Genomic DNA, 115,343 nt, shown 5'->3' on the forward strand with positions numbered 1-115,343 from the left:
GTCTTTAAGCGCTGTAATGCCATCCATGCCATCGTTGTTGAGCGTGAAGCTGTACTTGATCCACTATGAGGAACACGATCTGTATCTCCGATAACGATACTCAGATCATCAGGTTCACATTGGAACAGATCGATTAACATGATCTCTAACGTCGCAATCAGTCCTTGCCCGAATTCTTCATAGCTAAAGAAAACTTCAATCTTTCCCTGTTCATTTAGCGCAAGTCGTCCACCTGCTGGATCATCTATACCATAACCGAGACCTGCACCATGCATAGCCAGTGCTGCTCCTATCCCACGCTTGATCCACGGTGGCTGAAATGCAGACTTCTGTTCACTCATCCCACTCATAATCTCCACAGAACGATCTTGTTCATAATATTGTGAAGGGTGTAGCTTGCGTTGCCATAGCTTAGACTGAGTCAGTGCTTGCATCACTTGTTCAAGACCATTGGTTTGTAAAATGCGTTGTTCTAGTGGCCCTGGATCATTTTGCTGGCGCCGATTCAACATCCGAAACTCCCACGGGTCCATCTGGATCAATTCAGCCAAGCGATCCATTTGCCCTTCCATCGCAAATATCGCTTGATTTCCACCAAATCCACGAAACTCGCCGGATAATCCATTATTGGTATACACAGATACCCCTTCTACATCGACATGCTCTATACGATAAGGTCCCATTGAATGCTCTGTGGCAAAATTAAGTACCGGCGCTCCCAATGTTGCATAAGCTCCTGTATCGGCTACGATACGCACATAATGAGCAACTAAATGACCGTATTCATCAATCCCTGTTTTCATTTCAATCTTCATCGGATGACGCTTAAGTCCAGCACGAACCGATTCTTGTCTTGAATTATGCATTTTGATAGGACGACCACTTTTCAGTGCTAATAATGAACCATATGGTTGTACATTTAATTCATCTTTTCCACCAAATGAACCGCCGATTGGACTGGAGATGACACGAATCCGTTCTTCTTCCCATCCTAGAATACGAGCAATTTGCATCCGGTCTTTATATCCATGCTGTGTAGGGGCGTAGACTGTTAGACGACCATCTTCTTCAGGAACAAATAATCCACCTTCTGTCTCCATATAAGCATGCATCTGTCTTGGTGTACGATACACTTGATGAACAACATGAGCACAGTTGGCAAGAGCAGTATCGGTGCTGCCACGCTTCACTTGAGTCCGATGTAATACATTACCTTGTGGATGAAGTCTTGGCGCCGATTCTTCTAGTGCTCTATCTGTATCTGTAATCGTCTCTAACACTTCATATTCCACACGTATGAGAGAAAGAGCATACTCGGCAATCTCTAATGAAGTTGCTGCTACAGCGGCTATTGCATCTCCAATATAACGCACTGTATCTTCACATAATGCCGGTTGATCTGGTGTAGCTATACCAAAGCGATTCAATCCTGGAACATCATGATGAGTAATTACAGCGATAACCCCTTCATATGCTTCTGCCGCAGACACATCTAATGATAGAATACGTGCATGAGGATGAATACTTCGTAGTACGCGTCCATATAACATTCCTTCAGCAGTCATATCGGTCAAATACTGCAATTCTCCTGTTACTTTTTCTTTGCCGTCTCTCCGCTTACGCCAGCGCTCTCCACTACTTTCTCGATTCAGCAACATAGGCTATCATCTCCTTTCGATCTGTGCATGTATCGTTTCCCATAATCCTGCTGCTAATAGATTTCCTGCTGTTTGTTGACGATACTGTTCACTGGCAAAAGGATCACTGTATGTTATAAATTGATCGCTTGCAAGTCGTGCTAAAGAAGTAATCATATCAGCTTGATATCGATTGCCTTCTAATAACTGTTCACATGTAGATAAGCGCATTGCGATACCAGAACCACCACCTGCGGCTATTCTTACTTGTGAAAAGTATCCTAATGGATCTATCTTGGCGCGAAATGCTACTGTGACAAGCGATGGTGTGAATGCTTCTCTGCGACCAATTTTGCGAAAAAAAGTAATCTCTTGTTGATGATCGACAGACTGTTCTATCGATTCTGTAGCTAACAAGCGATTCTGTTTCTCCAAATTTATTCCTAACAACACGGCATTCATACTTTTTCTACCGCTTTTCACGATCTCTAACCAATCGCTAAGATCCTGTTCGATCGTTGTGACTTCACTTCCAATATCTGCCCAATGAAGCGAGGCATTGTGTACCAGTAGAGCAGGAATAGCATCCCCTACAGCAGAAGCTATATTTCCGCCAATCGTAGCTTGATTGCGAATAGAAGGTGCTGCAATATGACGACACGATTCATATAACGTAGCTCCATGATGAGCGATATAAGCATCTGCTCCACATTCACGAAGCCTTGTTAATGCACCAATATATATATGTTGATCACTTTCATGAATTCCGCATAGATCAGCAATCGTATCCAGTCGAATAAAGTGCTCAGGTCTATTTACAATACCGCCTTCCCACTGCGTACGTAGTAATGTTCCTCCTGCTACGAATACTGCGTCGGCTCCATATTGACGTTTGATCATCATGGCTTCTTCTGCATCTGCTGGCTCCCAGACTTTACGTGAAAAAGGATCAGGAATCCTGCTCGTCTCTATATTCATTTCCATGATGTCACCTCCATTTGTTCTTTTCGCACGTTAGATGATCGAAATACTCTCCATCATCTATCAATTGAACAAATCTTAATGAAATCACAGTCTTATGTCAATTATTCTCACTTAAATTTGTAGTAAATATAAATAAATAGCTTTATTTTGTGCTTTATGCACTTTTTGATTCTTCAAAATCAAATTATTATGTAATATATACTAACACAAAAGAAGTGGATTGATCTAATTATTATTTATGTATAACTTGTGTTACATAAGATGCTTCTAATGGCTAATGAAACAGTAACTCACTTATTAATAGATTATGATAGTTAGTTATGTAGCAGAACGTATATAATGCTGGATTTGAGCTAGAGCTTCAGGCGTATCAGCATCCCAGAAAAAATGATCTGGATATTTAACGATATTGCTATAGAAATCTGGATTCATGAATACTTTACGAGCTCCTTGATCACCTTGCAGTTGCTCTAGATAAGTCCACATATGGGCGGGGAAAATGACAGGAGGTTTGATGCCTTCATGATCAGCAGAAGCGATATAGTCGACATCAGGTTGATACTGATAGATTGTTATTAGTTCTGTTAACATGGTTGATGTGATTAAAGGCTGATCGCCAAGCAAAATAAGTACGGCATCTGCTTGAGATAACCGTACTTGCTTCATACCACAACGAATAGAATATGACATTCCTAAATGAGCTTGTTCGCATACAACAGGTTGCATTTTGGAAGGATATTGGTCTGTCCAAGCTTGAATTTCTTGTTGCCATTCAAGCGAAGAATACGGAGCAGTCACTGGAACTACATGCTGAATCTGTGGATTGGTCAAAACGGTAGATAGTACTTTACCTCCGATCGTCGGTACAGGCTCAGATACAGGCGCGCTATCTGCTGTATACAAAGGCATACTCAATTTGTCTTTGCCCATACGACTACTTTTGCCCGCTGTAAGCACTAAGGCGGTGATGTTCATGTGTAACATCCTTTCTCGGTACAAGTACACGTCCACGTTTGACAGCGATCAGTTCGGCGATAATACTGATTGCAATTTCATCTGGTCCATCTGCCCCAATGGATAAGCCTACAGGAGAATGTAACGAAGGGTATGCTGGTAATTGATCCATTAATCGGCGTGTTCGTTCTTTGGAACCCATAATGCCTAGATAAGCACAATGCTGATCTACCATCAATTCCACCCATTCTCGTTCACGCGGAAAATTATGACTCATTAAGATCATATAGTCTTGTTCACCCGGTTGTATTTGTTCATATAAAGACTGCGGAAATCCTACGATACAGGTAGCGCCTGCAAACCGCTCCTCTGTACACAATCCTGCACGCCAATCCCCTACAACTACATCAAACCCTGATAACTGTGCTAGCGAACTTACAAGTATACTGTCGTCGCCAGCACCGATTAGAATAAGACGTGGCTTAGGACGATAAGTACGAACAAATGTATACTGATCCTTTTGCCCATCAGACAGAGATTCAGTACCTGAGTTAGCATCATGAGCAAGCATTAATGGTTGATCTGATAATTGATAATCAATCTGCTCACCATTTTTTTGAAAAGAACGAGTAAGCACTACATTTTCACCTTGATCCAAACGATCATTCAATTCACGAATCACATTCAAAAAGGAACCTCTGACTGGCTCCAACAAAATATTTAATAACCCACCACAGCCGATATTTTCACCCCATGATAGATCATCTGCTGGACGCATATCGTATTCCACGATAGATACTTGGGAACTGTTCCAGACATCATCTACACGAGCTACAAGATCGCTTTCCAGGCAACCCGGGCTTATACTGCCGAATTGTTGTCCATCAGCAGTCAGAATCATGGAGACTCCTTCTTTGCGGTATGCATGTCCTTCTACATGGACAACAGTAGCAAGAACTGTACGCATTTGTTGTTGATGTTGAGATAAAGCGATTTTGCACAGGTCTTTCATATCCATGAGTCTCCAGCTCCTTTGTTTTTTGAATGTGAATATTGCAAATATTCTCAGGTAGCGAGTCAGCCTGTATTACATACGTGTCATCAAACGTTTGATCGAACGATCGGATTCGCGTAATACAATACTGCGATCGATCGTTTTGACACGGCGATTTTCCAATACAACACTGCCATCAATAATAACGGTATCTACATTGCTACGTGTTGCCGAGTACACGACTCTGGAATACACATCTACATCATACGAAGGGAATGTATGATAATCTTCCAGATCAAGCAAGACCACATCAGCTTTTTTGCCTACTTCTAGACTGCCGATTTCTTTTGCCATTCCTAGTACTTCTGCTCCGCCCATCGTCGCCATACGCAATACTGTTCTAGCATCCATAACCGTTGGTCCATGAGGAACTTTCTGGATCAATGCAGCTAAGCGCATTTCTTGAAACATATCGAGGTTATTGTTACAAGGCGCTCCATCGGCTCCAAGACCAACATGGATATGACGATTCATCAAGTCTGGAATTTCAGCGATACCGGAAGAAAGTTTGAGATTTGAACCCGGGCAGTGAGTGACTTTCACTCCACGTTTGTACAAAATCTGCTTCTCTTCTTCACTAAGCCATACGCAGTGCGCCAGAATCAGACGTGGATTAGCAAGACCGATATGATCCAAATACACAATATTACGCATTCCTCGTTCTTGTTCGACCAGTGAAATTTCTCCACGATTTTCAGAAGCATGAGTATGCACTTTAACATGGTATTGAGCAGAAAGATCGCGTACTTCGGTAAGCAGACGTTCTGTACAAGAAACAACAAATCGTGGACAGAACGCGTATTGAATACGTCCACCACCGAAGCCATTCCATTTTTCTAATAAATCTACACTTTTTTGAAGAGATTCGTCGGTGTCTTCCTGTAACGGTTCAGGGACATCGGTTCCATGATCCATCATTACTTTACCGGAGATGACCCGTAGCCCACTTTGCGCCATCGCTTGAAAAGCAGAATCGGTATGATGTACGGTCTCCATATCACAGATCGTTGTCGTTCCACTAGAAATCAATTCTCCAATTCCTAACAATGCAGAATAAAAAATCGATTCTTCATCATGAGCAGCTTCCAATGGCCAGATACGCTTACGTAACCAATCCATCAGTTCCATATCGTCTGCTCGACCACGAAATAATGTCTGGCACAAATGAATATGCGTCTGAATAAATCCTGGCAATAACGTTTTGCCTCGTCCATCTATTTCTTGATCGGCATGATCATCCAAATGTGGAGCCATTTTGACAATTTTATTATTTTCGATCAATAAATCCCCAATAAATACTTCTTCTCGATCGTTCATTGTGACCATCTGTGCTTGTCTAATCATGATGCTTCCCATGATGCGTCCCCCTCTGTCTCTATCCCGCTCTATATTCCGATAGCAATCCCATCACTACGAGGATCAGCCGCACCGCTAAATACACCTTGTTCATTAATCATAATTCCTTGCGCTTCACCCATTACTGCATCGTAATCACGAATCGGTTCTACGATATGCCCGTAAGCTTCTAAACGCGAATAAATATCTTCATATGAACGGCTTTCGATTTTTAACGTATCGCTCATATCGCCCCATGTCCGTCCATACAACCATCGTGGCAATCCAATCGCCTGCTGGATTGTTAATTGATAATCAATCACACCGGTCAAAATAGATAATTGGGTCTGAGGTTGTCCTTCTCCACCTTGCGTTCCTAACAGCAGATAAGGTTTACCATTTTTCGTTACCATTCCTGGCATTAATGTATGGAAAGTACGTTTACGTGGTTCCAATACATTCGGCGCCCGATCATCGAGTGAAAAGAATGAACCTCTATTTTGCAAAATAACACCACTATCCCCCGGCACATAAGCAGATCCAAAATCAAAATAAAGACTTTGAATAAACGAAACTGTATTGCCTTCATCATCAGTTACAGCCGCATAAGCCGTATCCTGACCCATTGCAGGTGAAAGATGCGGAGACGCTTGAGGATGATATTGCATGTCATACCATAATTTTTTTGCATAGTCTTTGGATAATAATTGTTCTATAGGAATATCTCGAAAAGCAGGATCGGTTAAATAACGATCTCGATCTTGAAAAGCTTTTTTCACGGTTTCTACTACCAGATGATAAAATTCAGGCGAAAAGCGAGCAATAGACGACAAATCAACATTTTCCAAAATATTAAGCATCATCAATACCGAGAATCCCTGTGTATTCGGTGGCATTTGATATACCCGGTGTCCTCGATATGTGGTCGATACAGGTTCTACCCATTCTCCTTGATGTGCTGACAGATCTTCCTTCGTTAATACACTACCATCTCGTTCTGTCGCTTCACCGATCATCTGTCCGATAGATCCATTGTAAAAACATGCACTTCCTTGTTCGCCAATCAACCGTAGCGTCTGAGCAAGCTTAGTCTGAATAACAATATCGCCTTCTACTAACGGAATACCATTAGGGCAAAATACCGATTGAAGATGAGTATCTTGCTGAATCCATTCCAGATCACGCATAATCCAGCGTGCTAGACTTGGTGAAGCTGGAAAGCCTTCTTCTGCGTATCGAACCGCCGGAGCGATAATCTCAGCCCATGGCAACCGTCCATACTTTTTCCAGACTGCTTCCCAGGCATCTACCATACCCGGAACAGTTACAGCCGCTAAAGGGCCACGACTTGGAATAGTCGTATACCCTTGCTTGGTATACCATTCAGGTGTTGCTTTGGCAGCAGAACGCCCACTTCCATTATATCCTTCAATCTTGCCTGTATGACCATCATGAATTAGAAAAAAAGCATCTCCACCAGGCCCTGTCATATGAGGATAGACGACACCCAGTACAGCACTTACCGCAACCGCAGCATCAAATGCATTGCCACCGGACTGCAAAATAAAGGCACCTGTCTGACTTGCTAAATAATGCGGTGCTGCAACCATTCCTCTACGCGATTGGGGCATAATGTTCACTGGTACGTCACCTCTTTCTGACCAGCATACACACTAAGTGCCGCTTGCACACCTTGTCCTGCCGGTAATTTCACACCATGGTGGATTAATACTGCTTCCAGAGCACCTAAAACATGAAGTACATTTTTGCGACTACTGCTATATCCCATACTACCGATCCGCCAGATTTTACCTTGTAGTGGACCAAAAGAACTGGCGATCTCAATCCCAAAATCATGAAGCAACATCGAACGTACACTTTCGCCATCTACACCTGCTGGAATTTGGATACAAGTAACAACAGGCAATCTTGCACTGTCATCTCCGAATAATTCTAATCCCATTCCGCGGATACCAGCTACAATCGCTGCTCCATTTTCTGCATGACGGGCAAACCGTGCTTCCAGACCTTCTTCTAACAAAATACGCAACCCTTCACGTAATCCATATAACATCGTGGTAGCTTCTGTATGATGATTAAGTCGCTTAGGGCTCCAATAATCTTGCAATTGTGCCAGATCAAAATAATTACTGGCGATGCGATTATGACCGGACATACCTGCTAACGGAAGATCATTTGCAGTCCGAAGTCCACGCTCGATACTTTTACGTCCTAGAATCTTACGTTCTACTCGATCATTATACGTAATCGGTGCCATGCCTGAAGGAACAGACAGACATTTCTGAGTACCGCCCATTACTGCATCAACTTTCCATTCATCCGTATAAAAAGGAACCCCTCCGATTGTAGCTACAGCATCTACAACAAATAGCACATCATGTTCCCGACAAAAATGCCCTATTTCAGACAAAGGTTGCATACATCCTGTAGATGTTTCACCATGTACCATCGCTACAATCGTCGGTTGATATTGGACAATCGCTTGCTTTACGACTTCAGGATCAAATACAGTTCCCCATTCCGTCTCAATAGTCTCAACCTCTGCACCGCAACGCTCAGCAATTTCAGTTAGTAAATGTCCAAATCGTCCGTAGATTGGAACCAGCACTTTATCGCCGGGTTCGATTAAGCTAACCATCACTGCTTCAAGCCCTGAACGTGAAGTACCATCGACAGGAAAAGCCCATTGATTAGTAGTCATATACAACTCGCGTAACATTTCCATCGTTTCATTCATAATATCGGTAAAAGCAGGATCAAATTGCCCCAAAATAGGCATCGACATCGCTCGCAATACACGTGGGTCCACTTCAACAGGACCGGGGGTCATAATCGTGCGCGGGGGTGGCGATAAGTCTTTATAACGCTTCATGGTCTTCACCTCGATAAGCATATTGATATAGCAATTCGGTTAGTACTTTGAAGCCCTGTATAATATCAGCTTCAGCTGTATATTCTAACGGGTTATGGCTAATGCCTTCACGACTCGGTACAAAGATCATTGCAGAAGGACATTCTACACCAAAAATCTGAGCGTCATGCCCTGCTCCACTTGGTAATGATAGCGACGATATACCTGCTTGATCGCATACATGTTGCAAATCATCAATCATCGCTTGATGCATAGGAACAGGTTCTGCCCGTAAATGCTCTTTCCAGGATAATGTTAATCCTTCTTGCTCTGCTATCGCTGAAATTTCTTCATATAAAGCATCTGTATAATCATTCAATATCTGATGATCCAAATGACGAATATCCAATGTAAATGTTGTCTCTCCTGCAATCACATTCGGTACATTCGGTGATACTTGCAGACTTCCCACCGTAGCGACCAATGGATCGCCCCATTCTAATGCAGAACGCTTGACGCTACTAATCATCAAGGCTGCACCTGCTAATGTATCTCTACGCCATTGCATCGGTGTTGTGCCTGCATGATTACTTTCACCGAGCACTTTCACTTCAATCCGGCGCTGACCTACAATCCCTGTAACTACACCAATCTGATGCCCTGTGCGCTCCAATACAAATCCTTGTTCAATATGAAGTTCGATATAAGCAGCAAATTCACGCTGACATGAAGAGTATATGGATTCAGCTCCGAATCCTGCTTGCTTCATCGCCTGTTCCAAGCTAACCCCATCACGATCTTTCACTACCGGAACTTCACTCACTTGATATGATCCAGTAATATTGCCTGATCCCCAATACGTTAAAGGAAATCGGCTACCTTCTTCTTCAGCTAGTGATATCACTTCAATCGTTCGTAAAGGCTCTCCATAGGTTTCTTTCAAATAAGAAAGTGCCAGTACACCTGCAACGACGCCCAGTGCACCATCGTATTTACCTCCAAATACAACAGTATCAATATGCGAACCTGTTACAATCGGTAGTCGTTCAGATTGCTTGCCTACTAACCGACCTGTAAGATTCCCGACTTGATCGTAAAAAGGTTCTAATCCTTGCATTTCCATATAATCAAACAATGCTTGTTGTGCTTCTAACCATGCAGGAGTGTATAACAACCGAGTGACTCCGCCTTGTTCATCAGCTCCAAATTGAGCCAGCCATTCCACCATACTGTGTAACTTTGCACTGTAATTTTCAATCATTGGCGCTGCTTGCTTAGCCATGAATCACTCCTCCTGTCTGATAAGCAATAAATTGTCCGATACATGTATCCGTCAATCCAGATGACTGGTCATATACAATATGTCCGCGTACTATCGTCTTGTGCACCGTCGAGGAAAATGAATATCCTACATAAGGGCTTTGACGATGTTTATCATATAGATCATCATGTTCTAACGTATACGATTGCTCCAGATTCACAAGTACAAGATCTGCATCTAAGCCTACTTTAATCTGACCTTTAGATTGAGATACTCCTACACGTTTAGCCGGATGCTTTGATACCATATTTGCTATCGCTGGCAAAGAGATCTGACGCCGATGATAACCTTCTTCCAGCATCAATAACAATGTGCTCTGCGCTCCCGATATACCGCCCCATGCTTCAAAAAAATTGTTCGATTGCTTCATTTCAGGCGGGCAAGGCGAATGATCTGAAGCAATAATATCAATAAGCCCGAGTGCGACTGCATCCCAGAGAGCAGATTGCTCTGTAGCACTACGTAAAGGCGGTGCACATTTAGCAAGTACACCTTGATCTTCTACATCTTGATCGGTTAGTACTAAATAATGAGGACATGTCTCTACTGTTACATCCAGTCCTTCTTGCTTAGCAGCGGTAATGATATCGACCGCTTCCCGGCTACTAATATGCACAAAGTGGAGCGCGCAATTTGTCTGACGGCTATACTCCAGTGCACGCTTCACAGCTATCACTTCAGCTTCAATCGGTCGGGAATCCAGATAATCTCTTACTCCTGTTCTTCCTTCTGCTACTGCTTGATTGGCTAGTGCAGATACGGTGGGTTCATCTTCAGCATGTAATGCAAGCACATGACCCAATCTAGCAATCTCTGTCATTCCAGATCGTAACGTAGTATCGTCTGCTCTGGAGAAGATATCTTCTCCTTCTCCACCCGGTTCTGACATAAATGCTTTGAACCCCACTACACCGCCTGCTGACATTGCTGCTAATTGATCAATATTTCCTTCTACCAGTCCACCCCAGAGTGCGTAATCAACATAAGAATGTTGCTTGGCTACTTGCTTTTTGGCATCCAGATGTTCAGCATTTGTAGTTGGTGGTACACCATTTAGTGGCATATCAACATAGGTGGTTATTCCTCCTGCGGCAAGAGCTGCCGAACCTGTCTGAAATCCTTCCCAACTGCCTAATCCGGGTTCATTAAAATGAACATGAATATCAACGGTTCCCGGTAATATATGCAATCCATCCGCTTGAATCACAGTCACTCCATGTGTATAAGGGATAGAAGGAGTTAGTGATTGTATTTTGCCATTTCGAATACCAATATCCATTTTGGCTACACGATCTGGTAATACAACAGTGCCTCCAGTAATAATCAGATCCAGTTCTGGTTGCATCCTCTACACTCCTTCCTTATTTCCTTTGATTCTCATCCTATAATCATGAGTTGTATGTCTAACGCTGGTATATCTAATCTATTAGCTTCCACGATAAGTGCTATATCCACCGGGAGCGACCAATAAAGGAATATGATAATTTTGTTCAGTATCTACAATATGGAAACGTAAAGGAACCTTTTCCCATAATAAGGTGTCTGCTGTACTGGTACCGATCGCACGATGATAATCACCAACATAAAAGATCAATTCGTATAATCCAGCTTGTATATGTTCCCCTGCTAACAATGGTTGATCGACACGTCCATCTGCATTAGTAAAGGCTGTAGCAAGTAATAGATTTTTTTCACTATAATAAAGTTCGATTTTGACACCCTCGGCTGGTGTGCCTTGTGCCAAATTCAACACATGAGTTGTTATTTTACCGCTCACTTGCTTCACCTGCTTTCTTTGTGACCTGTTTCTTGTTTGGCGGTATAAGATCTAGAATCATTAGGAAAGAAGTAATCCTTGCTCATCTGCCCACATTTGCAGTCTTAACCCTGCAATCGTATGTACCTGTCCAAGTGCTGTCTGAAATTCCTCTTCAGCCGGCTTTCCTGTCCGATGACGCATAGATTCCAGAATCTGATCAGTCGTTTTTCCTTTGACTGCTAAAATAAAAGGAAATTGATATTGCTCAGTATACACTTCATTCAATTTCGCTAATTGTTCGTATTGTTCTGCCGATAGTCCAGTCAATCCTGCTCCTGCTTGTTCTGATTGTGAGTGGTCACTCATTTCGATTTTGGTTCCCAAATCGGGATGTTGTCTTAATAACGTTAATTGTGTCGATATATCAGAATCAGATACAATCTTTTTCATCGTATTTAACATGTCTTGTAAAGTATTAAACGGTCTTTGCTCCCATGCTTGTTCAGTAATCCAAGCGGAATGTTCATATAATCCACCAAATTGCTGTAAAAATTGTTCTTTAGTCCACGTCTGCCATGGTTTCTGTGTATTTACCAAAGGTTTTCCTCTTTTCGTTCGTTCTTTTTTATCATTTTACGTAAGGTTATAGAACATATCAACTAATCAGCCGTAATTTTGTTATATAACATAACATTGAAGTGGTGTTTTGTGAATAATACAAAAAGCCCTCACCAAAAGGTAAGGGTCTTTAGCATAATGATATGCCACTTGTATAGAGTTAATTTTGATGTAATCTTCAATCATTGATCCTTGTAGAGCAATAACTTCTTCTAGCATCGTTACTAGGAGATCGACTTACGATTGTTGTTTATCTTTCAAAAATTTGCGGAATGTAAATACCATTTTAAGTTTGAGCAGATCATTTGTCTTTTTGAAATCCATCTGAAGCAGACCACCGATCTTGTCCATCCGATAGGTTACAGTATTGCGATGCACATATAACTGCTTAGCGGCTTCATTAATAAGTCCGTCATTTTCAACAAAAGCTTCAAGTGTATTCATCAGCACTTGATTGGGATCGCTGTCTTTGATCAGTAACGGCTCCAGTATTTTGTGACAATACGTCTCCATAATATTCTCAGGAACATGCTGAAATACATAGGCAAATTCTAACGTCTGAAATTGCAAAGCAATATGTGTCATTCCAAAGCGCTTCGCTAACTTGCGGGTCTCCAATGTTTCTTGATGAGCTTCACGCAAAGAACTGGGTTCTGTCTTAATTTTGCTAATCCAGAAGCGTGGACTACCCCCATCATGACTAAGAGATTCCATATCTTCAAACCGATTGATCAAAAAAGCAGATAGTTCCTCACCATAATCTCGCTCAGATGGACAAGCATAGATCGATAAGATCCCTTCTTCGATCCGAAAATGTTGAGAAGGAAATAACTGCATCAGCGGATTATACTGCAACTCTTGATGAATCTGGGCTAGACGCTTTTCTGAAGAAAATGCTTGTGGCTCAAGTGTGGTTAATACACATTGATACGGCCCGGGAAATAAGTTCACTCCTAATCGCCCTGCACCTTCTGTAAGATCATCGAGAGACATTCGTTTGGATAGATATTGCGTAACCAGTGTACGCATTTTGTCTTGTACACCAGGATTCACATGTTCACGGTATGTCGTATCCATATGAAAAGCTAATACTTCAGCGGCTTGCTGGAATAATTCTTCTTCTTCTTTCAGTGGCATCGAGCTATCTGTAAATACCAGTAAAAATCCATACTGTTCACTACGCTTCATAATCGGTACACGATAACAGCTACCCGAGTTCCATTTTACACGTGTCGGTGACATTTTCCACGGCCATCCTTGAAGTACACTGTCTCCGCCTTCACCGCCATTGTACAGAATATGTCCGCGTGAACCGATAATGGCTATCGGGTATTTCAAAATATCTTCCAGCACAGCAAATACATTTCCCTGTTGATCCTGATTAAGCGCAAACTGCATAAGACGCTTTTGCTTATGTAGAACTGATTGCAACAGTTTGGTACTCCGTTCGTGTTCTGCTTGAAAAAGAGCATTCATCTGATCGGAAAAAGTAAATTGAAAAGGAAGCTCAAGCAGTGGAAATTGTAAACGATTGGCTTCATCAATAATCGCCTGCGGAATCACTTCCCAAAATCGTCCTAACTTTACTCCAAGCCCTGCACAACCGCGCTCATTTAACTTGCGCATCAATTTGATCGCTTCTTCTTCACTGTCTTTCATAATAAAAGCAGTCGTAAATAACATTTCTCCGCTTTTGATCCAGTCGGCGATATCTGGCGCGTCCATAACATTCACAGACTTCATGAGTCGTGATGTTCCCCGGGCACCCGCAACAAGGCGCGCTTCAGACAGAGGATACACTGCGAGCGCTTCTTGAACCGTTAATTGCATACGAGTACCTCCTATTCCGCTAACATCTATACGAAATTCCAAATAATATTGTCATGTATTATAACATACAAATCATTTGCATTAGTATAACGATTATTTATACCTTTTCTCTTATCAGACCTCTTAATGCAAAAAAATACACCCTTTTCTCCTCTATAGTTAATGTCTGGTTTGATAATGATCCAGACTTATAGGGACAAAAGAGTGTATATAGATTAATAATGAGATTGCAATGTGTCTGTTATTCTTCTTCCTCTTCTACTTCATAACGGCACAGGTAACGTTCAGAAGCCGCATTTAGCTCTCCATTTCCGATAACAGTAAAGCCGATATTGCGATAAAATTCTGCTCCTTCATCATCTGCTTCAGCAAGCAAAACAGAAGGTTGAGCAGTTTCTATCAATTCTAACAAAATACCACGTCCATACCCTTTACCACGTTCATTCGGAGCAATCGCTAAATGACGGATACGTAAAACGTCCGGTGTATCTGCTTCTTCTACACAGCCGATTACACCAATCCATGCGCCGTCTTCTTGATATCCATATAAATGCATATGATCCTGTGTATGATACTGTTGAATAACAGCCTCTAATACTTGTGGATCAGGAAATACGGCATATGATAATAATTCCTGTAATTGAGGTTGCTCTAATTTTTGATCGATCCGTTCTAACACACTGTATTCCTCCTGTACGGTTTGCTTGACTACTTCTCTATTTTACATGATGTGTCAAACAGTTACACAGTACAATATGTTTATCATGCTTATAGCTTACTTGTCTGTAGATGACTGTACTTGTTGCAACACTTCAGGATGAGGCTGTGGATCTTCTTTACAAGCTGCAAATGTGATCCAATTGCCTTGTAGTTCGATCTCTTTGCCATCTTTGGTTTCTTCGATCGCTTGAGCAACTGCTTTGCGCTCGATAATATTCCAACCTTCATAATATTCATTTAAAAGTTCTAACAATTGTTCTGTGGTCAAATTCAGCTCGATATTTCCTTCTTCAGCTTCTTGCGTCTTTTGATCCACTTGTTGAACCGAAGAAGTCATAGAGATTAGATGAATACCACCTGTACGAGTCCCTGCTTGCATGCTGTTGATTACTTTTTGCAATGAATCTTGAGAAGATACATGCTCTAAGCATCCGGTAGCAATCATATAATCGTAAGCATCCGGTTCAATAGTGTAACTTTCCACATCGCTGGTAACTGCTTCGATCCGGTCAGCCACATTGTATTCTTCTGCATATTTCTGCAATTGCTCAATCGCAGAATCTAGCAAATCTACCCCTACCACAACACCGCCTTCAGTTAATTGTTGAGCAACTGGAATCGTATGTCTGCCTACTCCACAAGCCATATCCAATACTTTTGGTGCAGGTGTATATTTTTGCAGACGTTCTAACAACTCCATCACAATCGGTGTAGGCCCTGCCATCCAAGTTCCAGGTTCAAACAATTTATTTTCTTCATAAAACTTTTCGTGGTAATCGGATTCTGATTCTCTAGCTGTGTCAAATGCTGCGCACATCATGTATCTCCCCTTATCATCAATTGGTATATCTACCATTACCCAAGTAATCACATATTATAAAGGGGAGCGCTCATTTATTTATGGATGTATACAAAAAAGGAACCTGCAAAGTGCAGATTCCCTGATCATTCTTTTTATTTGACTAAATATTCTAGTTCCCGACAAGCTTTTTCATAAGCTGGAGCTAGCAACTGGACAAGTTCTTGAACTCCTCGCAAATCATCTTCTTTAGCCAATGTCTCAATCTGATGTAACAATTGTGCCATATATTGAATCCCTATACTCAAGCTACCGGATTTGAGTTCGTGTGCCGCTTCCGACAATGCTGCTGCATCTTTACGGAGCACTAACTTTTTTAATCGTTCTAGCTTAGTAGGTGTCTCACTTTTGTACATTTCGATAAGCGTCCGCAATACTTCTGGATCACCATCATCATTTAATTCCAGTATTTCTTGAATCACACTCATATCCAATGCTTTTTCATGAACGATATCTGGAAGCCATTTACGCATCATGACGGTTAGACTTTCAAGATTAACCGGCTTGGTCAAAATATCATTCATCCCTGCATCCAGACACTTCTGCCGATCTTCCTGACTGGTATTACCTGTCAAAGCAATAATCGGTACTGGTGAGCGCATCTCTGCTGTTTCTAATTCACGAATTTTGTGAGTAGCTTGCAGACCATCCATAATAGGCATACGGTTATCCATCAAAATTAAATGATAGGTTTGTCCAAGATATTTGGAGATCGCTTCTTGTCCGTTGCTAACTGTATGGACGTGTTCCATTCCCATCTTTTTCAGTTGTAGTTGAATCACCTGACGATTAATAGGATTATCTTCTACAATTAATATAGCTTTATCCGTCTGTTTATGATGCAAATGAGAAGGAAGTTGATGATGATCGATCTGCTGTTCATCGAGACTCGTATGGATTAACGCTTGAGTGTCCGAAGAAGCTTGAACTTTTTTGAGCGGAATATCGAACCAAAAAGTTGATCCTTTATTTTCTTCACTTTTCAAATCAATCGTTCCTTCCATCAGCTCTACAAATGACTTACAAATGGAGAGCCCCAGCCCCGTTCCTTCTACATCGTTTTTGCCAGGTTGATCAGCTTGTGCATAAGGCTGAAACATATTTTTTTGATTTTCTTCAGAGATGCCGATTCCTGTATCTGTAACTTCGATGTGAAGAACCTGTAAATTTGCACTGTTGTGTTTCAATTGTATACTGACTTCGATCTTTCCTTGTTTGGTAAATTTATTAGCATTACTGAGCAGATTAAGCAAAATTTGTCTGATTCTGCCGCCATCGCCCACCAATTCATTTTCTACCCGGTAATCAATAAAAGCCGAAATCACATTCTCATTTTTTTGCGCTTTGGGTTCACTTAACCGAATAATATGATCCAATAATAATCGCAAATCAATAGGTTCTTCTTGCAGTCTCATTTTGCCGGCTTCCATTTTGGAAAGGTCCAGCATATTGTTAATCATACTGAGCAATAGTTCAGCCGACTCTTGAATTAACATCACAGACTGTTGTTGCTCTTGCGATAATCCAGAACTCATTAAAATTTCGGACATACCGATCATTCCATTCATCGGTGTACGTATTTCATGAGTCATAATTGCCAAAAAGCGAGCACGTGCTTGATTGGCATGGATAGCTTCTTCTTTTGCCGCATTCAACTCAGCATTGGTTTTGGCTAACTGACGTTGTAGCGTAACCATTTCATTATTCATTGCTGAAAATTCAGCTAATATTTGCTCTTCTTGATATTTGCCTTTAATCATCTTATGGGAAAGATCTTCTATCGTTTTACGCAAAATAGTGATTTCTTGTTCAGCATTCGTCATTGCGTTCATCTTCCCTTCTAAAGGCTATTCAACCTTTTACCGAGGGCTGGCTGCCTGACTCATTCAGGGCTACTAAGCTTGTCGCTATTTCAACAGCTTCATTTGCATCAGGTGCAAAACCATCTGCCCCAACTCGCTTCCACAGTTCCCTGTCAATATTAAACGGCAATCCGCCGACAATGATTTTGACATCTCTGGTTGATTCTTCAGCGCGAATTTTTTCAATTAAGTCTTGCACTAAATGAACGTGAAAGGTCATTGTTGCAGAAATAGCAATTACATCCGCCTGATGATGCACAATGGATTGTAAAAGACTGTGATCTGGAACATTAGCACCTAAATAATAGGTGTTCCAGCCTTCCATTTCAAAAAAATCAGCCAACATTCGAATCCCGATCTCATGTTGTTCTTCTCCGACACAGGCCGCAACTAAGCGATATCGTTCCTCACCTGCGCTTATCCAATATGGATACAGACGTGAAATGATACTTTGTGTTGCCGCTGTACAGAAATGTTCTTGAGCAATATTAATATCGCCAATTTGCCATAACCGACCGATCTCATATTGTACAGTCTGGAATATATGAATGTATATATCTTTGATAGGAGTATCGTTTTCAAGAAGATGTACGATAAGCGCGTAGGCCTCTTTGCGTTCTGTACGTAGCAAACAATCTAGGTATTGTTTTGCTTCTTTTCCTAATAACGAGGTATCCAACATATACGATGTTTGCGATTCACTGGTTTGAACATGATGTATCCCCATATCCAGATAATCAATCACATTGGATTTGTGGGGATGATCAAAACTTTTTTGAAGCGCTTTTTTGATCGCATGTAAATTTACTAATAAATCTTGTTCGGATACTCGATATCCATTTAACAGTACTTTGAGCCATGAAATATAATTCATAAACAAACTTGGACTCTTCATCAGTACACTTTCAGCTAAATAGCTAATCGTATATAAAGAATCTTGCTTGGTTCTTATTCTGCCATTAGATCCAAATCGTTGCATTAAGTCTGGCTGCTGACGATACTGCATCTGTGTTACTTTTTCTGCAAATCGATCTGCTTGCGATATGAGTTGTTGTCCTGCTGTTTCTTCTCGTTGTAGTGCCATCGCGCCTGACCTCCTTGTCATAAAGACCTTACGAGGATCAATTCGCTTGCACAGATCGTAAGATGTGTTTATAACTGCTGATTATTCAGCTTATCATTTATATCCAGAATGTATACCTTGGTGAAATTTTCCCATAGATTGACGAATTAAGCAAGTTCTATAGGTTGCATTTCGCATATAAAACCCACTTTTCATATCTATATTAATGTAAAAAAACAGAAAAAGCTGTCATGAATCAACAGCTTTCGTTTTTTAAACGTATTTGCATATTCTGCGTATTTGATAGCGTTTGCGTATCTATCAAAATTTCCCACTGAATACCGATTTTTTCGTTTATATTCGATATCATGTCTGAATGCAATAACAATCCCGATAATTGATTTCCGTTTTGTTGGTAATCCCGATGTTCTTGCAGTTGATATCGGAAGTATAAAAGTCGCTTGACACCACCGATATGAATAAACTTGAACCTGTATCCTTCAAGTATCGCTTGTTCCCATGGATCATTCATATCTGTCGCAATCTGTAGACGATCTAACATATCCATTTGCGGATCAGCTACATTTGACAATAAAGGGGTCCAATCTTTGTTATGGATATAAGCGATAATGGTTGCTGGATCTAATCCACTACTCATACAGTTCTCAATCCATAATCCTACAGGTAACGATAGCTTCACTTTTTCCAAAAATGGTTCTGTCATGAATGAACCTCTAGCGGACTATCTATATATTGCTTGATCCAATCATTCACATGAGTTAACAAGTCTACACGATAGCTAGGCTTACCACTTTTGAGTACCATATGATTAGAATCAGGATAACGAACCATTTTGGTCACTTTGCCTTGACGTTTGAGTGCAGTATATAACTGTTCTCCTTGTTCGATAGGACAGCGCATATCTTGCTCTCCATGAATAATCAGTAGTGGTGTCTCTATCTGTTGCACATGAGCAAGTGGCGATTGCGACCATAACCGTTCTGTATCTCCCCAGGGATTACCACCGATTATCCCTTCTGTATAGGAAATACCAATATCGCTAATTCCATAAAAGGAAATCCAATTGGAAATACAACGCTGTGTAACGGCTACGCGAAAACGATCATCATGAGCAATTATCCAATTGACCATAAGTCCGCCATAACTACCACCACATATACCTAACTGTTGATCATTACATTCAGGATGATGTTGCAGTATATAATCTACTGCTTCTAGTAGATCACGATAATCGCCACCCCCGAAATCTTGACGGCATGCTTGAGCAAAATGCTGTCCATAACCGAAGCTACCACGTGGATTAATCATCAGCACCGCATAGCCCTGTGATACTAATGCCTGCATTTCGTGGCTATAAGCATCAGAATACATCGCATGTGGCCCACCATGAATCTGTAAAATCAAAGGAATTTTAGAATCATGATCTACTATATCTGTTGGTTTCATCAACCACCCTTGAATCTGAATGCCTTCTTTATTGGTATACCAAAATAATTCGGGTACCGATACATTGTAATCAGCTAGCCATAGATGAGTATTTGTTAACGGTTTTACTTCATCCCATTGGATATTGGATACTGGAAGAAATGGAAATGTTACTAACTCATATGGATGAGTAGCATCAGCAACCAGCGCTACCATAATATCTTGTTGTGGAGCATAGACGATCTGATGAATATCTTTTCCACCTGTTGTTATGGGAGTACATACTCCTTCTTCGGTAATACGATATAGATCTACACTACCTTGATAAGTTCCTAATACATAGATAGATTGTCCATCTGCACTATAGATCGGCCCGGGTATCGAAGCCGCAGTCTTCATATCATTCAGTATAAAATTACCGAACTGAATCTGTGATTGTGGTGTTAACGAATGTATTTGCTTCCTTGATCGGTCTATTCGGTACACTTGATTCTGAGTACCACTGCCATACTCTCGATCATTAGCTATACATGTCCATGACTTTCTATCCGGTGCATATGCAAATTGGCTAATCATAAGATCATGATTGGTCTGTATTTCTGTATGTCCAGAAGCGATTTCTAGCGTGTATAAATCTTGATAAAAAACTAGATCCATATCACTATATATAATAGAAGCATTTTTTTGAGCAAGGTAACTTATTTCGGTTCCATCCGGTGACCAGACAGGCGACGAAGCATCAAAATCGCCCTCTGTTATCTGTGTCATTTGACGAGTCGATAATTCAAGTAAAAACAGATGTTGATACGTTCCATTCCACAATCCAGAACCTTCTGCTTTGGGTGTAGTTCGCTCTACAATTTGTCCACGATCAGGTGCATGAGCTTCTACTTCACGCTCTCCTATCACTCGACTTGTCAATATGATAGATCGTCCATCTGGAGACCAGCGAAACAATCCTATTCCACGTTCAAGCTTGCTGTATTGATTTATCGAGCTATCAATCATATCCAATATCCACAATTGTGGCTTATGATCTGTTTTACGAATAAATGCTAAATATCTGCCATTAGGCGACCAGTCAGGTGCATAATCATAATCCCCATCGGTTATTCTTTTCTTTTGCTTTCGATCGGCTGATTGATAATAGATATGCGTTTTGTATTGATTACGTTCAGCATCAATACTTTTGTACACATAAGCTATAGCACCATCAGGATGAATCGAAGGATCACTTACCCAGTTATACTTATACAGATCTTCAGGTTGTATCGTTGTTTGACTCATCAGAATAGGCTCCTTTACAGATCGAATCGTTATTGATACCGCAACTATTTATCGCTTTTGTTATATGTTAGGACTGATCATTAGTGATGCGAGGATCTAATTTATCCCGTAACCAGTCTCCTAGAAAAATAACTCCTAATACTGTAAATGTAATCGCTAATCCCGGAAAAGTAGCTACCCACCAGCTAGTCGCAATATATTGTCTGCCGTCACTGAGCATTCCACCCCATGATACATCAGGTGGCTTAATACCTAGCCCGAGAAAGCTCAACGATGCTTCCATTAGAATCGTTGTCGCTACATTCATACTGGAAATTACAATTAATGATGACATCACATTCGGCAAAATATGACGGAATAATAAGCGACCTTGCCCTGCTCCTGCGGATTGCGCTGCTTTGACAAAATCGCGTTCTTTGAGACCTAAGACTTCACTTCGGATCACTCTAGCATAAGACACCCAATTGGTTAACCCGATTACGATAATCAAAGTTATCAATCCAGGCTGAGTTACAGCAAGTACAACCAATGCTAACAATATCGAAGGAATCGCTAGAAAAGAATCTGCTACTCGCATAATAATTGCATTGATCCATTTGCCATAATAACCGGATAACAATCCTAAGACTGCTCCAATCATACCGGATACCAGTACTGCACCTACACCAACAATTAAAGATACACGAGCACCATATACAATACGGCTCCAAATATCACGTCCTAGATTATCTGTACCTAACCAGTAACTCGATTCTCCTCCATCTAACCATACCGGTGGTTTGAGTCGTTTTAGCGGTGCAACTGAACCAGGATCATGAGTTGCTAACCACGGTGCTAGCAGAGCGCATAACACTACCGCCAAAATAATCAGCAATCCTAATGTGCCGGTTTTACTTTTTAATAACTGACGAATCATTCCTTGATCAGGCATATCTTATCATCCTTTCTAACATTCATTCCTGATCAACGGTACGTAATACGAGGATCAAGCAGACGATACGTAATATCTGTTAATAGATTTCCTATAATGACAATTAACGCAATCACAAATACGGCTGCTTGTACAATCGCCATATCATGTGTATTCACAGCAGTTACTAGAAGTTGCCCTAACCCTGGCCATGCGAATACAGTCTCTGTAATCAATGTACCGCCGATCAGACTGGTAAATTGTAGACCTACAATAGTCACGACAGGAATCAATCCATTGCGAAAAGCATGCTTCATAATAATAATAAATGGACGTAATCCTTTACTTTTGGCTGTGACTATATAATCCTGATTTAAAATTTCCAGCATACTGGAACGAACCAACCGTGTCATCTGTGCTCCAATACCGATACCAAGTGTAAAAGCAGGCAATAATAAATGTTCAATGCCACCTCTGCCTGATACAGGTAAAGCACCTAATATGACTGAAAATAACAAAATCAGCATAATTCCCATCCAAAAGTTGGGCATCGCTTTGCCGATCACCGAAATACCTGATATCAATAAGTCAGTAAATGTATTACGCTTCACTGCGGACAAAATACCAAGCGGAATCGCCATCACGATTGCAAAAATCATCGCTGCCACTGCTAACTCAAAGCTAGCTGGTAACCGCTCTAACACAAGCGGTAAAGCCGATTCTCCATAGCGAAACGAAGTACCAAAATCACCTTGAATCGCACTTCCCAAAAATGTAATGTATTGCTTATATAATGGTTGATCTAAGCCTAATGCTTCTGTAAGTACAGCACGATCTTCTGCTGTTGCTGTCTCGGGTAACATCAAAGCTACAGGATCACCAGTCACCCGTACCAGAATAAAAACGATTAACGATACAAGTAGCAATACCGGAATAATTTGAAGTAGTGATTTCACAATATAACTTTTCAAGCTAATCACCTCCGTACCTAGCATATAGTTCTTACATTTCAATGATTACGATAACAAAAAGCAGGGACGATACATTTCCATCCCTGCTGCATTTTTTTATCCATTCACAGGTGTAATATCATCTGCATAGAACATTTCATCACTTCTTGGTGTAAATTTCACACGACCATCTGCTCCATAAATACCTTCCATTTGGAACAAATACACAGCCGGACGTTCTTCTGCCAAAATCTGCTGTACTTCTTGATATTGTTTTTCACGAGATGCCGGGTCCATATTTACAAGTGCATCTTGTAACAACTTTTCAACTTTCGGATTGTTGAAGTCTGTTTCTCCTGCTGCTTCTGTTTTGAGATAACGATTGTAGTTATTAGAAGCATCGAACAATGAATTACCGATACCGATCATAAAGATTTCTTTGAATGACTTGGAGCTATAACGTTCACTAAAAGCACTAGGTTCCAGCACTTCCAGATTGGCTTTGAATCCTGCTTCATTGAGCATCGCTGCTACAACTTCTGCATATTCTTTGTACTGAGAAGATACGGTCATATTAAGTTCTGCTCCTGTATGACCGGACTCTTGTAACAATTGCTTGGCTTTGGCTGGATCGTATAGAGTCTGTTTGTATAGTGAAGGATCTGCTCCAAAGTTACCCGGCGTTACAGAAGTACGTGTCACAATCCCTGCTCCACCTGCAATACTATCTACAATCCCTTGCTTATCAATTGCCAAATCAATCGCTTCACGTACTTTAGGATCAGCCGTGACTGTCCCTTCGGTTTCACGCAAAATCAATTGCAATACACGTTGGATCGGAGCTTTCACAATTTGTTTTCCTTCTTCGCTTTGAATACGTTCGACATCAGTTGAAGGAATACCTGAAGCAATATCAATCCCACCTGCTAACAATTCCGATACACGTGTCGAAGCTTCTGGAATCGAACGGAACACCACTGTATCCCATTTCGGTGCATCGCCAAAGTATTTATCATTTTTGACCAGTTCTACACGATCATCTTTGATCCATTTGCTGAATTTGTAAGGACCTGTTCCGACTGGATTTTTAAGAAACGCATCGATTCCTTTGTCTTTGATATATTTTGACGGAAGAATTCCTGCACCCATTTTGGATAAACGATTTAACAATAATGGATCAGGGCCATCGGTAATCATATCGACAGTATAATCATCAATCACTTTGACTTGTTGGATAGATTTGAAATACGAATTTTGTTTGAGTGCACTATCTTTGGCAACACGATCAATCGTATATTTCACGTCTGCCGCTGTAAAAGGATCACCATTATGGAATGTGACGCCTTCACGTAGTTTGAATCTCCATGTTGTATCATTTACCTGTTCCCATGATGTAGCCAGTACAGGCACTTTCTTTTGTTCATTATCATTTTTGACTAAATAATCAAACATATTCACCAGTACCGCTTCACTAGACGTATTGTTATTGTTATGCGGATCAAAGCTTTCGATATCTGTTGCATTCCCGATTGTTAATGTTTTGCTGTTGGTCGCTGAATCAGTAGATGTTCCTTTGCTACTCCCACAACCTGCTACCACTATCGCTACTATAAGCAGTAATACTGTACTCGTTATCCAAGATTTTGTTTTCATACCTTCCACTCCTACCCTTTTGAGATCATATTTATTTTTATTTATGATGATTCACTGGTTGATCCAAGTAATGTAATGCAAGTGCAGACAACGTGGCCACACCGTAAGGAAGTGCTGATTCATCCAGATCGAACATAGGATGATGTAATGGATAAGAAGTCTCTGGCTGTCCATTGCTTGTCCCTAAGCGGAAAAAGACAGCCGGTACTTTTTCTGCATAAAAAGCAAAATCTTCGCCACCTGTTGAAGGACGCGTATATTGCCATTTCGGCCCTTCTGCCATCAGATCACAAGTGGCTGCTAAGAAATCAACCATCTGGTTATCATTTTTGACAACAGGATAATTCATTTGATAATCCAGTTCATAATCAGCACCAAATGACGATACAATTCCTGCTATGATCTGCCTGATCTTGATCGGCATTTGCTGACGAACTTCCGCAGACAATGTGCGTACTGTTCCTAGCATTTCGACTTCTGAAGCAATAGCTGCCGCCATTGTGCCCCCTCGAATCTGACCGATACTCACAACCGCTGTCTCCAAAGGGTCTATCATACGACTTGTAATTTGTTGCAAAGCAGAGATGACTTGAGCAGATACCGCAATCGCATCAATTCCTTCATGTGGACGTGCTCCATGTCCTCCTTTACCAACAATACGAAGCGTAAAAAAGTCAGCAGAAGCAAAAGCCACTCCTTTACATACTGACACTTCTCCTACCTGCAAACTCGGAAAAACATGTAAGCCAGCCATTGCATCCACATGAGGATGCTCTAATACACCATCTTGAATCATTGCATCTGCTCCTGCTAATCCTTCTTCTGCGGGTTGAAATACGAATTTGATATTGCCGGATGCAGGTCGACCGATAGACGTTAACAATTGAGCAGCACCCATAAGCATAGTGGTATGAGCATCATGACCACACAGATGAGCTTTACCTTCCGATTGAGAAGCATAACTGGTTTGCTTGGCATCTTGAATCGGTAAAGCATCCATATCCGCTCGCAGTCCAATGGTTGGACCGGGTTCTAATCCACGCCATAGCCCGACAACGCCTGTTTTCCCAATACCTGTCTGCACTTCAAGTCCCAGACTTTGTAAATGTTCAGCTACTATCGCTGAAGTTCGAACTTCTTCATACCCGATCTCAGGATGAATATGTAGATCACGACGCCATGCGGTTAAATTCTCCTGCATAGACTGCGCAGCTGGTAATAACTGCGCCAGTCTAATCTGGATATCTTGCTGATCAGGATGATTCATTATGATTCACTCTCCTTTTCCAGAATCGATACCGGTTGATCAAATACGCGGTGATAAATAGACGAAGCAGACTGCTCAATATGTTGACGCATTAATAGTCGGGAACGTTCGCCATCATGAGCACGAAGCACATCCAACAATTCAAAATGACTATCTGAATTGCGTACACGTACTTCCTGACTATAAGGCATCAGATCAAGCGCAGGATTGATTTTGGTACGAATCTCTCGCACTGCTTTTTCAAAATAAGAATTACCGGATGCTTTGGCAATCATCAAATGAAATTTCACATCTAGAGCACGAAATAACTCGCGTGAACAATCTTGTTCAATACTCATCTCCAGATATAGTTGTAATTGATGTAACTCTTCTGCTTGAATACGCTTTGCCGCCAAAAAAGCAGCTTCAGGTTCAATAATAAGACGGTACTCAAATACTTTGCTCCAAGACTCCCAATTGGTCGCAATTTGTTCATGATGACGATGATGTGAATTGAGCGTTAAGGGCAACACAAATGTTCCACCTTTAGCACCTACACGCTTCTCAATCAATCCTTCTTCTTCTAAGCGAGAAAGAGCTTCACGTACAGCTAATCGACTAGCATTGAACATCACTGCCATATCGCGTTCATTAGGAAGTTGTTCTTCTGGCAATAATTCTTTTAAAATAATAGATTCTTCTAATTGATCGAAAATAAAATCACTAACTTTTTTAGGAGAAACTTTCTCAAATTGTTGTGGAAAATAAGTTCGCATGTTTTCCTCCTGATTGAACAGATAATAGTGCAACGTAGAAGATTTATTGAGATAAAGTAATATTTCGGATCATATGTCATATCAAATAGTCTTATTCATGACTATAATGGTATAAGGTACGAACTTTAGACCATTTAAATAGACGACAAAAAGTGACTTTTATTTAATATACCTTCTGTGTACGCAGAGGTCAACGATTATTCATACCAAATTGATAGGTTTTATAAATATTAAATAAAAAAAGCCTAATCAGTGGTATAATCCCTGATTAGACTTCTTTATTAGCAGCGGCATATCCTAACTTTTTGAGCAATGGAATAATATCTAACTTTTCATCATGATTCAGACCTTGAGTCGCTTTCATAATCGCTTGTTTGTGACCGGTAAAAATACTTTCAAAAAATTGATTACCTTCTGCTGTAAGCTCTGCAAAAATAACACGACGATCATTATCACAAGCTCGACGGCATAACATTTTTTTCTTTTCTAATTTATCAACAACATACGTAATATTCCCGCTTGAAATCAATACTTTTTGTCCTATTTTCTGCAATGGCTGTGGATTTTCACTGTGGTACAAAAAGTCCAGTACACCGAATTCAGTTGGATTAAGACCATAACTTTGAATATCATCGTTGACTTGATTCATGACAGCCTGATAAGCACGTGATAAGATAATAAGCAAATGAAGCGATTCTTTTTCTTCATCACTTTCTGTGTTGGGATTAGGTTGTATGGATGAGTGTTTCATAGCTGAAACCTCCTTACACTAAGAATAGGTATATGCTAAACATATAGCGCCTGCGATTCTTTTTCATCGATTATTCCGAAAAATACACGCAGACGCTTTATTATTATATTACAATGGTCATAAATGTAACTTAGAAGTTTTGTGCAACTGTTGCTGCATTTTGAAGACCATCAGCAACGATTTGTTGTGAACGATCTGGGAATGCGTTGTGACCTTCGATAATGAATTTCTCAACATCTGTAATACCCCAGAAGCCAAGCAATGTTTGTACATAACGTACAGCCAATTCGATATCAGCGCCAGGACCTTCAGAATATACGCCACCACTAGCGTGTAACAACATTACTTTTTTACCGCCAGCAAGTCCTACAGGACCTTCAGCAGTATATTTGAATGTTTTACCAGCTTGAGACAAGTAATCGAAGTAGCTATGCAATACAGCAGGAACTGCAAAGTTCCACAATGGGAATGCAATAACAACTTTATCAGCATCCAAAAATTGAGTTAAGTATTTGTTTACACGGTCAACAGCCGCTTGCTCTTCAGCAGATACTTCCATACCTTGAGAAGCTTTGAAGTTAGCACCCAATACAAAAGCATCATAGTAAGGGATATTTTCTGCGAATAAATCAAGTTCTACAACTTCATCTTGTGGATGAGCAGTTTTGTAGCTGTTAAGGAATGCTTCGTATAGTTGTACACTGACTGCTTGATCAGCAGGACGGTTGTTTGCTTTGACAAAAAGAACTTTAGACATGGATAAAATCTCTCCTTTTATTTGGATACTGTAATAGTATCAATTCATAAATCTTAATTTAAAGATAATATATAAACAAACTTTTGTCAACTATAAATTATATAGTGCCTTTTTCAATATTACATAGAGATAACCGCCTGATCACTTCCTCTATCAGACGGTTATTTTATGTTTTGTATATAACCTTTATCTCATCAGCGACGTGATGGTGCACGCAATACTTCGATTACGCCACTTTCGTAAGCTACAACGACAGCACTAGCCATATGAATAAATAGTCCATTATCTACAATACCTGGCACATTATTCAGTTGATGATGTAAGCGAACCGCATCTTCAATCACGTCAAAATGACAATCGACTGTATAATTGCCATTGTCTGTTTTGAAAACATCGCCTTCTTTAGTTTGACGCAACACAGGCTTGCAACCAAAGCTGGCTAACTTTTCTATTGTCCATTCATGAGCAAATGTGACTACTTCTACAGGTAAAGGAAATGCGCCTAATTTCTGCACTACTTTATTCTCACCTGTAATAATCATCACCTGACGACTGCGAGCGGCTACAATTTTTTCACGTAATAGCGCTCCACCGCCACCTTTAATCAAGTTAAGATCAGGATCGACTTCATCTGCTCCATCAATAGTCAGATCAATTTCGCCTACTTCTGCAAAAGGAATAATAGGAATGGACCATTTGCGAGCTAAATTTTCAGAATGAACGGATGTCGCTACTGCACGTATATGTAGTCCTTGCTTTACACGTTCACCGATTTTTTCGATAGCATACGCTGCTGTAGAACCTGTCCCCAGCCCAACCATCATGCCATCTTCTACCCAATCCACTGCTTTTTCTGCAGCCAACTTTTTAATGTTCATTACCTGTTCACTCCATTATTAGTCTAATAATTTATTGAATACCATGTTCATGATATGAAATAACAGAATGAATACCATCCATAGATTTCATGTAACATTTGAACTATACTGATATACGGGTGAATATTCTTAGCATCATACTATACACATTCACAAATTAAAAGGAGCCTAAAAACCATGCGAACCGAAAATCAGATCAAATCCAAACTCAACGAATTGACACTTCAAAAAAGAAATATCCAAACTCGTCTTGCCGATTTAACACCTGAAACTGCTTCTTATACCTCGCTCAATGAACAACTAGTTCGTATCGAAGATATGTCCAACATGCTTGAATGGGTACTGAATGAGCCTCTAGGAAAATATCATGCGTAATCATGCTATATTCTATTTTATCTGAATCAATTCAGAATTACAAAAGCAATTCCTCTCTATATTCCTGCCTTTTTTATTTCAAAAAGTGACATAATATATGCTTTTTTAAATTTTTTTAGGTCTTTTGATTCAATCCTATTGAACCATGTTTATAAAAATAAAGAAAATTGATTTTAACTATAAATTATTGGAATACAAATTCCGACATATAGAATTGAGTGTTACTGTGCCATATTTTACAGCGTTCTGGAAATAAAGCGACAAATTATTCGATAACGGCAAATTTTCTAATCATACTAAATACCTAATTTGCTTAATTTTTATTTGGTGTAATTTGTCACTTGTATTTCTTTTCGCTGTTTTCAACAGTCTCGTAACGGGTCCTCTATCAAATCTAAAAAATCTTAGATTGTTGGCTATCCTGACCGATAAGCTTTATAGGGGCACACAATCTTAGATCCACCAATCAAAAATAGGAGTGAGAGCATTGAAGAAAATCAGCAGACTATCTTTTTTCGCCAAAAACTTATTAATCTCAGCAATTAGCATCATACTTATTGGTGTTATTTTGCTAGTGAGCAGCTATTTTACGCAGAAAACGATCTTAATTAATCAACTACATGGTCAAGTTCAGGCGGTAACAGATACTTTTGCTCAAGGTATTACAAATGCTGATGTTGAAAAACTTGTGGCAGAAAAAAGCTATGACGGTGCTAAACAAACCGAAATCCGTAGCTACTTAGATAATATTAACAAATACAACCCTAATATTTCACAAGCTTATATTTTTGGTACAGAATTAGCAGATGGCAACAAAACGTCTCTAATCGCTGTTCCAACTAAAGTTATGGAAGCTTTGAAACAAGGAAATATAAACATTGGATATTTGTATGAACAACCTACTGAAATCGTAAATGGTATTCAAGAAATGCTCAAAACCAAACAACCGACATTTACAAGTTTTTATACAGATGATCTTGGACTATGGACAACTATTTTGTATCCAATCCAAAATGCTGACGGTAAAGTTGTTGCTTATTTTGGCGTTGATGCTGATGCAAGTGCTGTTCCTGAGGGTCTAAATCAATTGTTAGTACGTGGTATTACAATCATGGTGCTATTCTTGATCGTTATCTTCTTACTTCAATTCTTTGTTGTTCGTAGAACACTAGCTCCTCTTCGTGAATTGATTCGCGGAATTGAAGATGTAAGTAAAGGTAATTTGGATATTCATATCAAAACAGGTAAAGACGATCTCGGTATTATCAATCACAAATTTAACCAAATGGTTGAGAAAATGAATAGTGTTATCGTCAATGTACAATCTGCTTCTCAACAAGTTACTGAATCTGCCAAAATGCTAATGGATACTTCATCTGATAATAGCGAACGTTCATTAACATTGATTACTAATATTCAAGATATTGCAAATGGTATGAAATATCAGGAAGAAGCTACAGAAGATACAGCTAAAGCGATGAGCGAGATTTCAACAGTTATCCACTCTATAGCAAATAACTCTTCTAACGTGGCTGACCAAGCGTATTCGATGGAACAAAAATCAGTTGAAGGTAACAAAGTAGTCAATCAAGTCACCGAACAAATGACATTGATCTCTCGTTCTGTACATGACACGTCCAAAGCTGTTGAATTGCTAGAAAGCCGTTCACAAGAAATCGGTAATATTTTGGGTATTATTACAGGGATCTCTGGTCAAACGAACTTGCTTGCATTGAACGCTTCTATTGAAGCCGCTCGTGTAGGTGAACATGGACGTGGATTCGCAGTTGTTGCTGGAGAAGTTCGTAATCTTGCAGAACAATCCGCTCAATCGGCTAACCAGATCAGTACGTTGATTACAGAAATTCAAACCGAGATTCAAAATGCTGTTACAGCAATGAAAAAAGGAACAGAAGAAGTAGAATACGGATTGTCTATTGCTGACCAAACTGGCAAATTGTTTGCCGAAATTCAATCTGTTACCAAACAAGTAACAGAGCAAATTCAAGATATTTCTAGTGCTACTCAAGAAATTTCCGCAGGTACAGAAGAAATGACAGCTACAACTGAGAACCTTAAAACAACAGCAAGTGTTGCAGCAGAAAATAGTGCTAAAGTATCTCAGCATGTAGAAGGTCAAAAATCTTCTATCATTTCAACAACAGATGCAGCTAATCAATTGTCTACAATGGCTGAGCAATTGCAAGAATTGATCTCTCATTTCCATGTACGCAAAATCGATTAATCATTAAATGGTATAAAGAATGCCTTCCACAGAACTTGTGGTTGGCATTCCATTTATATCCTAATATCTCTATGTTAAGAATTTTTTTGTTTATGTTATGCAGTCATATTTAATTCACATATATCGCGTATCCTTTTTTATATCCACCATTACAGCGATCAACTTCAAAGGAGAGATGTTTTATGTCCCTGTCGGAAAATGCCTTTTTACCTAATGATTATATTCAACTGCCTGCTTTGCAAATTCCACTAGATAATACAAGACAACAACAAAAAGACACTTTTGCTGTTTATCGTTTTGATCTTGGTGCCAAAATTGCTTTATACATCGGGACATTAGTCAACCCTATTGAGCGTCAAGCTGTTCTATTTTCTGCTTATCTTGGCTGGCTTTATCGTATCTCCGGGGAACATGAGATACATGCTGTATCTGGATCACCAACAGGATTATTTCCATTCTCTCTTTCTATTGAAGATTATCCTCACTTTCAATCATTAGTAGATTATGTTCATGCTCAACTTGATACTACCCCTGCTACATCACCTGTTAAAAGTGAAACGATGTTTAATTTTGGTCAACAGATTCCTGCACAACCTGGACAAGTCATGAACTGGAATTTAGAAGCTCATGCCACTTCATTATCTATTGCTATCGAATATAACGATTCTCTGTTAACGGCTGCAACGATTGAACGATTTGCAGATTATTATATCCGTTTGCTAGAAGGATTATTAGATAATACAACACTTCCTATTGGCTCTATTGATATCTTAAATGCTCAAGATCAAGCGGTATATCAAGAGATGAACAATACCACTTTCCCTTATCAACAGCAACAAACGTACCACGGTGCTTTTGAAGCTGCTGCACAACAATATCCTCAACATATTGCAGTCTCATTTCAAGGAACAGAATATACGTACGAAGAGTTAAACCAACGCGCTAACCAAGTTGCACATTTGTTGTTAAGACAAGGGTTACAACCAGGCGAGTTCGTTACCATGTACATTGATCGTAGTCTATATAGTGTGATTAGTTTACTGGGTATTATGAAAGCTGGCGGTGTCTATGTTCCTGTAGATCCTTCTCACCCTGATGAACGTAATCATTATATTGTTCAAGATACACAGTCTGCTTTTGTATTAATTCAACATAAATACAACAACAAAGTACTTCAATTAACAGAAGGCATTACTACATTACGTGGAATTATTGATATTGAATATCTTACAATCACATCTGATCCTCAATTTTTGTTAAATCCTAACGTTACCGTATTACCTGATGATCTGGCTTATGTCATCTATACTTCTGGATCTACCGGTAAACCTAAAGGTACATTGGTAGCTCATCGTGGTGTTGTCAATCTAGGCGAAATTTTACAAAGAGAATTCAATGTAACTTCTCAAGATGTAATGACTCAGTTTGCTACTTATAGCTTTGACGGCTCTGTCTGGGAAACAATTGCAGCCCTTTTCCATGGTGCTACATTATTCTTATTAGATGCTGAAGAACGAGTATCTATCGAGGAATTTGCAATTGCGGTTGAGCGTACACAGACAACGATTGTAACAGCTTTACCTACTGTATTTTTCAATCAATTATCAGCTTATTTGTCGGACGAAGGTTATGCACGCTTAGCTAGTCTCAAATTGATTGCTGCCGCTGGTGAAGCTTTGTATGGCAAACGTGTACGTACGTTCCAACAGAAATTTGGCAAGCCGATCCATCTGGTTAATGCTTATGGCCCTACAGAATGTACTGTATGTGCAACGATGCATAAAGTTGACCAAACGCTAACCGATGATATCGTGAATGTGCCTATTGGACGCCCTATTTCTAATTATAAAGTCTATATTATGAATGAGTTCCAAATGCTTGCTCCTATTGGTGTTACTGGCGAAATCTACATTTCGACTGTAGGTATTGCACATGGTTATTTGGATCAACCTGAAAAAACTGCTGTTGCTTTTCTTCCAGACCCGTCCGGTAACGGTGAAAAAATCTATCGTTCAGGTGATCTAGCGAAATTGTTAGCGGATGGCACGATTGAATATGTAGGTAGACGCGATTCTCAAATTAAAATCAGAGGTCATCGTATCGAAATCGGTGAAATTGAAGATAGCTTAAACAAATATCCTAATATGCAAGATGCGGTTGTTGTTCCTAAAGTGGATGAAACTGGTCAAAATATGCTAGTGGCTTATTTTACTACGATTGATGGTACAGCATTGTCTCCAGCTGCGATTAAGCAATTTTTGTCAGATCGACTGCCTTCTTATTTTGTGCCACGATTTGTATGTCAGTTAGATGAGATTCCAATCTCTCCAACAGGCAAAGCAGAACGTAAAAAATTGATTGCTTATGATCATATTGAAATGCAAGAAACAGCTATAGACTATGTAGAACCTCAAAATGAAACACAACTATTGATAGCTAACGCATGGTCTGAAGTATTGAACAAGCAACAAATTGGTATTCATGATGACTTTTTTGAAATTGGCGGAGATTCACTGAAAGTACTTCATGTTCTTACATTGCTAAAACCACAATTTCCAAATCTCAAAATTGCGGATCTATTCACTTACAAAACTGTTATCCAATTAGAAGAGTATGTAAAAGAATTGGATAATGAAGTCGTCACCGAATCGACAGAAGTAACTATTCAACAAACGATAGATCTGGTTGAATATCCTGCTCGTATTCACGATAACTATTCAGGAGTATTGAATACGACTCATGTATTGCTAACAGGTGCTACTGGATACTTGGGATCACATTTACTGTATGAGCTGTTACAACAAAGTAATGCTCATGTATATGCACTGGTACGTAAAACAGGTAGTGCAGCCAGTATAGAGCGTCTTAAAGGCACAATGGAATTGTATTTTGGACAAGAAATTTTACAGCACTTCGAAGATCGTGTTACTGCTGTAGAAGGCGATTTGGAAAGTGTACGTCTAGGACTTAGCGATAACGACTACCAAATGATTACAGATCGTATTGATGCAATTATCCATAGTGCGGCAGATGTAAGACACTTTGGAGATACAGAGCAATTTGCCAAATCAAATATCTATTCCACTGCTGAATTACTATCTATTGCAAGTACGCGTCCGGGTATTCGTTTCCATCATATTTCTACGATGGGGATTCCTGAAGACTTATCATTAGAGGGCAAATGGGATCAGGTCAAACAATCCGGTGCTCTTCTAGATGGTCTACACACAGAAAATATGTACACAAATAGTAAATTAGAAGCCGAAAAATTAATATTTGCAGCCGGTGAGCGTGGTATTCCGGTCAATATTTATCGTGCAGGTAATCTATCCAGTCAATCAGTAACAGGTCGCTTCCAGCGTAATATAGACAGTAATGCTATGTATCGTATGATCAAAGCGATGCTATTATTAGGCAAAGCACCAGCGGCTAATCAATGGATGGATTTTACACCGATCGATTATGCAGGTCGTTCGATTATTCATCTTGCTTTACAACCAGATACTGCCGGCCAACTATTCCATATCTGCAATCCGCAACAAGTTCATTACGATCATTTGATAGAAATGATTAAAGAATTTGGATATGAGATAGATGTTTTACCTGCTAAACAATATGCTGAATGGTTATTAGATTCTTCGATTGAGAAGCAAGCAGAAGCTCTTTTACTTGCGATGGGACAATTAGATGGAGACGGAGCGAAAGATTCTCCTTATCGTCTAGCGAATCCGAATACTGCTCAACAACTGGAACAACAAGGGGTATTATGTGCCAAACCAGATTATGAATTTATTTCTGCTATGTTGAGTTATGCATCCAGTATTGGTTACTTCCCTACTGCACCTGTCAAAGAAGATGTAACGTTAGATAAAATGATTTCTAGCGATTATTAATCTATATCATGCTTAAAAAACGATAAAAACATGCAAAAGACCCGGCAAAATTAACCGGGTCTTTTATTTTTTCAAAAAGATTTTACACAACTTAATTGAAAACTATAAACTTATTGAAAATAAATCCGATATAAATAATACATAATACGACATTTTAAGACAAAATAAAACAAAATAATTTTTGTCGTTTATTGTAATAATATGTTTCACAGTGTATAATCTGGTTAAATATATAATACTTAATACCTAATCATAAGCAGGGAGACCTAAGACTAATGAACTTTAAAAACACTAAATTAAAATTAACGGCGCTGATCGCCACTCTAGCTATTCCATTAACGTTTTCATTATATACATCTTCTCTAAATCATACAGACTCAACAACTCATCGTTATCTTGTTGCTTACTCTGATACTCAGGGCAAACAAACTATCGAGAATGTTGCTGGTCAAGCTAATGATATTCATGCCTTTAACCATCTTAATATGGTAGCTGTCAATTTGACAAATGATCAAAAAGATCTTCTTGCTACTCAAACAGGTATCACAAGCATTGAACAAAATACAACTTATAAGTCAGCAGCTCAAGCTTTTGGCGCTAACATCAAAACGGTTAATGTCAAAGGCAATGAACAAGCTTCATGGGGATATGGCACAGTCGATGCTCAGATCGCTTCTAACGATAACTACACTGGTAAAGGTGTCAAAGTAGCTATTTTAGATACAGGTATCTCTGCACATCCTGAATTGAATATTGCTGGCGGCGTATCTGAAGTGGGCTACACTCAATCTTATGCTGATGATAACGGACACGGAACTTTTGTAGCAGGTGTTATTGGTGCTCAATCTAACGGTAAAGGTCTTGTAGGCGAAGCACCAGATGCTCAGATTTACGCCGTTAAAATTCTAGACAGTCAAGGTAATGGTTCTACCGAAGATCTAGCAAAAGGAATCGACTGGGCTATTCAAAATCATATGGATATTGTAAATATGTCTATCGCTTTTCCTGAAGATTCTCCTGTTGTAGAACAAGTACTTGCTTCTGCTGATCAAAATGGAATCTTGCTAATTGCAGCAGCTGGTAATAAAGGTACGGCTGATGCGGCTACAGATACTGTTCAATACCCTGCTAAATCCAGTCATGTTATCGCTGTGGCTGCTATAGATGATAATTTACAACGTGCTGATTTTTCTTCTAGCGGTTCTGAGATTGAACTGACAGCACCGGGTGTAGACATTGTAAGTACTTCTAGTAATGGTAAATACGAACTTCGTAGCGGTACATCTGTTGCAGCTCCATTTGTAACGGGTATGGCTGCTATTCTTAAAGAAGCTTACCCTGGTAGTACAAATACACAAATTCGTCAGGCACTAGATCAAGGCAGTATTGATTTGGGCGCAACTGGCAAAGACAATCTGTATGGTAACGGTATGATCAGCTTCCAGCATTTATTAGGTAAAACATCTATTCTTGCTTCTAATTAATGATCCCATGTCCGCTTTCCCTTGAAAGGCTGACATGTTCATATAGAGAATACTTTTCCCTGTTTTGCACTTGATGACGCAGCCTATATGTACTACAACCTATTCTATTCATATAGTATGATGATGATTTACATCAAACAACAATATGCATCCAAATAGCTAAGGTGTATACCTGGGCTCATCCAAAAATAAAAGCGCCGTTCTCAGCCAGAGACACGACGCTTTTATTTTTGTTCTGTTGTTATTCAATTCATCATTTTTGTTCTGTTACTTCTTAATTTATCATTTGGGTAACTACTTATAATTCTGCAACCGATAAGCTTCCTTGCATCCAGTGTAACTCACTATCCCGAATGACATAATCAGCCCATTTCATATCTCCTATACCCCAGTTACGGAACTCGGTGATATGACGATAAAATTGCTCGATCATTGCTTCTTTCGGCTCAGCCATCAATGATTGAATCTGTTCACGTAACCGCTCAGGCTTCTCTCTAACGCCTTCTAAGACTCGCATCATCCACTTATGTCCCGGGTATAGCATTTCATTATGTGCAAGTACCATGCGTCCGCCAAATAACACCATATTCATGACCGCTTGATGCAACAAATACGCATCGTCACGCTTCAACGCTTGTCTACATTCTCCATACCAAGCTTCAAATTGAGCATAAAATCGGTGAATATTATTTTGCTTGAGCGACATCGGATACTCGGTAATCGTATTTAATACATCTCGTAATTCTGGAATATCTGAAAATACAACGATTGCACCCAAAAAGGCAAACCGTGCAGGTTCACTACCAAAGCGAGCTACTTTTTCCAAATAAGCCATACTAATGTACTTGCCATCTATGTTGTGCAAAGAACGTCCTACTTTACATTCGGCTCCATCATAATGTAACGAACCCGATTGGAAACGTTCTTCAAATTCTTGATCGGATACGATAATCATAATATTCATATCTGAATGAGGTGAAGAATAGCCATAAGCGACCGAACCAGTAATCAACAGCCCTTTCACCGATGAATCACCACGAAGATGTTCTGTCAGTTGTGAGAGACAATCCGATAATATATTCACACTGGCCCTCCTTGATTTCAATTTTTTTAGTTATCCATTGATAATGATAATTATTATCAATTAACTTGTATCGATATTGTAGCTTATTCAATTTCACTTGGCAAGCATTTATGGCGAATCTGTGTCTATAAATTTTAAAGTTGATAGCTATGTATTCACAACTCACTGTAAAAGCAGATCTAGCGTTGATATGCTATGGAACTAATCTAGCTTTTCCTCTATCAAAAAAAGCCTTTTTCATGTATCTCTGAAGATTGCATTCAGAAGATTACTTGAAAAAGGCTTGCTGATTAAAAATTAGATTATAGTTAAGATTGCGATTCTATTATGCTTTTGGATGAATCATTTGCGAAGGATCGACATATTTATCGAACTCTTCTTCTGTTAATAATCCACTTTGCAATACAGATTCTTTCAAAGACAATCCTTCTTGGTGCGCATGCTTGGCAATCTTAGCTGCATTTTCATAACCGATATGCGGATTCAGCGCCGTCACTAACATTAACGAATTATCCAGATTGTGTTTAATTTGATCTACATTGGCTTCGATTCCGATAGCACAATGATCGTTGAAAGAGATCAATGCATCCCCAAGCAATTGAACCGATTGTAAGAAGTTATAAATAATAACAGGCTTGAATACATTCAATTCAAAGTTACCCTGACTGGCAGCAAATCCAATCGCTGCATCGTTACCCATCACCTGCGTTACAACCATCGTCATCGCTTCGGATTGTGTTGGATTTACTTTACCCGGCATAATAGAGCTACCCGGTTCATTAGCAGGGATTGTAAGCTCTCCTAGTCCGCTACGAGGTCCACTAGCAAGCCAGCGCACATCATTAGCAATCTTCATCAGATCAGCCGCTAGCGCTTTGACAGCGCCATGTACATAGACCACTTCATCATGACTGGTTAGAGCATGGAATTTATTCGGAGCAGTCACAAAAGATTTGCCTGTTAACTCTGAAATTTTCTCAGACGTTAATCGTCCAAAATCTGGATGGGCATTAATCCCTGTTCCTACGGCTGTACCACCGATCGCCAGTTCTTTCATTTCTTCTACACTCTGTGTGATCATACGTGTACTTTTCGCTAACATTGCTTCCCATCCACTGATCTCTTGCCCCAGTGTAAGTGGCGTTGCATCTTGTAAGTGAGTACGTCCGATTTTGATCAGATCTTTGAACTCTTCTGATTTCTGTGTAAATGTTTGTTGAAGCTTAGCAATCGCAGGAATCAAGTGATCTTCTACAGCCAATACACCTGCTACATGTAATGCTGTCGGGAATGTATCGTTAGAACTTTGCGACATATTCACATCATCATTAGGATGTAGACGTTCACTTTTCCCTTGTTCTTCAAGCAACTGATTACCACGATGGGCAATCACTTCATTGACGTTCATATTGGACTGTGTACCGCTTCCTGTCTGCCAGACTACCAACGGGAAATGCTCATCCCATTGACCTGTTAGAATCTCATCTGCGGCTTGAGCGATCGCATGTGCTTTATCAGTCGATAATTTACCTAATTGTTCATTAACAAGTGCTGCGCTTTTTTTTAGTAATGCAAAAGCATACACGACTTGCTTCGGCATTTTTTCTTGACCAATTTTGAAATTTTCTTTACTGCGCTGTGTTTGTGCACCCCATAATTTATCAGCGGGTACATTAATTTCGCCTATTGTATCTTTCTCTACACGGTATTCCACTCGACAAAATCCTCCTTTGGATCAAATCATCTGTAAAATAGTAGGACAGATTAGCATTATATTGCTAAAGATTAACCTCTATGATTGTAACGCTTACATGCTCTGCAAATCAATCCTTTATACACCAATCGATCGGTTCCATTCCCTGAGACTGCAAAAATTGATTGGTATTGCTAAAAGGTTTACTACCCATAAATCCTTTGTGCGCTGAAAATGGGCTTGGATGCGGAGATGTGATCACATGATGTTTGGTGCGATCAATCGCTGCTCCTTTGCGCTGTGCATGACTTCCCCACAATATAAAAACAGCCGGTGTTTCTCGTTCATTGACAGCCTGTACAATCCGATCTGTAAATGTCTCCCAGCCTTGATTTTGATGAGAAGCGGCTTGTCCACGTCGTACGGTCAATACAGCATTTAATAACAGAACACCTTGCTCTGCCCAATGGATCAATGATCCATGCTTAGGAATAGCGCATCCGAGATCATCATGAAGCTCTTGATAGATATTATGTAATGAAGGTGGGATTGAAACCCCCGGTTTGACAGAAAAGCTCAATCCATGTGCTTGTCCTGGCCCATGATAAGGATCTTGCCCTAAAATAACGACTCTGGTCGATTCAAGTGACGTGTAATGCAAGGCATTAAAAATATCATACATATCTGGATAGATCGTTGCTGTGCGATATTCTTGTGCCAAAAATTGGCGTAACTCCAGATAGTATGGCTTTTGCAGTTCCGATTCTAATACGTCTGCCCAATCGTTACGAAAAATAGCACTCATAAATAAAGTTCTTCCTTTCATTGACTAGATTCTTGTATTATTAACCCTTTTTAACCATAACAAAAAATAGCAGTCTCTTCATCTTTCAGAAGAAAACTGCTATTTCTCGATATACGATAAATACTAATAACATTACAGACGAGATTTTAAAAAGTCATTTGTAAAGTTTTTAAATTTGTGACTCATTTGATTCAAGCTATCTACCACTTCACTAAATTCATTAACTAAAATAGCTTGTTCTTGTGAAGATTTGGCTATTGCTGAGATCTCCTGCTCCATATATTGAATCGATTGTTGTACAGTCGATAGCGATTGTTCGATATTTTGTGTAGCTTGTTTGGTATCAACAGATAATTTACGCACTTCAGAAGCAACAACGCCAAATCCTGCGCCTGCTTCACCTACACGAGCAGCTTCAATCGCTGCATTCAGACCTAATAAATTGGTTTGCTCTGAAATCTCGCGGATAAATCCAGCTACTTTATTAACATCTTTGGAATTTTCAACAGCTTCACGTGTATTGGACTGAATATCTGTTGTTGTTGCAGATAGTTGTTGAGATTGAGCAGCTACAGTCTGTACCATTTCGCTTAACTGTTCGCTAATCGTTTCTAGATTCGTTGTAAAATCAGCCAATAGTTCATTATGTTGCAATGTATACGCTGTTGCTAACGCACCGACAACTTTGCCATTTGCATCTTTAATAGGAACTGCTGCTGCATCTAATTCAAATCCATACGCAGAAGCCGGTACACGAGTAACAGAAGATACTCCATCTACCAGAGCAGTCCGTAGATTGTTATCGTCAGGTGAAACAGGTGTACCCGGACGCAAGCCAAGATCCAATTCTCTAGCAGGACGATAATATTTGAACTCTGTCATATCACATACGCCTAACATAATATCGTTACCTACAATTTTTTCAAAATACTGCATACAAATTACCATCATATCTACAATGCTTATCGATCCATGACCTGTAATCGCAAAATTACCAGAATCATTTGTTGAATTTACAGATGTATTAGCCAAGTTGTTCACTCCTCATATCATAAATTGCTCATAATTTAATTTCGTCATTTTCAAGTTATTTATGAATAGTAGACTTTATATTTATTGTATATTACATAATGAATCTATCATTTTAAAATTATTTTTATTTCTTTTGAAAGTCTCATTTTGACAATAATAAGTGCATTTTTCTACTATATATGGTTTATTACAATTCTTAAAATCAACATATCGATTTGGGTTTGTCTTTGGTTCCCTTTCATTTGACCTCAAAACCAAAAGGAAGAGTTGTGTGAATGCTTTAATTATGGTAAAAATGATACATAGACATTGTTTTTCAGCAATTTGTCTTGGATAATAAACAATCGCTTAAAAGTGTACATATCGATCATTTTGGGTAATAGAATGATAGGTGTTTATTTCTAAGCGTGTTGTAGATACATGTTACAAATTGCAGTTTGATGCCTAACGTTATACAAATTATAGAATTTTACGAGGAGGAAAAGAGAAATGAAATTTTTCTTAGACACAGGTAACCTTGAAGAAATCAAACGTATTGCGCGTTTGGGAATCGTAGATGGTGTAACAACTAACCCTTCATTGATCGCTAAAGAAGGTCGCGTATTTAAAGATGTAATCGACGAAATTTGTGAGATTATTGAAGGACCAGTAAGCGCAGAGGTTGTAAGCCTTGATGCTGAAGGTATGTTGAAAGAAGCTCACGAAATCGCAAAATGGGCACCAAACGTTGTTATTAAATTGCCTATGACTGAAGAAGGATTGTACGCTTGTAACCAACTTTCTAAAGAAGGTATCAAAACAAACGTAACTTTGATCTTCTCCGCAGCACAAGGTTTGATGGCAGCTAAAGCTGGCGCTACATTCATCAGCCCATTCGTAGGTCGTCTAGATGATATCGCTGTTGATGGTATGAAATTGATTCGCGATCTTCGTACAATCTTAGACACTTATGGTTTGAAATCAGAAATTATCGCTGCAAGTATCCGTAATGTAGGTCATGTAGAAGCAGCTGCTCTTGCTGGTGCTCACATCGCTACTATTCCAGGTACTTTGGTTCCTGTTTTGTGGAAACACCCATTGACAGATAGCGGTATCGAACGTTTCTTGAAAGACTGGGAATCTGTTCCTCAAGCTAAAGAACAAGTAAAAGAAGAAGCTGGAACTAAATAATACTTCTTCGTTGTATATAAAAAGAACGGTAAAGTAGCTAGACTACTTTACCGTTCTTTTTCATTTTATCAGCTATCCGAATATGGATTGATAGCTGATACAGTATTTCTATTTACAATGTACTTTATAGGTTACTTACATAGTGACGTGGACTGACTTCACGTAATAAATAGGCTTGTACTGCTTCATTAGGATCGACGACTGAAGGCGTATATGAAATGGGTTGAATAACTGCACGCGGATCAGCAATAGGAATAGAAGATAACAATGCTTGTGTATACGGATGTAATGGATTGTTGTACAATTCGTCACTGTCTGCTACTTCGACGAGTCGTCCGCCGTACATCACTCCAATTCGATCAGAAATATGATGAACCATTGATAGATCGTGTGCAATAAACAAATACGTTAAGCCTAATTCAGTCTGCAAATCTTCGAGGGTATTGATCACTTGTGCTTGAATAGAAACATCTAACGCTGAGATGGGTTCATCACACACAATAAATTCAGGATTTACAGATAATGCTCTTGCAATAGATAGTCGTTGACGTTGCCCTCCACTAAACTCATGCGGATAACGATAAAGATGTCCACTTTGTAGACCTACTTTTTCCAGTAAATCAACAATGGCTTCTTTCCGATCTTTGCCAGTATGCATACGATGAATATTCATAGGTTCGCTGATCAATTCAGCAACATTCATGCCTGGATTTAACGAAGAATACGGATCTTGAAAAATAGACTGAATTCGTCTACGAAATGGCTTGAGCTGTTTGGCTGACATACGAGAAATATTTTGTCCATCATAATAGACTTCTCCATCCGTATAATCGTACAAACGCAGTAGACAACGTCCTACTGTCGATTTGCCGCTCCCTGATTCCCCTACCAACCCAAATGTTTCTCTACGATTAATATGAAAACTAACACCGTCTACAGCTTTGAGTACCTGTTCTGTTTTGCCCCAAATAGTAGTACTGGTTACAAAATGCTTTTTAAGTTGATCTACTTGTACTAATGGAGTAGAGTCTAGTCGGTTATCAGATTTGCGTATTGAATTCATCTGCTGTATGCGCTCCTTCCTGATCTAACCAACACATCGAACGATGACTTTCAGATATATGATATACAGGTGGTAATGTAGCACAACGTTCATGTGCTTGCGGACAACGTTCCATAAATGGACATCCGCTAGGAGGATGCAATAAATCTGGTGGTGATCCTTCAATAGGAATTAATCGCTCTCGCAAACCTTCACTGCGTTTAGGTAGCGAACGAAGCAGTCCTTTTGTATATGGATGATGCGGACGATAAAATATGTCTTCGACCAGCCCTTCTTCCATAATCATGCCACCGTACATAACAATTACGCGGGTACAAATTTGAGCGACAATGCCCAAATCATGAGTAATCAAAGCAATTGTAGTATGAGACTGCTCTTTTAACTGTTTGAGTAAAAACAGAATTTGCGATTGAATCGTAACATCTAAAGCTGTTGTCGGCTCGTCCGCGATAATAAGTTCAGGCTGGCAAGCCAGCGCTATCGCAATCATAACCCGTTGACGCATACCACCACTAAATTGATGCGGATATTGATGTAGCCTTGCCTCTGCTTGACCAATCCCTACTTGCTCCAACTGCTTGATCGCTTCAGCTTGTGCTTCTGGTTTATTCATACCACGATGCCGACGTATAATTTCAATCATTTGATCACCGATTTTTTTGACCGGATTCAAAGAAGTCATCGGATCTTGAAAAATCATTGCAATTTGCTTACCACGAATCTTACGCCACTGCTTGGGATTCAAAGCGATGAGGGATTGTCCGTGAAATCGAATATCTCCATTCCATATACGTCCAGGCGGTGTAATAAGAGATAAGATGGCTTTGGCAGTGACACTTTTTCCACTACCGGATTCTCCTACTATACCGATCGTTTCTCCTGCATAAATATCGAAGCTAACTCCTTGAAGCGCTTGATTTTCTCCTTCTTTGGTATCAAATGAAACTTTTAGATCATTCACCGATAATAAAGGTTCTGTCATCGAATATTCACCTCTTTTCAAAAAAGACCATCTAGTCCGTATCTATTCATAAGCGCCATTATCTACGGATCAACTTGGGTTCAAATCCTGCTCGTAATAAATCACCCAAAATATTAAAGCTAAGTACCGTTAGAAATATAAGCAATCCTGGAAAAATAGCTAGTAAAGGATCTTGCGCTAAATACCCCTGTGCATTGTTAAGCATACTGCCCCATGTTGCATTTGGAGGTTGTACACCAAATCCCAGAAAGCTTAAAGCCGATTCCATCATAATAGCTGAAGCGACATTGTTAGTAGCCCCTACAATAATAAGCGGAATCAAATTCGGTAGAATATGCTTCATAATAATTCCTATACTACTTTGACCGGATGCTTGAGCATATAATACATACTCTCTTTCTTTTAAAGTCATCGTCTCAGCTCGTATAATACGTGCCATATTCATCCACATTAACAAAGCAATAATAAGAATAATATTTCCAATTCCCGGCTTCAAATATACACTTAACAACAAAATAATCAAAAAGGAAGGAATAGACATCAAAATTTCTAAAGCTCTCATTAATAAATTATCGATCCATCCGCCTGCATAACCGCTAATTACGCCGACTGCCACACCGATTACTGTAGCGATAATCATTGATAAAAAACCGACTAACAGCGATATACGTCCACCATATAACGCTCTTGTAAAATAATCTCGACCATAATCATCTGTTCCAAACCAATGTCCACTACTAGGAAGTTGCATACGCTCCATCACATTTAACTGATCTGGATCATAGGGAGATAAGGAAGCTAATATAGCGCCTAGCGAAAACACAATCAATACAATAACCGCTAACCATCCTAAAGGAGAGGATGTTATCTCGTTACTCACCTGTTTCCATTTATTTTTCATACTATCATTCACCTCGTTGATTTGATTCTTGGATCTGCGAATCGGTAAAGAATATCGGCAATCAGATTCCCTAGAATCAACATCAACGATGAAAATAACGTTATTCCCATAATCATCGGGTAATCCATTCCTTTAACCGCAGTCATTCCTAGCGATCCAATACCTGGCCAAGAAAAAATAGTTTCGGTAACGATAGCACCTGCAACCAAATCAGCTAACGACATCCCGAGTAGTGTAATAATAGGCAGTAGCACATGCTTGAGTACATGTCTAAACAATACTAATTTGGGACTGGAGCCGTAAGCGAGTTGAATTTGTACATAATCTTCTTTAAGTTGGCTTAGTGTGCTAGAACGAATATAACGTACGTAGACTGCTAAAAATCCAAAAGATAACACTGCACATGGTAATATTCCATGCTTAACCATATCCCAAAATGAGTCTACACCTATCGTCCGCATCCCGACACTCGGTAACCAGTGCAATTTGATAGCAAATAGATAAATAAGCAAGATCGCTAACCAGAATACAGGAATCGAAATTCCGATATAACATAATAAATTAATACATTTATCGATCCAACGGTTACGATTAGCCGCTGCTAATAAACCAATAGGAATAGCAAGAACAACCGAGATGAGGATTGAAATCCCCATCAAACCGGCTGTTGCAGGCAAACGATCTAGCATTTGTTGTAATACAGGTTGATGATTAATTAATGAATAACCCAAATTACCAGATAAAGCTTCTTTGATCCATAATAAATACTGAATATATGCTGGTTTGTCCAGACCAAGACTTTGACGCATACGTTCTATATCTTCAGGATGCATATTAGGAGTAACAAAGGATAGTACAGGATCACCAGGAGCTAACTTGATCATCCCGAAGCAGATAATCGACACGAATAAAAGCATCGGTATGATCTGTATAAGTCGTTTGACTATAGTCGATTTCATACCTGTCTCCCTTATTGTTTAAGATAGATTTTAGATAAATCTTCAAAGATAACGACAGGTTTCAAAATAGCTTTATCTAGACCACCATACTTTTTATCGATTGCTACAATCGTTTTGGTATAAGCCATTGGATAAATAGGTGCATCTGCTGCGATGATTTCTTGAAGTTCTTTGTATATAGCTGCACGTTTAGTTGTATCTGCTTCTGCAGAACCTTCAACAAACAACTGATCTACCTTTTTATTGTTGTAATGAGTGTAATTAGACGATTCATTAGATGTATACAAAATACGATAAGCATCAGGATCATAGCCCATAATATAACCAGAGATCGCCAGCTCGTAATCTTTAGCATTCGGATCTACAAATTTGTTAGACCAAGCCGAAGAATCCATATTTTGTAGTTCAACATCAATACCGATTTCTTTTAACTTTTGCTGAATATAAAGGGACTGCGCTTCTTGCGATTTGTTACCGCTGGATACGATAAATCTCAACTTCAGATTACTTACACCTGCTTGTTGCAATAATTGTTTGGCTTTTTCTATATTATTATCATACGTGGTTACATCATTATCAAAATACAGCGCATCCGGGGTAAATGGAGAACGAGCTGGTTCTGCATAATCAGTAGATGTATAAGCGACTTGAATAATTTCATCACGACTTAGTGCGTAGGAGATCGCTTGTCTCACTTCTTTTTTATTCAAAACTCCAGTATCGCTATTCTCGTTAAACATAAGATAAGCAAGGCGACCTTCGCTATACGCTTGAATATCAAAGTTACCTGTTGCTTGAATAGTACTTACATCCTGTGGATCAAGATATTTCACATTGATCTCACCATTTTGTAAAGCTAGATTAGCGGCATTCGTGTCTTTGGCAATTCGATAAGTAACAGAATCAAGATGAGGTTTTCCACCAAAATAATTGTCAAAACGTTCTAATGTTATATACTCACCTGTTTTATATTCTTTAAATTTAAAAGGGCCTGATCCGATAGGATTATTGTTTTTAGTGCTTTTTCCAATATCTGTCTCGTTCTCAAAAATATGCTTAGGAATCGGACTGACTTGAACTAAAGCTGCTTCAAAAGCAGGGCTAACTTGAGCTAATTTAAATTGGATAGTGGTATCATTTATTTTGGTGACTTGTACAGGCTTACCACCAATAATAAAGCTGCTTCGTAAAAAGCTATGTTGACTTTCATCCAGAATTTTGTTGATCGTAAATACAACATCATCAGCAGTTAACTTTTCTCCATCATGCCATGTTAATCCCTTTTTAAGTTTTAGCGTATAAGTTAGATTATCTTTGGACAAATCCAAGCTATCTGCTAAGTAAAATGTTTTCTTGCCTTTATTCACTTGAAATAATGGTGCATATAATGCTTGGTCGATCGTTAGACTGACTCGATCCCCTGCATAGTTAGGATTTAACACTTGCGGATCTGCCGCTACAGCAATAATAAGACTTCCTCCGTCTTTGGGTTGCCCACTGTCTGTGGAAGCCGTAGCATCTGTAGAAGCAGGAGCTGTAGTATTGGTCGCTGTCGAACTTCCACTAGAGCAAGCTGTTACCACAACCATCAAAAGTGCAAGAGTAAATACGCCGATCCATTGAAACCATGATTTTTGCTTAACCATTAAATTTTCCCCCTAATCTATATTTTAAATAATACGCATCTGAATACTCGGTTTTAAAACCAAAAAAATATGTACTCCTTTCCATTTTTCGGATCACTGTAGAAATAACAGGTAGATTACTTATCAATGATCAAATTCTACTCAACTATATTTATGCGGTCAATAACATATTTTGATACTGCTTCTTTATATGGAATATCTGTAATAAACAAGTGGATTCAAATATATCTTCTCTATATCATCTACTTCATTGATATAGGAAATCTATTGAAAATTTTAATTGTTTTAGATATAATTGTTATAACATCTAATTTGATTTCATATCTAATCTGTGAAGGGAGCTTTATTATGCAAGAGTTAGAATCGATCGGTTTTGTATTAGGAACGACCTACCGCAAAGTCAGTCAGTCGCTGGCCGTTCATTTAAAAGAACATGATATTACCCCTGAGCAATGGAGTGTTCTATATTATGTATGTGCCCAAGAAGGAATGAATCAGAAAGTACTGGCTTCGCATGTATACAAAGATCAACCGACTACCGCTCGTATTTTGGATGTATTGCATCGCAAAAATTTAATTCGTAAAGAAACAGATCCGCATGATCGAAGAGCTTTTCTTGTCTATCCTCAACCTGCCGGGCGTGAACTTATGGAAACAATATATGCAATTGAGCAAAAACATAATCAAGATTTAACCGATCTGCTTACACCAGAGCAATTCAAAGAACTGCATCATTTACTGCATTTGCTACGCAACAAACTAGAGATAGATCCTGATACACATGAGACACTGAACAGTAAAGTATAGGATTGGCTACAGAAATGGAGAGAAATATAGACTATGGAGCATACTAACAAAGAGAACCTTTTATCAAAAGAACATATTCCATCCCAACAATCAAACCCCTCAATAGAGACAACACCTATAGCAGATATCGAGGAAGACGCCCCTTCTCGTCTGTGGACGAAAGAATTTTTGATTTTAACAGCTTGTAATTTACTTGTTTTTTTGAATTTGCATATGATCTTATCGTCCCTGCCTTTGTACATGCGAGAACATTTCAATGCAGGCGATTTCTATGTAAGTCTATGTACTAGCTTGATGGCATTAGCTGCTATTGTGTCACGGTTATTTTCGGCTAGAGCACTAGAACTTGGTAAGCGAAATGTGATTTTGTTTGGTGGATTATTGATCGCCTTACTCGGTACTGTCGGATATTATTTTAGTGCGACGATTATTTTATTATTGGTAATGCGTGTTATTTTTGGATTTGGATTCGGTATGTACAGTACAACCTTCCCAACTATGGTGTCCGATATTATTCCTCGCAAACGTATGGGTGAAGGTATGGGATACTTTGGTCTGTCGACTACTATCTCTATGTCGATGGGGCCACTAATCGGTATGAGTATTGAGAAGCAATATGGATTTACACCGCTGATTATTATTGGTTCGATATTTATTTTGATCCTATTCCCACTTGCTTATAGCCTTGTCAAAGGACAAGATAAAAAGATTGCTGAGCAAAAAATCGCAGCCGATCAACGTAAACTAGCTGCACAAGCCAAAGCACTTTCAGAAGGAATAGTTGTTGAAACAATAGATACTCCACCACTTCCTACAAAAGCTTCCAAATTTGAAAAAAGATTATTATTGCCGAGTCTGTTAAATTTCTTAATGTCATTAACATATGGTGGACTGGTAAGCTTTATCGCTTTATTTGGTAAAGAAGCTCATCTTGCGAATCCGGGTTACTTTTTCTTATTTAATGCTTTGGCTGTAATTATTGTTCGTCCTTTCTCTGGTAAAATCTATGATAGTAAAGGGCCCAAAGCACTTATCGTACCCGGAGCAGTGATGTTAATTGCTGGTCTATTGCTATTATCTTTCGCTCATTCTACATGGGGATTATTTGCTTCGGCAATCTGTTATGGTCTTGGCTGGGGAGCATTACAACCTACAATGCAGACATGGATGATTCAAGTAGTTAGCCCACATCAACGCGGAATGGCGAACGGTATGTTCTTGAACTCGCTTGATATGGGTGTAGCGCTTGGTGCTATGATCTTAGGAACTGTTGCAGGAATCACCAGTTATACTTCTATGTACCGCTTCTCTGCATTATTTATCGTCCTTTATATTGTGGTCGGTATTGTATATATGATCAAAGCTAAAACAACGCCTGCTCAGACGCAACACAGTATTCATATCAAAATTAAATAATATCGATTTTATATTAAAATAAAACAATACTTCTGTTTCTATTAAAAAGACTGCCTCTACTAAATGTAGGAGCAGTCTTTTTTCATATTTTATGGAGGATGATCTCCGAGTATTCATGAGATCATCTTAATCGTACAAACTTGTAGATTGTTACCTACACTGTATTCAAAGGAATATTTATCAATTACAGTGTTACAGTTACTTTTTGGTCTTGCGATTTCAAAATAATGCCATGTTCACCAGTCAATTGATTCGCTCCTACAACTCCGCTTACGTCTGTAATACCACGTAATACGATAGACCATGATTTAAGCGTCCCTTCTGCGGAGATATCAATGGTATTATTTTGACGGGAAGCTGTTACAACGGCTTCTTGCCCACCTTGCATATTGACCAGACGGATCGAAGTAGATTGCCCTTCTTCCAATTCAAAAATATGAAGTTCTACGCCATCGGTATAATCGTAATCTGGTTTGTTCTCTTCTGCACCTAGGGCAATAATGCTATTAGGCTTAACCAGTAAAGGTAAATTCATAAAGTCGAACGTTTCATTGTACCAGCGTCCACCTTGTACTACATCTCCAGTTAAGAAATTAGTCCATTTGCCTTCTGGTACATAATATGTCGCTAACCCTTCGCTATTAAAGATCGGAGCAACTAATAACGAATCCCCGAACATATACTGACGATCTAATGTATGTGTTGTCGGATCTTCATGGAAGTCCAGCACCATAGGACGCATCATCGGTACCCCTTGTTCAGACGCATTAACAGCCGCATCGAACAGATAAGGCATCAGACGGCATTTCAGCTTCGTAAAGGTACGCAATACATCAACAGACTCTTCATCGAACAACCACGGCACACGATACGATTCGTTACCATGCAGACGGCTATGAGAAGACAACATTCCGAATTGTACCCAACGCTTGTACACTTCCGGTGCAGCCGTCATTTCAAACCCTGAAATATCATGACTCCAGAAACCAAATCCAGACACTCCTAGAGATAATCCACCACGTAATGATTCTGCCATTGATTCAAATGTAGAAGAACAATCGCCGCCCCAGTGTACAGGGAATTGTTGTCCACCGACTGTAGCAGAACGTGCGAATAATGCCGCTTCATTTTTGCCAAGCGTTTCTTCCAACAATTCAAATACTACTTTGTTATATAAGAATGTGTAATAATTGTGCATTTTTACAGGATCAGAGCCATCATAATAGACAACATCGGTCGGAATACGCTCACCAAAGTCTGTTTTGAAAGAGTCTACCCCTTGATCAACAAGCACTTTCAGCTTGCTCTTATACCATGCGACTGCATCTGGATTGGTAAAGTCGACCAGACCCATCCCAGCTTGCCATAGATCCCATTGCCATACACTTCCATCTTTGCGTTTGACTAGATATCCATTTTCCATACCTTCATCAAATAAATACGATTTCTCTGCGATATATGGATTGATCCAAGCACAGATTTTGAGCCCTTTTTCTTTAAGACGGGTAAGCATTGCTTCTGGTTCCGGGAACATCCGCTCATCCCACACAAAATCACACCATTGGTATTCACGCATCCAGAAACAGTCAAAATGGAATACAGACAATGGAAGGTCGCGTTCTTTCATTCCATCGACAAAATGATTCACTGTTGCTTCATCATAATCGGTTGTAAACGAAGTCGTTAGCCACAGTCCAAATGTCCAAGCTGGTGGCAATGCAGGCTTACCTGTTAGAGTTGTATAGTTATCCAATACTTCTTTGGGATTGCGACCGCCGATGATGTAATATTCTAAGCTTTCGCCTTCTACGCTAAATTGTACTTTGGATACATTTTCAGAAGCGACTTCATAGGAGACTTTTTCTGGATGATTAACAAATACACCGTATCCTTTGCTAGACAGGTAAAACGGAATATTTTTGTAAGCTTGCTCACTACTTGTACCGCCATCTTCGTTCCAGATATCAACGACCTGACCATTTTTAACAAACGGCGTAAAGCGTTCGCCTAATCCATAAATATATTCACCAATCCCTAATTCCAATTGTTCGCGGAAAAAGACGCTATCTTCAGGTCCGTTGATATAACCAGGCCCACGATGAACACTACCTGTCAAATGACGACCGGCAAAATCAAAGCTAATGCCCCAATTGGTATTTTTACGAATCGTTGCTGTTAAATCTCCAGATTGAAAAACAGTACGATCCTCATCTTCGATCACTTGAACATCGGTCTCTAATTGAGCCAGTTCAAATTCAGGCAGTTTTTGCAGTCCACCTTTGTGATGGTTAAATTGTACTTTGATTACGTTGGGCATTGGAGAACTCAAAGAAGCTTTGAGCAATGCTCCATTTAACGTATCGCCTTTATGTACAATTTTTTTGGTAGCTGCATATAACGTTAGCTCATTATTTTTGTTAACAATATCGCGAATATCTACAGGATGTTGCATACTATACCCTTTGCGTGTCATCCAATAGCCATCAGTAAATTTCATGTCATTTCCCCCAATAGTCTTTATTTGGTTATTAAAATGTATTTGTGCAAATCGCTTACCTATAGTTATAATAATATTGATAAAGAAAGCGCTTTTCTTCTTTTATTTTGATCATATGTGTAAGGATATTGATCTTTGGCTGATTTGGTGAGGGGTGGGTGATCTTTGATGGGGGTTGCTGCGTGAAGAAGGCGGTGCTTGTCGTCGCTGTTGAAGGAAAATGCCTTGAATAACTGCTCAAGCAGTTGGCATTTTTCTTCAAAGGCGAGCGCTTCGCTCTTTCAGCATCTCCTCCTTCCCTCCGCTCTTGGTAGTGGATCATCCGCTTCTCACAAGAATGCAGGAAATTTCAATAGGGTGGTGTGTAGGAAATGCCCAATAACAGAGAAATGCGTTTGATGAATATGATGGTGATGACTCTTATGTATAGTGATGAGGAATTTAGCTTTTGGTGCTGGATATAGTATAAGAATATAATCACAAAGTTGTAGTTATTATATCTGCTTATGGACTAGATCCTGCCTAGTATCTGGTTATAGAAATGTTTTATATATCAATCCTCGTTTTGAAGAGTTAGTCGATATTATCAAAGCTGGTGTTCCAATTGGTAAAGTGTTGACCTTTAGAGATATCCCTTTATCTGATTAATATGTTCCACAGCGGAGCAGATGGAATGATTCTGGAGAAGTGAAGTGATCGCCTTTGTCAGCTAGTCTCACCATAAAGCGGTAATGAAACAAATTCGATGACAACAGCGATCGTAACAATAATCTATTTGTGGAACGTAAAGTAACTTCTAATATGAAATAGAAATTATTGCATACTATTTAAGGCGGTGATTGGATGATTCAGGAGCAGTTGCGTGAAGAGTTAAAAGAAGATCGGATTCATGGGAGTCTGATGTATCCGGTGAGTGTGTATCGGATGGATGATATTGAAGAAGAGACAGTGCTAGAATGTCACTGGCATGAAGAACCTGAATTGATTTTGGTGACGCAAGGAAGAGCGTTGTTTCAGATCGGTACGATTCCTTATGAAGTGCATGCAGGTGAAGCGGTATTTGTGAATAGCGGTGAGATTCATACAGCATATCAGATGGAACATGAATCCTGTAGCTTTGTAGCGACCGTGTTCAGTATGTCTTTGTTAAATAGTGCAGGGTATGACATGGTACAAGCACGATTTATAGATCCGTTGTTACGCAAGCAAATGGTATTACCTGTGCATATTCGTGGACAAGAAGTCTGGGAACAAGAAGTGTTAAAATTATTGACTGCGATTGTCGATATCAATGAGCAACAGACAGCGACTTGTGAACTGACTACCAAAGCTTATCTTTATCTTCTGTTTGCTCAAATGATTGAACATATGGATACTCAAGTCACTCCTCTGCCTGCTCCAAGTGATAAAGTAGAACGGCTCAAAACAGTACTCGGTCATATTCATGATCACTACCAGCAACCGCTGCGTTTGCGAGAATTAGCGGAACAGATCAATATGAGCGAAGGGCATTTTTGTCGCTTTTTCAAAAGTTTAACTCAAAAAAGCCCGATCGATTATATCAATCGCTATCGAACGCAACAAGCTTGCCGATTACTAGAAAGCAGTGATCGCAAAATTGTTGATATCTCTCTTGAAGTCGGATTTGATAGCTTGAGTTACTTTATCTCTGTATTTAAGCAACACCGGGGCTCTACGCCTTCTCAATATCGCAAACAGACCAATGGTGTCTCTAATTCATTGATTACTGAATTGCAAAAAAGCAGTCTGGAATAAGATATGATAACAGCAGGATTACCTATAAAAAAAGGAGAACAACAGTAAAGTTCTACTGATGTCCTCCTTAGCGTATTTCATAGTTATTTCAATGTATTGTTAGTGAACGACTTAAATATTTTGATCTATGTGTAATCAACCACGATGATCATTCAATACATATCGCTCTTCGTCCATACCGGTAATAAATGGAGTCACTTCATCAATAGCATATAAATGTAACAAATGCATCGCCCGCGTACATGCTGTATAAAATAATTTGCGTTCTGCTTCACGATGATATTGTTGGCTGGAAGCATCATATAATACAACAGCGTCAAATTCTACACCTTTGGCAAGATAAGCAGGAATAATAACTGTTCCTTTTTCAAAAGCAGGTGTATTTTTAGTAATTTTGCGCAATGTGATCTGTTCTTTGAGCACTTGATAAGCTTCTTCACATTCACTTTCTGTTTTACAAATAATCGCTGTATACTGATAACCTTGCTGTTGCAATCCATGAATATCTCGAATGATATCGTTATGCATCGATTCACGATCATCATATAGCGACACTTGTGGCTTATCTCCGCGGCGATTAAACGGAATAATATGCTCTCCGCCTTTCATCATCCCTCGTGTAAAGTCTACAATTTCATATGTCGAACGATAACTACGGGTCAAACGAATAATCTCGCTATTTTCTTTACCATACAATTCTAACAATGGATCTTCTTCATCAAACACCGAATTATGGCTGTAAATCGCTTGATTCAGATCCCCCAAAGCAGTCATTCGCGCACGCGGGAATAATCGCTTCATAAATTCTAACTGGAACGGTGAATAATCTTGCACTTCATCGACAATCACATGCTTAATCGCATGATTAGAACGGAATCCTTGCAATTGTTCTTTGAGATACAGATATGGTGTTGCGTCTTCATATCCCAATTCTCCTTGATCAAGACGGCTAACTGTTTGCCTTGCAAAATCTTCCCAACCTTCAGGTAATACACCATTATTGATTTTGGCAAATAATACTTCATCGGTAAACATTTTACGATAAACCGCTTTGATATCTGCAAAACGAAGTCGTTTGACCCATTTGCGTAACGGTTTGAGCCAATCATTCACAACCATACGTGCTGCTAATTCTGCTTCTAATTGAAAATCATCAAAAGAAGGCATTTTCCCTTTTTGCTTACGACGCATCATCGTATAAGCACGATGATAATCATCCGTACTCATCAACTGTACTTGCTCTTCTACCCATGCTTCTTTACGCTCTTTGCGTCCAAATAGACTGACTTCTTTAAGCAACCAATCACGCATTAATTCGATCCGATTTCCTAATTTGACAGCCGAATCAAATCCATAGAACTTATCTAGCATCTGTTGACGGGTTACGATATCTTTACCTTGAAAACGAATCGGACGGAATACCATGCCATCTGTTAATAATAGCTCGGTATAACGGCGAATGGCTTTGAGATAAGTTGCAGATGACTTGTACCGAATCCCTTGCACTCGTGCATCATGCTCCAGATCGTCTCTCCAGGCTAACAAGTATTCCATTTGTGAAAAGACATCTTCCAGATCAAATTCTCTGCCGATACGACGTTCTAAATACGCTTGAAATGTAGTCTGTAACATATTCTCTTCACCAAGCTCTGGCAATACGGTCGAGACATAACTATTAAACATCGAGTTCGGGGAAAAGAGTACCATCTGATCGGCACGTAAGCTATCCCGATAACGATACAGTAAGTAAGCTACACGTTGTAACGCTGCTGACGTTTTGCCGCTTCCTGCTGCACCTTGTACGACCAATAGACGACTACGATCGTTACGAATAACACTATTTTGTTCTTTTTGAATAGTGGCTACGATATTTTTCATTTGGTTATCTGCGGTGTGACTAAGAACTTGCTGTAACAATTCATCACCGATTGTAACCCCTGTATCAAACAACACATCGATCTTCGCATCACGAATGACAAACTGACGTTTTAACTCCATATTTCCTTCGATATTTCCGACAGGTGTCCGATAAGAAGCAGGCCCCGGTGCTCCATCGTAATAAAGACTCGATACCGGAGCACGCCAATCATAGATCAAAAATGTCTCTTCATCATCATCTAAAAAAGAACCAATCCCTAAATAAATATGATCTGTTGCAGGTTCACCGACTTCTTTAAAATCGATCCGTCCAAAATAAGGAGAACCTGATAAACGACGTAATTTATCTAAAGTCAGACTCGAACGTTTGTGAGCCAATTCAATCTCGGTCAATACCTGTGATTGCTGACGTAGACTCGTTGAAGTTTCTCCTACATCATCCGGCTCACTGAAGTTAACTGTCACTTCATCCCAGAAGTCTTTACGCATACCGACAACATCGCCACGCGCCGCTCCAACTTCTTGTTCAAGCACAGCCATTTTTCGATTGATTTTGGTTGTTACATCATCTACTCGTGCTTGTTCATCTTTCCAATCCTGATCATCTATTGCCATACTGGATCATCTCCTTTGTCTATGTCTACACATTCTATGCCATTATAAATTTGACAATATATATTAATTATGTTATGTTAAATCTATATTGATAATTTTGGAATATTTATGCTCTTTTGCAGACCAAATTTTATTGTACGCTCATCTATTACAAATTGCAAATACCAAAGCCGCATGTCTGGAATTATCCAGCAATGCGGCTTTTTTTGATGATTGCATGTATATCTTTTTTTATTTAGTCAAGATAATAGGCTCGCCTTTGGTAATAATCATCGTATGCTCATATTGAGCTACAAAGCTACCATCATCTGTTTTGAGTGTCCAGCCATCATTACCTTCTGCTACTTCTTCGGCTTTGGTAGATACGAACGGTTCGTAAGCAATAACCATTCCTTCTTTCCATAATCCGTTATCGGTAGGATCGTAATAACTCAAAATATATTCAGGATCATCGTGTAGCGACTTTCCGATACCATGTCCAGTTAGATTGGTGATGATAGTGAATCCTAATTTTTTGGCTGTATTATAAGTAGCTTTACCTGCATTGCTTCGTTTGGAACCTGCACGAATTTTCTGCGCTCCTGCTTCAAATGCCAAAATAGAAGCTTCACATAGCTGAGTTAATTTGGGATCACCGTTACCAACTACAAATGATACACCTGTGTCTGCAAAGTATCCATCTAATGAAGCAGATACATCTACATTGACTAGATCGCCTTCTTGAATAATACGATCACCCGGAATACCATGAGCCACTTCTTCATTTACACTAATACAAGTAAATCCAGGGAAATCATAAGTCACTTTAGGACCTGATAATGCACCATATTGTTCAAATAACTTAGCCGCATGCAGATCCAAATCGATCGTACGCATTCCTGGTTTGGTCATTTCTTTCAATTCATCACGAATAATCGCGACCACTTTACCTATTTTTTTTAATCCTTCGATATCTTGTTCTGTTTTGGCAATCATATCTTTTTCTCCTTTGTCGTAAACGTCAGGAAACGCCGACAAATAAGCAGGTATGATGGAGCCTGTTTTTTGTCGGCGACTTCGTGTCGCACTTCGGTATAATTCCTGATTCATCTTCTAGCTCATATTCTATATTGTATAATTAATCTTCACTCGTTACAAATAAATCTACTATTTTTCATTATTTATCATGTTAGTTTTATAAGAATTATCGTTGGCAAAACAACGCAAAAAGGAGAGAATCGCTCTCTCCTTCTTGTACATATTTAGTATGACAATCGTTTGTCATGCAGCCATACTCCGACAAGCTTCAGCGCAGTGACGGCAGGCTTCGGCACAACGTTGACAATGGTCATGATCATGTTTGGCACATTCTTGAGCACAATCTTCACAGATTTGCGCACATAACGCACAAATTTGTTGCATATACGGACTTTGCGAAGTCATAGCTTTGGCAGCATATGCACATATGTCTGCACATTCACGATCAAGTCGCAAACAGCCTCGCATCATATCCAAATGTTTTTCTTCCAGACAAGCGGCATAACATTGATTACAAGCTTCCATACATTCCAGACAAGCTTCTAGACACTTTTGTCTTTCCTCTACAGATATCATGTTAATTCCTCCTTGGTATTAAGTTCAGCTCTACTTGTCATTTAACCAAAATAGAGAACCTTAATACAAAACAAATGGAATTAATCTAAGTTATCGATAATACGATCAAGCATTTTAATCGTTATATTGCGCTCTTCTACAGTAAATCCATTAAATACATCTTCGATCGTTTGACTAGCTTTATCACCGAGATCATCTACAATACTACGGCAATAATCCGTCAAATAGATAAGATTGGTACGGCGATCATCAGGATGAGGAACACGTACCACCATCCCGCGTTTGATCATATTATCGATCAACCTCGATACACTGGGTTGATCTTTGCGAGACAGACGTGCAAGACGATTCTGTGTCTGCCCGTCCCGTCTCCACAAAAATGAAATCAAAATCCATTGTTCATGTGTAACCGGATAGCCACCATCACGAAAATATTGATTTAAGCGATTGTGTGCAAGACGTGTAGCAATAGAAAGTTTGTAACCAATTGAGTTCTCTAATGTGTAGGGGATATTCGTCATTCCCATAAGTCTCCTTTTAAACAGTCATCTTCGATGTATCGACTTGGGTATTATTGCTTCCAAGGCCAAGTCGGAAAATTTCTGCGTTCCTGTTTCTCTTCGTTTTCTTTTTCAACTGTATCATGTTTAGAACTGGTATGATCTACTAAGCGATTAAGGCGTTCTAATTGATAGCCATAATCATACATCACAGCGGCTACAATAGACAACCTTAGAACACCGCTAAAATTTTCTTGATAGCGATCAATCATTGTATCCAAAAATTGATCGTTTGCTTGTTCTACTTCTTCAGCCTCATGGCCATCATTTTTAATCTTATTATCCAGCTTCAGCAAAATATGCTCATGGAACTTAATTAATTGTTCCAAATGATTATCGAAATAATCATCTAACTGCGGAGTACGTTCTGCTTGAAAATAATGTTGCTCTATAGCAGTTAGCACATCTACTCCCTTCCTAAGCGCTGTTAGCATTTGTTTGTTCACTACAATGTGTCGATGACGACTGAATGAAGCTCGTTTTAATTTTTTGAGTTCTTCTTCCATCAGATTGTACTTATCGCTTAACGACTGAATCGAATTTTCCAGTGCTTTTTTTTCTTCGCGAAACACAGACTCTTTGATTTCATCTGAAACCGCTGTCCGTAAAAGCAAAGATAACTTAGCAAATGTATTCTCAATCTGCCCTTTAAATTGTTCTAATGGCTTAGGTGGTGCAACCAGTATATTAATTAAAAAGGCAGATACGATACCAATAATACTGAGTGAAAAACGATTAAGCGCAAATTGCCATTGACCTGAAGCTTCCATTACCGAAATAACAGTAACTAATGTCAGGCCAATCGTATCTCCCATTTTGAGACGCAAACAAATCATAATCACCACAACACACATTAAGCCAATCGCGATCGGCTCGTTAGAGAAAAACATTCCTCCAAGTAGTGCTAGTATGGCTCCTAATGTATTGGTCTGAATCTGATCCAGAAAATAACGGAAAGAGCGGTAAATCGATGGCTGCATCGCAAAAATAGCAGCAACAGCAGCAATTACCGGTGGCGTCAGATTAAGCCAGGAGCTAATGTATAAAGCAAGCGTAACCGCAATTCCGGTTTTGAGCATGCGGGCTCCAAAATTCACATGTGTTCCTCCTTCTGAATAATACGGGCTCGAATAGATTAATCTTTGAGTATAATAGTGTTGTGAAAATAGTGGAATATATAGTATTACCCCAGATTAGTCCTTTTGTGAAGCAGAAGGATGAACTTTTTTACCTCGAAGTCTACGCAGTAACGGTATACGATACTTTAACATCACCCATTTGATCACAATATAAATAATAATTGCAAAAATAACACTGTTTACAGCAGCTCCTGTAATAAAATCAACCCCTGCATCACGCCAATGATGAGACTGGTGTATCGGTTGCATATAATCTTCAGGCCAGTCTGGAATATCAATCTTAGGCATACTAGCAGGAAGACTGGAAGAACGCCATAATGTCACTAAAAAATGCCCTGTATGATAATTAAGAAAAAATGTTAAGGGCCAGACAAAAGAATCCAATGAAGCAGCAAAAATCGCTGCTGGCATAGCTCCTTTGAACAAACGCGTTAATCCTAATGACAATATGGGACCGATCCCTATCAGCGGATACCAACTCGGGAATAATCCTACAGAAAAACCAATAGCTACTTGATGTGCTCCTTTTTTTAAGCGAAGCAGGCGAATCATATTTAATTTCAAAAATCGTCCCGGGTGAATTTTTTTCATCAGGACCTCCAATCAGAGCCTTATCCATGTCAGTATTCTTTATTGTAACTGGTTCTTTTACGTAAAGAAAGTCTGGCTTCATGGAATTTGTCGAAATATGACAAAAAGCGCCCTTCCGTATGATAACGGCATTAGGCGCTCTGAAATGTATAGCAATATACCTACTACTCAAACAATAATTTTATCGCGGAGTAATTGTGCCAAAATATTGGGATAATCGGTGATAATACCGCCAACTTCCATCTCTATCAGCTTACGCATCATAGCAGGATCATTCACCGTCCATACATTATAGGTCACGCCTGCTTGCTGTGCTTGTTGAACAGCTTCTGCTGTCACTGTAGCATAATGAGAATGTAGAGCAGTAGCGCCTATACTGTTAGCATAATTCCACGGTCTTACCAGATTTTCCACATACAAAATCCCTGTCTGAATATCAGGTGCTAATTGTTTACACGTTTCCAGCGTATAATGATCAAAGCTTGAAATCACTACCCGATCAGCTAGACCATATTCATGGATAGAATCTACTAATTTCTGCTCAATCCCTATGTACGGCTCAATATTATTTTTGATCTCGATATTCAGGGTCATCTCTGTTGGTGCAATCCAGTTCAATAATTCGCTTAATAATGGCACATGTTCATTAGCAAATTGTTCACCATACCATGAACCTGCATCTAACGTTTTGATTTCATCATAAGTGACATCTTTGATCTGACCATCATATCCGGTAGTACGTTTTAAATTTTCATCATGGATAAGAACAAGTTGTCCATCTTTGGTCATTTGTACATCAGTTTCAATCCCGGTTGCTCCCAATTCCAAACTTTTCTCAAAAGCCGCCATTGTATTTTCTGGGCAATACCCGGAAGCTCCTCTGTGCGCGTAATTGATAATCGATTTCATGGAATAGCTCCTTTTCGATATAGCTGATTTGTAATGTAAGTATTTACTTTACCAATTATACACTTTAATGATTAGCAGAATATAAAAAAACCACCTTTTATATATTCTAAAAGGTGGTTTTTTGCAAAAGCGATTCAGAGCCTATTCATGTTAAGCTATTATTTTACAAGTGCTTTATTCGCTAATACTTGTGTATCAGCTAACATTTTTTGCATATCCATACCATAATGATTTCCTAGTAAAATAACGAGAACATCATCATCTAAATTATGCGTAAATCCTGTTGCATAACCTGTTCCACTACCATTGTGATAGATAGTACGTTTGCCGTCTACATTTTTGATCAAAAAGGCATAGCCATATGGCTTCAGATCCGAATACGTTGTAAACATTTTGTTTACTGTATCTTCACTCAAAATCGTATGATTATCAAACGATTTGTACCATTTCATCATATCGTCCAGTGTCGAGTAAAATGTACCTGTACCGGATTGAGAAACATAATAGCCTGCTTCATCCCAAGCATCGCCATCTTTTACATATCCAGTGATCGTTTTGGTTGCAGGTGTAGTCTCGCCTGTATCTTTCATATTCAATGGATCAAGGAACGTGTGTTGAATATACTGTCCGTACGATTCTCCAGATACCTGTTGAATAATATAAGCTAGCAATACATAACCCTGATTACTATAGTTAAATCGTTCACCTGGCTCAAAACGCAATGGTTTGGTTTTGATCTCATCAACAGTCTGCTCTAACGTCATTCCTTCGGTACGGGTAAAGTTAGAGTTAAAGCCTGCGGTGTGAGATAACAGCATATGCACTGTAATTTCGTTACCACGCGGAAAATCTGGAATATAATCAGATAGATGATCAGTTAATTTCACTTTACCATCTTCGATTAATTTCATCACTGCGGATGCAGTAAACGATTTGCTTAATGAAGCGATACGTGATTTGCCATCAGGTGGTGTTGCTTTTTCGCCACCAGCTAATCCATATCCTTTACGCATAATCACTTTTCCTTTGTAAGCTATCAAAGCAAGACCTGAATAATTTTGAGACTGTAAATACGTATCTACTGTTTTGGCAGAGCTTGCATATACTGTAGATTGATCTGGCGTCAAATTAATTGTAGTGACTTCTGGGGTAGAACTTACCGTCAAATTAGCTTTTAGAGAATCTGACAAAAATCGTGCAGGAACCATCATCGTACCGTATACGTTACGAGACACTTCTGGCATTTCAATCTCATATCCATCTAATGTAATCTTATTGGTATTCGGTGTATGTACAACCTTGTCTCCATGACTATACATAACAACAGAACGAGTCGATGCATCCCATTGCGCTGTTGCTCCTAATTCACGAGCAGCTTGGCGTAAAGGAACCAACGTTGTTCCTTTGGTTACAAATGGTGCAGTCTCCCAGGTAACTTCTTTGCCAGCAATCGTAATGATAGCGGGCTTTTCTGTAGTTGCTGCTTGAGCTTTGGGAGCGATATGCGAAGCAGGCGCAATTGTAGCAGTTAGTGCAGTAACGATTAGCAATTTGGTCGTTAATGATACCCAATTGCTCTTTTTAACAAATGTCATAACGGTAAAATCCTCCTAAATCAGATGTAGCATCAAACGCATGCTCACGTGGCCGGTAATATGCAGCAATATCTATTATAGTATTTCAGCCTTCGTACAAGCAAGGCGAATCATTTATTCGCTACCTTATACTTTACCAAAACCTTGTTATAAGTGTGTACGCTATATCTCCTCTAAAAGTTGTGCTGATCTCTGATTTAGTCCATTTTATGACGATGAAGTGAGTTGTTGTACGGCATCTTTTATTTTGAATTGATCAGCAATAGGGCCTGTACTGATCCAATACTTGGCATTTACAGTATATAGATGATTATGTTGAACAGCCGGCAAAGCTTGCCAGATAGGAGACTTCTGTAATTCGGCAAATTGAGACTGATCTTTCTGCAAATCTTCACTTGTGCCACCTGCGCTACCGGATGTAACAAATACATAATCAGCAGTGACTTCAGGAAGTACTTCTGTAGATAGATTTACATTTTGTTTATCAGGGTTTTCTGTGTGTAATTGAGATACAAGAGGCATAGGCAGTAGCCCTAGATCGTTGTATAACATGCCTGCATAACCTGGCAATTCTTTACCTTCTCGATCTTTATATCCTGGCAAATACAGACGAATATCTTTGCTAGTCGTCCGCACAAAAGCAATCGTAGCTTTTGAACCTACAGCTTTGGTAATTTCTTTTTTCGCTTGTTGAACCTGAGTATTATGATCTGCTATGACTTGTTGCGCTTGATCTTCCAAATCTAATGCTTTACCTATTTTGACAATAGATGTTTTCCAATCTTCACGATCATACACAATCGTAGGAGCAATTAAGCTTAACTGATCATATGTAGTTCGATCAATCGTTGCACTGGCTACAATCAGATCGGGTTGTGCTTCTGCAAAAGCTTCTAAATTAGCTAATCCACTATCCATATTTAGAATAGAGGCATTTTGAGCTTTCAAGCGATCTTCCAGATAATAGTTTTCACCGACAGATACACCTAATACTAATGGTGCTTGAAGTGAGAGTAAGATATCTTCCAAATTGTATGAAGAAATTCGCTTCGGATGTACCGGAATTGCTGTTGTGCCAAATACATGTTCTACTGATACTGTCTGTACAGAGTCAGTCTGTTGATTGGATGTAGCTGATGATTGTGATGTACCTGTATTCGCTCCACACCCTGTGATGATTACACATAGCATGATCACAAAGAAAGGTAACATTTTAACCCAAGATAATTGTTTCATTTTTTCACTCCTTATGTTAATTGAGAATAATTATCATTTATAAATATAACATAAGTTAGTCTATTGTGACGCTATAATGAGCATATTTTTAGATTTCGCTGTATACACGTTCAAATGCACAGCTCAAAAAACCTGCTAGTTCCCTTTAAGATGACTGTGCATCTATGAGAATGTAGCAGGCTTAATTTTTTAGCGCATGATAAAGAATTGCAATTACAATAAAACAATAGAATATTAGAAAAATTCGTTATAGTGTATCACTACTTGCTTTAAAAATTGCAAAGATTGATCGATACTCGGCGCTTCTAGCAAATGATTCGCGTCAGGAAAAACAACGGTGTCTATATAAGGTAAATGGTTTATTTTGTCCTGACTAAGATGACTGAACATAGGATCATTGGTGCCATAGATTAACAATCCCTGAGATTGAATAATGTACGGTACAGTCTGATCTAAAGGCGTTAAAAAAATATGACGTACCGGCAATGATTTGTATTGTTCAAATACGCCTCCTGCTATCAATGTACCGAGACTTTTGCTAATACTGATGTAGTTGGTATATCCAAATGCACTTAACTGGCTAATCACATCTGTACATTCTTTAATCAAAATATCTCGTTGATCTGATTCCAGTTCGGTTCGAGCCGCTTGATACCCGTATTCTAATTGCAATACATCATGCCCTTTTTCTAAAGCACTTTGGGCTGCGTAATACAATAAAGAACGTTCACAAGAATAACTTTTTCCCGGAAATAAAATGATTAGTGTAGAGGAACCTTGTGTCATATGTATATGTCTGCATTTTGTCCCCCAATACGAATCCGTTTCGATCATCTTCTTTTTAAGCAACATCATCGTCCCCCTCTGCAAGCTAGCCTGATTCCCCATTGCACAAGCTATCTAGTATTCACGTCATACAAAAGTAAAAGTTGTGTTCACATCATCCTTATTGTTGTAATCCTCTACGAATAAGATTGGCACTGACTGGCTCACGTCCCACTTCTCGCGCCCATACTGATAACTGCCCGACATGATGAATCTCGTGTGCAATCACATGACGCATCACTTCTCCATACGTTAATTGTTCTGTAGAGCCATCTTTACGTACGTTATGCAAAATTTTGGTTTCTTGCTCAGGTGTCCATGCTTTTACATAAGCGCCTACTTCTACATGCAATTGAGACGATAATGCACGTAATCGTTCTACGGTCTGATAATCTGTAAAGTCAGTAAGCAAGCTGTTCTGATCTCTCAGATCATTAATCCAGCTATACTCTACATCAATAATATGATAGAGCGTATACAAGATACTACCGACTCCGCCTGTACGTTGTTGTAATAGTTCCTGTTGTGATAATGATTCACACCAATCGAACCATTCTTGACGTACTTGCCAGTTATAACGAAATAACATCTCCATAATAATCCCTCCTTTCTTGTTGGTATAGATATGCTATTGAAAACAATGATACAGATAAGTCTTCCCATTCATACTGCGCTGTTCGGGATCATAGATATGAGAAGTAAGTAATTGTTCTACGGTTAATGAAAGAATAAATTTCTGCAACTGAATCTGATCATCAAATTGCAAACGCAGTACCTGATCATGTTGGTCATCTTCTAATGTAATATCCCAAGTTCCTATATTCGCGTTTGTCATTTTCAAGCACTCCTTGTTGATGTGTGTTAACCCATAGTATACATGACATCCCTTTATTTTTCCTATCATTTCCTCTGCCTGATTGTACAAATAAAATTACTTTACGACAGAACGACAGGCAAGCTATTTATCTATAGCAAAATAGAATGTATTAAGAATATCAACGCTATGATAGGGCACTTCTGTTTTATTATGTAATTTTTTCCTTATCTAAGTTGTATTTTTATCCAAATTTTTACTATAGATATGAAAGCTATTTTATCGCAAAGGAGGTACATCATGTCAGACCTAACCACCAATCAGACGTACGAACGCTATAAGCAACAACTTCAGCGGATCGCGTGGCGCTTACAATATCGTACTCATACACGCCTCCGTAAAGAATTACCTATCTTATATGATTTTAGTAGTTCACCTTCTTTTGCAGAAGAAGTTGATTCTCAATTACTGGTAGAGCAGTGGATTCACTCTCTACCTACTGTCAAAGAACAAGAAGTTATACGTTCTCTTTTTATTCAAGAAAAAACCGAAAAACAAGTTGCCCAACAATTTAATATTTCACAACAGGCGGTGAGCAAATGGAAAAAGAAAGCACTCCAATCCATCTATCAGAAGATGAATTATGCCAATTGATTCGTCAAGCAGCTACATCCGACAAAAATGCTTTGCAAAAGGTGATTGATTTGTTTGAACAAGAAATGATTTCATTAAGTCGATTTATTAAAATGCCTCAGGAAGATGCTTTGCAGACTCTTAAACTTGCACTGATCGAACTTATTTTAAGCGGCTTTTAAAACAACAAATAAGATCGTTTCTAGAAGATGTAGAAATGATCTTATTTGTTCGTTTTTAATAAAAATAAATGGACATCATAATACCCGATACCTCTGAAAGATAACTCCAGAGGATATCGGGTGTTTTAGTGCTTTGATGTAGAAAGAGTGATTACTGATATTAAACTTTAATTACTTTTTGCATTTTTTGCTGTCTTTATCATCGGTGTCTTCATCTGAGCGTGGATCATTATCAGTATCTGTACCTACTTTAAGTGTATCATCTGTTTCTGAATTGACAGGTCCAATCACTACCGTACTTGTGATAGGAGATACCAATTCTTCATAATCTTCTGCTGGAATACCATACGCCAGATCGAATACTTCTCCCGGTGTAAATCTTAAAATATCTGAACCCGCAACTGTTGTCGGTTCATTGTTATTGAATACGACCAGAATATGCGTTTTGTCTGTTAGTGGCGTAATCCAGTGCCAGTATCCTTGTGGAATAAACAGTACATCCCGAGCTTTAAGATGATATTTCTGCAACTGTTTGTATACAGGATCGAAAATAACAAATTCTAGCTCGCCTTCAATCACATAATCGTATTCCGCAGAATTGGGATGCCAGTGTGGCTCACGAATATTACCTTTGGTCATATACAAATCAGTTGATGCGACCCCTTCAAGTGAAGGAATTTGTGAAACATTTGTCTCATACCCTACATTGTCTGCGTTGCGACGAAATAATACATTACCTTGTGTGTTGAATTTTAAATTCGGTGATCCTGCCATGTGAATATCCACCCTTCTCTTATCCATAATAGTGTTAGGTTCGAAAAGGAATCCGGTAAGGAGTCGCTATTCTCTCGCGTGCATCCTTCCGTTTCGTTCCTACACTGGTATGGTAATTGGAGCGTGATGTATACAACCTGATTACCGATTTATTTTCAACTGATTATTGTTTTAATTCACTATCAGTAAAATGGCGTATACCTTTTTCTTGTTCAAATTTGTTCTGATTATACGTAGCAGAGCTTTTACGCGGGATCGATAGGCTGTCCCAAGGACTGGTTTTGAGCATTTTGGCAATATAGACGATCTGTCCGACATGATAAGGATAATGAGCCAACTGCCGATTGATCGCTTCAAGCAACGTATGCCCTTCATTACGAATATAGATAATATCTTCTAATTGGTGAGGTTCAACCTGATCTAATGTAGCAAATAAACATTGCCAGCCTTCTTCCCATTTGGCTATAACGTCTGTGGCGGTTGCGAGATCATTTTCAAATTCTGCATCTCGATTGCGCCATTCTTTCTCCCCATCGGTTGTCCATATATCAGTCCAACGTGATAACATATTTCCCCACAAATGCTTGACGATCATAGCAATACTATTACTTTCTTCATTAGGAATCATAAATAACTGTTCCTCTTCTAACTGAGCTATCGCTTTATCGCCTAATGTTTTGTAATACAGAAATTGCTTGCGCGCGCTTGATAATATATTAGTATAGATATCCATCGTTCCACGCTCCTCTGATCATTTTGTAATATTTCCCTTTTTCCTGTTATATAACAGTGTAAAGTACTGCAAGCGCTATTCCCAATTCTTTTTTATCATGTAAGCGATTAAATATTTATATAAGTAACTATTTACACTTTAGAAATAGGGATAAAATGTCGAAATATATATTATCGTGTAGTATTATTCTTCAATCAAGTCATTCATTTCAATATACTGGCTATTGGCATGAATAGGATAGATTGCAGTATGATAGATATACCGTAGCTTTTTCTACACAAATATTACTGATTAATAACTTTTGAATTGGTTTAACCATCTTATACAGTATAATGGTACTGCTCATTTGGATTGTGCATTGTTATATGCAGAAAGGAACTAACTATCATGAAGCACCATGCTAGACGCGAACGAGATAATGAACAATTACGAAGCAAAATTATGGATGCGGCACGTACTCTTTTTGTTACAGAAGGATACGCTCATGTGTCGATGCGTAAAATTGCAGATCGTATTGAATATTCACCAACAACGATTTATCATTATTTTGCAAATAAAGAAGCGATTGTACAAGAATTATTGCGTGAAGTGTACTCTCAATTTTTCACCGTTTTAACAAAGCAAGCAAATGAATTAGAAGAAAATGGATACGATATTCCAGTACGTCTATTTCTGGTTTCCAAAACGTATGTAGAATATGGTATTACGCATCCTGATCATTACGATATTATGTTTATCAGCAATCTTGAAGCGGTATCTAATGCAGAACTTGATGTTAACGATCGTCTCAATGGATATACGTTTCTCCATGAAGCGGTACAGATTGCGATTGATCAAAACTATATTATCCATGCAGAAGCAGATATGATTGTACGCTCACTCTGGGCGATGTTACATGGGCTGACTACAACATTATCTAGCTTTGCAGAAAATATTGGTCAAGAGGAAGAGCAATCAGCACAGACAACACAAAAGGATATACCGTCTAAAAAAGACAACAGTATATCCCCGTACAAACAGCAAATTGTCGACTTTACCCTTCGTCATTATATGAACAGTATTCTCAAGCCAGGTACAGTTTTACCCGATTCTGATCCTGTTCTATAATTTCAAATGATAAATAGCAAATCCTTCCCCGTTTATTCCACTGTAAGATAGCTGTGGATAAGCGGATAGGATTTTTTGTGCATCCGGTGAAGACAATATCGTAATCGTGGGCTGTAATGATAAAGATGCGCGTTTTTTGTCTGATCCCCCTAGTGTAAGCGACCAATTATGATCAGCTTCTGGATGAATGATCTTCTGCTCTCGAATATACTGAATTAACACTTCACGATTTTCTACAGGTACATCCAAGATCACACGCTCTCCATCTGGATTAGCAAAAGGTGTAGAATATGCCCGGTATTGATTGGTGACCACTATATATTCAGAATGATCTTCGATCTCTTTCCCCTGATAACATAAAGCTTCGATTCGATAGGCTTGCGGATTCAATATATATCCTGCTGGATGATAACGTGGTGGCTGACATACATTAATCTGATACGTTATTCCGTCGATTATATCAAAGTTAAACGATGGGAACTCAGGATTAATCAGCGCTTGCTCTGCTTTAGATTGTAGATCAATCTGCTGATAAAGACCCGCAGACCATTCCAGCCATTCTCGAATCTCTGCTCCGGTTAGACGAACGGCGCATAACGTATTAGCGTAATTATAAATATCTGAAGTATGCTGTAGCGTTAATTCGCCTGCTTCTATATAAGCGTAATAGTGAGGCCCATAACGTCCGCCTGTTTTGAACGCAGAAGCAGCCGACAATATAGGCAGATGACCATACGCATGATCTGATAACGCTTGCTCTGCATACCATACTTGCGCATTATTAATCACTTGCACATAAGCGCTATCCATAATGAGTGAAAAATAACTGTACAATGGAATATCACTTTCACCTACAGGCGTCTGAATATGATCCAGTATAATCTGATGTGGAATAGAAGCTATTTGTTCTAATTCAGTATCTGCTTCTACACTGGCAAGCCCTTGTTCCCGGTGATAAATCGCTCGTAATTGAGAAGAACCAGCTTGTACTGTCCAGATATCATTGTCATATTGTAAATGCAGATCGATCATACCAAGATGGCTTCCCCATACTCCTGCTTCTACAGCAGGTATCCCGTTAATTGTTCCTCGCTCCAGGTCTATCCCTTGTTTACCTGCAAATTCATTGCCCGGAAATAGCTTATGCGCATGACCAAAAAAAATCGCATCTATACCTTGTATCTGGCTAATCGGTAACACCGCATTTTCAGTAAGTACACCCGGATCTTCTGAATCTACATATCCTGTATGTGCAAGCATAACAATAAGATCAGCGCCTGCTTCACGCATCTGCGGAATCCAATACTCTACTGCTTCTACCATAGGTTGTACTGTAACTTTACTTTCCAGATGGGCTTTGTCCCATTGCATAATCTGAGGTGGCACTACACCAATCACACCGATACGAATAGGACGTATTTTTCCATCATTAGCTACAATCTGTCGCTCTAAAATCAGATAAGGTGGTAGTAATGTATCTGCTGTTCCTTCTCCTCTATCTGTTGACGAATCAATAGTGTCTATCGAAGTTTGATAAATATTAGCATTCGTATATGGAAAGTTCGCTCCTGTTATACATTGTCGCAAATAATCCAATCCATAATTAAATTCATGATTGCCTACTGTTGCTGCATCATAAGACAATTTATTCATTAACTGATACATCGGATGAACTTTTTCTCCACCTTCTAGCTCTGAATCCTGTTGCCAGAACAGACTGGAAGCGGCGTAATCGCCTAACGGATTCCCCTGCAAAATATCTCCATTATCAAACAGCAAATGATTATTCACTTCTTTACGTGCTTGATGAATCAGAGTTGCTGTACGCGATAAACCAATATCTACAGTCTCTACATTTCGATAGTAATCATATCCTGTAAGACTTACATGTAGATCCGTGGTTCCTAATAAACGCAACTGAGCTGTAACCGGTTGCCTGGTGTTCATGATAGACTCCTTCTTTCGCGTTCATAATCATAACCATTTTACAAAACATTTGACCACTGTTTAATATTTTACAAATAATTGACAGAATTCATCATTTGCGCTGACCCTTTGTATCCCATAAAAAAGTAGAATAGCATTTGTGGGTTGTTGATCATCATTTACAAATGTATAACAACTTTAAAAGTGATATTAACTATCATAGTTATACCTTAGCTGTTCGTAAATAGTAAATATCTAACCTACAAATGATTACATAAGGGAGTTTTGCATACTTCAAACTTGGCTATGGTCTACGTCATGTCTAGCTTTACCTACACAACCAGTAAGACTACTTTTCTAGGGGGAACTAAAAGTGTTTAAAAAAATATTAATGTTAAGTATGACTGTTGCTCTAGCAACAGGACTTGCCGCTTGTGGTAATCAAGCCGCATCTACAGGAACAAGCAATGCAGCCGAGTCTTCTAGCTATGTACCGACAGAATTGAAAGTACAATTTGTACCTTCACAAAATGCAGATACACTGGAAGCCAAAGCCAAACCACTTGAACAATTATTAGGAGATAAATTAGGGATTCCGGTCAAAGTTACTGTATCCCCTGATTACAATACAATCGTAGAAGCGATGGCTTCCAAACAAATTGATGTTGGTTTCTTGCCACCAAATGCTTATGTATTAGCTCACGACAATCGTAAAGCTGCGGATCTGTTGCTACAAGCACTTCGCTTCGGTGTTAATGATGAAACCGGTCAACCAACAACAGATAAAGTAAACTTTTATAAATCTATGATTATTGTTAAAAAAGATTCCAATATCAAAACATTGGCTGATCTTAAAGGTAAAAAAATGGGATGGCAAGATGTAACTTCTTCTGCGGGTTATGTATTCCCGGCGGCTGAAATGAAAGCAGCAGGTATTGATCCTGATACCGATGTACAAGGTGTAACGATCAAAGGACATGATGCAGCAGTAATGGCTTTGTTAAATGGACAAGTTGATGCTGTCGCTGTATTCCAAGATGCTCGTAACAATGTTAAAAAAGATGTTCCAGACGTATTTGAACAAACACGTGTCCTTCACTTTACGGCTCCAATCCCGAACGATACGATCAGCGTACGTTCAGATATGGATCAAGCATGGCGCGATAAAATCAGTCAAGCGTTTATCGATATTGGTAATGATCCAGAAGGTAGCAAAATTATCCAAGAAATCTACAGTCATGTAGGTTATGAAAAAGGCGACGATAAAAACTTCGAACCTGTTCGTAAATATGCTGAAGCTGTAGGTCAAGCTACGAAGTAAACCAAGAATGTAGTGAGCATTGAGCAGCACCGTCCTTTTTTACGGGCGGTGTTTGCTATTTTACATAGCACACTGGATAGCAAGCTTACTTATTTTGCGGACAGCATCATGACATTATTATTCTGAATATAGAAAGTTGGCAAATCATGATTACATTCAATAACGTTTCCAAAGTTTATCCTAACGGCACCAAAGGACTTAAAAATATTAATCTTACGATCCATGAAGGTGAACTGGTTGTGATTGTAGGTTTGTCCGGTGCAGGTAAATCTACGTTGCTTCGTTCGATCAATCGGTTGATTGATATTAGCGAAGGGGATATTCAGATCAATAGCCAATCGATCACATCTGCTTCCGGTGCCAAATTGCGCCGTATCCGTCGTGGGATCGGGATGATTTTCCAAAGCTTTAATCTGGTCAAGCGTTCGACTGTGATGCGTAATGTATTATCCGGTCGAGTCGGTCATCATTCTACATTACGTACTGTATTCGGCATGTTTCCTAAAGAAGATCATGAATTGGCTCTAGATGCTCTAGCACGTGTTAATTTGCAAGAAAAAGCATACAGTCGTGCAGATCAATTATCCGGTGGACAGCAACAACGGGTATCTATTGCGCGCGCACTGGCGCAACAACCTCAGATTATTCTAGCTGATGAACCTGTTGCTTCTCTTGATCCTTTAACGACCCGTCAAGTAATGGACGATCTTCAACGTATTAATCAAGAACTTCAAATTACGACGATTATCAATCTACACTTTATCGATCTGGCTCGTGAATATGCAACTCGTATTATCGGGTTACGGGCAGGAGAAATTGTATTCGATGGTACGCCTGCTGAAGCAACAGACGATGTATTTTCTCATATTTACGGACGACCAATTCATCGTGATGAAGTATTGGGCGCTAATGCACCGGGTGAAGATATCGTTACTGTTATTCCAGATGCCTCGGATATCAAAGTAACTTCTGGAGAACCATTATGAATATGACGATCGAAGCACCGACAGCTCCCAAAAAATATAAAAAAATCTTAACATGGTTGTTCTTTGTCGTTGTACTTGTGTTATGTAGTATCCAAACGGAAGTGACCCCTTATCAGCTGATACGTGGACTACCGCAAATGGGTATTTTACTGGGCGAAATGTTTCCTCCTGATTGGAGCTACTTGCCTACGATCTGGAAGCCTATGGTTGAAACGGTACAGATTGCGCTAGTAGGGACGATGTTAGGTGGATTGTTAGCGATCCCTGTATCGTTATTGTGTGCTTACAACATTGTACAGAGCCGATTAGTGTCTTTGCCTGTGCGATTAATTCTAAATCTGGTACGTACGATTCCTGATCTGTTATTTGCTGCTATCTTTGTAGCGATTTTTGGAATAGGGCCATTTGCAGGGATGTTAGCAATTCTATTTTTCTCTTTCGGACTGATAGCCAAGCTTACATTTGAAGCGATTGAAGCGATCGATCCAGGCCCTATGGAAGCCATGACAGCTGTCGGAGCGAATAAGATTCAATTGATTGTGTTCGGAGTGATTCCGCAAGCATTGCCTTATTATATGTCTTATCTACTCTATGCTTTTGAAATCAACGTACGTGCTGCTTCTGTACTCGGTCTTGTCGGTGCTGGTGGGATTGGTCTGTTACTGGATCGTTCTCTAGGATTGTTCCGGTATGATCGGGCAGCGATGATTATTTTGCTCACGCTTGTGATTGTACTGGTTATCGATTATGGAAGTAATGTATTGCGGAGGAAATTACTATGAATCATACCTTACCTGCTAAGCCACTCTGGCACAAAATTCGTCCGTATTGTTGGGTTCTTTTTCTAGTTGTTGTATATGTATGGGCATTTAACGGTCTTCAATTTGAAGGTATTCAATCGACTGCCAAAAGTGTATCGTTATCGATTTTAGATGGCTTTTTGCATCCAGATTGGTCATTTGTCTATGATCCAGCAGGCGAAGATTTATTGCGTGGATTGTTAGATACGTTAATTATTTCGATACTGGGTACATTTATTTCTGCATTTTTGTGTATTCCATTTGCTTTCTGGGCGGCATCCAATATGAGCCGTCGTCGCCCTGTTTCTGGAACCGGAAAGTTCAGTCTTAGTGTGATTCGTGTATTCCCTGAAATGATCGTAGCTATCTTATTTATCAAAGCGGTAGGCCCGGGTTCATTTGCCGGCGTACTGGCATTAGGTATTCACTCGATCGGGATGCTTGCCAAATTATTTTCTGAAACGATAGAAAGTATAGATACAGGCCCTAGTGAAGCGTTAACTGCTGCTGGAGCCAGTCGATTGCAAATTTTGTGGTTTGCTGTATTGCCACAAGTGATTCCACAATTTCTGTCATACTCATTGTATCGATTTGAAATCAATATTCGCTCTGCTACCACACTCGGTCTTGTCGGTGCAGGCGGTATCGGAACACCACTTATTTTCGCGTTAAATATGCGTAATTGGAACCGAGTCGGCGTGATTCTATTAGGCATTATCATTCTTGTTATTTTAACTGATCTGATCTCCGGTTGGATTCGGAAGCGGATTGTGTAAATGAAAGAAAGCATGATTACTCAAGTGTTATACAAGAGTAGTCATGCTTTTTTCGTTTGCATTGGACACTATATGATTTTACATGTAAATACTAATGTTCAATCTCTGCTTCATATTCTGCTTTTTGCTGTTCCCAATACTGCTTATCTTCCTCTGTAATAGCACGTAGTACTTTGCAAGGATTTCCTACAGCGATTACGTTGTCAGGAATATCTTTAGTTACAATAGATCCTGAACCAATGACAACATTATTCCCAATCGTTACACCTGGATTAATCACTGTATTTCCACCTACCCACACATTATCTCCTATTGTAATTTCTTTGCCGAATTCTAAAAGGGTATTGCGCACATCAGGATCAATCGGATGCCCCGCAGTATACACACCTACTCTGGGACCGAAAAACACATTGTTCCCTATCTTTACTTTGGCAACATCAATAATAATACAATCAAAATTCGCATAAAAATAATCGCCAACTGTAATATGACAACCATAATCACAACGGAACGGTGGTTCAATAAATACTTTTTCACCCACCGATTCAAATAATTGCTGAATTAATTCCGTCCGATACTCCTGTTGTTCTTCGGTTGTGTTATTAAATAATCGGGTAAGCATCCGAGATTTTTTATTATCTAGCGCAAGCTCTCCAACCCCTGCCATATATAATTTCTGTGCTAGCATTCTTTCTTTATCTGTTGGCATATGTATGTTCCTCCTTAATTCGTCATGTTATTTAATGATCTGATGAATAACAAAAACCATCCCTTATGATACAGGAATGGTTTTTCTAAGTATATCTATTGTATTAAATTATCTTTAGATTATTCTACCATCAGAATATTACGAATCATTTTTATATTGCCTTGTGATTCCTCTTGTTGTTGCTCTGCTTGTTCTATCATGTTCAAATGATCTTTGATTTCTTGGAGGTATTCTTGCTTTTGTTCTTCAAATTCACTAAGTACATAACTGAGGTAAAATAATGCTGTTGGTTTTTCGCCTAATTCTACATACTCTATTACGGCTTTTTTCCATGCAGGAAATAGATCATTCGAAATATCGTCAATATTTTCGGCTAACGCTTCAACCGCATGATATTCTGTTTTATAACAATGTTCGAAAATACTTTCACCTATAGAATTCTCATTATTTTCGATTTCTTGAATCAAGTAATGAACTTGTTTGCTAAATGAACGTTTTTGTAAGTCTACTTTTAGTTGGTCAAATTGAATATCGCCTGTATTCAATTTAGGGATAGCATCATAAAGTACTTCACATTTAACAGTTTGTCTCATCATGAGACTCCAATCAATAACATCTCCATCAACAGCAGCGTAAAAAATAAAATTCATTGTGCTATTTATTTGCTCTTGAATCCCCTTATCTTTTAAACGTTTAACTACTTCTTGCACAGCAATATAATGTCCATATTCAACAAGGGATTGATTCATAATAATAGAGATATCTTTAAAATCTCCTGTATACATTGGAACAGGAAGTTCATCCATTTCAAAGTCTAATATTTTTTCATCAATCATATAACGTCCATCCAAAATTTTTATAATTTCATCATTATGAATCTGATTGTGAAAAGAAAAATCACCTAAATTATACTTTTGATGATTCATTTGAATGCTATTTTTTGACTCGGTAAAATACTGTTCATGAGATTTTTTATACTGTTCTTCTGTATTCATATACAAATGAAAATCGTAAAATTCGTTAGTAGCAATAGCCATTACATATACGTCTTTATTGTACTCAGAAGATAGAAATCGCTCTATTTCAACTAAGCTTTGTGTATACAATTGCTCTATCATTTGTTCTTGTGTTATGTAAGGTACACCTGCTGGTAACTCGGGTAACTGATACAATTCATCATCTGTTGTCAAAATATAATTTGTAGGATTCAGTACAAATGGTTTTCGATGTTTCATAGCTTTAGCAATATCAATTTCATAAAAATGCATAGTTGACCTTCTTTCTACGTCTACATAATAATGTTTCTTTTTATGTATCGGTCATTTTATTACTCCAGATTAACATTTACTCAAAATAAAAAGGAGATTGCTCTCCTTTGGTATAGATCTATTTGATATTGATCTTCACTAGTACAAGTATACATTCAATCATACACTTGTACTTTTCTTTGTTATTTTACAATTTGACCGCTTTAAACAAAATAAAAGAAGGCTTTCTTCGTTCTTGTTCAAGCTTCGGCATTTTCTCCAACCCTTCGGGAGTCGATTCGGGTTCGGTGATTTGTTGTATCATCAGTCCATGAGCAATCATGCCATTTACCAGTGTCGATACTTTCCGATGGTACTTAATCACGTTGTCGACCACCCAATGAGTACTGCGCTGTCCTTCTTCTCCATAATTATCTATTGCATAATGCAGTCTATTCCCTTGCTCGTCTTCTACCCAACCGTCCATATCTAGCTTGGCTGTCGTAATCGGATGTTCGGTTGAAAAGACCAATGTTCCTCCCGGGCGTAACCACTTTGCAATCTGTGCCATCAGGCGATCATAGTCTGCTACATAATGAAAAGCTAAAGAACTTACAATCAAATCAAACGATTCTGCTTCAAACTCTAATTCTTCCATCGGTGCATGAATATATGTAATTTGCGGAATTTTCGGCGCAATACTTAACATCTTACTTGAAATATCAGCTCCAGTGACATGGTCTGCTCCTTGCTCGACCATAGCTAAAGCTAACTTACCAAATCCACAGCCCATATCAAGCACCTGCAATCCTTGTAGATCTGGTAATAATGCTTTCAAAGCAGGTTGCTCTACAAAATCATTAAATGTAATCCCTGAGCTCCGCAACTCTTTATAATATTCAAAAAAAGTAGGATCATCATAAATATTTTGACGCATAGCACATAACCTCCTAGACGCATTTAATTTTTACGATAAAATAAAATGTTCTGTCTGTTTAAACCCATTATACAATATAAAGCAAAACAAAAGAGCCGCTAAACACGGCTCTCGTGTATGTATTAATAACCGCCTGTATTCGAAGCCCAAACTGGACCTTTGCCAGTAGCATAAAGAACAACGTTTCCATCATCTTGTACAACCAGGCTATCTCCAATTAATCCAGCAGGTACATTACCTTTATAATGTGCATTGCTCCATCCTTTCACATCTGCTGTCCAAAATGCGATACCTTTAGAAGGATCAGTAACGCGCAGTGTATTAGGGAGAAGTGTTAATGCTTCTGGATATCTTTGAAATTCACGACCTAAAAATGTGTCATAGTATCTGAATACATCACCATCTGTATTGGTATCCCACATTGGAATGCCTGCATCGCGATACAATACCAAGTTGCCATCGTTTTGCATGACTAGATTAAATCTACCGCTTGGGGAGGATAACATCTGACCTTTAGCCAATGTCTCGCCAACGTTCAGTGTACTTTTAGCAGATGCAGCTGAAGCATGGTTGAACTGAAGCATAAATACTGCAAGTAAAACTAGAACAAACTTTAACGAAATACTTTTCATCATCATTTCTCCCTTTAAATATAATTTTAATTCCTGCCATAATATATTACAAATTTCAGGTATTATCAACTAATATTTAACATTATATATAATTAAAGGATTTAAAGAGTGATCGGTTATTTTATATAGTTTTTAATACAAATACGGTATATTTTAATAAAATTATTACATTGTAAGTAATATTTCTAGCTTCTAAATATAGAAAAAACAAAGCTAAATAGCTTCACTTACTTCAATCGATATCTATTTTTAAATCAACGCTAAAAAATGATTTTAATAATTCTACTGATTATTTAGTCATTTCTACTGGTTTTATTTCTATATCTTTATACAAAAAGATCATATATCGATATCTATTATTGCATGTATATACTCCTGTAACTTTGAGCACTTCTGCTTACAATATATTTTTAAGGGTATAAATGTAAAAAGAACCTATTTATTCAAAGGAGGAATTTGAACTTATGAAGAAGCCTTTAGGTAAAAAGCATATGGTACTTTCTTTTCTTGGTGGAGCTTTATTTTTCTCAGGAATTTCGTTTGCGGCAGATGCGACGACAGTCACTCCGAATACAGAGGCTTTAAAATTTTACGTAGATGGTGAACAAAAAGTCACTTCAGCTCAATATAATAATCAAGGTAGTGTTGTCCCGCAGTCTTTTACGTATAGTGGAACAACCTATGTACCTATTCGTCATGTAAGTGATCTACTTGGAAACAAAATGTACTGGGAACCTCATTCTGCTACGATCTCTGTGAACAGTCCAGTCGTCGAGATCAAAAATGCTAAAGGCGAGTCGATAGGTACAGCGACGCTGACACAAGATCAGAATAATGTGAATATCAAAATTAATGTCAAAAATCTACCGGCAGGCAAGCATGGAATTCATGTTCACCAATCGGCTATTACCAATAACGATTTTGCGACAGCAGGATCACATCTTAATCCAGGCGGACATGAACATGGTCGACTTAATCCCAAAGGACAACATACAGGCGATCTACCTAACTTAGAAGTAGCCGCAGATGGTACAGCTAATGCCACAATGGTATTGCCAAATGCCAGTCTAGAAAAAGGAGATGAACATTCTCTTTTAGGTGCTTCTATTATTATTCACGCTGCTCCTGATGATGAAATGACGGATCCAACCGGAAATTCAGGAGATCGTATTGCTGGAGGAAATATTCCGCAGTAATCTATAGTCTACACGTTGCCAAATAGAACACTAGATAAAAAAAACTCTCTATATCGTTTAGAGAGTTTTTTAGCGTTACCATACGATATTTATTTATCTTCTACCTTTAATTTGTTCTTTGACGTAGGCGTAATGTCCAGAATAGTCTAAAATAGAAGTATCTTTCTCTATAGACTATACTGATGATATCGCATTCCTTTGTGAAAGAGGTGTACATGCATGCCTATTCTTCGTAAGCCGATCAGACGCACAAGACAGATTATCACATTGATGGCTATTGTTGTCGTTGCTGTAACGTTTCTATATGTGAGCAGTATCAAGACTACAGAAGGTGTATTCCGCGTAATTGGAGTGACCGATCAAGGAATTGTTGTTCAACAAGGTCAGCAAACGGCCAATCTCAAAACCACACCAGACATTATGCAATTGGTACAGATCGACCAGCTTTACTTTATCCGTTACCATTCAGACTGGATACGTAATCCCAAGTTAGAAGATATTCAACTGGTTGCGCCAAAAAGTGCAGGGTAAGGCAAAATATATCTGTTGCTTACCTGCACTTTTTATTTAAGAAATCGTTCTACTAATCCTGTAGCACTGACGTACTTGGGATTATAGTACAGACGTAGAAGTACCTCATCTGTTGCTTCCCCTTTCACTCCTTTTACATAGAGAGTTCCTTTTCCTTTGTCTTTCAAATAACGACTGGTTTCTCTGTTAGAAGTGGTATCGCTAGCGTTGGTATGTTCATTGTCTTGTGAGTACATAAATGCAGTTTCAAATGTTCGATATCCTTTTCCCAAAATATACATATACTTATATCCATCGTTTGGATCATCATCTGTACCCAAACTCAAAAAGTAAATCTGCTGTTTCTTATGGTCTGCATGAGACTCTTGTAACCATTCATCTACAAACTTTTGGTGCTGCGGTTCAATCTTATTAAATTCGTATGTATAAATATCTTGCAGTAACGGTTTCTCTACCTCTTGTGTGCGTTGTACGATGGTTGGCTTCGTATATGTAGAAGGTTGTTCTGTACTTGTGCAACTGGTCAGCAAGATCATACTTGCTATAGAAGTATTAATAAAGATTTGTCGCATATCTTCTCCTGTCATAAGGCTCGGTAATAGAAAAAGGATCCTATCAAAAGATATAACCTTGATATGATCCTTTTTTATTATATCCAAAATGTAGGATATTTTCTATTTTTGATTAAATTATTGTAGAGTACAGCTACGCATACGATCACAATTGAGCCGATTAACACCGGAGTCACTAGAAAAGACCACGTACTTGCTGCGGTTATAACTACAATAGGATTGGCTCCAGCAGGCGGATGAGTCGTTTTGGTCAGTAACATTAGCGCGATGCCTAATCCAACAGCAACCGACAAAGACCAAATACTATTTCCCCAAAGATGATACACTGTCAGACCGCACAAAGTTGTGACCATGTGTCCACCTATAATATTTCTCGGCTGTGATACAGGAGCCTCTGGCAGTACAAAAGCCAGCACACAACTTGCTCCAAAAGGAGCTATTACTAAAGACCATTGCAATCCTTCAGCAATGCTTTCTAATAGAAGTATCGTCAAAAATCCTCCTACAAAAGCAACGACAGCCTGCCATATATTTATTTTCAAAGGCGACCTCGCATGTGTTACGAATTTAGCAAAATAGGCTTTTATTGCTTTCTCCACTATCATTACTCCTCTATCCATGATGTTCTCTATTCAGAGTATACACGAATATAAGGTATCTATATAATGAATAATATCGATAAGTATTATCTAATAAAGTGATGGAGTGTTTATGATGCTAAATCAACTGGATGGTAAATATATTTATACATTTCTCAAAACATATGAGCAACGCAATATCAGTAAAGCTTCGATAATGTTAGGCTTTTCTCAATCAACGGTGACTAATCATATTCAGATTCTGGAAGAACTATTACATGTGCAGTTATTCTATCGAACGATTAACGGTGTCATTCCTACAGAAAAAGGAAAACTATTTGCAACATATGCTTATACGTTGTTACAACTGACCGAACAATTACAAGATAATCTTCATGAAGTGCAAGGAATTGTTCGAATTAAAGCGTTAGAATCATTTTGCGTGACTCACTTCTCCAAGCCTATCTTCGACTTTCTAGAAGATTATCCAACATCAGAAATTAAATTAACAACAGGTTTTCATCAAAGTATGATCGATGATGTGATTAACCAAAAAATCGATTTGGGTATTGCTCCTATCGACCCCAAGCTTAGTGCTATTCGTTATACGCCTATTTTAGAAGAAGAATTTGTCTTGATCGCTTCTACCCGGGTAGGTGAGGAAAAGCTACTCAGTCATGAAGTTCGGATGATAGGCTTCGGCAGTAATTGTATTTATCAATCAATAGCTAATAAAGTGCTCGTCGATCATGGCAAGTTGGATTACCAGAATATTGAGTATGCTAGCTTAGAAATGATCAAACAAACAGTGCTGAATGGTATAGGTATTGCGCTCGTTCCCAAGTGCTCTGTCGAAAGCGAACTCCAAGCTAATACGTTAAAAATAGTATCTCTCGGTGAACCTATTATGATAAGACATGGCATTATCGAATTAAAGTCCAAACCTCATAATGAAATTACAGAGTTATTCAAACAACGTATTATCGATCACTTCCAAGTAAATGATTCACTATCCACCTCATCTATACATTTATAAGATGAATAACATTGTAATCGATGTACCAACAGTACCTACTTCTTGAAATCCTAGCCGCTTATACAAACGCACCACTGGATTGCTCGGATCAACACTTAATGAGATTTGAGCAATCTGCTGTTGTCGCAATTCAGTAAGCAATGCTTCCATCAGGGCTGTACCGATACCCTGCCCGCGATACTCATCCAATACAGCTAATCCTAACTCTGGCGTGACATCATCAATATAACCATATCCCTGATTATCTTCAGGTAAGACTCTAGCGGTTACAGCTCCAATCGGTTGTTGCTGGTCGTTGATTGCTATATAACCCACATCTCCAGCTTGACCCCAATGTTCCACATACTTTGCTAAATGTGGTTCATGAATTACTTCCCGCTCAAAAGGCTTTTCCCCTTCACGTACATATAGCGACAAATACAACGTCTCCCACAAAAAATCCTGATCATCTGCTGTAATGGTTCGGATACTCCATGTATGCATATCAAACAGCTCCTTTTATTTATCTATGTAATCTGTACATTCCTGCTTACTCCCACACCTGATCTAACTTGTCCGCATAAAATAAAATCGCTCGCTGATACTGTTCAATCCCTTTATCACTGGTTGTCTCTGCAAGTTCGGTCATTAACAACTTCATTCCTTCTGCATATTGTTCTAGATTATACAGCACCATCGCATAAAACACTTTAAATTCTCGTGCTTCAGGATACTCTTGAATCGCTTGCTTGAAAAGAGCCGCTGCCTTGTAGTAATGAGCTAATGTGCGATAAGTACTACCGAGTCCCAGCATCGCTCCTTGACGATCTTCCCCTTCTAATCCATTGGCAAGAGCTTGTTCATAATAAGGCACAGCTTGTGCTTCTAATCCTAGATTGTCATACGTCCATGCCACCTGATATAACAACACAGGATCATTGGGATCTGAAGACAATAGATTCAGTAAAATCGTCTTTGCTTGTTCGGCTTGTCCATCTTTGCGTAATTCAATCGCTTGTTGCATCTGATTATTTGTCATCTGGGTTTTTCCTTTCCACTTGTTGTTATACTCCATTCTTGATTCGATTGATCATCTGTACGTATAAGATCGCTATCATTATAACAAAAGACCGACAATCATTGTCGATCTTCGCTATTGAATATAAAGTTGAGGATACCATTTTATTTGATCTGTTGAAATGAATCATAATGATCGGTTGTTTTATAGATCAAGCCATCGGTAGAGTACAATATCCGATTAGCTCCCCGAAAACCTGACGTGTAGTTGATATCAGCTTCATACCATTTGCGCCCTTTGGATGTAGGCAACAATTTTTCGTAGTTACTAAAATAATCTCCACCAATACTTTTACCAGGGGCAACTTTATCCAGATTACCTTTCGACGATTCCCAGCCCAACGATTCTGCTTTGGACTTGGTGATATAGTTACAAGGTAATTTTTTATATTCTTTTAGATAATTGGCAACACCGTCAAAGGTATTGATAACTTTACACGTATTCGATGTATTAGACTTGCTGGTGTTGCTACTCTGGTTATTTTGGGTTTGGCTAGTGTTGCTTGTCGATTTACTTGATGATTGATTCGATGTCTGCGAATCACTTGAATTAACCTGTGCGGTCTGATTAGTTGCTGTGGTACTTGTATTTGTAGAAGATCCATCTTGTAATTGGGTGATAAAAATAACACCCAATACCAGAATCAGTACAATACCTGATAATATCTTTTTCAACAAAAATGCCTCCTATTTATAAATCATATTCTAGTTGTTTGCTTAAATATTTCTTTATATTCCATAAAATTTTTAACATTTATAAAATCCAAATGTATATCCTATAGATATACATTATCACGTAAATATCTTATACTATATTTATAAAATAAAATGAGGTGATGAATATGTCCAAAGCTACACTTAGCAAATGGGGAAACAGTAGTGCTATACGTATCCCTACAGATTTAATTAAGCGTTTAAATTGGTCTGAAGGTACCGAAATGGAAATGATTATTACAAATGATAATGAAATTCTTTTACGTCCGCTTCTTAAACATGAAGAATCTAATCAAGATTTGAAAGCTCACCTCAACAATCTTTTGGCTCAAATCACTCCAGAATCTCCCCGCCACAAAGAAGTAGATTGGGGTATTGAAGGAGACGAGAAACTTTGAAAATCCCTACTCGTGGCGATTTAATATGGCTTGATTTTGATCCGCAAGCCGGTCATGAACAAGCTGGTCGCCGTCCTGCTATCGTATTATCAGAAGAAAATTTTAACCAAATCACTGGTTTTGCTGTCGTATGTCCGATTACGAATCAAATAAAAAATTACCCTTTTGAAGTTGAACTTCCTGCTGGTCTTCGATTTCAAGGCGTTGTTTTAACCGATCAAATGAAAAGCTTGGATATTAAAAAACGTAACTTTTCTATTGTAGATCATTTGTCTATTCAAACCAAATCGATGCAAAATATTTTGCGTAACACACGTTCTATTTTAGCCTAATTACAGTACTAAGCATTCAGGACTTTAAAGTTTTAGAATTCTCCTGATGCAGATATAAGGAGAAATAAATTGAAATTCTTAAAATTAATGCTAAGCCTTACTATAGCTTTATCCGCAATAAATATTCAACTCCAACCAATCTATGCACAATCATCCAATGAAGTCGATCCTGTACTCAAAGATCGCCTGATGAAACAATATGGTCTATTACCTGCTCCACCTGAAAAACACCCTTCTCTACTTGATCCCTATCAGGGGGATTTTGGAGTCAGCTTTGGAGAAAGTGATTCTGTATCTTCTTTTTTACCTACTGCACTTTTACGCGTTTATTTTCGCTTGATCTGATCTAGTTATTATATCGACTGCATCGCTCTGGAAATTGTTTTAGCATCTCATCAATTTCTTCAATCTTTTGTTGTAATGCTTCTTTTGTAGATGGGATGATAAACTTTTTCTTATATTCATCTTGATCCGGTTTTATTAGATTTTGCGGATAAAATGCATGACTTAAACTAAGCTCAATCTGCCCTTCTTCGATATAAGAAATTTCAATTTCCGGATCCATAAATGCTGCGAATTTCCATATCATCTGGTTATCTCGCACCGAAGTTAACCAATCTTGCAAACCTTTCAATTCCGAAGTCATCATAGACGGACTGATGGCTTACCACTGAAACCCATTTTGATCTTGAGCAATAATCTGTACGGTTAGCCAATCATCACACCATCCTTCTATACTTTCATACTGATACCCTAAAATCTTGATTTCTACTCTTGCGTTACCATCAACCCATAGCATATGATATACCGCCTTATTTTAAAATGTATGTATAAGATATTCTATAATATTGGCTTATTGCTTGGTGGAACGCTGTGGAAATTCTACAATCATGTGATCCAATTGCTGTATGAGATCGTACAAAACATGTTCAGGCAATTCCATAATGAGACTTTTTTCTACCGTTTGTCTACCATGCTCCATTAATGCTTTAGGATAAAAAGACTGAGATATACCTATTTCTACTGTTCCATTTGGAATATATGTAAAGCTTAATTCAGGTTCCATAAAAAAGAAGGTCTGCCACACCACATTCTGTACTCGTATCGAACCAAACCAATCTCGTAAGTCCTGTAATTCTTTAGCAAACATACAAGAACTGCTCGCTTCCCATTTTAATCCATCCTCATCTTGAGCGATCAACTGCACCGTTAGCCAGTCGTCATATAAGCATTCAACTCTTTCTGGAGGATAATCATAATGTAAGATGTTGAGTTCAAATCGGATATTTCCACTAATCCATAGCATGTAATGTACCGCCTTTATTAAATTTAAGTGCAAGTAGTCAGTATACCAAACTTCACGAGTGACATCACTTTGCTATCAGAGTGACCGTATACAGCTAAAATAAGCGATGCTACGATAATGGCATCACTTTTTTGGAGGTTTTTATTATGGACGATTTTGAAAAAGATTTTAATCAGTTTAAGTCGATGCGTATGGAAAGTATAGCAAATAAGATTATTTATGGATCAGAAGAATATAAGAAATTGATGTTGGAAAGTGATCGGCTGTTTACCGAGTTATGTACATATGTGAAGCCAGAGGGAATGAAGTTGTTAATGGATTATTGTAATGTAGTGACTCTGCTACAGGGAATAGCAGAGTCGGTGATGTATGAGCAGGGGTTAAGGGATGGGCAACAACTATATAACTTATAAAAGAAAATCAACTTTTGTTTTATCGTATTCTGTAAACCATTTTTCTAAATCTTCATTTTTAAAATCAGAAGTAGCTATCTTATAATAAAATGATCTTGTATTTTCTATATATTGATTGTTTTCTTTTAGTATTTCTTTAATTTTATCTAAATCTTTTTCTGTACTTTCGAAAAATATATATTTTATAAATTCTTGTAAAGCTTCTTCTAAATATCCTAATTCTTCAAGAACCATACCTTTATTCCAAAAATTAATATAATCTCTGCTATCCCAAAAATTAATATAATCTTCACATAATTCTACAGCTATTGTATTATATTTGAGCGTCTCATTTAAAAGTCCATTTTTTTCTTTCTTATCAGTATTCATCTTAGCTAAATTCCAATAAATTGTTCCTAGTGTAGAATATATAGCTTCCCATGGTTCTTCATATTCTGATTCCATGATTGAGAGTGATCTTTGAGAAACAATCAATGCTTCTTTCAAAACTTCAGTTTTCTCATCAATGCTGGAAGCATCACCCATAAAATTAAACTTTTTAATAAAACAATTAGATAAAATATAATTACTATTCAACTTTTGATCATTAGTTTCAGCTTGTTCATTAAGCTTTTTAGCTAATTTTATAGTAGCTAAAATTTCTTCCAAATTACTTGCAATACTATAACTACTCATACAAGAAAAATGGTAATATTTATAATCTATAAATTCTTTTTTTGAATTCTCTATTGCTTTAACGTAGTACTTATTGGCTTGTACATGATTTTCTAAGTTATAATAAGTGGTTGCTATCCTAAATAACCATTCGTTATCTACAATTGGTGAATCAAGCAAAGTTGATTCTTTTTCTATCATTTCTTCACAATCTTCTTTTCCTTCTTTAATCAAATCAATAATTTCTTCAGTAATCTCTAGTAACTTATCTTCGTCTTCAAATTCTGGTAGAATATCAATCATACCATCTTCAGAAATAATTATAATAACACACCTTTGTGCAGATTTTTTTAATTTTGCAATATACCGATAAGCTGAATTAAATCTTGCTCCTCTACTAGCATCACCTATATTCTCTTGAGCTTCTCCATCAAGAATTACTCCAATACCATGACAATTACAATCGCTATCAAAATAAATTGCTCCATCAATAGAAGTTAAAAATTTAATGTGTTCTGGATTTATCGGTCCCATTTCAATTACTGTTGATTGTTTACTAAGCTTTTTAATCTCATTTTTTGCTGTTTCAACATTTGTAATAACAACTATTGTTCCATGTTTCTGCATTCTTGCTTTTTGAACTATCTCATTCAACTTTTCTATTTTTATCTGCTCTTCTTTATTCTCAAAAAGTTCTTTAGATAATATTCTAGAAAACCTTTCTGTAGAATATCCTTCTTCATTAATCTTAGGATTTTTAAATGCAATTGATATTAATTCTTTTTCCTCTAATTTTAAATCAGAACGATAAAATTTTTGATTTTCTTTCGTAATTAATTGCCCTTCTAATATTGATTGCATTTGTAATTTTGCAAAGGATAGTATATATTTCGAGACCCCGTTAAAATCTAATCTTAAAATTAAAGAATCTTTTTGTAAATGCCAATTCACCTCTCCTATTCCATATATCACACTATGATCTGCAATAAGATAAAGGTCTTTTTCAATATTTGTTAATTCAAGTAATTTACGTATACGTTTAGCATCTTCAAGCTTTATAACATCATTTTTAGCAAATTTAATAGCAAATCTTATTAAGTTACTTTCTGTAATTAAGCTTTTGTTCATAAACAAAATCGATCCAAAAGCAATTGAAGATTCATAGGCTCTAGAAGAGACATCATCTAAAGACTCTAATAAATTATTCACATAAAATTGACTATTAATTGAATTTAAATAGTCTATTCCTAATTTAAACTCAGATTTTGAAGATTCAATAAAAGTTTGAATTTTCCCAAAATATAATCTAGCAATCCTACGATTATATTGAATGCAATCTTCATTGTATTTTTGAGGAATTGTATTGTCTTTAATATCATTAATTATTATTTTATTACTAGAGTCAGTGGTATAGTAATCTAAAAAAAAGTAGTCTAAAAGCATCCTGAAAAAAGAAATTTCAGGACTATTATAAAAAATTTCTTGATTCTCATTGTCTACATTTCTTATCATCAAGATATAAGAAACAGTCCTTCTATGAAAATAAAGTTGATTAGTATATAATAAATCTTGATTAAATGAAGATTCGTACATAGAATTTTGTTCTTTTAATTCTTTATGCTTTATAACTTCACTTTTAATAATGTGTTTAGATCGTAATTGAAAATATTCTCCATCTAATTTTGATTTCAAAAAATCATAATCAAAAACTGCGCTATTTGATTTAAAAGATTCAATATTAAGTTCTTTGTAAACATCTTTTAAATCTTCATGAATGAAACCATTAGCTAATGTTTTTTTGATACGTATAACTTTATAAAGTTCATTTTTAGTTTCTGGTAGAACACAATAAATTTTTAAGTGTAATTTTTTATCTAACTTTTTTAATATTGAATTTAAATCTTTATATATAATTTCATTTATACTATTTATATTTTTTCTATTTACAATCATACATTTACCACCTTTTATTCATTATTTAAAATTGATTTTACTAACAAAATCACATCTTTTTCCATAATCCAAAAGTGAAAATAGATTTCCACTTTTGCTTGGTTGTATGATCTTCACAATAGCCAAAAGTAGTATATTGAATTTTTCTTTTCACTTTTTTACATGCTTCACAACGATAATCGCCTGTCATTGGAACTTTATCATCAAATTTGTATGCTCTTTTTGTTTTGCCCACTCTATTCTCTAACCAGTTGATGAATTTGAGCACTACTGTTCCAATAGCTAATCCTGTAGTAAAAAGAGTTGTAAATATCATAAATCCAAAAATAGCATTTAGAAGAGGATTTACAAATAATTTAGGCTTGCTATTAAAATATTCATAAGCAAATAGCGTTATGACTGTCAGGTAAATAAAAATTGAAATAGTAATACATATTTTTAATACAATATTTTTCACTTTGATAAAATTTGTAACCGTATACTTTTGACGATAACTTTCAAAATGGCTATTATATAGTTCCTGTAACATTGCAAACTCTTTTTTAAATCCTTCGATTACATTACTTCGCAAAGCTATATATTCTTCTTGATCCAAATACTCTTCCTGATTTCGTTCAATATGGATCAAGTCTTTTAGTTCATCTAACAGTTCTGGACTTAATAGATAACCATACTTGTGCACTAATTCTTGATTCGACTCTTTAATCAGTGGTTCTTTTACTTTTCTAAAAGCGATGTCTAGATTCAAAGGTAAATAAATATTCTCTAATTTTTCCTTTAAGCTCTTTTCAAAATAACTTCGTTCTTCATGAATATTTTTACGAAGTGTTATCGATGTTGAGATGATTAGCGTGATTATAGCGATTACAGCAGAAATAACTGCTGAAAGAATGACTGGTGAAACTTCCATTCACATAAATTCCTTTCTGTATTTAATTTTAGTTCTTTGCATATTAAAATTTAAAAACACGTTGAATCAACAATTAAACTATGTAATTCTCTTACTTATTTCTATATCGACAAATTAAAGGAAATTATACAGTTTTAGGTTCTTATCCATTTTCTATCTAAAAAAACCAAGCAGAAATCGTTTATAAAGCTACGATTTCTGCTTGGTTTACTACTGTGTATTAAAAAATGAATTATAATACTATTTTAAATATTACTTTTATCTACTTCTTGCCACATAAGATCAAGCAATATAGGTGGTATATAAACAGGACTAAAAAACTCATATTCTAGATTTCTATTCAGTTGTCCGATTAAAATATCACCCTTAGAATTGTATTGAATTTTCCAATCTGCACTAATGGCTGCTTTACCTAGTTTTAATTTTTCGACGGCTTCGTTCCAACTTAATGGATCATGTGGCTGATTATTAATTTTAATAATGTAAGCATCATATTCTTCCTTTATACGTTGTTCGTGTTGTTGCTCCAATTCAAAATCAGCTTCAGAATCCCAAATTTTTATAAAATCAATCCCTTTGATATCATTAACTAAAAGCAGTTCTCTAAATTCATCAGATACAAAATACGTCAATCTAGTCAGTCCAGGTATTTTAAATATATGCCTTTTTTCATTATCTTTTAATACAGATTCTAAAAAACAGATTTTACTATAGCTTCTTATTTCTCCATCAAGGATGGTATCAGGAATAGATTTTTCAGCATCTACGCATTCAATTACATTAATAATGTTGCATATATAAAAATTAAAATCAGAATGTTGTACAGGAAGAAATTGAACCAAATCTTTAACAAGTGGTGTCACAATTTTAAATACCTTCTCGCTAATAACAGGGATATAATTTAAATAAATAGCATAATCATTATATTTATATTTTTGGTTGTCTGTAATTAACCTATATTCTTCTGGCCATGGTACTGGTAAAACTTCTCCATCAAAATAAGTAAGTTCAAACTCTATAAACTTTTTTGGATCAAAAGAAACTAAACTGATACTGCTTGTATTAGGTTTTATTTTCCAAATTTTCATTTCCTTCTCCTGATCAAAAACAATATTTTTATAAACGATTAAGTTCTAATTTAATTTTTATACTATAATTAAAAAAATGAAATATAAGGCCTTACACTAGGATCGTTTAGGTAATAATCATCAAAAGCCATAAAAGCAATATATCTACCACCTTCATAGTTTCCTCTAAGGCTTGTCCAAGGTCGAGAATTACTTAAATTTGAATTATAATGATCTTTAAAAATCCATTGTCCGTTTTTATTTTTCTCCATTACAATAAAATCTTCATAGGTATTAACCTTGTACTTTTCAAAGTTTTTATTAGTTGGCTTAAATGACCAATTGTATTCTGCATATACGTATGCAATATGATCATCTCCATACAATACTTCCATATTTTTAGGAAATGTTTTATATTTCACTTTAGTTCCATCAATCTTTTGTTTTTTGGCATTAGCTGTGGCAAATGAATGATATACAGCTTGTGTTACTGATTTCACCATTTCAGGCGAATCTAGCTTCATTTTTTCTACAATTTGATTAACATTTTTCAAATATAATAGTTGTGACCATGCTCTAGAACTATCTACTTTCCATTTTCCATCTACTTTTAAAATACTAAGCCATATTCCACCCGCTTTTCTTGAAGCTTTACCTTCAGCCCAATATGGAACTTTAACTATGGCTTCATTTTTAGACATGAAAAATAAATATCGTATATTCCAATCTTTTAATACGAGATTTGGTTCTGGCCATTCTCCATCTGAAAAAGTAGAATCCAGCCAATCTGCTTCATAATCTAAATAATCTGTTGTATATAAAGAATGATCAGGATTATAGCCATCTACTGAATCTTTCATATAATGATTCACAAAATCTTTAACCTGATTGGTTTCATCTAGATTTTGATCGCCCCAATAATCAAGCGTAATTAAATGTGTTAATTCATCATGCCGTACATCATAATTTAATATAGAGGCTATAAAATTTAAAGGCACATACAAACGTCCTTTTTTGAAGGTAGCATATGTTGGCATATATAATAATTCATCTGTTTCATCTTGATTAAATCCTTCTTTTAATTTCACATGTATATCAGATGTATGATCGCTAAATTCTAAAGTGTTAAAAACAGTACTTGAAAGAAACTCGTTGCGCTCTACTTTATATTCGTTCATCCATTTACGCGTATGTGTTATTCTAAATCCAGTATGATTAAATAAATCTGCTGCTGGAATCATTAATAACCCATCTTGTATAAAACCTGTAGTTTTCGCATTTTGTTGATTACCATTATTAATTTGTAATACATATGGTACTAATCGAGATGACTCCATTTTGTTTTCACTATCCGCGTAAGCAATTATAGACACAGGCAAACACTGCACGAGTAGCCCTGCTACAAGTACTCCTTTGATAATCAATTCATATACTTTTTTCATGTAAAAACCCCTTTTATGTATGTTTTGTTACTCATAAGTACTCTTCTTATTAACGGCATTTGCTTCTATTTAATTTACATTTTTATTTTCTAGTTATTATCTTATTAAGCACAACATTCAGAATTTAAAATTGACTACATCTACTAACAAAAAAAGGCTATTACTGCATCACACAGTAATAGTCTTTTTCCAATATATCTTCCTATCTATCACTAATATTCACATGCAATATTCCATCTACAGTAGAAGCATCCACTTGTGCACCTATCACTTCAGATACAAATCGCAAAGGAACCATCACATGATTAGGATATAATGGCATAACTGGAGCATCTACAAGTGTTTTGGCTTCGCCATCAACATAAGCTATTTTGCTACCTATTGTTAGTTCAATCTTTGTACCTGATTGGGCTAAGATAGTGACCTGTTGCTTTTGTTTATCCCAATCTGTTGTCGCTCCTAGATGATCGGATACAAAACGAATTGGAACATATGTTATATTCGTTGTTTGCTCGATATAAGGTCCAGCATCTCCATTTTTTTCTATAGCTATAAGTGTACCATTGACTTGGACTTCAACCGTAAAGATCGCTCTAGCTTCTGCATGATTGGCTGTAATCATCATTAGAATTAGGCCACACCCTAATATCCATTTATACATATGTAAATTCTCCTCTATTTTAGTGTGATTTCTTGCTGTTCAATCACATCATTATTCCTTGTAAATACAACCTTATACACTCCGCTTTCCCACTGTGTATTATGTAATGGCATTTCCCAAGCGGCTAAATCTCCCGATTCTTTTTCTTCCTTGATCTGCATGACTTTGCCATCTGACTTGCGGGTGACTGTTAGTTTAGCTTTTTGATTTAATTGTACATAAGGTTCATCTGGATAGATTGCTATAGCGAACAGTTGTTGATCGTTCGTAAAAGTTACGTCATCATCTAACATGCCCGGTAGATCATCTCGGTGTTGATGTCCAATTTGTAGATCGAACGATTGGACTCGTGTAGGATGTAATAACTGATAGAGTAGTATAGATAAACATAAGCTACCTAAGATAACCACCACCACTATCCATAATCTGAATGATTTGATGCGAATTTGCACATTGTTTGCTCCTTTATTACTTATAGTACTTTCACTTGCACATGCGTAGAATCTGCATTTCTATATACATATGTAATAACAAACTAGAGATTAATCATAGAACAAACTTTAATATATGTTATATTTTATATAATATAACAAGAAACATCCATTATTTCAGCAAAGGAGAATATCACCTATGCCATTTAGCAACCTACATATTAAGTTCTTAACTACATGTATTCTCACTACTGCTCTACTTTCAACCGCTACTCCTTCTATTTCTGCTGCCACTAAGCCTATTGAAGTCGTAACTGCGACAGGAGTCGTTGCAACTGATGTCCCTCCTTATATGCTCAAGGGAACAGTAATGGTATCTTTACAAACGATTCAAAAGATTCAACCTTCTGACATCCGCTTAACTTGGGATCAGGCGAAGCAGACAGCTACCCTTGACTATACCGATAACGCTCAATCTGCATTACAGTTCCAAGTCGGAAGTACTTATGTTAATGTCGATGGCAAACATGTAACCCTTGCTCAACCTGTGCTCATCCACAACAAGCGTGTTATGGTTCCTTTACGTGCCATTAGTCAATTGATGGGATTGTCTGTACAGTGGGATCATAAGCAAAATCGTATCGTTATTGGCAATACGGATCATCTATCTTCATCTGTTACGTCTACAGATTCTCTCGCGCAACAATTAGCCGTAGCACGTAGACACACACTGAATCTCAAGCAAGTTATTGTTCCACCTGAATTGCCTAGCATGGGACTGATGACAGTTACTTCTTATTTTCCTATAGGTGTATCCAATCAATATTTCCAAGATAATGGTGGACGAATTATTTATTATGAAGTTCGCAATAACCAGGCACAACAACTCTGGGCTGCGACATATGATAATAAGCCAGCGATTAATAAAGGTCTTTTGTTCTTGCCTTACCAGATTACTAAAGAAGTCGGGACAAGACCTGTGGTATCGACACCTTTAGCTTATTACAAGATCAATGCTTCTGTAGATAATCTATTCTACGGGTTGGTCGATATCAATGGAAATCAACAAGAGATCGGACGAGTAGATGCTTCTTCGACAAAACAAGCTTTACCCGTTATAGAGCAAGAATCAACTGATTTAAAATAATCAGCTTGCTTATGATATGCTAACTCTCAGCACTTCTCTAGCAATCCAACTGTAACCAAACACAAAAAAAGCTGTGCTCCTAAGAGCAACAGCTTTTCTTTTACCTTTTTAGTGATACATGAAATCTCTCTATATTGCCTATCTTAATCTTCTATAGTCACTCTTCCACTTCATCCCTTACCCATATCCGAAAGCCATTACCTTCTGCTTGAGCTTCTTCCAATACACTCAGCACCTGATCGGCTTTGTCACCTAGACGTTGACGGCTTACATCATAATTCAACCATTCCATCTGTAATGGCAATTCGATCATGCCTGTTAAGCAATCCCATAGTGCATCTAGATTTTTTCCATAAAATTCAGGCAATTCTAGCTTCTGTTGTAAAGTCTCGTGTAATTCGTTGATCGTATGAAATTCCTCGCCATTGATCGTTACCATTTTCATTGTTATCTCATCCTTTACATCTTAAAGTGCTATTCATAGCGATATGCCAGAAGCAATCATCTGCTCTGGCATACGCGTATGAACAACGTTTATGTTCTACATTTTGGTAAATGAAGCATAGTGATCTGTTGTTTTGTACACTAGACCGTCGTTAGAGTACAAGATACGATCGGAGTTGCGGAAGCCGGAAGTGTAGTTAATATCTGCCTCACGCCATGTGCGTCCACTTGCTGTTGGGAGTAATCCTTCGCGGTTACTGAATACATCTCCACCAATACTTTTACCCGGAGCTACATCTGCCAAGTTTCCTTTAGAAGAAACCCATCCAAGCGCTGATGCTTGAGATTTCGTAATAAAGTTACAAGGCAATGTTTTGTTCGCTTTGATGTAATTCGATACACCTGTAAATGTGTTGATAATCGTACAAGTCGCTGCTGAAGCTTTTTCTGGCTGTGCAACAGGTGTTACTTGTGAACCGGTAAAGAAGACAACCGTTAACATCAATGCAAGTAGTGCTGTGGACAAAAATCTTTTCATTTTCCAGCCTCCTATGTAGCTTGTATTGGATGAACGTTGTTAACTTATAACGTCCTATGCACATTATAGGTAACAAGCATTCTCTTTACCATTTATATCACACAAGTTTGTTTAAAATTTTAAATTTAATCGCTTTATTTGTAAATATTTCTAAATATAACGTAAAATGAGAGTAAAAAGCACACATTATGTACTATCTATTAGTTATATACATATCATTCTTATCCATATATACACTCTTTTTAATTTTACCATATTAATCCATAGAAATCTGAGATTATCTAATTAGTTCTAGGTATGCCTTCTATATAGGTATGGATATAAAAATAGCTACCTCTTCACTTTATGTAAAGAGATAGCTTGATCTGCGTTTACAATTTTAACAAATCTTCGCGAATCGGAGTAAATACATCTAGCAGAGCAGAATCTTCTTCCAGTGCTACAACTCCATGACTGGCATGAGGCGGGATATTAATAGACTCTCCTTGAGTAAGTGTTGTCTGCTGATTATCGATCGTGAATGTAAATGAACCCCGTAGACAATAACTCATCTGCTGATGAGGATGGTGATGCTGGTATCCTTCTGCTCCTTTGGCAAAGCGAACTTCCATCATCATTAAGCCTGCATTAGCATTCAAAATACAGCGTTTCACCCCTGGTTCTGCATCTTCCCATACACCTAGATTGCTCATATCGATTCTGCCTCCTTTTGGCGATTAAGCAGTATTCATTCTGTTATCATGCCTTTACTGCTTCGTGTGCATCTGTACGTTTCCATTTGCGATAATTGCCCATAATAATCAATAACAGAATTAAAAAGGCTACCGCATAACTAGCAATCAACATCAAAGATACTTGAATCGGTGCACGATCCATCGTATAGCCGATCAATACAGGGAATACTGCATTACCGAAGCCTGCAAATCCTGTAATCAGACTGGTAACCGTACGCGCCATACCGGGTAATGTATGATTGGCATAGACCATTGTGATCGAATAGACACCCGACATCGTAAATCCTAACAATGGTACTAATAGATACCCAGCCCATTCTTGACGGAAGACAAGGAATGCTAGCAGAACCAATAGACTAAGCGACATACTAATCAATAGAAAACGACTGTAATTCACACGACGAATAATCCAACTGGTTGCAAGTCGTCCAACGACCATCGCTCCCCAGAATGCACCGATACTGATCGAAGCATAATATTCCGAACTACCGAAATACGTAATAAAGATAGATGATAAGAAATTATTGAGACTGCCTTCAATTCCACAATACACAAAAATCATCAGCAAAAATATGCTTAATAATACTATTTTATGTCTGCCTGTTACCGTAGCCGAAGGTGCAACTTCTACCGCATCGACAGCTTGATGAGATGAAGACTCTTCTTCACCAGAATATTGAATCCGCATCCATACGATCCCCATCACAAGTGAGATTAATCCTGTTACTGCAAATACCCATTGCCAGTGCCCAAGTGCGATAAAACCGCTTGCAAAAACAGGCATCCCTAACGCTCCCAGACCAAACGACACTTCCAAATAACTCATCGTTACCGCTCTACGACTTACAAATCGCTCCATGACTAGAGCCGCGACTACGACTTCAATCGCAGATACACTTAGACTGTTAAAAAAGTTCAAGACTGTAATCCACGAATACTGCGGTAATGTTAGCATCATCCCCTGCGTTATAGCGATAACAAGGGCAGAACTTGCCAGTGTGACCTTTTCACCAAATCGGTGCATCATATAAGCAGACAATGGAACTCCGATCAGGAATCCAATTGAACCGATAAATACCAGTGTTCCACCTTCAGTATAACTTAGATTGTAATGCCCGAGTAACTGCGGCATAATCGCTCCAATCGTAGTGACGACTAACCCTGCTAGAAAATACATCAGATATGAAGCAAACGCAAACTTTCTCATATTCCCAACCTTCCTTGCACTTACGCAACCATCTTTATTTACTGGATAAAAAAATACTTGTTGATCTCTACATTCTTATATCCTATCTTTCCTACCCTATCAGAAAATGTCGAATAATGAAAGCAAAAAAGCCTACTTTCACCAAATCAATGGTAAAAGTAGGCTTTTGTTCTTCTTATAAAAAATCGTATGATTATATACTCACTTCTATATTATACCGCTACTACAATACATCATTACAAAAATACTATAGTACGCGTCACCAAAAGTGTCATATATTCAGATACGGTTTTATTAATTTTTCAATTTAGCTTTGTATGCTTTGGAGTATTGATCGGCAGCGATAATAGCATCTTTAACATCATCGGCGGTTACAGGGAACGGAAGATTATGAGCAGTCTCATCGGCTTTGGTAGCCGCTTCTGCTACACGATAAAGATCTTCATCTGTTGCATCTTGTAAATGTAGATCTTCTAGTGTCACAGGCAATTCCAAGCTGATATAGAAAGCAATATAACGCTCGATTTCTTCAATAGAACGTTTTTCAAGTGCCAGTTGCGACAATGTACCAAAAGCGACTTTTTCACCATGTGTCATATGATGAATCTCTCCATCTAATACAGTGAATCCGTTATGGATCGCATGTGCCGCGGCTAGACCACCACTTTCGAATCCTAGTCCACTTAGTAGCGTATTCGCTTCTACAACTGATTCAAGCGCAGGTGTAACCACTTTGCGTTTAACCGATTCATAAGCAAGTACACCATAGTCGAACAATACTTCTTCACATTTACGGGCAATCGCTTCAGCCGCAATCGTGGTTAGACCGCCTGCCATGGTTGTCGCACGCGCTTCGATAACCGCTCTTGCTTCTACCCATGTTGCCAGAGCATCTGCTATACCTGAAGATAGGAAGCGTGGCGGTGCCCCTGCAATCGTTTTGGTATCGACAAGAATCAAGTCAGGATTTTTATTGTAAAATTTATAACTTTCAAATACACCTTCATCTGAGTAGATAACAGAAAGTGCACTGGTTGGTGCATCTGTAGAAGCAGTTGTCGGGATAATCACACTATATCCACCCAACTGATCGCTAACCGCTTTGGCTGTATCTAACGTTTTACCGCCACCTACACCAACAACGATAGTGGCTTGACCTTCTTTACCAAGTCCTGCTAGACGGTTAATCTCATTGGTTGAAGCTTCACCGTTAAACACGGCTTTGGTGTACTGTACGCCAGCTTTGTCCAAGCTTTCTAATACTCGGTTACCTGCAATATCCCAGACAATATCATCGGCGATTACCAATGCTTTGCCATCGCTAATTCCTTTTACATATTCCCCTGCTTTATCAGTGACATCTCTACCCTGTACGTATTTTCCCGGGCTGATAAATATGCGTTCTGTCATGAAGATCTTCCCCTTCCAATATATCCATATTTGGTCGAATCGATCCTATTACTCCGCTATGTACCTGATGTGTGTACTTCCTTTTGTATTGCAAATCCTATTTATTCATTACAGTATTGATTAGGAAACGGCAATGCGGATCAATAGTCTCTTCTTATAATTTCACCAAAACTGACCTTTATGAACACTAAGCAGATTAGCTTTTTCCTTTTCATAGGGTAAATTATTAATTGATCATGATGTTAATAAGGTGTAATCAAATATCTATAATTCTGCTAACAGCGAATCATATTTTATTTTGTTCGCCTTTTTTGCGAACAAAGTATTGCATCTTTACAAGTTATACCATATAATAAGAACATAAGTTCTTATACTAGGTGGTGATATGAATGGCTGTATTTTTATCCGAAGAAGAACGCTCTCTGGTAAAAAGCTATCTGTTGCTTGTTTATATTCAAAAGAAATTTGATCGTGATGCTAAGTCGTTAGAGGAAAGCAATCAACTACCGTCGGCTGGATTATATATGGAAGTGATTCGTAGCGGTATGGACCGCACTAATCTATTGTTGTCAGAAGTTCGTCGTGATCTACGTAGCCATAATTTGCGATTGTACGAGATTGATCAGTCGGCTACTCATGTTGAAGCTCAGATTCTTTGCAGTGGTCATCATGGTACTTTTCAATTAGGCATCACCGAGTTTCATCAAGAAGCGAACGAACGGATGCGTGCTTATCTGGGATTGTCTCCTGTTCCGGCTGTTCATACACCTTCGTCTTATGAAGATCAAGGTTCGCCACATCCTGCAACCGTATCTAACAATACCAAGTTACGCGAACCTTCTCGTTACTCTGGCTATCGTCCTTATCGTACAGGTACTCTTGGTTAATTACAGTTGTTCTAGGGGTTAACAGATAGATATGACCTAGATTCAATCCTAATCATTGTTAGTGAAACCACACATTTCGCTATACTATATTTTCATTCAACTCCTTGAATGGCTTTTATATAATAAAAGCATCTATGATCTGTCTGCTATTCAGACGATCAATAGATGCTTTTTTTTGTGCAATTGTGTATTACTTCTCTGTAGAATTTTGGATCACTCTCTGTAGAGCTTTAGATCAATCTCTTAAGTTCTTATTTTAATTATGATCATTTTGGTTATAAATAGATCCTAATCATGATATCGTTAGCTTGCTATTTAGCCTCACATACATCCTATATAGTATTTACAAGTATAAAGCCTTATTCCTCAGATGCTGGATGTACTGTATCTTCCATTTCATCTAAAGGACTTCGACGCTCTTCTTTGGAAGGTTGGTAGATATAGCTACGGCTTAATTTAACTACATTACGATTTGGGCGACGAATCAATACCTGTTCATCATCCCATGCTACTACAATACCACGAATATCATTTTCTCGAATATCATCACGAACGACACGGACTTTCTCACCGGATACTCGATATGCATCTAATTCATCATCTGTAATCATCATGTCACCCTCTTTTCTATTGTATTTATGTGTACAAAAAAAGACCTAAATGAAATCCCATTTAGGTCTGATAATTTGTTGAAATGTCTGTAGATTCTAGTTGACTGTAACGACAAAGGATTTTCCTAAAGCGGATTAACGCTGTGCAGGTTCTTTGGTATCATTTTTCTCGAACCAGAAATCAAGCACTTTAGCTGACATCACACGTTGTTCTACATATTCTACTTGATGAGCTGAAAATTCTTGCTCCCAAGCAAAATCCAGGTCTTTACACAATCCTACAATGGTCAATAGTTCTGACCAGGCAACATAGCGTTTATACCAAAAGAACTGAGGATGTTCAATCATATAGGGATACAGGTCATCAAATTCAGTGTGCTTACAATCCAAAGCACGCTCGAAGTGAATTTTTGCATCGGCTAGTTTTTTGATGAAGAACTCTTCAGTAATCGGTTCTTTCCCCATTGGTCTGCCTCCCCTCGATAACATATCTTTATTATAAGACAAATATACCCCATTTGGAAAGAGATTGCTCATATTTTCAACAAAAGGTTAAAGATATTTGTAAATGTAGTGACAGATGTGTCGATCGTTCACTTCATAATCATCTGTTGATTACTATGAGTTGCGTCTATACAACCAAACAAGAATATGGGTTATATTGTAACATATCGGAATCTTCTTTACCGAATATAAGACTTTGTTGCAACAAATTTTATTCAACTAGAAACTAATTGGTGAAATTGTCTATCTACATCCTAACTACGTCTATTATAGCACTTTGGATCACCCGAATGTAATTTGTCCATCTTGAAGTGAAGTAATTTTGACCAGTGAATCCAGACGAATATTCTGATCACGAATCGCTTGTGCTCCACTTTGGAAACATTTCTCGATTACAATGCCTACTCCTACCAACGTTGCACCGGAACGTTCAATAATTCGAATCATTCCACGCGCCGCATCTCCATTAGCGATAATATCATCAATAAATAAAATGCGATCATTCTCGGTAACGAATTGACGAGATAGCATAATATCAGTCACTATCCCTTTGGTAAAGGAAGGCACTCGCTCGATCAACGAATCAGGATCAGCAAGCAAAGTCTTTTTACGTCGTGCAAAAACAAGTGGTACCCCTAATTCAAAAGCCGTTGTAAAAGCGACTGGAATCCCTGAGGACTCAACAGTGACTACTTTGGTCACACCTTCTGTGCGATATAAATCTGCAAATTCTTTACCCATACGCATAATCAGTTGTGGATCGACTTGATGATTCAATAGTGCATCTAATTTCAGCACATCGTTAGACATAACCGATCCTTCTGCCAAAATACGTTCTTTCAATTCTTCCATTTTCTCCGACCCCCATCACCGGTATTCTTGTGTTGCCTTACTGTAATCATATCATTTATTGTGTGCTAAGATTGGCTTTTCTATTCTGGTTCATTCGGTAATATAGATACATTCGATACCGACTCTACTGAATTTTCGGGTTGAAATTCAAGGTACAGCTTTTTGAGTTCATTTACAATATGGCTTAATGAATATTGTGTTTTGGCTTTTTCCCAGCCTGTACGCGCCAATTCATACCGATACGAAGGATCATTGATCACTTTCTCTAGCGCATCAGCAAGTAGCACTTCATTTTCGGGTGGAACTAATAATCCATTGACACCATCTTCAATCTGCTCGGCAATTCCGCCAATATCTGTCCCTACCAGTGCTAACCAGCACAATGCCGCTTCTGCAAACACAGAACCGAATGCTTCTGCGCGCGAAGGCAGAACAAAGATATCAAAGAAAGGCATAAACTCTTCTGGATGTAATGTATATCCGTAAAAAATCGTTTCTTCATAAATGCCTAACTTTTTCGCCAGGTCTTCAAGATCGGTACGACTCGGGCCATCTCCGATGATATGCAGTACATACGCTTGTCCACGCTGTTTGAGAAGCGCGCAAGCTTCTAGTAAGGTATCTAGCCCTTTGGCAGGAACAAGGCGACATACGGTGATCAGCTGAGCCACTTCATTTTCATGAGCGATTGGCTTGAATCGTTTCTCATCAAATCCATTCGGTAGTACTCTAACTTGTTCAGGACGATCTAAAAAAGGTGCTAAGTATTGACGGAACGAATGAGACACCGTCATCAAAATATCTGCTTTATGTTCTAGTTCACGGTACAACGATGTCAAAAATTGATCTTCCAATCCACCACGTTCGATTTTACCATTCAAAATCAGCTCACGTTCATAACTGGAGTGAATCGTCTGTACCAGTGGTGTATCCGGGAATACTTCTTTCATCACCATACCGACCAGTGGATGATGAGAGTGAATCAGATCGTACGGTTTATTCAATCGCATTTTCGCCCACCAGCGATAATCTTTATACGTCTGAATATACTTTTGCACGATAGGGCTTGCACTATAGATCGTCCAGTCAAACGTTTCAAAAACTACGTCTTCTTTTCCTTTATTACGAATCCGTTTGGGCAAAGAAAATAATTCCATCTCCCAGCGTGCAGAACTGAACCGTTCCTGCAAATAAGGGATCATGGACGATACGCCCCCTGGCTGTTCAGGAGGAAAAAACAAAGCTTGCAACAATCTCAAAATTGTTCCTCCTTCCTGTATGCTGATAATTATTGATTGTACCATGTATTGAAGTCAACCAACACAATAAAACCGCTCAAATTAGCGAGCGGTTTGGTAAATTTAAGCAGATATCAGTCCATGCTTGACCAGAATGTGATGAATCCCATCTTCGTTGTTAGATAACGTGACCTCATCTGCCGCTGCTTTTACTTCTGTTGGAGAATTTTCCATAGCGACTCCGAGTCCAGCATACGTAATCATCGATAGATCATTGAAATAGTTACCAATAGCCATTACTTCGGAAGGAGCAATCCCTTTACTTTCAGCCAGTGCTTGCAGTGAAGCACCTTTGGAAGATTGAGGATGCATCAGATCGACAAAAAACTCTCCACTGCGTAGCATATTGAACTCTGGATTCCACGTACTCCATTCTGCATACGCTTGATCTAACTGCTCAATCGAAGCAAAAGCACTTAGCTTGAGCACAGGTTCTGTAAATTCGTTCCATGGTGGCAACACTTGAGGTGTCATCAGAAAGTTATCATACATTTTGCCAGCATCTGCTTGTAATTGATCTATAGAGTCTACATATAATCCAAACGCAGTATTGATATCAAAATGGATATGATGTTGCTGACAGTATTGGATATAGGGATCAAGCCCTTGCGCGGCTAACGGAAATTGATGCACAATCTCTCGCGTACCTGCATGAACAGTTGCTGCCCCATTGTGGACAATCACATAACCATCCTCGTGTAATCCTAACTGTTCCATGTACGGAATCGAGTTAATCGGTGTTCGACCTGTGCAAAAAACGATCTCTACCCCTTGCGCGGCTACTTGCTTGATCGATGCTGCGGTCTGTGGCGAAATCTCATGCTGATCATTTAAAAGAGTTCCATCCATATCGAGTGCAATTAAACGGTATGTCATTGTTCACCTGTCCTTACATTTATTATTCAGTTCCTCGCCCAATCTGAACCAGTTCTTCAGCAGTCAATTCGCGGTATTCTCCAGTTGGCAAAGTTGGATCTAGTTGCAAAGCACCCATAGAGACACGCTTGAGGAAGGTTACTTTTTTGCCTACAGATTCAAACATTCGTTTTACTTGATGGAATTTGCCTTCCGATATGGTGAGGCGGATCTGTGACATGGTTCCTTCTGGACTTGGCGTATGAGCAAGAATCTGTAATTCAGCCGGTAATGTTACATATCCATCTTCTAGCGTAACGCCTTTGCTAAATTGAACGATATCGTCTTCTGTGACTTCTCCCAGTACATCAGCTTCGTATGTTTTGGGTACATGTTTGCGTGGTGATAACAATTCATGTGCTAATCGACCATCATTGGTAATCAATAGCAATCCTTCGGTGTCTTTATCCAACCGACCTACAGGGAACGGTTCAAATACCTGATATTCGATATCCAATAAATCCACCACCGTAGAGTCATGACGATCTTCAGTAGCTGAGATTACCCCTTGCGGTTTGTTCATCAGCAAATAAATATATTCCCGGTAATTCACCTGTTCTCCGTCAAATTCTAGCTTTTCTTGATAAGGGTCGATCTGTAGTCCGCTGTCTTTGATAACTTCATCATTGACTTTAATTCGTCCTTGCTTGGCAGCACGTTTGAGTTCGCTTCGTGTACCGTAACCTAGATTTCCTAATATTTTATCGACACGTTGCTTTTTAACTGTTTTTTTCATAACCTTTATGTCCATCTCCATCCTGCTGGATATTCATTTTTAAGCATACCATCTAGCCATTTGCCCCATCCGACGGAATAACCGTCTATACATACCAGTACGTATCCTTTGGGCAAAGTATCTGCATTCCGTTCTACTCGCTCGGCATCTATCGTTAACGTTTCCCCTTTTAAATAAGAAATCGCTTCGGCTGAATGAGATTGCAGTTGAATACAGCGCTTCGCTTCTACAGGTTGTAAGGCGGTAGCAAGCGCATGCGATGGGGTGAAACGTCCATTCTTTATCGTACCTACAAACCAACCCGGGCGTACCACTTTAAGACCTTTGAGTTGCTCTTCTGTGATCGGCGATTGATAGATACGTCCACCGAAATGAATCCAGTTTTGCGACCATTGCAATTGTAGTTCACGTGCTGTAAATTCTTCGATCACTTCAATCATAGATAAAGATTCCTGCTGATCGGCAGATGAAGCTTTGCTATCCGAACGACGCTCTTTGCCTTTTTTACCTGAACGGCGGTCGCTTTTCCAATCTTGTTGCTCTTTAGCAGATTGGCGTTTATCTGCACGTTTGGGTTTGTCAGTGTACGCTTTGGAAAATGTAGATGGTGATGTTACTTGTATCAAATAATTCTCTTCTAACTCTTCTTCTACTCCCTGATGATCCAGTACACAGATATAATGACCTTCTCCTTCGATGCGGTGAGGCCATAGTCTAGCGCTTTTGGCAGTCTGTTCTATCGAAGCTGTTGAGATCGATTGATACGGAGTATCGCTATCAACATCCAAAGCTGTTCCGCTCAATACTGAGGTTCCTGCTTGTAATTCCTGTTCTACTTGATGTGCCCAATCGCTATGACCGGTTGCAAAATGTTCTGCTTGTCGTGGTGTAGTCACTTGAAAGTCAGCATGCTGATCTAGAAATACAGCGATACTGCGCTCATTTTCTTCTGGAGCAAATGTACAGGTTGAGTATACGATGCGTCCGCCCGGGGCTAGCATTTTGGCGACAATATTCAGAATATCTTGTTGCATGATCGCACAGCGTTCGACTGAATGATTCGCCCATTGGCGTGCCATATCTTCATCTTTGCGGAACATACCTTCACCTGAACAAGGAGCATCGACTAATATTTTATTGAAAAATCCTGCAAACTGCTCTGCGATATGCTCTGGCGTTTCATTCAACACAACTGCGTTACGTACACCGTATAATTCCATATTTTTAGCAAGTGCTTTGGTACGATCTGCGCTGATATCATTGGTGACCAATATTCCTTGACCACGTAGAGCCGCTGCAATCTGTGTAGACTTGCCTCCAGGAGCCGCACATAGATCAAGTACCCGATCACCCGGCTGTACGTCTAACGCTTCTACAGGAGCCATCGCACTAGGTTCTTGAATATAATAAAGTCCTGCATGGTAATAAGGATGTTTGCCCGGGCGTGTGCCTTCTTCTACATAATATCCGGTAGGACACCATGGGATCGAACGCAACGCAAATGGCGTTATATGTTGAAAATCCTGATCGGTGATTTTGAGTGTATTGATGCGTATACCTGCATGGGGAGATTCTTGATAGCTGTCTATAAAAGACTGGAATTCATCACCGAGCAAATCTTGCATCCGCTGCACAAATAGCGGCGGGAGTTGCAAAGCCATAATTGGTCGTTCTCCTTTAATTGGGGTGGTTAATAGATACATTTGTCTGAATCGATCCAGACAAACGTCATTTTATTTTACCATAGTTTAAAGCTATCCATAGCAAAAAGCTTGCCATTACGGCAAGCTTGATGTGTATTTAATGTGATTATTTTGCCAAGCGCTAAGGTAAAATATTTTGCTTTGCAAAAATCACTATTTTATTGAATGAGTCGCGCTTATATTGCCAAGCGCTAGAGTTCTTTTGATTTGGGGCCTCGTTCGTAGCCCATGCGCATCGGTAGATTCGGTTGAATGGTCTGATACGCTTGAGCTACTTCTTTTTGTAATAACGGATCAGTGATCTCGATATTAAGGTCATAGAAATCAAAAGGTTGTTCTTGATAATGTTCTAGTCGCTTGATATACAATCTCACATCTGCCATTAGCTTTTCCATATTTATCCCTAGTGCATGATGTTGATAAGGCAGTAACTTACGATAACTGCTTTTCATCATCTTGATCGCACCAGCGATTTTGTTATACGTATGATTCACTGTTCCATTACGGAAGTGAAATAATGCAACTGCAATTTGTAGCAATCCTTGATATACCGGTTCTCGCTCTTTTTCCAGCCACAACTCTTCCAGCACTTCATGACATTCAAAGTAATCGCGATCCCGATTAAAATAGACCAGATACGCTACATACAGTGGCTCAAAATTGGCTTTCATCTTCTTCTCCACTTACTTTGACAGACTCTGCTCGAAGCATGGCTTTGATATCGCTGGATAATTCTTTGAGCCCTTCAAAGTCATGTTCTTGCCATAATTCATCAAATCGCCTGCGGAAGTCGATCGCTTCTACAATCAGATGGAAGAAATATAGCTTATGGATATCGGTCAGAATCCGATGGACGATACTGGAATCGTCTTCGAAGCTCTTCTGTGCTGACAAAATGTCTTCACGAATACTGGACATTTCATTATCAAGCACCATCGCTGCTTCCGCAGCCGTTTTGAGTCGGCTCCGAATGTCATCAGGTAGACTATTGTGGTATTTATAATTTAAAGAGTGTTCAATCGTTGCCCAGAAATTCATAGCCAGTGTACGAATCTGAATTTCAGCAAGCACCATTTTTTGTCCAAAAGCGGTCTGTACCGGATATTCAGCAATCATATGGAAACTACGGTATCCGCTATCTTTGAAATTAGTAATATAATCTTTCTCGTATAACACTGTTAAATCTTTGCGAGAACGTACATACTGGGCAACCCAACGAATATCTTCTACAAATTGGCACATGATACGGATGCCAGCGATATCCTCGATTCCAGTTTCAAGCTGATCCATCGGTACGTCTAGACGTTTGGCTTTATCCAGAATACTCGATATCTTTTTGACACGACCGGTTACAAATTCAATCGGTGCATACTCCTGACGTTTTTTCAGTTCTGCACGCATTGTTTTGAACTTGACCTTTAATTCTTCAACCGCTTGCTCATAGGGAAGCAAGAATAATCCCCAGTCTCTTCCGTCCATCTTCATGCCTCCTCAGTCTATGACCTCTTCCTTGAGTCGAGGGTATATTGGATTAATGATGATCTGCTCCCACTGCCTGGGAAATGTGTGTGAATCCGTCACGCAGCATACGCTCCCGGATATCCATATGTATCTTCCGGGTCACTTCCGGTCCTTCATAGATAAATGAAGTATAGATTTCGACCAGACTTGAACCTGCTCTGATTTTCTCATAAGCATCCTGCCCCGAAAAAATTCCTCCACAACCGATAATAGGCAGTTTACCTTCTGTTTGACGATAGACTTGAGAAATAATCTCTGTCGATCGCTTGGTGAGTGGTCTACCACTTAATCCACCAGCTTCACTTGCATGCTGATGAGTTAATCCATCGCGGGATAATGTGGTATTGGTAGCAATCAGTCCCGCTACTCCACTTGCAGCGATCGTATCGACCATATGTTCAAGTTCATTATCATTGACATCCGGTGCAATTTTGACCAGTACAGATTTGGAAATGCCATTTTGCTTCGCCTGGCGCTTCATTTCACCCATTACCAGTCTAAGCAAATCTTTCAATTCATCACCATGTTGCAAGTTACGCAGATCAGGTGTGTTAGGTGAACTGATATTCACTACAAAAAAATCAGCGTATCGATACAATGTGCGAATACAAGTCTCATAATCGCTAGCTGCATCCGCATTTGCAGTGACTTTATTTTTACCGATATTGACTGCTATAGGAATAGGTCTAGAAGATAACGAACGTAATCTTCCTGCCATAGCAGCTGCCCCTTCATTATTGAAGCCCATTCGATTCACAAGCGCTCCATCTGAAGGCAAACGAAACAAACGTGGCAATTCATTACCGGATTGTGCTTTGGGCGTTACTGTTCCGACTTCCATAAATCCAAAGCCTGACGCAGACAATCCTGGAACTGCCTGAGCATTTTTGTCGAGTCCTGCTGCAAGACCAACAGGACTCGGAAATGAAAGTCCAAACAATTCAGTCGTCATATCGGGTGTACTTTTCACTCCATACATCGACTTCATCGCAGCTAATGTGCCTGGTATACGCACCCCCGCGCCCAGACCTCCAATAACCATGTGATGTGCTTTTTCCGGATCCATCCGAAATAACATAGGTTTGAAAACATTGCGGTAAAGCAAGTTACATTCACTCCGTTCCTGGCATTTGCAAAAAGCCTTTATGCATGATTTTGCAGGAATTATTATCTATTAACCTGTAAAATCATTCTCTATACCAGTTTATCCTTTTCGGGGACAAAAGAAAAGCGCTCTTCTCATTTGAAAAGAGCGTCCACTGTGTACATAAACTCAAACGGTATATAATGAATCAATCCAGTCGCTACAAGGAACGATCCTAATTTAACCAGTGATAATGACGTGAAGGATCTGTCTGATCTTGTGTACGTTTTGTCTGGAATCGCACAGTAGGTACAGAAGTGTCTCCTGGCAATACATTACTGGCGATGGTTACTTTTGTTCCTAACGGAATCATATCAAATAATTCCTCTACATCAGCTTGATCCATCCGCACGCATCCTAATGATTCATCTTGACCTACACTATCAGGATCATTGGTACCATGAATAGCATAATTCGTATCCGATAACTGCATACCCCGACTGCCAAATTCTCCATTAGCTTTGCCATTTGGATTCATCACTTTGATCGATACTTGAAAAGTACCCTCGGGCGTTTTACTTCCACCAAGCCCTACTTCATAATTACGTAAAATAATCGATCCACTAACTATAGCTAAACGATGCTTTTGTTTATCGACAATCACTTCAAGTGGTTTTGTAAAATAAGGATGATTCCCGAGTGTAGATGAGAATGCTTCGTCTCCAATTGTATTGCCGCTATCGTCAGTACTTTGACTGCCACTGCTCTGTAGCTTCTTTAAAGCGGTAAACGTCTGGTTCATCGTATCCGAATTACCTGCTAACCAATTGCCTGGAAAAGGCGCTTCCAACTGATTCATCTGCTCTGGAAGATTTCCTTTGGCGGTTATATAATTGATCATCGCTGTTTTCATTACAACCAACTGCTCTTGCTGCTGTACCCAAGCCGCCGATTCATTTGGATAATGATCCAACTCTCCGGGTTTACACTGGCATGCTTTGGGATCATACGATTGAAGATCGATCTGTCCGGGCTGATCGGTGGCAGCCATCGTATACAAGACAGGCATATTCGGTGTCCATAATAGCCAATCGTCTTGCTTTTCCATACCTAGTACTGCTGCAACTTGTGGGGCTGTTTTTAACATTTGTTGTCGCATATATTTAGAAACGGCAGACAATGAAGCATTGGTATTATTTAGCGAAGCTTCTGCTGTAAAGCTAAGTGGAGCCGAGTATCCTTTGAACGTATCTGCTGGTTTCTTTTTTGAAATAGCCGATGCTACTTTGGTCGGTGGCTTGGTGATATGTTGAGAAGAACGATCTGCAAGCGTCTGATCTGTGGCATGAGGAGCTTCTACAGAACGCAACGTGATTAAAAACAGTAATAATATAGCAAACACACTGTATCGCCAACGACGAATTTTGCGATCTCTTTTTTCAGCCATCTCCATAAGCTTGGCTTCGTAATCTTTCAAAATATCCGCAGGCACTTTACTATGTTCAAAAGCTTCATATACATCTCCAGCTTTGTTGTAACAGTAATTAGCTTTACCCATTTGTCCATCGGATTCATATTCTTTGCCAAGCAAATACCAGCCCATTCTGTTGTTGGGGTGCATTTTGACATAACGCTTTAGATAGAGTAGATTTTTCATTTATTACCTCCAGCATGGACACTACGCTCCAATAGTCTATATTGTCTCTATAGTATGTACAGTTTAGGGATAGCTATTTTATATTTAAAATATAATGCAATACTATGTATATCGGCTAATCTGTGTATTTCTTCAAGTTACTTCAAAATGAGATTATAAAAGGCGTTGAGAGACACATTTCGTCTCTGCAACGCCTTTTATCGGACCATGTACTTCTATTCAGTACACTAGTAAAACTTATTCAGCTTGAGCGAAAGGCTCATCAGCAATTTTAATTGAATCTGTAGGACAACCGTCACAAGCATCTTGCAAATCATCAAACATATCGTCTGGAATTGCCATAATACCGCGGTTAGCGTCACCTTCATAAATCACTTCAGCCAAACCTTCATCATCATAATCGTAAATGTCTGGAGCTGTTGCTCCACAAGCACCACAAGCGATACATGTATCTTTGTCAACCCAACTATATTTCCCCATCTTTATATATGCCTCCTATCGTTACTTACCAGTTGTCTTTTTTTAAGAACTGACACCAGTTTACATATACTCACAATATAATATAAAAGATATATTATTTCAAATGAATAACCAACAATTACCAGTACACAAATTGTAACACACCTGTACTACGAATCCAATTATTGATTAAAATTTAAACAATATAGATCAATATTGAATCATTACTTACTGATTATTCTTCCATGCCTGGCAAAATCATACCATCTTTTTGCAATGAAGTGCCTCTAATTTTGTGATTACGAATCAGGACTGAAGGATCATTGCCTAACATACCTGCTGTTAGTATCGCACTTTCACCAAATTTATCGCGTAACTTATCCATCACTTCATTTAACTGCTCTTTGACCGGTTGACGATTATAATCAAACAAGTCCATTTGCAAAGCAGCTTCTTCTTTGGGCTGTAAATTTTGAAGAGCCACTCCTAATAATCGAACAGGCGTACGATCTCCCCAATGACGATCATATAGTGCACAAGCTTCACGATACACTTCATCCGCCGTTTCTGTAGGAACAGCTAGTGATTTGGAGCGAGTGATTGTTTTCATATCAGGTGTGCGAATCGTAATCTGAATCGTCTGAGCGATTAATTTCTGACGACGCAATCGGCGACATACTTGATCGCTTAGATTAAGCATCACTCTTCTGATATCATCACGATCTTGAATATCAGCAGGCAATGTTGTAGTATGCCCTATCGACTTACTGACTTCCCGATCAATCTCTACAGGCGAATGATCTATCCCATTTGCCGCTTGCTTGAGCCAGCTTCCCATTACACCAAATCTAGCTGTTAATCTGGCTTCATCTGCTGCTGCAAGTTGCCCTATCGTGCGAATGCCCATATCTACTAATTTGGCAGATGTTTTCCCGCCGATGCCAAACAATTGTCCGCATGGCTTATCCCATAATAACTTGGGCATATCTCGTATACGCAATATCGAAATACCTTTAGGTTTTTTCATATCTGAAGCCATTTTTGCTAGTAATTTATTAGGCGCAATTCCTATCGAACAAGGTAAATGTAACTCTTCCCAGATCCGTTGTTGCAACTGTTCCGCAATCTGAGGTGGCGTGCCAAATTGACTCGAACCTGTAATATCCAAGTAGCATTCATCAATTGACGTTGCTTGCAACATCGGTGTGTAACTATATGCAATATTCATGAATGCTATTGAGTATTGTTTGTATAAATAAAAGTCAGGCGAAATTAAGATCAGATTCGGACATTTCTGCAATGCTTCTCTAACCAGCATGCCTGTTTTCACGCCACGCTTTCTCGCTTCGTAAGAAGAAGTAACCACAATTCCTTTGCGCAGTTCAACACTACCTGCGACAGCTGTGGGCTTGCCTTGATATTTTTCCGGTTCTTCTGCTGTATGAACAGAACAATAAAAAGCATTCATATCTACATGCAAAATGACTCTTCCTTTGGCAGGGTAGTAATTGGCATGATGCCTCAAGCTGATCATCCTCCTTGCCTGTGCAGTCTTTACCCTATGGATTATGCTCTATCAGCCGAATCGCCTACAATAGATATCGTATGATTCTATTATATCGTATCTGTTTCATTTAGCCTATGATATGACGCAAAAATAAGTACAAATGTTCGGAATTATTCAAATAGACATTGGGATATGGAGAGTTATGTGGATCATTTCAAATCTTTATTCCACTTGGAGATCATGCTAATTCGTGGTTAACGCAATATTACAATTGGCGGAGTTGGTTCGATGAAATATTAGATGCTGAAGTTGTATTACAAGAAGCCGCAATGGCGTCTGACGGATCAAAATCGTTATTTGAATATACAGCTCCTTTTGCGATAAGTCGGGAAAAGGACTTACTATTCTGGGATACCCGTCTGTCAGATTGTGCAGAAAAATACCTGATCTATACTGTTAATACAGATCACTGGAATCATCAGGCGACTGTCGTTATGTTGCTCACCACAATAAACTTGATCCTCTTGGATACAGAGTATACCAAATGAAGACACCTTTTTAAATCGGTCATACAGAGTACTAATAACCTGACAGATCGCCAAGCAATTGTCTTTTATTGGAATGACCAAAATATCGTCTGCTTTATATTTTGCTTTTTCAAACATCGTCTAGCTCTTTTTTGCGCTTCTGAATACGTCCACTTATTGGTTCACCTGTGCCGATGATGACTTCATGATGAGTCTCACATAATAACCATTGTAGCTTTTTGGAGACGATATAATATTCAGTCATTCCTGTTTGTTCAATTATCCATTGAATCGCATCTACATAAGCTTCATACACCCAATATTGTTTACCACTATAAAAGCGTTCAGGAGCGAGGAACCAGACTTGTTCGGTGCGATCAATCAGTTTAGCAATCTCTCGGTACCCTTCTGTTCCTACCTGATAACTTACATACGGTTCTTGCAAATGATTGTATCCTCGCATTAATGCAGATTCGCTTCCTGC

113 protein-coding genes (2 of these 113 only partly in view) are annotated in these 115,343 nt (G+C 38.5%); 25 read left to right on the plus strand and 88 right to left on the minus strand.

Annotated features, from left to right (window positions below; all coding sequences use genetic code 11):
* The 26 genes from pucD to rpiA all read right to left on the minus strand — a co-directional run.
* Positions 1-1,658: the 5' portion of a xanthine dehydrogenase subunit D gene (gene pucD, locus QCD85_RS00820; RefSeq protein WP_301261359.1), read on the minus strand. Its footprint begins 718 nt before the window's first position; only the first 1,658 of its 2,376 coding nucleotides appear in the window; its start codon is at positions 1,656-1,658; its stop codon lies beyond the left edge, outside the window.
* A 6-nt stretch (positions 1,659-1,664) separates the two neighbouring features.
* Entirely contained in the window at positions 1,665-2,621 is a 957-nt protein-coding gene (locus QCD85_RS00825) for an FAD binding domain-containing protein (protein ID WP_301261360.1), read from the minus strand.
* A 318-nt stretch (positions 2,622-2,939) separates the two neighbouring features.
* Entirely contained in the window at positions 2,940-3,596 is a 657-nt protein-coding gene (locus tag QCD85_RS00830; protein WP_301261361.1) for a nucleotidyltransferase family protein, read from the minus strand.
* A complete protein-coding gene (locus tag QCD85_RS00835; RefSeq protein WP_301261362.1) occupies positions 3,556-4,593 on the minus strand; it encodes an XdhC family protein in 1,038 nt (345 codons plus the stop codon). Before QCD85_RS00835 ends, QCD85_RS00830 begins: the two co-directional genes overlap by 41 nt.
* Before the next feature lie 69 nt (positions 4,594-4,662).
* Entirely contained in the window at positions 4,663-5,985 is a 1,323-nt protein-coding gene (locus QCD85_RS00840; RefSeq protein ID WP_301261363.1) for a 5'-deoxyadenosine deaminase, read from the minus strand.
* 29 nt (positions 5,986-6,014) lie between these two features.
* On the minus strand, positions 6,015-7,604 hold the full coding sequence (gene ggt / locus QCD85_RS00845) for a gamma-glutamyltransferase (RefSeq protein WP_441005589.1): 1,590 nt from the start codon (positions 7,602-7,604) through the stop codon (positions 6,015-6,017).
* Entirely contained in the window at positions 7,601-8,857 is a 1,257-nt protein-coding gene (locus QCD85_RS00850; protein WP_301261364.1) for a pyridoxal-phosphate-dependent aminotransferase family protein, read from the minus strand. Before QCD85_RS00850 ends, ggt begins: the two co-directional genes overlap by 4 nt.
* Positions 8,844-10,118: an allantoate deiminase gene (gene allC, locus QCD85_RS00855; RefSeq protein ID WP_301261365.1), complete on the minus strand. Its 1,275-nt coding sequence runs from the start codon at positions 10,116-10,118 to the stop codon at positions 8,844-8,846. The genes QCD85_RS00850 and allC overlap by 14 nt, the downstream gene beginning before the upstream one ends.
* The gene (locus QCD85_RS00860; RefSeq protein WP_301261366.1) at positions 10,111-11,502 is read right to left on the minus strand and encodes an allantoinase; all 1,392 of its coding nucleotides are present in this window, start codon (positions 11,500-11,502) and stop codon (positions 10,111-10,113) included. Before QCD85_RS00860 ends, allC begins: the two co-directional genes overlap by 8 nt.
* 81 nt (positions 11,503-11,583) lie before the next feature.
* Positions 11,584-11,934, minus strand: a complete 351-nt coding sequence (uraH, locus tag QCD85_RS00865) for a hydroxyisourate hydrolase (RefSeq protein ID WP_274170354.1) — start codon at positions 11,932-11,934, stop codon at positions 11,584-11,586.
* A 60-nt stretch (positions 11,935-11,994) separates the two neighbouring features.
* Positions 11,995-12,513, minus strand: a complete 519-nt coding sequence (uraD, locus tag QCD85_RS00870; RefSeq protein ID WP_301261367.1) for a 2-oxo-4-hydroxy-4-carboxy-5-ureidoimidazoline decarboxylase — start codon at positions 12,511-12,513, stop codon at positions 11,995-11,997.
* Between the two features lie 258 nt (positions 12,514-12,771).
* Positions 12,772-14,364: a PucR family transcriptional regulator gene (locus QCD85_RS00875; RefSeq protein WP_273615714.1), complete on the minus strand. Its 1,593-nt coding sequence runs from the start codon at positions 14,362-14,364 to the stop codon at positions 12,772-12,774.
* Positions 14,365-14,605: 241 nt separating this feature from the next.
* Positions 14,606-15,043, minus strand: a complete 438-nt coding sequence (locus QCD85_RS00880; protein ID WP_273615713.1) for a GNAT family N-acetyltransferase — start codon at positions 15,041-15,043, stop codon at positions 14,606-14,608.
* A 96-nt stretch (positions 15,044-15,139) separates the two neighbouring features.
* On the minus strand, positions 15,140-15,901 hold the full coding sequence (locus tag QCD85_RS00885) for a class I SAM-dependent methyltransferase (protein ID WP_301261368.1): 762 nt from the start codon (positions 15,899-15,901) through the stop codon (positions 15,140-15,142).
* A 137-nt stretch (positions 15,902-16,038) separates the two neighbouring features.
* On the minus strand, positions 16,039-17,766 hold the full coding sequence (locus QCD85_RS00890; protein ID WP_273615711.1) for an ATP-binding protein: 1,728 nt from the start codon (positions 17,764-17,766) through the stop codon (positions 16,039-16,041).
* 28 nt (positions 17,767-17,794) lie between these two features.
* The gene (locus QCD85_RS00895) at positions 17,795-18,889 is read right to left on the minus strand and encodes a cobalamin B12-binding domain-containing protein (protein ID WP_301261369.1); all 1,095 of its coding nucleotides are present in this window, start codon (positions 18,887-18,889) and stop codon (positions 17,795-17,797) included.
* 235 nt (positions 18,890-19,124) lie between these two features.
* Positions 19,125-19,592 carry a hypothetical protein gene (locus tag QCD85_RS00900; RefSeq protein WP_301261370.1) on the minus strand — a complete coding sequence of 156 codons (468 nt, stop codon included), beginning with the start codon at positions 19,590-19,592 and terminating at the stop codon, positions 19,125-19,127.
* A complete protein-coding gene (locus tag QCD85_RS00905; protein WP_301261371.1) occupies positions 19,589-21,601 on the minus strand; it encodes a S9 family peptidase in 2,013 nt (670 codons plus the stop codon). Before QCD85_RS00905 ends, QCD85_RS00900 begins: the two co-directional genes overlap by 4 nt.
* A gap of 67 nt (positions 21,602-21,668) precedes the next feature.
* Complete coding sequence (locus QCD85_RS00910; protein WP_273615707.1) at positions 21,669-22,532, minus strand: ABC transporter permease; 864 nt, start codon at positions 22,530-22,532, stop codon at positions 21,669-21,671.
* Positions 22,533-22,564: 32 nt separating this feature from the next.
* Positions 22,565-23,482, minus strand: a complete 918-nt coding sequence (locus QCD85_RS00915; RefSeq protein WP_273615706.1) for an ABC transporter permease — start codon at positions 23,480-23,482, stop codon at positions 22,565-22,567.
* Positions 23,483-23,578: 96 nt separating this feature from the next.
* Positions 23,579-25,114: an ABC transporter substrate-binding protein gene (locus QCD85_RS00920; protein ID WP_301261372.1), complete on the minus strand. Its 1,536-nt coding sequence runs from the start codon at positions 25,112-25,114 to the stop codon at positions 23,579-23,581.
* Positions 25,115-25,151: 37 nt separating this feature from the next.
* On the minus strand, positions 25,152-26,381 hold the full coding sequence (locus QCD85_RS00925) for a M20 metallopeptidase family protein (RefSeq protein ID WP_301261373.1): 1,230 nt from the start codon (positions 26,379-26,381) through the stop codon (positions 25,152-25,154).
* Entirely contained in the window at positions 26,381-27,136 is a 756-nt protein-coding gene (locus QCD85_RS00930) for a FadR/GntR family transcriptional regulator (protein WP_273615703.1), read from the minus strand. The genes QCD85_RS00925 and QCD85_RS00930 overlap by 1 nt, the downstream gene beginning before the upstream one ends.
* A 268-nt stretch (positions 27,137-27,404) precedes the next feature.
* Positions 27,405-27,887, minus strand: a complete 483-nt coding sequence (locus tag QCD85_RS00935) for a MarR family winged helix-turn-helix transcriptional regulator (RefSeq protein ID WP_273615702.1) — start codon at positions 27,885-27,887, stop codon at positions 27,405-27,407.
* A 130-nt stretch (positions 27,888-28,017) separates the two neighbouring features.
* Positions 28,018-28,644 (minus strand): FMN-dependent NADH-azoreductase, encoded by a 627-nt coding sequence (locus tag QCD85_RS00940; protein WP_273615701.1) that lies wholly within the window; start codon positions 28,642-28,644, stop codon positions 28,018-28,020.
* Between the two features lie 194 nt (positions 28,645-28,838).
* Positions 28,839-29,522 carry a ribose-5-phosphate isomerase RpiA gene (gene rpiA, locus QCD85_RS00945; protein ID WP_301261374.1) on the minus strand — a complete coding sequence of 228 codons (684 nt, stop codon included), beginning with the start codon at positions 29,520-29,522 and terminating at the stop codon, positions 28,839-28,841.
* 177 nt (positions 29,523-29,699) lie between these two features.
* Between rpiA and QCD85_RS00950 the strand changes: the two genes are divergently transcribed.
* From QCD85_RS00950 to QCD85_RS00965, 4 genes are all read left to right on the plus strand, one after another.
* Positions 29,700-29,897 (plus strand): hypothetical protein, encoded by a 198-nt coding sequence (locus tag QCD85_RS00950; protein WP_273615699.1) that lies wholly within the window; start codon positions 29,700-29,702, stop codon positions 29,895-29,897.
* A 487-nt stretch (positions 29,898-30,384) separates the two neighbouring features.
* Positions 30,385-32,142, plus strand: a complete 1,758-nt coding sequence (locus tag QCD85_RS00955) for a methyl-accepting chemotaxis protein (protein ID WP_273615698.1) — start codon at positions 30,385-30,387, stop codon at positions 32,140-32,142.
* 182 nt (positions 32,143-32,324) lie between these two features.
* A complete protein-coding gene (locus tag QCD85_RS00960) occupies positions 32,325-36,035 on the plus strand; it encodes a non-ribosomal peptide synthetase family protein (protein ID WP_301261375.1) in 3,711 nt (1,236 codons plus the stop codon).
* 275 nt (positions 36,036-36,310) lie between these two features.
* Positions 36,311-37,519: a S8 family peptidase gene (locus QCD85_RS00965; protein WP_301261376.1), complete on the plus strand. Its 1,209-nt coding sequence runs from the start codon at positions 36,311-36,313 to the stop codon at positions 37,517-37,519.
* A 298-nt stretch (positions 37,520-37,817) separates the two neighbouring features.
* Here the strand turns inward: QCD85_RS00965 and QCD85_RS00970 are convergent, their stop codons facing one another.
* The 4 genes from QCD85_RS00970 to QCD85_RS00985 all read right to left on the minus strand — a co-directional run bounded on the left by QCD85_RS00970 (position 37,818) and on the right by QCD85_RS00985 (position 42,133).
* Positions 37,818-38,603 carry a hypothetical protein gene (locus QCD85_RS00970; RefSeq protein WP_273615695.1) on the minus strand — a complete coding sequence of 262 codons (786 nt, stop codon included), beginning with the start codon at positions 38,601-38,603 and terminating at the stop codon, positions 37,818-37,820.
* Positions 38,604-38,928: 325 nt separating this feature from the next.
* Positions 38,929-40,317, minus strand: coding sequence for a class II fumarate hydratase (gene fumC, locus QCD85_RS00975; protein ID WP_273615694.1), 1,389 nt, complete (start codon positions 40,315-40,317; stop codon positions 38,929-38,931).
* A 109-nt stretch (positions 40,318-40,426) separates the two neighbouring features.
* Entirely contained in the window at positions 40,427-41,101 is a 675-nt protein-coding gene (locus tag QCD85_RS00980; RefSeq protein WP_273615693.1) for a uracil-DNA glycosylase, read from the minus strand.
* A gap of 132 nt (positions 41,102-41,233) precedes the next feature.
* Positions 41,234-42,133 (minus strand): methyl-accepting chemotaxis protein, encoded by a 900-nt coding sequence (locus QCD85_RS00985; protein WP_273615692.1) that lies wholly within the window; start codon positions 42,131-42,133, stop codon positions 41,234-41,236.
* Positions 42,134-42,622: 489 nt separating this feature from the next.
* Between QCD85_RS00985 and fsa the strand changes: the two genes are divergently transcribed.
* A complete protein-coding gene (gene fsa / locus QCD85_RS00990; RefSeq protein ID WP_273615691.1) occupies positions 42,623-43,303 on the plus strand; it encodes a fructose-6-phosphate aldolase in 681 nt (226 codons plus the stop codon).
* A 124-nt stretch (positions 43,304-43,427) separates the two neighbouring features.
* Here fsa and QCD85_RS00995 read toward each other — a convergent pair whose 3' ends face one another.
* Genes QCD85_RS00995 through QCD85_RS01015 form a run of 5 tightly spaced genes read right to left on the minus strand, consistent with a single transcriptional unit; the run spans position 43,428 to position 48,854 of the window.
* Positions 43,428-44,366 (minus strand): ABC transporter ATP-binding protein, encoded by a 939-nt coding sequence (locus QCD85_RS00995; protein WP_301261377.1) that lies wholly within the window; start codon positions 44,364-44,366, stop codon positions 43,428-43,430.
* A complete protein-coding gene (locus tag QCD85_RS01000; protein WP_301261378.1) occupies positions 44,344-45,348 on the minus strand; it encodes an ABC transporter ATP-binding protein in 1,005 nt (334 codons plus the stop codon). Before QCD85_RS01000 ends, QCD85_RS00995 begins: the two co-directional genes overlap by 23 nt.
* Positions 45,349-45,406: 58 nt before the next feature.
* A complete protein-coding gene (locus QCD85_RS01005; protein WP_301261379.1) occupies positions 45,407-46,249 on the minus strand; it encodes an ABC transporter permease in 843 nt (280 codons plus the stop codon).
* Between the two features lie 8 nt (positions 46,250-46,257).
* Positions 46,258-47,208, minus strand: a complete 951-nt coding sequence (locus QCD85_RS01010) for an ABC transporter permease (RefSeq protein WP_273615687.1) — start codon at positions 47,206-47,208, stop codon at positions 46,258-46,260.
* An 11-nt stretch (positions 47,209-47,219) separates the two neighbouring features.
* Positions 47,220-48,854, minus strand: a complete 1,635-nt coding sequence (locus tag QCD85_RS01015) for an ABC transporter substrate-binding protein (protein ID WP_301261380.1) — start codon at positions 48,852-48,854, stop codon at positions 47,220-47,222.
* Positions 48,855-49,202: 348 nt separating this feature from the next.
* Here QCD85_RS01015 and QCD85_RS01020 point away from each other — a divergent pair, with 348 nt between their 5' ends.
* Positions 49,203-49,661 carry a MarR family winged helix-turn-helix transcriptional regulator gene (locus QCD85_RS01020; RefSeq protein ID WP_273615685.1) on the plus strand — a complete coding sequence of 153 codons (459 nt, stop codon included), beginning with the start codon at positions 49,203-49,205 and terminating at the stop codon, positions 49,659-49,661.
* Between the two features lie 33 nt (positions 49,662-49,694).
* On the plus strand, positions 49,695-51,077 hold the full coding sequence (locus tag QCD85_RS01025; protein WP_274170367.1) for an MFS transporter: 1,383 nt from the start codon (positions 49,695-49,697) through the stop codon (positions 51,075-51,077).
* A 184-nt stretch (positions 51,078-51,261) separates the two neighbouring features.
* Here QCD85_RS01025 and yicI read toward each other — a convergent pair whose 3' ends face one another.
* On the minus strand, positions 51,262-53,574 hold the full coding sequence (yicI, locus tag QCD85_RS01030; protein WP_301261381.1) for an alpha-xylosidase: 2,313 nt from the start codon (positions 53,572-53,574) through the stop codon (positions 51,262-51,264).
* 843 nt (positions 53,575-54,417) lie between these two features.
* Here yicI and QCD85_RS01035 point away from each other — a divergent pair.
* Positions 54,418-55,350 (plus strand): helix-turn-helix transcriptional regulator, encoded by a 933-nt coding sequence (locus QCD85_RS01035; RefSeq protein ID WP_273615681.1) that lies wholly within the window; start codon positions 54,418-54,420, stop codon positions 55,348-55,350.
* Positions 55,351-55,485: 135 nt separating this feature from the next.
* Here the strand turns inward: QCD85_RS01035 and helD are convergent, their stop codons facing one another.
* The 12 genes from helD to QCD85_RS01095 all read right to left on the minus strand — a co-directional run bounded on the left by helD (position 55,486) and on the right by QCD85_RS01095 (position 67,126).
* Positions 55,486-57,843, minus strand: a complete 2,358-nt coding sequence (gene helD / locus QCD85_RS01040; RefSeq protein WP_301261382.1) for an RNA polymerase recycling motor HelD — start codon at positions 57,841-57,843, stop codon at positions 55,486-55,488.
* Between the two features lie 231 nt (positions 57,844-58,074).
* A complete protein-coding gene (gene map / locus QCD85_RS01045; RefSeq protein ID WP_274170371.1) occupies positions 58,075-58,818 on the minus strand; it encodes a type I methionyl aminopeptidase in 744 nt (247 codons plus the stop codon).
* A 285-nt stretch (positions 58,819-59,103) separates the two neighbouring features.
* Positions 59,104-59,436, minus strand: coding sequence for a four-helix bundle copper-binding protein (locus QCD85_RS01050; protein WP_274170372.1), 333 nt, complete (start codon positions 59,434-59,436; stop codon positions 59,104-59,106).
* Between the two features lie 80 nt (positions 59,437-59,516).
* Entirely contained in the window at positions 59,517-59,957 is a 441-nt protein-coding gene (locus tag QCD85_RS01055) for a MarR family winged helix-turn-helix transcriptional regulator (RefSeq protein ID WP_069326325.1), read from the minus strand.
* 50 nt (positions 59,958-60,007) lie between these two features.
* On the minus strand, positions 60,008-61,093 hold the full coding sequence (locus QCD85_RS01060) for an FUSC family protein (protein ID WP_273615678.1): 1,086 nt from the start codon (positions 61,091-61,093) through the stop codon (positions 60,008-60,010).
* 96 nt (positions 61,094-61,189) lie between these two features.
* Positions 61,190-61,726, minus strand: coding sequence for a DUF2062 domain-containing protein (locus QCD85_RS01065; RefSeq protein WP_273615677.1), 537 nt, complete (start codon positions 61,724-61,726; stop codon positions 61,190-61,192).
* 168 nt (positions 61,727-61,894) lie between these two features.
* Positions 61,895-62,635 carry a glycerophosphodiester phosphodiesterase gene (locus QCD85_RS01070; RefSeq protein WP_301261383.1) on the minus strand — a complete coding sequence of 247 codons (741 nt, stop codon included), beginning with the start codon at positions 62,633-62,635 and terminating at the stop codon, positions 61,895-61,897.
* 158 nt (positions 62,636-62,793) lie between these two features.
* Positions 62,794-64,230, minus strand: a complete 1,437-nt coding sequence (locus QCD85_RS01075; RefSeq protein WP_273615675.1) for a serine hydrolase — start codon at positions 64,228-64,230, stop codon at positions 62,794-62,796.
* Positions 64,231-64,437: 207 nt separating this feature from the next.
* Entirely contained in the window at positions 64,438-65,466 is a 1,029-nt protein-coding gene (locus QCD85_RS01080) for an ABC transporter substrate-binding protein (RefSeq protein ID WP_301261384.1), read from the minus strand.
* Positions 65,467-65,700: 234 nt separating this feature from the next.
* Positions 65,701-66,315 carry a hypothetical protein gene (locus tag QCD85_RS01085; RefSeq protein WP_301261385.1) on the minus strand — a complete coding sequence of 205 codons (615 nt, stop codon included), beginning with the start codon at positions 66,313-66,315 and terminating at the stop codon, positions 65,701-65,703.
* Positions 66,316-66,412: 97 nt separating this feature from the next.
* Entirely contained in the window at positions 66,413-66,886 is a 474-nt protein-coding gene (locus QCD85_RS01090) for a DinB family protein (protein ID WP_301261386.1), read from the minus strand.
* Positions 66,887-66,919: 33 nt separating this feature from the next.
* Positions 66,920-67,126, minus strand: coding sequence for a hypothetical protein (locus QCD85_RS01095; RefSeq protein WP_273615671.1), 207 nt, complete (start codon positions 67,124-67,126; stop codon positions 66,920-66,922).
* 279 nt (positions 67,127-67,405) lie between these two features.
* Between QCD85_RS01095 and QCD85_RS01100 the strand changes: the two genes are divergently transcribed.
* Together QCD85_RS01100 and QCD85_RS01105 are read left to right on the plus strand one after the other, a co-directional pair.
* Entirely contained in the window at positions 67,406-67,759 is a 354-nt protein-coding gene (locus QCD85_RS01100) for a sigma factor-like helix-turn-helix DNA-binding protein (RefSeq protein ID WP_273615670.1), read from the plus strand.
* A complete protein-coding gene (locus QCD85_RS01105; RefSeq protein ID WP_273615669.1) occupies positions 67,705-67,920 on the plus strand; it encodes a helix-turn-helix domain-containing protein in 216 nt (71 codons plus the stop codon). The genes QCD85_RS01100 and QCD85_RS01105 overlap by 55 nt, the downstream gene beginning before the upstream one ends.
* A 171-nt stretch (positions 67,921-68,091) precedes the next feature.
* Here QCD85_RS01105 and QCD85_RS01110 read toward each other — a convergent pair whose 3' ends face one another.
* Together QCD85_RS01110 and QCD85_RS01115 are read right to left on the minus strand one after the other, a co-directional pair.
* Positions 68,092-68,694, minus strand: coding sequence for a cupin domain-containing protein (locus QCD85_RS01110; protein ID WP_301261387.1), 603 nt, complete (start codon positions 68,692-68,694; stop codon positions 68,092-68,094).
* A 163-nt stretch (positions 68,695-68,857) separates the two neighbouring features.
* Positions 68,858-69,427, minus strand: a complete 570-nt coding sequence (locus QCD85_RS01115; RefSeq protein ID WP_301261388.1) for a DUF1572 family protein — start codon at positions 69,425-69,427, stop codon at positions 68,858-68,860.
* A gap of 387 nt (positions 69,428-69,814) precedes the next feature.
* On the opposite strand from QCD85_RS01115, the gene QCD85_RS01120 reads away from it, so the two are divergent.
* Positions 69,815-70,534 (plus strand): TetR/AcrR family transcriptional regulator, encoded by a 720-nt coding sequence (locus QCD85_RS01120; protein ID WP_301261389.1) that lies wholly within the window; start codon positions 69,815-69,817, stop codon positions 70,532-70,534.
* Here the strand turns inward: QCD85_RS01120 and QCD85_RS01125 are convergent.
* Positions 70,529-72,481 (minus strand): bifunctional 2',3'-cyclic-nucleotide 2'-phosphodiesterase/3'-nucleotidase, encoded by a 1,953-nt coding sequence (locus QCD85_RS01125; RefSeq protein ID WP_301261390.1) that lies wholly within the window; start codon positions 72,479-72,481, stop codon positions 70,529-70,531. The two genes, QCD85_RS01120 and QCD85_RS01125, sit on opposite strands and share 6 nt — an antisense overlap.
* Positions 72,482-72,833: 352 nt before the next feature.
* Between QCD85_RS01125 and QCD85_RS01130 the strand changes: the two genes are divergently transcribed.
* From QCD85_RS01130 to phnE (QCD85_RS01145), 4 genes are all read left to right on the plus strand, one after another.
* Positions 72,834-73,781: a phosphate/phosphite/phosphonate ABC transporter substrate-binding protein gene (locus QCD85_RS01130; RefSeq protein WP_273615664.1), complete on the plus strand. Its 948-nt coding sequence runs from the start codon at positions 72,834-72,836 to the stop codon at positions 73,779-73,781.
* Positions 73,782-73,927: 146 nt separating this feature from the next.
* Positions 73,928-74,767 carry a phosphonate ABC transporter ATP-binding protein gene (gene phnC / locus QCD85_RS01135; protein WP_273615663.1) on the plus strand — a complete coding sequence of 280 codons (840 nt, stop codon included), beginning with the start codon at positions 73,928-73,930 and terminating at the stop codon, positions 74,765-74,767.
* 2 nt (positions 74,768-74,769) lie between these two features.
* Positions 74,770-75,549: a phosphonate ABC transporter, permease protein PhnE gene (phnE, locus tag QCD85_RS01140; protein WP_273616278.1), complete on the plus strand. Its 780-nt coding sequence runs from the start codon at positions 74,770-74,772 to the stop codon at positions 75,547-75,549.
* Positions 75,546-76,343 carry a phosphonate ABC transporter, permease protein PhnE gene (phnE, locus tag QCD85_RS01145; protein WP_274170380.1) on the plus strand — a complete coding sequence of 266 codons (798 nt, stop codon included), beginning with the start codon at positions 75,546-75,548 and terminating at the stop codon, positions 76,341-76,343. Before phnE (QCD85_RS01140) ends, phnE (QCD85_RS01145) begins: the two co-directional genes overlap by 4 nt.
* Positions 76,344-76,434: 91 nt before the next feature.
* Here the strand turns inward: phnE (QCD85_RS01145) and QCD85_RS01150 are convergent, their stop codons facing one another.
* The 4 genes from QCD85_RS01150 to QCD85_RS01165 all read right to left on the minus strand — a co-directional run bounded on the left by QCD85_RS01150 (position 76,435) and on the right by QCD85_RS01165 (position 79,868).
* Entirely contained in the window at positions 76,435-77,052 is a 618-nt protein-coding gene (locus tag QCD85_RS01150) for a sugar O-acetyltransferase (protein ID WP_301261391.1), read from the minus strand.
* Positions 77,053-77,171: 119 nt separating this feature from the next.
* Positions 77,172-78,320, minus strand: coding sequence for a hypothetical protein (locus QCD85_RS01155; protein WP_301261392.1), 1,149 nt, complete (start codon positions 78,318-78,320; stop codon positions 77,172-77,174).
* Positions 78,321-78,507: 187 nt separating this feature from the next.
* A complete protein-coding gene (locus QCD85_RS01160; RefSeq protein WP_301261393.1) occupies positions 78,508-79,236 on the minus strand; it encodes a class I SAM-dependent methyltransferase in 729 nt (242 codons plus the stop codon).
* A gap of 122 nt (positions 79,237-79,358) precedes the next feature.
* A complete protein-coding gene (locus QCD85_RS01165; RefSeq protein WP_301261394.1) occupies positions 79,359-79,868 on the minus strand; it encodes a hypothetical protein in 510 nt (169 codons plus the stop codon).
* Between the two features lie 464 nt (positions 79,869-80,332).
* Between QCD85_RS01165 and QCD85_RS01170 the strand changes: the two genes are divergently transcribed.
* Positions 80,333-81,064 (plus strand): superoxide dismutase family protein, encoded by a 732-nt coding sequence (locus tag QCD85_RS01170; RefSeq protein ID WP_301261395.1) that lies wholly within the window; start codon positions 80,333-80,335, stop codon positions 81,062-81,064.
* 219 nt (positions 81,065-81,283) lie between these two features.
* Positions 81,284-81,595 carry a hypothetical protein gene (locus QCD85_RS01175; protein ID WP_273615656.1) on the plus strand — a complete coding sequence of 104 codons (312 nt, stop codon included), beginning with the start codon at positions 81,284-81,286 and terminating at the stop codon, positions 81,593-81,595.
* Positions 81,596-81,627: 32 nt separating this feature from the next.
* Here the strand turns inward: QCD85_RS01175 and QCD85_RS01180 are convergent, their stop codons facing one another.
* On the minus strand, positions 81,628-82,167 hold the full coding sequence (locus QCD85_RS01180; RefSeq protein WP_301261396.1) for a hypothetical protein: 540 nt from the start codon (positions 82,165-82,167) through the stop codon (positions 81,628-81,630).
* Between the two features lie 77 nt (positions 82,168-82,244).
* Entirely contained in the window at positions 82,245-82,766 is a 522-nt protein-coding gene (locus QCD85_RS01185) for an HPP family protein (RefSeq protein ID WP_273615654.1), read from the minus strand.
* A 115-nt stretch (positions 82,767-82,881) separates the two neighbouring features.
* Between QCD85_RS01185 and QCD85_RS01190 the strand changes: the two genes are divergently transcribed.
* A complete protein-coding gene (locus tag QCD85_RS01190; RefSeq protein ID WP_301261397.1) occupies positions 82,882-83,781 on the plus strand; it encodes a LysR family transcriptional regulator in 900 nt (299 codons plus the stop codon).
* On the opposite strand, the gene QCD85_RS01195 is transcribed toward QCD85_RS01190, so the two are convergent.
* The 3 genes from QCD85_RS01195 to QCD85_RS01205 all read right to left on the minus strand — a co-directional run bounded on the left by QCD85_RS01195 (position 83,776) and on the right by QCD85_RS01205 (position 85,512).
* The gene (locus QCD85_RS01195) at positions 83,776-84,264 is read right to left on the minus strand and encodes a GNAT family N-acetyltransferase (protein ID WP_301261398.1); all 489 of its coding nucleotides are present in this window, start codon (positions 84,262-84,264) and stop codon (positions 83,776-83,778) included. The two genes, QCD85_RS01190 and QCD85_RS01195, sit on opposite strands and share 6 nt — an antisense overlap.
* 46 nt (positions 84,265-84,310) lie before the next feature.
* Positions 84,311-84,799, minus strand: coding sequence for a tetratricopeptide repeat protein (locus tag QCD85_RS01200; RefSeq protein ID WP_301261399.1), 489 nt, complete (start codon positions 84,797-84,799; stop codon positions 84,311-84,313).
* Positions 84,800-84,942: 143 nt separating this feature from the next.
* Positions 84,943-85,512 carry a ribonuclease domain-containing protein gene (locus tag QCD85_RS01205; protein WP_301261400.1) on the minus strand — a complete coding sequence of 190 codons (570 nt, stop codon included), beginning with the start codon at positions 85,510-85,512 and terminating at the stop codon, positions 84,943-84,945.
* Positions 85,513-85,679: 167 nt separating this feature from the next.
* On the opposite strand from QCD85_RS01205, the gene QCD85_RS01210 reads away from it, so the two are divergent.
* From QCD85_RS01210 to QCD85_RS01220, 3 genes are all read left to right on the plus strand, one after another.
* Positions 85,680-85,949, plus strand: a complete 270-nt coding sequence (locus QCD85_RS01210; protein ID WP_301261401.1) for an AbrB/MazE/SpoVT family DNA-binding domain-containing protein — start codon at positions 85,680-85,682, stop codon at positions 85,947-85,949.
* Complete coding sequence (locus QCD85_RS01215) at positions 85,946-86,281, plus strand: type II toxin-antitoxin system PemK/MazF family toxin (RefSeq protein ID WP_069326302.1); 336 nt, start codon at positions 85,946-85,948, stop codon at positions 86,279-86,281. The genes QCD85_RS01210 and QCD85_RS01215 overlap by 4 nt, the downstream gene beginning before the upstream one ends.
* A 69-nt stretch (positions 86,282-86,350) precedes the next feature.
* Positions 86,351-86,626 (plus strand): hypothetical protein, encoded by a 276-nt coding sequence (locus tag QCD85_RS01220; RefSeq protein ID WP_301261402.1) that lies wholly within the window; start codon positions 86,351-86,353, stop codon positions 86,624-86,626.
* 1 nt (position 86,627) lies between these two features.
* Here the strand turns inward: QCD85_RS01220 and QCD85_RS01225 are convergent, their stop codons facing one another.
* Genes QCD85_RS01225 through QCD85_RS01235 form a run of 3 tightly spaced genes read right to left on the minus strand, consistent with a single transcriptional unit; the run spans position 86,628 to position 87,587 of the window.
* Positions 86,628-86,930: a WapI family immunity protein gene (locus QCD85_RS01225; RefSeq protein WP_301261403.1), complete on the minus strand. Its 303-nt coding sequence runs from the start codon at positions 86,928-86,930 to the stop codon at positions 86,628-86,630.
* A 15-nt stretch (positions 86,931-86,945) separates the two neighbouring features.
* Complete coding sequence (locus QCD85_RS01230; RefSeq protein ID WP_301261404.1) at positions 86,946-87,080, minus strand: WapI family immunity protein; 135 nt, start codon at positions 87,078-87,080, stop codon at positions 86,946-86,948.
* Between the two features lie 54 nt (positions 87,081-87,134).
* Entirely contained in the window at positions 87,135-87,587 is a 453-nt protein-coding gene (locus tag QCD85_RS01235; RefSeq protein WP_301261405.1) for a WapI family immunity protein, read from the minus strand.
* Positions 87,588-87,733: 146 nt separating this feature from the next.
* Between QCD85_RS01235 and QCD85_RS01240 the strand changes: the two genes are divergently transcribed.
* Entirely contained in the window at positions 87,734-88,000 is a 267-nt protein-coding gene (locus tag QCD85_RS01240) for a hypothetical protein (protein WP_301261406.1), read from the plus strand.
* Here QCD85_RS01240 and QCD85_RS01245 read toward each other — a convergent pair.
* From QCD85_RS01245 to QCD85_RS01270, 6 genes are all read right to left on the minus strand, one after another.
* Positions 87,995-90,607: a diadenylate cyclase gene (locus tag QCD85_RS01245; RefSeq protein WP_301261407.1), complete on the minus strand. Its 2,613-nt coding sequence runs from the start codon at positions 90,605-90,607 to the stop codon at positions 87,995-87,997. The genes QCD85_RS01240 and QCD85_RS01245 overlap by 6 nt on opposite strands.
* Before the next feature lie 49 nt (positions 90,608-90,656).
* Positions 90,657-91,517 (minus strand): hypothetical protein, encoded by an 861-nt coding sequence (locus QCD85_RS01250; RefSeq protein WP_301261408.1) that lies wholly within the window; start codon positions 91,515-91,517, stop codon positions 90,657-90,659.
* Positions 91,518-91,762: 245 nt separating this feature from the next.
* Positions 91,763-92,605 (minus strand): imm11 family protein, encoded by an 843-nt coding sequence (locus QCD85_RS01255; protein WP_301261409.1) that lies wholly within the window; start codon positions 92,603-92,605, stop codon positions 91,763-91,765.
* A 68-nt stretch (positions 92,606-92,673) separates the two neighbouring features.
* Positions 92,674-94,026 (minus strand): stalk domain-containing protein, encoded by a 1,353-nt coding sequence (locus QCD85_RS01260; protein ID WP_301261410.1) that lies wholly within the window; start codon positions 94,024-94,026, stop codon positions 92,674-92,676.
* A 202-nt stretch (positions 94,027-94,228) separates the two neighbouring features.
* A complete protein-coding gene (locus tag QCD85_RS01265) occupies positions 94,229-94,687 on the minus strand; it encodes a stalk domain-containing protein (protein ID WP_301261411.1) in 459 nt (152 codons plus the stop codon).
* Between the two features lie 14 nt (positions 94,688-94,701).
* The gene (locus QCD85_RS01270; protein ID WP_301261412.1) at positions 94,702-95,139 is read right to left on the minus strand and encodes a hypothetical protein; all 438 of its coding nucleotides are present in this window, start codon (positions 95,137-95,139) and stop codon (positions 94,702-94,704) included.
* 178 nt (positions 95,140-95,317) lie between these two features.
* Between QCD85_RS01270 and QCD85_RS01275 the strand changes: the two genes are divergently transcribed.
* Positions 95,318-96,265: a copper amine oxidase N-terminal domain-containing protein gene (locus tag QCD85_RS01275; protein ID WP_301261413.1), complete on the plus strand. Its 948-nt coding sequence runs from the start codon at positions 95,318-95,320 to the stop codon at positions 96,263-96,265.
* Positions 96,266-96,422: 157 nt separating this feature from the next.
* Here QCD85_RS01275 and QCD85_RS01280 read toward each other — a convergent pair whose 3' ends face one another.
* The 5 genes from QCD85_RS01280 to QCD85_RS01300 form a co-directional block, all read right to left on the minus strand.
* Positions 96,423-96,710, minus strand: coding sequence for a barstar family protein (locus QCD85_RS01280; RefSeq protein ID WP_301261414.1), 288 nt, complete (start codon positions 96,708-96,710; stop codon positions 96,423-96,425).
* A 96-nt stretch (positions 96,711-96,806) separates the two neighbouring features.
* Positions 96,807-97,247 carry a ribonuclease gene (locus tag QCD85_RS01285; protein ID WP_204824707.1) on the minus strand — a complete coding sequence of 147 codons (441 nt, stop codon included), beginning with the start codon at positions 97,245-97,247 and terminating at the stop codon, positions 96,807-96,809.
* Positions 97,248-97,618: 371 nt separating this feature from the next.
* A complete protein-coding gene (locus QCD85_RS01290) occupies positions 97,619-97,939 on the minus strand; it encodes a cupin domain-containing protein (RefSeq protein ID WP_301261415.1) in 321 nt (106 codons plus the stop codon).
* Between the two features lie 46 nt (positions 97,940-97,985).
* On the minus strand, positions 97,986-99,188 hold the full coding sequence (locus QCD85_RS01295) for an MFS transporter (protein WP_301261416.1): 1,203 nt from the start codon (positions 99,186-99,188) through the stop codon (positions 97,986-97,988).
* Positions 99,189-99,482: 294 nt separating this feature from the next.
* Positions 99,483-100,598: a glycerol dehydrogenase gene (locus QCD85_RS01300; protein WP_301261417.1), complete on the minus strand. Its 1,116-nt coding sequence runs from the start codon at positions 100,596-100,598 to the stop codon at positions 99,483-99,485.
* 389 nt (positions 100,599-100,987) lie between these two features.
* Here QCD85_RS01300 and QCD85_RS01305 point away from each other — a divergent pair, with 389 nt between their 5' ends.
* Positions 100,988-101,485, plus strand: a complete 498-nt coding sequence (locus tag QCD85_RS01305; RefSeq protein ID WP_274170406.1) for a hypothetical protein — start codon at positions 100,988-100,990, stop codon at positions 101,483-101,485.
* A 359-nt stretch (positions 101,486-101,844) separates the two neighbouring features.
* On the opposite strand, the gene QCD85_RS01310 is transcribed toward QCD85_RS01305, so the two are convergent.
* The 13 genes from QCD85_RS01310 to QCD85_RS01370 form a co-directional block, all read right to left on the minus strand.
* Entirely contained in the window at positions 101,845-102,096 is a 252-nt protein-coding gene (locus tag QCD85_RS01310) for a hypothetical protein (RefSeq protein ID WP_273615638.1), read from the minus strand.
* Positions 102,097-102,231: 135 nt separating this feature from the next.
* On the minus strand, positions 102,232-102,561 hold the full coding sequence (locus QCD85_RS01315; RefSeq protein WP_069327821.1) for a hypothetical protein: 330 nt from the start codon (positions 102,559-102,561) through the stop codon (positions 102,232-102,234).
* A 321-nt stretch (positions 102,562-102,882) separates the two neighbouring features.
* Complete coding sequence (locus QCD85_RS01320; RefSeq protein ID WP_273615637.1) at positions 102,883-103,452, minus strand: xanthine phosphoribosyltransferase; 570 nt, start codon at positions 103,450-103,452, stop codon at positions 102,883-102,885.
* A gap of 80 nt (positions 103,453-103,532) precedes the next feature.
* Positions 103,533-104,711, minus strand: coding sequence for a glycosyltransferase family 4 protein (locus QCD85_RS01325; RefSeq protein ID WP_273615636.1), 1,179 nt, complete (start codon positions 104,709-104,711; stop codon positions 103,533-103,535).
* 102 nt (positions 104,712-104,813) lie between these two features.
* Positions 104,814-105,626, minus strand: a complete 813-nt coding sequence (locus QCD85_RS01330; RefSeq protein ID WP_301261418.1) for a Cof-type HAD-IIB family hydrolase — start codon at positions 105,624-105,626, stop codon at positions 104,814-104,816.
* Positions 105,627-105,648: 22 nt separating this feature from the next.
* Complete coding sequence (locus QCD85_RS01335; protein WP_301261419.1) at positions 105,649-106,416, minus strand: pseudouridine synthase; 768 nt, start codon at positions 106,414-106,416, stop codon at positions 105,649-105,651.
* A complete protein-coding gene (locus tag QCD85_RS01340) occupies positions 106,407-108,062 on the minus strand; it encodes an RsmF rRNA methyltransferase first C-terminal domain-containing protein (protein ID WP_301261420.1) in 1,656 nt (551 codons plus the stop codon). The genes QCD85_RS01335 and QCD85_RS01340 overlap by 10 nt, the downstream gene beginning before the upstream one ends.
* Positions 108,063-108,295: 233 nt before the next feature.
* The gene (locus tag QCD85_RS01345) at positions 108,296-108,775 is read right to left on the minus strand and encodes a DUF309 domain-containing protein (RefSeq protein ID WP_301261421.1); all 480 of its coding nucleotides are present in this window, start codon (positions 108,773-108,775) and stop codon (positions 108,296-108,298) included.
* Positions 108,759-109,583 (minus strand): GTP pyrophosphokinase, encoded by an 825-nt coding sequence (locus QCD85_RS01350; protein WP_273615632.1) that lies wholly within the window; start codon positions 109,581-109,583, stop codon positions 108,759-108,761. Before QCD85_RS01350 ends, QCD85_RS01345 begins: the two co-directional genes overlap by 17 nt.
* Before the next feature lie 52 nt (positions 109,584-109,635).
* Entirely contained in the window at positions 109,636-110,730 is a 1,095-nt protein-coding gene (locus QCD85_RS01355) for a quinone-dependent dihydroorotate dehydrogenase (protein ID WP_273615631.1), read from the minus strand.
* Between the two features lie 214 nt (positions 110,731-110,944).
* Positions 110,945-112,366: a L,D-transpeptidase gene (locus QCD85_RS01360; protein WP_301261422.1), complete on the minus strand. Its 1,422-nt coding sequence runs from the start codon at positions 112,364-112,366 to the stop codon at positions 110,945-110,947.
* Between the two features lie 237 nt (positions 112,367-112,603).
* Complete coding sequence (locus tag QCD85_RS01365) at positions 112,604-112,846, minus strand: ferredoxin (RefSeq protein WP_273615629.1); 243 nt, start codon at positions 112,844-112,846, stop codon at positions 112,604-112,606.
* 214 nt (positions 112,847-113,060) lie between these two features.
* Positions 113,061-114,350, minus strand: a complete 1,290-nt coding sequence (locus QCD85_RS01370) for a DNA polymerase IV (RefSeq protein WP_301261423.1) — start codon at positions 114,348-114,350, stop codon at positions 113,061-113,063.
* A gap of 167 nt (positions 114,351-114,517) precedes the next feature.
* Here QCD85_RS01370 and QCD85_RS01375 point away from each other — a divergent pair, with 167 nt between their 5' ends.
* Complete coding sequence (locus QCD85_RS01375; protein WP_301261424.1) at positions 114,518-114,880, plus strand: hypothetical protein; 363 nt, start codon at positions 114,518-114,520, stop codon at positions 114,878-114,880.
* Between the two features lie 109 nt (positions 114,881-114,989).
* Here the strand turns inward: QCD85_RS01375 and QCD85_RS01380 are convergent, their stop codons facing one another.
* Positions 114,990-115,343: the 3' portion of a DUF6756 family protein gene (locus QCD85_RS01380; RefSeq protein ID WP_301261425.1), read on the minus strand. Its footprint extends 153 nt past the window's final position; only the last 354 of its 507 coding nucleotides appear in the window; its start codon lies off the right edge, out of view; the stop codon is at positions 114,990-114,992.

This window comes from Paenibacillus sp. PsM32 (assembly GCF_030433815.1).
Lineage (GTDB): Bacteria > Bacillota > Bacilli > Paenibacillales > Paenibacillaceae > Saccharibacillus > Saccharibacillus kyungheensis.

Coding starts and splice junctions, on each gene's coding strand:
- QCD85_RS00825 (WP_301261360.1), bottom strand. CDS start 2,621: ATGGAAATGAATATAGAGACGAGCAGGATTCCTGATCCTTTTTCACGT.
- QCD85_RS00830 (WP_301261361.1), bottom strand. CDS start 3,596: ATGAACATCACCGCCTTAGTGCTTACAGCGGGCAAAAGTAGTCGTATG.
- QCD85_RS00835 (WP_301261362.1), bottom strand. CDS start 4,593: ATGGATATGAAAGACCTGTGCAAAATCGCTTTATCTCAACATCAACAA.
- QCD85_RS00840 (WP_301261363.1), bottom strand. CDS start 5,985: ATGGGAAGCATCATGATTAGACAAGCACAGATGGTCACAATGAACGAT.
- QCD85_RS00850 (WP_301261364.1), bottom strand. CDS start 8,857: ATGAAGCGTTATAAAGACTTATCGCCACCCCCGCGCACGATTATGACC.
- allC (WP_301261365.1), bottom strand. CDS start 10,118: ATGGCTAAGCAAGCAGCGCCAATGATTGAAAATTACAGTGCAAAGTTA.
- QCD85_RS00860 (WP_301261366.1), bottom strand. CDS start 11,502: ATGCAACCAGAACTGGATCTGATTATTACTGGAGGCACTGTTGTATTA.
- QCD85_RS00875 (WP_273615714.1), bottom strand. CDS start 14,364: ATGCAATTAACGGTTCAAGAAGCGCTCGCAGTGTATCCTCTGTCTGAA.
- QCD85_RS00885 (WP_301261368.1), bottom strand. CDS start 15,901: ATGTGCGCAGCATTTGACACAGCTAGAGAATCAGAATCCGATTACCAC.
- QCD85_RS00890 (WP_273615711.1), bottom strand. CDS start 17,766: ATGACGAATGCTGAACAAGAAATCACTATTTTGCGTAAAACGATAGAA.
- QCD85_RS00895 (WP_301261369.1), bottom strand. CDS start 18,889: ATGGCACTACAACGAGAAGAAACAGCAGGACAACAACTCATATCGCAA.
- QCD85_RS00900 (WP_301261370.1), bottom strand. CDS start 19,592: ATGACAGAACCATTTTTGGAAAAAGTGAAGCTATCGTTACCTGTAGGA.
- QCD85_RS00905 (WP_301261371.1), bottom strand. CDS start 21,601: ATGAGTCAAACAACGATACAACCTGAAGATCTGTATAAGTATAACTGG.
- QCD85_RS00910 (WP_273615707.1), bottom strand. CDS start 22,532: ATGCCTGATCAAGGAATGATTCGTCAGTTATTAAAAAGTAAAACCGGC.
- QCD85_RS00920 (WP_301261372.1), bottom strand. CDS start 25,114: ATGAAAACAAAATCTTGGATAACGAGTACAGTATTACTGCTTATAGTA.
- QCD85_RS00925 (WP_301261373.1), bottom strand. CDS start 26,381: ATGAATCATCCTGATCAGCAAGATATCCAGATTAGACTGGCGCAGTTA.
- QCD85_RS00930 (WP_273615703.1), bottom strand. CDS start 27,136: ATGCGAACTTATTTTCCACAACAATTTGAGAAAGTTTCTCCTAAAAAA.
- QCD85_RS00935 (WP_273615702.1), bottom strand. CDS start 27,887: ATGAAACACTCATCCATACAACCTAATCCCAACACAGAAAGTGATGAA.
- QCD85_RS00940 (WP_273615701.1), bottom strand. CDS start 28,644: ATGTCTAAAGTTCTTTTTGTCAAAGCAAACAACCGTCCTGCTGATCAA.
- rpiA (WP_301261374.1), bottom strand. CDS start 29,522: ATGAACATTAAAAAGTTGGCTGCAGAAAAAGCAGTGGATTGGGTAGAA.
- QCD85_RS00950 (WP_273615699.1), top strand. CDS start 29,700: ATGCGAACCGAAAATCAGATCAAATCCAAACTCAACGAATTGACACTT.
- QCD85_RS00960 (WP_301261375.1), top strand. CDS start 32,325: ATGTCCCTGTCGGAAAATGCCTTTTTACCTAATGATTATATTCAACTG.
- QCD85_RS00965 (WP_301261376.1), top strand. CDS start 36,311: ATGAACTTTAAAAACACTAAATTAAAATTAACGGCGCTGATCGCCACT.
- QCD85_RS00980 (WP_273615693.1), bottom strand. CDS start 41,101: ATGAGTGCTATTTTTCGTAACGATTGGGCAGACGTATTAGAATCGGAA.
- fsa (WP_273615691.1), top strand. CDS start 42,623: ATGAAATTTTTCTTAGACACAGGTAACCTTGAAGAAATCAAACGTATT.
- QCD85_RS00995 (WP_301261377.1), bottom strand. CDS start 44,366: ATGAATTCAATACGCAAATCTGATAACCGACTAGACTCTACTCCATTA.
- QCD85_RS01000 (WP_301261378.1), bottom strand. CDS start 45,348: ATGACAGAACCTTTATTATCGGTGAATGATCTAAAAGTTTCATTTGAT.
- QCD85_RS01005 (WP_301261379.1), bottom strand. CDS start 46,249: ATGAAAAATAAATGGAAACAGGTGAGTAACGAGATAACATCCTCTCCT.
- QCD85_RS01010 (WP_273615687.1), bottom strand. CDS start 47,208: ATGAAATCGACTATAGTCAAACGACTTATACAGATCATACCGATGCTT.
- QCD85_RS01015 (WP_301261380.1), bottom strand. CDS start 48,854: ATGGTTAAGCAAAAATCATGGTTTCAATGGATCGGCGTATTTACTCTT.
- QCD85_RS01020 (WP_273615685.1), top strand. CDS start 49,203: ATGCAAGAGTTAGAATCGATCGGTTTTGTATTAGGAACGACCTACCGC.
- QCD85_RS01025 (WP_274170367.1), top strand. CDS start 49,695: ATGGAGCATACTAACAAAGAGAACCTTTTATCAAAAGAACATATTCCA.
- yicI (WP_301261381.1), bottom strand. CDS start 53,574: ATGAAATTTACTGATGGCTATTGGATGACACGCAAAGGGTATAGTATG.
- QCD85_RS01035 (WP_273615681.1), top strand. CDS start 54,418: ATGATTCAGGAGCAGTTGCGTGAAGAGTTAAAAGAAGATCGGATTCAT.
- helD (WP_301261382.1), bottom strand. CDS start 57,843: ATGGCAATAGATGATCAGGATTGGAAAGATGAACAAGCACGAGTAGAT.
- map (WP_274170371.1), bottom strand. CDS start 58,818: ATGATTGCCAAAACAGAACAAGATATCGAAGGATTAAAAAAAATAGGT.
- QCD85_RS01050 (WP_274170372.1), bottom strand. CDS start 59,436: ATGATATCTGTAGAGGAAAGACAAAAGTGTCTAGAAGCTTGTCTGGAA.
- QCD85_RS01055 (WP_069326325.1), bottom strand. CDS start 59,957: ATGACGAATATCCCCTACACATTAGAGAACTCAATTGGTTACAAACTT.
- QCD85_RS01065 (WP_273615677.1), bottom strand. CDS start 61,726: ATGAAAAAAATTCACCCGGGACGATTTTTGAAATTAAATATGATTCGC.
- QCD85_RS01070 (WP_301261383.1), bottom strand. CDS start 62,635: ATGAAATCGATTATCAATTACGCGCACAGAGGAGCTTCCGGGTATTGC.
- QCD85_RS01075 (WP_273615675.1), bottom strand. CDS start 64,230: ATGACATTTGTTAAAAAGAGCAATTGGGTATCATTAACGACCAAATTG.
- QCD85_RS01080 (WP_301261384.1), bottom strand. CDS start 65,466: ATGAAACAATTATCTTGGGTTAAAATGTTACCTTTCTTTGTGATCATG.
- QCD85_RS01090 (WP_301261386.1), bottom strand. CDS start 66,886: ATGGAGATGTTATTTCGTTATAACTGGCAAGTACGTCAAGAATGGTTC.
- QCD85_RS01095 (WP_273615671.1), bottom strand. CDS start 67,126: ATGACAAACGCGAATATAGGAACTTGGGATATTACATTAGAAGATGAC.
- QCD85_RS01100 (WP_273615670.1), top strand. CDS start 67,406: ATGTCAGACCTAACCACCAATCAGACGTACGAACGCTATAAGCAACAA.
- QCD85_RS01105 (WP_273615669.1), top strand. CDS start 67,705: ATGGAAAAAGAAAGCACTCCAATCCATCTATCAGAAGATGAATTATGC.
- QCD85_RS01110 (WP_301261387.1), bottom strand. CDS start 68,694: ATGGCAGGATCACCGAATTTAAAATTCAACACACAAGGTAATGTATTA.
- QCD85_RS01115 (WP_301261388.1), bottom strand. CDS start 69,427: ATGGATATCTATACTAATATATTATCAAGCGCGCGCAAGCAATTTCTG.
- QCD85_RS01120 (WP_301261389.1), top strand. CDS start 69,815: ATGAAGCACCATGCTAGACGCGAACGAGATAATGAACAATTACGAAGC.
- QCD85_RS01125 (WP_301261390.1), bottom strand. CDS start 72,481: ATGAACACCAGGCAACCGGTTACAGCTCAGTTGCGTTTATTAGGAACC.
- phnC (WP_273615663.1), top strand. CDS start 73,928: ATGATTACATTCAATAACGTTTCCAAAGTTTATCCTAACGGCACCAAA.
- phnE (WP_273616278.1), top strand. CDS start 74,770: ATGACGATCGAAGCACCGACAGCTCCCAAAAAATATAAAAAAATCTTA.
- phnE (WP_274170380.1), top strand. CDS start 75,546: ATGAATCATACCTTACCTGCTAAGCCACTCTGGCACAAAATTCGTCCG.
- QCD85_RS01150 (WP_301261391.1), bottom strand. CDS start 77,052: ATGCCAACAGATAAAGAAAGAATGCTAGCACAGAAATTATATATGGCA.
- QCD85_RS01155 (WP_301261392.1), bottom strand. CDS start 78,320: ATGCATTTTTATGAAATTGATATTGCTAAAGCTATGAAACATCGAAAA.
- QCD85_RS01160 (WP_301261393.1), bottom strand. CDS start 79,236: ATGCGTCAAAATATTTATGATGATCCTACTTTTTTTGAATATTATAAA.
- QCD85_RS01165 (WP_301261394.1), bottom strand. CDS start 79,868: ATGAAAAGTATTTCGTTAAAGTTTGTTCTAGTTTTACTTGCAGTATTT.
- QCD85_RS01170 (WP_301261395.1), top strand. CDS start 80,333: ATGAAGAAGCCTTTAGGTAAAAAGCATATGGTACTTTCTTTTCTTGGT.
- QCD85_RS01175 (WP_273615656.1), top strand. CDS start 81,284: ATGCCTATTCTTCGTAAGCCGATCAGACGCACAAGACAGATTATCACA.
- QCD85_RS01180 (WP_301261396.1), bottom strand. CDS start 82,167: ATGCGACAAATCTTTATTAATACTTCTATAGCAAGTATGATCTTGCTG.
- QCD85_RS01190 (WP_301261397.1), top strand. CDS start 82,882: ATGCTAAATCAACTGGATGGTAAATATATTTATACATTTCTCAAAACA.
- QCD85_RS01195 (WP_301261398.1), bottom strand. CDS start 84,264: ATGCATACATGGAGTATCCGAACCATTACAGCAGATGATCAGGATTTT.
- QCD85_RS01200 (WP_301261399.1), bottom strand. CDS start 84,799: ATGACAAATAATCAGATGCAACAAGCGATTGAATTACGCAAAGATGGA.
- QCD85_RS01210 (WP_301261401.1), top strand. CDS start 85,680: ATGTCCAAAGCTACACTTAGCAAATGGGGAAACAGTAGTGCTATACGT.
- QCD85_RS01225 (WP_301261403.1), bottom strand. CDS start 86,930: ATGATGACTTCGGAATTGAAAGGTTTGCAAGATTGGTTAACTTCGGTG.
- QCD85_RS01230 (WP_301261404.1), bottom strand. CDS start 87,080: ATGCTATGGGTTGATGGTAACGCAAGAGTAGAAATCAAGATTTTAGGG.
- QCD85_RS01235 (WP_301261405.1), bottom strand. CDS start 87,587: ATGCTATGGATTAGTGGAAATATCCGATTTGAACTCAACATCTTACAT.
- QCD85_RS01240 (WP_301261406.1), top strand. CDS start 87,734: ATGGACGATTTTGAAAAAGATTTTAATCAGTTTAAGTCGATGCGTATG.
- QCD85_RS01245 (WP_301261407.1), bottom strand. CDS start 90,607: ATGATTGTAAATAGAAAAAATATAAATAGTATAAATGAAATTATATAT.
- QCD85_RS01250 (WP_301261408.1), bottom strand. CDS start 91,517: ATGGAAGTTTCACCAGTCATTCTTTCAGCAGTTATTTCTGCTGTAATC.
- QCD85_RS01255 (WP_301261409.1), bottom strand. CDS start 92,605: ATGAAAATTTGGAAAATAAAACCTAATACAAGCAGTATCAGTTTAGTT.
- QCD85_RS01260 (WP_301261410.1), bottom strand. CDS start 94,026: ATGAAAAAAGTATATGAATTGATTATCAAAGGAGTACTTGTAGCAGGG.
- QCD85_RS01265 (WP_301261411.1), bottom strand. CDS start 94,687: ATGTATAAATGGATATTAGGGTGTGGCCTAATTCTAATGATGATTACA.
- QCD85_RS01275 (WP_301261413.1), top strand. CDS start 95,318: ATGCCATTTAGCAACCTACATATTAAGTTCTTAACTACATGTATTCTC.
- QCD85_RS01280 (WP_301261414.1), bottom strand. CDS start 96,710: ATGAAAATGGTAACGATCAATGGCGAGGAATTTCATACGATCAACGAA.
- QCD85_RS01285 (WP_204824707.1), bottom strand. CDS start 97,247: ATGAAAAGATTTTTGTCCACAGCACTACTTGCATTGATGTTAACGGTT.
- QCD85_RS01290 (WP_301261415.1), bottom strand. CDS start 97,939: ATGAGCAATCTAGGTGTATGGGAAGATGCAGAACCAGGGGTGAAACGC.
- QCD85_RS01295 (WP_301261416.1), bottom strand. CDS start 99,188: ATGAGAAAGTTTGCGTTTGCTTCATATCTGATGTATTTTCTAGCAGGG.
- QCD85_RS01300 (WP_301261417.1), bottom strand. CDS start 100,598: ATGACAGAACGCATATTTATCAGCCCGGGAAAATACGTACAGGGTAGA.
- QCD85_RS01305 (WP_274170406.1), top strand. CDS start 100,988: ATGGCTGTATTTTTATCCGAAGAAGAACGCTCTCTGGTAAAAAGCTAT.
- QCD85_RS01310 (WP_273615638.1), bottom strand. CDS start 102,096: ATGATTACAGATGATGAATTAGATGCATATCGAGTATCCGGTGAGAAA.
- QCD85_RS01315 (WP_069327821.1), bottom strand. CDS start 102,561: ATGGGGAAAGAACCGATTACTGAAGAGTTCTTCATCAAAAAACTAGCC.
- QCD85_RS01320 (WP_273615637.1), bottom strand. CDS start 103,452: ATGGAAGAATTGAAAGAACGTATTTTGGCAGAAGGATCGGTTATGTCT.
- QCD85_RS01330 (WP_301261418.1), bottom strand. CDS start 105,626: ATGACATACCGTTTAATTGCACTCGATATGGATGGAACTCTTTTAAAT.
- QCD85_RS01335 (WP_301261419.1), bottom strand. CDS start 106,416: ATGGACATAAAGGTTATGAAAAAAACAGTTAAAAAGCAACGTGTCGAT.
- QCD85_RS01340 (WP_301261420.1), bottom strand. CDS start 108,062: ATGGCTTTGCAACTCCCGCCGCTATTTGTGCAGCGGATGCAAGATTTG.
- QCD85_RS01345 (WP_301261421.1), bottom strand. CDS start 108,775: ATGAAAGCCAATTTTGAGCCACTGTATGTAGCGTATCTGGTCTATTTT.
- QCD85_RS01350 (WP_273615632.1), bottom strand. CDS start 109,583: ATGGACGGAAGAGACTGGGGATTATTCTTGCTTCCCTATGAGCAAGCG.
- QCD85_RS01360 (WP_301261422.1), bottom strand. CDS start 112,366: ATGAAAAATCTACTCTATCTAAAGCGTTATGTCAAAATGCACCCCAAC.
- QCD85_RS01365 (WP_273615629.1), bottom strand. CDS start 112,846: ATGGGGAAATATAGTTGGGTTGACAAAGATACATGTATCGCTTGTGGT.